This window comes from Pseudomonas fluorescens, from assembly GCF_902498065.1.
GTDB classification, from domain to species: domain Bacteria; phylum Pseudomonadota; class Gammaproteobacteria; order Pseudomonadales; family Pseudomonadaceae; genus Aquipseudomonas; species Aquipseudomonas fluorescens_BJ.
In genome coordinates this window covers 1-115343 of the sequence record NZ_CABVIR010000003.1, presented here as the reverse complement: position 1 = coordinate 115343, position 115343 = coordinate 1, and the positions used below count along the sequence as shown (strand labels likewise).

103 protein-coding genes and 2 pseudogenes (1 of these 105 running past the window's edge) are annotated in these 115343 nt (G+C 59.3%); 47 read left to right on the top strand and 58 right to left on the bottom strand.

Annotated features, from left to right (window positions below):
- From F8N43_RS13255 to F8N43_RS13240, 4 genes and pseudogenes are all read left to right on the top strand, one after another.
- Nucleotides 1-1191: pseudogene (locus tag F8N43_RS13255) on the top strand (RHS repeat domain-containing protein) (its annotated part extends 186 nt beyond the left edge of the window); the annotation flags it as partial.
- A complete protein-coding gene (locus F8N43_RS13250; protein ID WP_150653898.1) occupies nucleotides 1192-2349 on the top strand; it encodes an ankyrin repeat domain-containing protein in 1158 nt (385 codons plus the stop codon).
- Nucleotides 2350-2730: 381 nt separating this feature from the next.
- The gene (locus tag F8N43_RS29540; protein WP_224787828.1) at nucleotides 2731-3024 is read left to right on the top strand and encodes an SMI1/KNR4 family protein; all 294 of its coding nucleotides are present in this window, start codon (nucleotides 2731-2733) and stop codon (nucleotides 3022-3024) included.
- 70 nt (nucleotides 3025-3094) lie between these two features.
- Nucleotides 3095-3754 (top strand): annotated as a pseudogene (locus tag F8N43_RS13240) (RHS repeat domain-containing protein); the annotation flags it as partial.
- Between the two features lie 123 nt (nucleotides 3755-3877).
- Here the strand turns inward: F8N43_RS13240 and F8N43_RS13235 are convergent.
- The 3 genes from F8N43_RS13235 to F8N43_RS13225 all read right to left on the bottom strand — a co-directional run bounded on the left by F8N43_RS13235 (nucleotide 3878) and on the right by F8N43_RS13225 (nucleotide 5682).
- Complete coding sequence (locus F8N43_RS13235) at nucleotides 3878-4153, bottom strand: HU family DNA-binding protein (RefSeq protein ID WP_003213368.1); 276 nt, start codon at nucleotides 4151-4153, stop codon at nucleotides 3878-3880.
- Between the two features lie 192 nt (nucleotides 4154-4345).
- Complete coding sequence (locus F8N43_RS13230; protein ID WP_150634572.1) at nucleotides 4346-5494, bottom strand: NAD(P)/FAD-dependent oxidoreductase; 1149 nt, start codon at nucleotides 5492-5494, stop codon at nucleotides 4346-4348.
- 20 nt (nucleotides 5495-5514) lie between these two features.
- The gene (locus F8N43_RS13225) at nucleotides 5515-5682 is read right to left on the bottom strand and encodes a rubredoxin (RefSeq protein ID WP_007954349.1); all 168 of its coding nucleotides are present in this window, start codon (nucleotides 5680-5682) and stop codon (nucleotides 5515-5517) included.
- A gap of 201 nt (nucleotides 5683-5883) precedes the next feature.
- Between F8N43_RS13225 and F8N43_RS13220 the strand changes: the two genes are divergently transcribed.
- Complete coding sequence (locus F8N43_RS13220; RefSeq protein ID WP_150634571.1) at nucleotides 5884-6435, top strand: chorismate--pyruvate lyase family protein; 552 nt, start codon at nucleotides 5884-5886, stop codon at nucleotides 6433-6435.
- The gene (gene ubiA / locus F8N43_RS13215; protein ID WP_150638194.1) at nucleotides 6435-7325 is read left to right on the top strand and encodes a 4-hydroxybenzoate octaprenyltransferase; all 891 of its coding nucleotides are present in this window, start codon (nucleotides 6435-6437) and stop codon (nucleotides 7323-7325) included. The genes F8N43_RS13220 and ubiA overlap by 1 nt, the downstream gene beginning before the upstream one ends.
- 56 nt (nucleotides 7326-7381) lie before the next feature.
- Here ubiA and F8N43_RS13210 read toward each other — a convergent pair whose 3' ends face one another.
- A complete protein-coding gene (locus F8N43_RS13210; RefSeq protein ID WP_150638196.1) occupies nucleotides 7382-7768 on the bottom strand; it encodes a hypothetical protein in 387 nt (128 codons plus the stop codon).
- A 153-nt stretch (nucleotides 7769-7921) separates the two neighbouring features.
- Between F8N43_RS13210 and phoB the strand changes: the two genes are divergently transcribed.
- The 3 genes from phoB (at nucleotide 7922) to F8N43_RS13195 (ending at nucleotide 11443) form a co-directional block, all read left to right on the top strand.
- Nucleotides 7922-8611, top strand: a complete 690-nt coding sequence (phoB, locus tag F8N43_RS13205) for a phosphate regulon transcriptional regulator PhoB (protein ID WP_007896474.1) — start codon at nucleotides 7922-7924, stop codon at nucleotides 8609-8611.
- An 81-nt stretch (nucleotides 8612-8692) separates the two neighbouring features.
- Nucleotides 8693-9979 carry a phosphate regulon sensor histidine kinase PhoR gene (gene phoR, locus F8N43_RS13200; RefSeq protein ID WP_263596743.1) on the top strand — a complete coding sequence of 429 codons (1287 nt, stop codon included), beginning with the start codon at nucleotides 8693-8695 and terminating at the stop codon, nucleotides 9977-9979.
- A 123-nt stretch (nucleotides 9980-10102) separates the two neighbouring features.
- Complete coding sequence (locus F8N43_RS13195; protein ID WP_150638200.1) at nucleotides 10103-11443, top strand: hemolysin family protein; 1341 nt, start codon at nucleotides 10103-10105, stop codon at nucleotides 11441-11443.
- Nucleotides 11444-11558: 115 nt separating this feature from the next.
- Here the strand turns inward: F8N43_RS13195 and F8N43_RS13190 are convergent, their stop codons facing one another.
- The 8 genes from F8N43_RS13190 to F8N43_RS13155 all read right to left on the bottom strand — a co-directional run bounded on the left by F8N43_RS13190 (nucleotide 11559) and on the right by F8N43_RS13155 (nucleotide 22306).
- Complete coding sequence (locus F8N43_RS13190) at nucleotides 11559-12455, bottom strand: peptidoglycan DD-metalloendopeptidase family protein (RefSeq protein WP_150638202.1); 897 nt, start codon at nucleotides 12453-12455, stop codon at nucleotides 11559-11561.
- A gap of 206 nt (nucleotides 12456-12661) precedes the next feature.
- Nucleotides 12662-13570, bottom strand: a complete 909-nt coding sequence (locus F8N43_RS13185) for a response regulator (RefSeq protein WP_150638204.1) — start codon at nucleotides 13568-13570, stop codon at nucleotides 12662-12664.
- Nucleotides 13571-13737: 167 nt separating this feature from the next.
- Nucleotides 13738-14499: a phosphate signaling complex protein PhoU gene (gene phoU / locus F8N43_RS13180; protein WP_084317714.1), complete on the bottom strand. Its 762-nt coding sequence runs from the start codon at nucleotides 14497-14499 to the stop codon at nucleotides 13738-13740.
- A gap of 71 nt (nucleotides 14500-14570) precedes the next feature.
- Nucleotides 14571-15404 (bottom strand): phosphate ABC transporter ATP-binding protein PstB, encoded by an 834-nt coding sequence (gene pstB, locus F8N43_RS13175; RefSeq protein ID WP_017341556.1) that lies wholly within the window; start codon nucleotides 15402-15404, stop codon nucleotides 14571-14573.
- Nucleotides 15405-15586: 182 nt separating this feature from the next.
- The gene (gene pstA / locus F8N43_RS13170; RefSeq protein ID WP_150638205.1) at nucleotides 15587-17257 is read right to left on the bottom strand and encodes a phosphate ABC transporter permease PstA; all 1671 of its coding nucleotides are present in this window, start codon (nucleotides 17255-17257) and stop codon (nucleotides 15587-15589) included.
- A gap of 15 nt (nucleotides 17258-17272) precedes the next feature.
- Entirely contained in the window at nucleotides 17273-19306 is a 2034-nt protein-coding gene (locus F8N43_RS13165; RefSeq protein ID WP_191630137.1) for an ABC transporter permease subunit, read from the bottom strand.
- A 465-nt stretch (nucleotides 19307-19771) separates the two neighbouring features.
- Complete coding sequence (locus tag F8N43_RS13160; RefSeq protein WP_150634563.1) at nucleotides 19772-20773, bottom strand: phosphate ABC transporter substrate-binding protein PstS family protein; 1002 nt, start codon at nucleotides 20771-20773, stop codon at nucleotides 19772-19774.
- 234 nt (nucleotides 20774-21007) lie between these two features.
- Nucleotides 21008-22306, bottom strand: coding sequence for an MFS transporter (locus F8N43_RS13155; RefSeq protein ID WP_150634562.1), 1299 nt, complete (start codon nucleotides 22304-22306; stop codon nucleotides 21008-21010).
- Nucleotides 22307-22669: 363 nt separating this feature from the next.
- On the opposite strand from F8N43_RS13155, the gene F8N43_RS13150 reads away from it, so the two are divergent.
- Together F8N43_RS13150 and F8N43_RS13145 are read left to right on the top strand one after the other, a co-directional pair.
- Nucleotides 22670-23074: an acyl-CoA thioesterase gene (locus F8N43_RS13150; RefSeq protein ID WP_007896491.1), complete on the top strand. Its 405-nt coding sequence runs from the start codon at nucleotides 22670-22672 to the stop codon at nucleotides 23072-23074.
- Between the two features lie 57 nt (nucleotides 23075-23131).
- Complete coding sequence (locus F8N43_RS13145; RefSeq protein ID WP_150653897.1) at nucleotides 23132-24031, top strand: D-hexose-6-phosphate mutarotase; 900 nt, start codon at nucleotides 23132-23134, stop codon at nucleotides 24029-24031.
- A gap of 125 nt (nucleotides 24032-24156) precedes the next feature.
- Here the strand turns inward: F8N43_RS13145 and F8N43_RS13140 are convergent, their stop codons facing one another.
- The 4 genes from F8N43_RS13140 to purE form a co-directional block, all read right to left on the bottom strand.
- Entirely contained in the window at nucleotides 24157-24693 is a 537-nt protein-coding gene (locus F8N43_RS13140) for a DUF3299 domain-containing protein (RefSeq protein WP_150638242.1), read from the bottom strand.
- Between the two features lie 88 nt (nucleotides 24694-24781).
- Nucleotides 24782-25027, bottom strand: a complete 246-nt coding sequence (locus F8N43_RS13135; RefSeq protein ID WP_150634560.1) for a GlsB/YeaQ/YmgE family stress response membrane protein — start codon at nucleotides 25025-25027, stop codon at nucleotides 24782-24784.
- A 109-nt stretch (nucleotides 25028-25136) separates the two neighbouring features.
- Nucleotides 25137-26219 carry a 5-(carboxyamino)imidazole ribonucleotide synthase gene (locus tag F8N43_RS13130; protein WP_150653896.1) on the bottom strand — a complete coding sequence of 361 codons (1083 nt, stop codon included), beginning with the start codon at nucleotides 26217-26219 and terminating at the stop codon, nucleotides 25137-25139.
- Nucleotides 26220-26230: 11 nt separating this feature from the next.
- Nucleotides 26231-26722 carry a 5-(carboxyamino)imidazole ribonucleotide mutase gene (gene purE / locus F8N43_RS13125; protein ID WP_150634558.1) on the bottom strand — a complete coding sequence of 164 codons (492 nt, stop codon included), beginning with the start codon at nucleotides 26720-26722 and terminating at the stop codon, nucleotides 26231-26233.
- A gap of 451 nt (nucleotides 26723-27173) precedes the next feature.
- Between purE and F8N43_RS13120 the strand changes: the two genes are divergently transcribed.
- Genes F8N43_RS13120 through F8N43_RS29720 form a run of 3 tightly spaced genes read left to right on the top strand, consistent with a single transcriptional unit; the run spans nucleotide 27174 to nucleotide 28499 of the window.
- Entirely contained in the window at nucleotides 27174-27848 is a 675-nt protein-coding gene (locus tag F8N43_RS13120) for a hypothetical protein (protein ID WP_150638215.1), read from the top strand.
- Between the two features lie 56 nt (nucleotides 27849-27904).
- Nucleotides 27905-28357, top strand: coding sequence for a hypothetical protein (locus F8N43_RS13115; protein ID WP_150653895.1), 453 nt, complete (start codon nucleotides 27905-27907; stop codon nucleotides 28355-28357).
- Nucleotides 28311-28499, top strand: a complete 189-nt coding sequence (locus F8N43_RS29720; RefSeq protein ID WP_150653894.1) for a hypothetical protein — start codon at nucleotides 28311-28313, stop codon at nucleotides 28497-28499. Before F8N43_RS13115 ends, F8N43_RS29720 begins: the two co-directional genes overlap by 47 nt.
- A 56-nt stretch (nucleotides 28500-28555) precedes the next feature.
- Here the strand turns inward: F8N43_RS29720 and F8N43_RS13105 are convergent, their stop codons facing one another.
- The gene (locus F8N43_RS13105) at nucleotides 28556-29467 is read right to left on the bottom strand and encodes a LysR substrate-binding domain-containing protein (RefSeq protein ID WP_150653893.1); all 912 of its coding nucleotides are present in this window, start codon (nucleotides 29465-29467) and stop codon (nucleotides 28556-28558) included.
- Nucleotides 29468-29647: 180 nt separating this feature from the next.
- Between F8N43_RS13105 and aspA the strand changes: the two genes are divergently transcribed.
- From aspA to F8N43_RS13060, 7 genes are all read left to right on the top strand, one after another.
- Nucleotides 29648-31072 (top strand): aspartate ammonia-lyase, encoded by a 1425-nt coding sequence (aspA, locus tag F8N43_RS13100; protein WP_150634554.1) that lies wholly within the window; start codon nucleotides 29648-29650, stop codon nucleotides 31070-31072.
- Nucleotides 31073-31572: 500 nt separating this feature from the next.
- Nucleotides 31573-33021 carry an alanine/glycine:cation symporter family protein gene (locus tag F8N43_RS13090; protein ID WP_150634552.1) on the top strand — a complete coding sequence of 483 codons (1449 nt, stop codon included), beginning with the start codon at nucleotides 31573-31575 and terminating at the stop codon, nucleotides 33019-33021.
- A 138-nt stretch (nucleotides 33022-33159) separates the two neighbouring features.
- The gene (locus F8N43_RS13085) at nucleotides 33160-34164 is read left to right on the top strand and encodes an asparaginase (protein WP_150653892.1); all 1005 of its coding nucleotides are present in this window, start codon (nucleotides 33160-33162) and stop codon (nucleotides 34162-34164) included.
- Nucleotides 34165-34322: 158 nt separating this feature from the next.
- Entirely contained in the window at nucleotides 34323-35318 is a 996-nt protein-coding gene (locus F8N43_RS13080) for an AraC family transcriptional regulator (RefSeq protein ID WP_150653891.1), read from the top strand.
- A gap of 247 nt (nucleotides 35319-35565) precedes the next feature.
- Nucleotides 35566-36597: a histone deacetylase family protein gene (locus F8N43_RS13070; RefSeq protein ID WP_150634589.1), complete on the top strand. Its 1032-nt coding sequence runs from the start codon at nucleotides 35566-35568 to the stop codon at nucleotides 36595-36597.
- 13 nt (nucleotides 36598-36610) lie between these two features.
- Nucleotides 36611-37711, top strand: coding sequence for a polyamine ABC transporter substrate-binding protein (locus F8N43_RS13065; protein ID WP_150653889.1), 1101 nt, complete (start codon nucleotides 36611-36613; stop codon nucleotides 37709-37711).
- Nucleotides 37712-37861: 150 nt separating this feature from the next.
- Nucleotides 37862-42445: a dermonecrotic toxin domain-containing protein gene (locus F8N43_RS13060; protein WP_150653888.1), complete on the top strand. Its 4584-nt coding sequence runs from the start codon at nucleotides 37862-37864 to the stop codon at nucleotides 42443-42445.
- 28 nt (nucleotides 42446-42473) lie between these two features.
- On the opposite strand, the gene F8N43_RS13055 is transcribed toward F8N43_RS13060, so the two are convergent.
- Nucleotides 42474-44024 carry a PLP-dependent aminotransferase family protein gene (locus F8N43_RS13055; protein ID WP_150653887.1) on the bottom strand — a complete coding sequence of 517 codons (1551 nt, stop codon included), beginning with the start codon at nucleotides 44022-44024 and terminating at the stop codon, nucleotides 42474-42476.
- A gap of 90 nt (nucleotides 44025-44114) precedes the next feature.
- Here F8N43_RS13055 and F8N43_RS13050 point away from each other — a divergent pair, with 90 nt between their 5' ends.
- From F8N43_RS13050 to F8N43_RS13040, 3 genes are read left to right on the top strand one after another with little or no spacing between them, the layout of a single operon-like run.
- Nucleotides 44115-44738: an FMN-binding negative transcriptional regulator gene (locus tag F8N43_RS13050; RefSeq protein WP_150653886.1), complete on the top strand. Its 624-nt coding sequence runs from the start codon at nucleotides 44115-44117 to the stop codon at nucleotides 44736-44738.
- A gap of 9 nt (nucleotides 44739-44747) precedes the next feature.
- Nucleotides 44748-45194, top strand: coding sequence for a GNAT family N-acetyltransferase (locus tag F8N43_RS13045; RefSeq protein ID WP_150653885.1), 447 nt, complete (start codon nucleotides 44748-44750; stop codon nucleotides 45192-45194).
- 17 nt (nucleotides 45195-45211) lie between these two features.
- Nucleotides 45212-45883, top strand: a complete 672-nt coding sequence (locus F8N43_RS13040; RefSeq protein WP_150638234.1) for a GNAT family N-acetyltransferase — start codon at nucleotides 45212-45214, stop codon at nucleotides 45881-45883.
- Between the two features lie 125 nt (nucleotides 45884-46008).
- On the opposite strand, the gene F8N43_RS13035 is transcribed toward F8N43_RS13040, so the two are convergent.
- Entirely contained in the window at nucleotides 46009-46908 is a 900-nt protein-coding gene (locus F8N43_RS13035) for a homocysteine S-methyltransferase family protein (RefSeq protein WP_150634582.1), read from the bottom strand.
- Nucleotides 46909-47019: 111 nt separating this feature from the next.
- On the opposite strand from F8N43_RS13035, the gene F8N43_RS13030 reads away from it, so the two are divergent.
- The 3 genes from F8N43_RS13030 (at nucleotide 47020) to F8N43_RS13020 (ending at nucleotide 51339) form a co-directional block, all read left to right on the top strand.
- A complete protein-coding gene (locus F8N43_RS13030) occupies nucleotides 47020-47841 on the top strand; it encodes an ABC transporter substrate-binding protein (RefSeq protein WP_150634581.1) in 822 nt (273 codons plus the stop codon).
- Entirely contained in the window at nucleotides 47838-48674 is an 837-nt protein-coding gene (locus tag F8N43_RS13025; protein WP_150634580.1) for an amino acid ABC transporter permease, read from the top strand. The genes F8N43_RS13030 and F8N43_RS13025 overlap by 4 nt, the downstream gene beginning before the upstream one ends.
- A gap of 331 nt (nucleotides 48675-49005) precedes the next feature.
- Nucleotides 49006-51339 (top strand): autotransporter domain-containing protein, encoded by a 2334-nt coding sequence (locus F8N43_RS13020; RefSeq protein ID WP_224787827.1) that lies wholly within the window; start codon nucleotides 49006-49008, stop codon nucleotides 51337-51339.
- A 78-nt stretch (nucleotides 51340-51417) separates the two neighbouring features.
- Here F8N43_RS13020 and oadA read toward each other — a convergent pair whose 3' ends face one another.
- Complete coding sequence (gene oadA / locus F8N43_RS13015) at nucleotides 51418-53226, bottom strand: sodium-extruding oxaloacetate decarboxylase subunit alpha (protein ID WP_150634579.1); 1809 nt, start codon at nucleotides 53224-53226, stop codon at nucleotides 51418-51420.
- A gap of 11 nt (nucleotides 53227-53237) precedes the next feature.
- Nucleotides 53238-54653: an acetyl-CoA carboxylase biotin carboxylase subunit gene (locus F8N43_RS13010; RefSeq protein ID WP_150634578.1), complete on the bottom strand. Its 1416-nt coding sequence runs from the start codon at nucleotides 54651-54653 to the stop codon at nucleotides 53238-53240.
- Nucleotides 54654-54843: 190 nt separating this feature from the next.
- Between F8N43_RS13010 and F8N43_RS13005 the strand changes: the two genes are divergently transcribed.
- Nucleotides 54844-55806: a LysR family transcriptional regulator gene (locus tag F8N43_RS13005; protein WP_150634577.1), complete on the top strand. Its 963-nt coding sequence runs from the start codon at nucleotides 54844-54846 to the stop codon at nucleotides 55804-55806.
- On the opposite strand, the gene F8N43_RS13000 is transcribed toward F8N43_RS13005, so the two are convergent.
- Both F8N43_RS13000 and hexR read right to left on the bottom strand, forming a co-directional pair.
- The gene (locus F8N43_RS13000; RefSeq protein ID WP_010465375.1) at nucleotides 55748-55957 is read right to left on the bottom strand and encodes a PA3496 family putative envelope integrity protein; all 210 of its coding nucleotides are present in this window, start codon (nucleotides 55955-55957) and stop codon (nucleotides 55748-55750) included. The genes F8N43_RS13005 and F8N43_RS13000 overlap by 59 nt on opposite strands.
- A 216-nt stretch (nucleotides 55958-56173) precedes the next feature.
- Nucleotides 56174-57040 carry a transcriptional regulator HexR gene (gene hexR, locus F8N43_RS12995; RefSeq protein ID WP_008027445.1) on the bottom strand — a complete coding sequence of 289 codons (867 nt, stop codon included), beginning with the start codon at nucleotides 57038-57040 and terminating at the stop codon, nucleotides 56174-56176.
- A gap of 353 nt (nucleotides 57041-57393) precedes the next feature.
- On the opposite strand from hexR, the gene F8N43_RS12990 reads away from it, so the two are divergent.
- Nucleotides 57394-57708 (top strand): hypothetical protein, encoded by a 315-nt coding sequence (locus tag F8N43_RS12990; RefSeq protein ID WP_150634576.1) that lies wholly within the window; start codon nucleotides 57394-57396, stop codon nucleotides 57706-57708.
- A gap of 60 nt (nucleotides 57709-57768) precedes the next feature.
- On the opposite strand, the gene F8N43_RS12985 is transcribed toward F8N43_RS12990, so the two are convergent.
- Nucleotides 57769-60636, bottom strand: coding sequence for an EAL domain-containing protein (locus F8N43_RS12985; RefSeq protein ID WP_150634575.1), 2868 nt, complete (start codon nucleotides 60634-60636; stop codon nucleotides 57769-57771).
- A 258-nt stretch (nucleotides 60637-60894) separates the two neighbouring features.
- Between F8N43_RS12985 and uvrD the strand changes: the two genes are divergently transcribed.
- From uvrD to F8N43_RS12970, 3 genes are all read left to right on the top strand, one after another.
- On the top strand, nucleotides 60895-63078 hold the full coding sequence (gene uvrD, locus F8N43_RS12980; RefSeq protein WP_150634574.1) for a DNA helicase II: 2184 nt from the start codon (nucleotides 60895-60897) through the stop codon (nucleotides 63076-63078).
- 240 nt (nucleotides 63079-63318) lie between these two features.
- On the top strand, nucleotides 63319-64191 hold the full coding sequence (locus tag F8N43_RS12975; RefSeq protein WP_150653884.1) for a Tim44 domain-containing protein: 873 nt from the start codon (nucleotides 63319-63321) through the stop codon (nucleotides 64189-64191).
- A 137-nt stretch (nucleotides 64192-64328) separates the two neighbouring features.
- Nucleotides 64329-64736 carry an SMI1/KNR4 family protein gene (locus F8N43_RS12970; RefSeq protein ID WP_003187120.1) on the top strand — a complete coding sequence of 136 codons (408 nt, stop codon included), beginning with the start codon at nucleotides 64329-64331 and terminating at the stop codon, nucleotides 64734-64736.
- 21 nt (nucleotides 64737-64757) lie between these two features.
- Here the strand turns inward: F8N43_RS12970 and F8N43_RS12965 are convergent, their stop codons facing one another.
- The gene (locus F8N43_RS12965; RefSeq protein ID WP_150639419.1) at nucleotides 64758-66521 is read right to left on the bottom strand and encodes a cation:proton antiporter; all 1764 of its coding nucleotides are present in this window, start codon (nucleotides 66519-66521) and stop codon (nucleotides 64758-64760) included.
- Nucleotides 66522-66722: 201 nt separating this feature from the next.
- On the opposite strand from F8N43_RS12965, the gene F8N43_RS12960 reads away from it, so the two are divergent.
- On the top strand, nucleotides 66723-67205 hold the full coding sequence (locus tag F8N43_RS12960; RefSeq protein ID WP_150630602.1) for an acyl-CoA thioesterase: 483 nt from the start codon (nucleotides 66723-66725) through the stop codon (nucleotides 67203-67205).
- 89 nt (nucleotides 67206-67294) lie between these two features.
- Here F8N43_RS12960 and pdxY read toward each other — a convergent pair whose 3' ends face one another.
- A complete protein-coding gene (gene pdxY / locus F8N43_RS12955) occupies nucleotides 67295-68167 on the bottom strand; it encodes a pyridoxal kinase PdxY (RefSeq protein ID WP_150630603.1) in 873 nt (290 codons plus the stop codon).
- A 118-nt stretch (nucleotides 68168-68285) separates the two neighbouring features.
- Between pdxY and F8N43_RS12950 the strand changes: the two genes are divergently transcribed.
- Nucleotides 68286-68699: a DUF3301 domain-containing protein gene (locus F8N43_RS12950; RefSeq protein WP_150630604.1), complete on the top strand. Its 414-nt coding sequence runs from the start codon at nucleotides 68286-68288 to the stop codon at nucleotides 68697-68699.
- Here the strand turns inward: F8N43_RS12950 and F8N43_RS12945 are convergent.
- Complete coding sequence (locus F8N43_RS12945) at nucleotides 68696-69661, bottom strand: CobW family GTP-binding protein (protein WP_150653883.1); 966 nt, start codon at nucleotides 69659-69661, stop codon at nucleotides 68696-68698. The genes F8N43_RS12950 and F8N43_RS12945 overlap by 4 nt on opposite strands.
- Nucleotides 69662-69688: 27 nt before the next feature.
- Here F8N43_RS12945 and F8N43_RS12940 point away from each other — a divergent pair, with 27 nt between their 5' ends.
- On the top strand, nucleotides 69689-70045 hold the full coding sequence (locus F8N43_RS12940) for an NADH:ubiquinone oxidoreductase (RefSeq protein WP_150630606.1): 357 nt from the start codon (nucleotides 69689-69691) through the stop codon (nucleotides 70043-70045).
- Between the two features lie 4 nt (nucleotides 70046-70049).
- Here the strand turns inward: F8N43_RS12940 and F8N43_RS12935 are convergent, their stop codons facing one another.
- A complete protein-coding gene (locus F8N43_RS12935; RefSeq protein ID WP_150653882.1) occupies nucleotides 70050-70700 on the bottom strand; it encodes a DUF1826 domain-containing protein in 651 nt (216 codons plus the stop codon).
- A complete protein-coding gene (zigA, locus tag F8N43_RS12930) occupies nucleotides 70700-71908 on the bottom strand; it encodes a zinc metallochaperone GTPase ZigA (RefSeq protein WP_150653881.1) in 1209 nt (402 codons plus the stop codon). Before zigA ends, F8N43_RS12935 begins: the two co-directional genes overlap by 1 nt.
- Before the next feature lie 145 nt (nucleotides 71909-72053).
- On the opposite strand from zigA, the gene F8N43_RS12925 reads away from it, so the two are divergent.
- Entirely contained in the window at nucleotides 72054-72431 is a 378-nt protein-coding gene (locus tag F8N43_RS12925; RefSeq protein ID WP_150630609.1) for a glutamine synthetase, read from the top strand.
- Here the strand turns inward: F8N43_RS12925 and F8N43_RS29330 are convergent.
- Nucleotides 72428-72571 carry a hypothetical protein gene (locus F8N43_RS29330; protein ID WP_191630139.1) on the bottom strand — a complete coding sequence of 48 codons (144 nt, stop codon included), beginning with the start codon at nucleotides 72569-72571 and terminating at the stop codon, nucleotides 72428-72430. The genes F8N43_RS12925 and F8N43_RS29330 overlap by 4 nt on opposite strands.
- Before the next feature lie 85 nt (nucleotides 72572-72656).
- Here F8N43_RS29330 and folE2 point away from each other — a divergent pair, with 85 nt between their 5' ends.
- Genes folE2 through F8N43_RS12890 form a run of 7 tightly spaced genes read left to right on the top strand, consistent with a single transcriptional unit; the run spans nucleotide 72657 to nucleotide 78796 of the window.
- Nucleotides 72657-73553, top strand: a complete 897-nt coding sequence (gene folE2, locus F8N43_RS12920) for a GTP cyclohydrolase FolE2 (RefSeq protein ID WP_150630610.1) — start codon at nucleotides 72657-72659, stop codon at nucleotides 73551-73553.
- Nucleotides 73550-74218, top strand: a complete 669-nt coding sequence (locus tag F8N43_RS12915; RefSeq protein WP_150653880.1) for a metal ABC transporter ATP-binding protein — start codon at nucleotides 73550-73552, stop codon at nucleotides 74216-74218. The genes folE2 and F8N43_RS12915 overlap by 4 nt, the downstream gene beginning before the upstream one ends.
- A complete protein-coding gene (locus F8N43_RS12910) occupies nucleotides 74218-75084 on the top strand; it encodes a metal ABC transporter permease (RefSeq protein ID WP_150653879.1) in 867 nt (288 codons plus the stop codon). The genes F8N43_RS12915 and F8N43_RS12910 overlap by 1 nt, the downstream gene beginning before the upstream one ends.
- A gap of 11 nt (nucleotides 75085-75095) precedes the next feature.
- A complete protein-coding gene (locus F8N43_RS12905) occupies nucleotides 75096-75971 on the top strand; it encodes a metal ABC transporter substrate-binding protein (RefSeq protein WP_150653878.1) in 876 nt (291 codons plus the stop codon).
- Nucleotides 75968-76528, top strand: a complete 561-nt coding sequence (locus F8N43_RS12900) for a DapH/DapD/GlmU-related protein (protein WP_150630614.1) — start codon at nucleotides 75968-75970, stop codon at nucleotides 76526-76528. Before F8N43_RS12905 ends, F8N43_RS12900 begins: the two co-directional genes overlap by 4 nt.
- A 2-nt stretch (nucleotides 76529-76530) precedes the next feature.
- On the top strand, nucleotides 76531-77868 hold the full coding sequence (locus F8N43_RS12895) for a dihydroorotase (protein ID WP_150653877.1): 1338 nt from the start codon (nucleotides 76531-76533) through the stop codon (nucleotides 77866-77868).
- 22 nt (nucleotides 77869-77890) lie between these two features.
- Entirely contained in the window at nucleotides 77891-78796 is a 906-nt protein-coding gene (locus F8N43_RS12890; RefSeq protein ID WP_150653876.1) for a His/Gly/Thr/Pro-type tRNA ligase C-terminal domain-containing protein, read from the top strand.
- Nucleotides 78797-78886: 90 nt separating this feature from the next.
- Here the strand turns inward: F8N43_RS12890 and F8N43_RS12885 are convergent, their stop codons facing one another.
- On the bottom strand, nucleotides 78887-79408 hold the full coding sequence (locus F8N43_RS12885) for a DUF3617 domain-containing protein (RefSeq protein WP_150630617.1): 522 nt from the start codon (nucleotides 79406-79408) through the stop codon (nucleotides 78887-78889).
- Between the two features lie 132 nt (nucleotides 79409-79540).
- Between F8N43_RS12885 and cls the strand changes: the two genes are divergently transcribed.
- Nucleotides 79541-80980, top strand: coding sequence for a cardiolipin synthase (gene cls, locus F8N43_RS12875; RefSeq protein WP_150653875.1), 1440 nt, complete (start codon nucleotides 79541-79543; stop codon nucleotides 80978-80980).
- Here the strand turns inward: cls and cfaB are convergent.
- From cfaB to hflK (F8N43_RS12850), 5 genes are all read right to left on the bottom strand, one after another.
- Nucleotides 80977-82161, bottom strand: a complete 1185-nt coding sequence (cfaB, locus tag F8N43_RS12870; protein WP_150630619.1) for a C17 cyclopropane fatty acid synthase CfaB — start codon at nucleotides 82159-82161, stop codon at nucleotides 80977-80979. The genes cls and cfaB overlap by 4 nt on opposite strands.
- 192 nt (nucleotides 82162-82353) lie before the next feature.
- Entirely contained in the window at nucleotides 82354-84264 is a 1911-nt protein-coding gene (locus F8N43_RS12865) for a cation-translocating P-type ATPase (RefSeq protein WP_150653874.1), read from the bottom strand.
- Nucleotides 84261-85319 (bottom strand): protease modulator HflK, encoded by a 1059-nt coding sequence (hflK, locus tag F8N43_RS12860; protein ID WP_150630621.1) that lies wholly within the window; start codon nucleotides 85317-85319, stop codon nucleotides 84261-84263. Before hflK (F8N43_RS12860) ends, F8N43_RS12865 begins: the two co-directional genes overlap by 4 nt.
- Complete coding sequence (gene hflC, locus F8N43_RS12855; RefSeq protein WP_150653873.1) at nucleotides 85316-86356, bottom strand: protease modulator HflC; 1041 nt, start codon at nucleotides 86354-86356, stop codon at nucleotides 85316-85318. Before hflC ends, hflK (F8N43_RS12860) begins: the two co-directional genes overlap by 4 nt.
- On the bottom strand, nucleotides 86353-88311 hold the full coding sequence (hflK, locus tag F8N43_RS12850; RefSeq protein ID WP_150654019.1) for a protease modulator HflK: 1959 nt from the start codon (nucleotides 88309-88311) through the stop codon (nucleotides 86353-86355). The genes hflC and hflK (F8N43_RS12850) overlap by 4 nt, the downstream gene beginning before the upstream one ends.
- A gap of 217 nt (nucleotides 88312-88528) precedes the next feature.
- Here hflK (F8N43_RS12850) and lpdA point away from each other — a divergent pair, with 217 nt between their 5' ends.
- Nucleotides 88529-89929, top strand: a complete 1401-nt coding sequence (gene lpdA / locus F8N43_RS12845; protein WP_150630623.1) for a dihydrolipoyl dehydrogenase — start codon at nucleotides 88529-88531, stop codon at nucleotides 89927-89929.
- A 114-nt stretch (nucleotides 89930-90043) separates the two neighbouring features.
- Here the strand turns inward: lpdA and F8N43_RS12840 are convergent, their stop codons facing one another.
- Nucleotides 90044-90517: an Lrp/AsnC family transcriptional regulator gene (locus tag F8N43_RS12840; RefSeq protein WP_150639409.1), complete on the bottom strand. Its 474-nt coding sequence runs from the start codon at nucleotides 90515-90517 to the stop codon at nucleotides 90044-90046.
- 144 nt (nucleotides 90518-90661) lie between these two features.
- Here F8N43_RS12840 and F8N43_RS12835 point away from each other — a divergent pair, with 144 nt between their 5' ends.
- Nucleotides 90662-91291, top strand: a complete 630-nt coding sequence (locus F8N43_RS12835; RefSeq protein ID WP_150639408.1) for a LysE family translocator — start codon at nucleotides 90662-90664, stop codon at nucleotides 91289-91291.
- A gap of 3 nt (nucleotides 91292-91294) precedes the next feature.
- Here the strand turns inward: F8N43_RS12835 and F8N43_RS12830 are convergent, their stop codons facing one another.
- From F8N43_RS12830 to F8N43_RS12810, 5 genes are all read right to left on the bottom strand, one after another.
- Nucleotides 91295-93415, bottom strand: coding sequence for a hypothetical protein (locus tag F8N43_RS12830; RefSeq protein ID WP_150653872.1), 2121 nt, complete (start codon nucleotides 93413-93415; stop codon nucleotides 91295-91297).
- Nucleotides 93402-94598 carry a DUF3142 domain-containing protein gene (locus tag F8N43_RS12825; RefSeq protein WP_150653871.1) on the bottom strand — a complete coding sequence of 399 codons (1197 nt, stop codon included), beginning with the start codon at nucleotides 94596-94598 and terminating at the stop codon, nucleotides 93402-93404. The genes F8N43_RS12830 and F8N43_RS12825 overlap by 14 nt, the downstream gene beginning before the upstream one ends.
- Before the next feature lie 42 nt (nucleotides 94599-94640).
- On the bottom strand, nucleotides 94641-96671 hold the full coding sequence (locus F8N43_RS12820; protein ID WP_150653870.1) for a pyridoxamine 5'-phosphate oxidase family protein: 2031 nt from the start codon (nucleotides 96669-96671) through the stop codon (nucleotides 94641-94643).
- 63 nt (nucleotides 96672-96734) lie between these two features.
- On the bottom strand, nucleotides 96735-97361 hold the full coding sequence (locus F8N43_RS12815) for a glutathione S-transferase family protein (protein WP_150630628.1): 627 nt from the start codon (nucleotides 97359-97361) through the stop codon (nucleotides 96735-96737).
- 130 nt (nucleotides 97362-97491) lie between these two features.
- Entirely contained in the window at nucleotides 97492-98394 is a 903-nt protein-coding gene (locus tag F8N43_RS12810; protein WP_150630629.1) for a LysR family transcriptional regulator, read from the bottom strand.
- A gap of 110 nt (nucleotides 98395-98504) precedes the next feature.
- Here F8N43_RS12810 and ppk2 point away from each other — a divergent pair, with 110 nt between their 5' ends.
- Nucleotides 98505-99326 (top strand): polyphosphate kinase 2, encoded by an 822-nt coding sequence (gene ppk2 / locus F8N43_RS12805; protein ID WP_150639404.1) that lies wholly within the window; start codon nucleotides 98505-98507, stop codon nucleotides 99324-99326.
- A gap of 70 nt (nucleotides 99327-99396) precedes the next feature.
- On the opposite strand, the gene glmS is transcribed toward ppk2, so the two are convergent.
- The 16 genes from glmS to mnmG form a co-directional block, all read right to left on the bottom strand.
- The gene (gene glmS / locus F8N43_RS12800; RefSeq protein WP_150630631.1) at nucleotides 99397-101229 is read right to left on the bottom strand and encodes a glutamine--fructose-6-phosphate transaminase (isomerizing); all 1833 of its coding nucleotides are present in this window, start codon (nucleotides 101227-101229) and stop codon (nucleotides 99397-99399) included.
- Nucleotide 101230: 1 nt separating this feature from the next.
- Nucleotides 101231-102007 (bottom strand): DeoR/GlpR family DNA-binding transcription regulator, encoded by a 777-nt coding sequence (locus tag F8N43_RS12795; protein WP_150630632.1) that lies wholly within the window; start codon nucleotides 102005-102007, stop codon nucleotides 101231-101233.
- 194 nt (nucleotides 102008-102201) lie between these two features.
- Complete coding sequence (gene glmU / locus F8N43_RS12790) at nucleotides 102202-103569, bottom strand: bifunctional UDP-N-acetylglucosamine diphosphorylase/glucosamine-1-phosphate N-acetyltransferase GlmU (RefSeq protein ID WP_150653869.1); 1368 nt, start codon at nucleotides 103567-103569, stop codon at nucleotides 102202-102204.
- 116 nt (nucleotides 103570-103685) lie between these two features.
- Nucleotides 103686-104111: a F0F1 ATP synthase subunit epsilon gene (locus F8N43_RS12785; protein WP_075946957.1), complete on the bottom strand. Its 426-nt coding sequence runs from the start codon at nucleotides 104109-104111 to the stop codon at nucleotides 103686-103688.
- Nucleotides 104112-104156: 45 nt separating this feature from the next.
- Nucleotides 104157-105536, bottom strand: a complete 1380-nt coding sequence (gene atpD / locus F8N43_RS12780; RefSeq protein ID WP_150630634.1) for a F0F1 ATP synthase subunit beta — start codon at nucleotides 105534-105536, stop codon at nucleotides 104157-104159.
- 27 nt (nucleotides 105537-105563) lie between these two features.
- Complete coding sequence (gene atpG / locus F8N43_RS12775) at nucleotides 105564-106424, bottom strand: F0F1 ATP synthase subunit gamma (RefSeq protein WP_150630635.1); 861 nt, start codon at nucleotides 106422-106424, stop codon at nucleotides 105564-105566.
- A gap of 50 nt (nucleotides 106425-106474) precedes the next feature.
- Nucleotides 106475-108019, bottom strand: a complete 1545-nt coding sequence (gene atpA / locus F8N43_RS12770) for a F0F1 ATP synthase subunit alpha (protein ID WP_008155713.1) — start codon at nucleotides 108017-108019, stop codon at nucleotides 106475-106477.
- Between the two features lie 21 nt (nucleotides 108020-108040).
- A complete protein-coding gene (locus tag F8N43_RS12765) occupies nucleotides 108041-108577 on the bottom strand; it encodes a F0F1 ATP synthase subunit delta (RefSeq protein ID WP_017341700.1) in 537 nt (178 codons plus the stop codon).
- 12 nt (nucleotides 108578-108589) lie between these two features.
- The gene (locus tag F8N43_RS12760; RefSeq protein WP_008027535.1) at nucleotides 108590-109060 is read right to left on the bottom strand and encodes a F0F1 ATP synthase subunit B; all 471 of its coding nucleotides are present in this window, start codon (nucleotides 109058-109060) and stop codon (nucleotides 108590-108592) included.
- Between the two features lie 56 nt (nucleotides 109061-109116).
- Nucleotides 109117-109374: a F0F1 ATP synthase subunit C gene (gene atpE, locus F8N43_RS12755; RefSeq protein ID WP_002555987.1), complete on the bottom strand. Its 258-nt coding sequence runs from the start codon at nucleotides 109372-109374 to the stop codon at nucleotides 109117-109119.
- 133 nt (nucleotides 109375-109507) lie between these two features.
- On the bottom strand, nucleotides 109508-110377 hold the full coding sequence (gene atpB / locus F8N43_RS12750) for a F0F1 ATP synthase subunit A (RefSeq protein ID WP_010465471.1): 870 nt from the start codon (nucleotides 110375-110377) through the stop codon (nucleotides 109508-109510).
- A 16-nt stretch (nucleotides 110378-110393) separates the two neighbouring features.
- A complete protein-coding gene (locus F8N43_RS12745) occupies nucleotides 110394-110801 on the bottom strand; it encodes a F0F1 ATP synthase subunit I (RefSeq protein WP_150630636.1) in 408 nt (135 codons plus the stop codon).
- Nucleotides 110802-110949: 148 nt separating this feature from the next.
- A complete protein-coding gene (locus tag F8N43_RS12740) occupies nucleotides 110950-111822 on the bottom strand; it encodes a ParB/RepB/Spo0J family partition protein (protein WP_008027541.1) in 873 nt (290 codons plus the stop codon).
- A 9-nt stretch (nucleotides 111823-111831) separates the two neighbouring features.
- The gene (locus F8N43_RS12735) at nucleotides 111832-112629 is read right to left on the bottom strand and encodes a ParA family protein (protein ID WP_027926208.1); all 798 of its coding nucleotides are present in this window, start codon (nucleotides 112627-112629) and stop codon (nucleotides 111832-111834) included.
- 18 nt (nucleotides 112630-112647) lie between these two features.
- Nucleotides 112648-113292 carry a 16S rRNA (guanine(527)-N(7))-methyltransferase RsmG gene (gene rsmG, locus F8N43_RS12730; protein ID WP_150630637.1) on the bottom strand — a complete coding sequence of 215 codons (645 nt, stop codon included), beginning with the start codon at nucleotides 113290-113292 and terminating at the stop codon, nucleotides 112648-112650.
- Nucleotides 113289-115187, bottom strand: coding sequence for a tRNA uridine-5-carboxymethylaminomethyl(34) synthesis enzyme MnmG (gene mnmG, locus F8N43_RS12725; RefSeq protein ID WP_150630638.1), 1899 nt, complete (start codon nucleotides 115185-115187; stop codon nucleotides 113289-113291). Before mnmG ends, rsmG begins: the two co-directional genes overlap by 4 nt.
- Nucleotides 115188-115343: the final 156 nt, after the last annotated feature.

Here is a 115343-nt window from a genome sequence, read left to right as displayed (position 1 = left end):
GACCAGCAACCCGCCGGGCAACACCGCCAACGGCTGCACTACGACGCCACCGGCCGCATCATCGCCAGCCAGGACAGCCTGCACGGCCAGCGCGAAACCTTCGCCTACGACGACGCCGCCAACCTGCTGGATGGCCCGCAACCCGGCGCCGGGTTGGTGGTGCACAACAAACTGCTGACCTTCCAGGACAAGCGTTACCGCTACGACGCCTTCGGCCGGATTATCGAAAAACGCAGCGCTAAACGGGGCCTGCAGCGCTTCGGTTACGACGCCGAAAGCCGGTTAGTTGAAGTGCGCAATGAAAACGGCAGCGTGCTCAGGATGACCTACGACCCGCTGGGCCGACGCATCGAAAAAACCGAGCACGACCCCAACGGCTACCCGCTCGGTGAAACCCGCTTCACCTGGGACGGCCTGCGTCTGTTGCAGGAAAATCGCCATCAACAGACCAGCCTTTACCTCTATGAAGACGAAGGGTACGAACCCTTGGCCCGCATCGACGGCACCGGCCCGCTGCAAAAAATCCGCTATTACCACAACGACCTCAACGGCCTGCCGGAACAGCTCACCGAGGCGGACGGCCACAACGTCTGGCACGCAACTTATCGGGTGTGGGGCAACACGTTAGAAGAGGTGCGCGAGCCGTACTACATTGAGGAGCAGAATTTGCGGTTCCAGGGGCAGTACCTGGACCGGGAGACGGGGCTGCATTTCAATACGTTCAGGTTTTATGATCCGGATGTGGGGCGGTTTACGACGCCGGATCCGATTGGGTTGGCGGGGGGATTCAACCTCTATCAATACGCACCGAATCCGATTGGGTGGGTGGATCCGTGGGGGTGGGAAGTTTGTCGACTCAGCACCTCACAGAAGAGAGCCATGGGGCCTGCACCTAAGGGTATGGTAAAACCGCATTACCATCATATCGTCCGCGAAAAAGCTCCAAAAAGCTGGAAAGCTCAAAATCAAAAGTACATTACCGACTCGCAAAAGATTCTGGCCAAACACAAGATTGGTCTAAACAACGATCCGCGCAACTTTACTTGGGCCCAAAATGGGGGAGGCAATCACTCGATAGCCAGCGCCAAAAAAGTCTATGAAGTACTACAGAAAGCGGACGTCGGCGGGCTGGCCAGTGTCCAGAATGCATTACAGAAAATGGGTGCACAAATGACAAAAGGTGTTTTTTAAATGAACAACCCAGAAGAAATTTATGAAAAGAACATCACGACTTTATTAGCCATTCACGCAGACATTGCGTCGGGAAATGCAGCCTCTCTAAAAAAGCACCTAGAGAGAAATTCTGTTCTATTGCATCTGCCCATGTATGGCCTTGATGGGCATGAGACCCTGCTGCACGTGGCTGCTGAACAGGGTCAAACCGAAATTTGCCGCTTGTTGGTGTCGTTAGGTATTGCGCTGGACCAGCCTGCCGTCAGTTCCGGCAATAGCACGCCACTTGCCGCAGCCGCTGGCAATGGACATCTACAAACATGCCAATGGTTTCTTGAGACCGGTGCTTTGGTGGATGGGTGGCCTAACAGCATAACCACCCCGCTGATTGACGCGATTACCTTTGGGCATCTGGACGTCGTCAATCTTCTTATAGAACACCATGCCAACATCAATCGACTGCACACCAGACTGAATACTGCGCCATTGGACATCGCCAATACCTGGGGATTTACCGAGATTGCGTCCACATTAAGAAAATTGGGCGCGGTCAGTATCATGGACATTATGGAAGGCCGACCTGAGGAGTTTGGCGGTTCTATAGTCACTTTCGTGCACAACACCGCTGGCTGGGTTTTACCCGCCCAATTGAGCCCCTTCACCAATGAAAAGGGTCTGGAGCTGCGTGTTAGCTGCATCGATGGCAAAAACAAGTTCAAATTGCTCTTCACCATCGGACTTTTTGCCAAAAGTCCTCATACCGAATTATTCATATGCTTGCCTGGCGACTGGCCTTTGACACAGCAAGGTTCCCCCCCCCACAGTCCTTGGGTTTTCCCGGTCGAGTTGCTGTCCCTGCTCGCTCGCCACACGTTCGATAATGGCCCCTTGTCGGAAGGTTTCTTGATTCGTCGTTCCGATGCCGTGTATGCAGATCTGGCTTGGCCAGCCGGAGTGGATGCTTTCGTGGCCGTGGATAAAGCTTGGGATACGAAGACTGAAAAAGAGACGATCCCCGACGATGAAAAGGTGATGCTCTATGTTTTGGCACCTGTCAAATTCACAAAAAAGGGCGAGCCTGACGCAGTAGCATTGCGAGCTCTGACACAACGCAAACGTACGGCCAGTTGGGCGAGTGTGGTCACTCCGGCTCCGGATCCAGAGATGACGCAATAGAAAAGTGGAGCGAACACGGACAACCACGAAGCAACTTGTCGGCTACGTTCCCGCACGGTGGGTCGGTCGCTCAATATGAAAAACACTTCAAGGTTAAGTACGAGAGCACTGAGTCAGTCCTTGCGGCCTCCAAAAAAGGTTGGCTGGCTAACAAAACTCCTAAACCCAAACCTGGGCGCTGCTCGTGACGGGAGATTAACGATGCTTGAAAACACATTCTCAAATGACGAAGCGGCCATTACGCCAGCGGATCTGGATCATCTGGAATCCGCCATTGGTAAGAAGCTACCGACGCCCTTTAGAATCCATTGCCTCAAGTACAACGGAGGTGTACCGGAGCGGACCTAGTGGGTCAGCGAAGATTTTGACGAGCCACTGGAAGTGGCGGCGTTCAAGCCGATTACCGGTGGCGACTCCACACTGCTGTCCACCTACCAGTTGATGCTAAAAAAACAGGTGCTTCCTGCGCACCTCCTGCCTTTCGCGAACGACTGGGGCGGCAACTTCTTCTGCCTGAATCTTGATACGGGGGCCGTTAGTTATTTCACGACTGATAGCTTTGATAGCGACCTAAGCCCGAAAGAAAATCAGACTGAATCCGAAAAACTGGTTTGCTCGAATTTCCTCCGGTTTGTTCAAGGGCTGATCGATGAGGAAGATTTGGATGAAGAGTGAATGAGCCAAGGCCGCACAAATAGCGGACTTGGTTAGAGACGCATATCCCCTTTGGCGAGGGCAGCATTGTCTGATCCAGACCCAACTGCCCGACGGCCGCTGGATCAATCGCCTGTATTACGGCAGCGGCCACCTGCACCAGATCAATCTCGACGGCCAGGTCATCAGCGACTTCGAACGCGACCGTCTGCACCGCGAAGTGCTGCGCACCCAAGGCCAGATCAGCACCCGCAGCGAGTACGACCGCAGCGGCCGTTTACGCTCACGCCAACGCCGACACAGCAGCCAGCCATCGCTGATGCCGGCCGCCGTGCAGAAACATTTTGAGTACGACCCCGCCGACAACCTGATCGGCAAACTCGACCAGCAACCCGCCGGGCAACACCGCCAACGGCTGCACTACGACGCCACCGGCCGCATCATCGCCAGCCAGGACAGCCTGCACGGCCAGCGCGAAACCTTCGCCTACGACGACGCCGCCAACCTGCTGGATGGCCCGCAACCCGGCGCCGGGTTGGTGGTGCACAACAAACTGCTGACCTTCCAGGACAAGCGTTACCGCTACGACGCCTTCGGCCGGATGATCGAAAAACGCAGCGCTAAACGGGGCCTGCAGCGCTTCGGTTACGACGCCGAAAGCCGGTTAGTTGAAGTGCGCAATGAAAACGGCAGCGTGCTCAGGATGACCAAGTACCTGTTGGACGATCCTTGGGGCGGAGAAAAAGACAAGATACTGCTAGAGGGACTTCGTTAGACATTCATCTCTGCGTCCCACAAAAAATGGGCACCCGATTCAATCGGCGTGCCCATTTTTCAATACGGTTCCCCCTGTCACTCAGGGAGTTCGCCGCAATTACGGATTAACGCTGTCTTTCAACGATTTGCCTGGCTTGAACGCCACGGTGTTGCTGGCCTTGATTTTCACTGGCTCACCGGTTTGCGGGTTTTTGCCGGTGCGGGCGCCGCGGTGGCGTTGCAGGAAAGTGCCGAAGCCGACCAGCGTCACGCTGTCCTTGCGGTGCAGGGCGCCGGTGATTTCTTCGAGAACGGCGTTGAGAACGCGGTTGGCCTGCTCTTTGGTGAGATCTGCTTTTTCCGCGATGGCGGCGGCGAGTTCTGGTTTACGCATTAGTGAAGCCCCTTTGACGGTTTTTTGTTGTTATGTCCGTGCTGTTCTCGTTGGAACAGCGCCCAAAGCGCCGCAGGTGCTCTACTCTGCGGCAGACGGGAGTGAGAATGGCACGCACGGAAGAGCCGCGCCAGTCTCGGCGCGACGTTTGTAGGGGCAAAAGCGGGGTGATTCCGACAGAACGACCGGTATTTACGCCAGCAGCGGTGGAAGTTCTTTGTTCAATGCGAGTTTTTCCATCACCGCCGCGCCTGTCAGGGCATAACCGAGCAGTTTTCCGGCGGCATCGCGGCATAAAACCTTGATGTCAGCGCCCTGCCCTTCGACAGTCCATACGCCTTCCAAACCCCGTGGCGGCGGCGAAACCACCAAGGGGCAAACCGGTGTCTTGACGGTGATCGGCATCGCGCCATAGCTCACGGCCGTCGGGTTTCCGGCAAGGGTTTGTGCCAGCGCTCTCGCACAGCTCATGAGGGGCATCACGTACAGCAGATTCAGCCCGTCGACTTCGGCGCAGTCGCCCAGCGCGTAGATATTGGCGTGAGAGGTTTTCAGGTGACGGTCGACCACCACGCCGCGATTGACCTGCACACCGGCCGCCGCCGCCAGGTCAATGCGCGGACGCAGGCCGATGGCCGAGACCACCACGTCGCACGGGATGACCTGACCGTCCGACAGATGCGCTTCCAATCCATCTTCAACACGCTGCAAACGGTTGAGCACCGGCCCGAGGTGGAAACGTGCACCGAGGCTTTCCAGCCCGGCCTGGACCGCAGCGGCCGCCGCCGGGTGCAGCAGGGTCGGCATGACCTGTTCGCACGGCGCAACCAGTTGCACCTCGTAACCGCCGAGGATCAGGTCGTTGGCGAACTCACAGCCGATCAGCCCGGCACCGAGCAACAACACCCGATGTTTGCCGGCCGCTGCCGCCCGAAAGCGCGCGTAGTCTTCGAGGTCGTTGATCGGGAACACGGCATCCGCGGCATCACCTTCGATGGGCACGCGCACGGTTTCAGCGCCCCAGGCCAGGATCAGGTCGCGGTAGATCACCGATTCTTCGCCGATCCACAGGCGTTTGTGGCCAGGGTCGATGCCGCTGATGCGCGTGTGGGTGCGCACTTCGGCCTTCAGCTGTTCGGCCATCGCCCCCGGTTCGGCCATGCTCAGGCCGTCGGCATCCTTGTTCTTGCCGAATCCGGTGGAGAGCATCGGCTTGGAGTAGGAGCGTCCGTCATCGGCGGTAATCAGCAGCAGCGGGGTTTCGCTATCGAGTTTGCGAAACTCCCGGGCCAGGTTGTAGCCAGCCAGCCCGGTGCCGACGATCACGACAGGTGCGTTCATTCCTTACTCCTCTAAATGTCTTAGTTGATTTCGATCATTTCGAAATCCATCTTGCCGACGCCGCAGTCCGGGCACAGCCAGTCTTCCGGCACGTCTTGCCACAGGGTGCCCGGCGCAATGCCGTCATCCGGCCAGCCGTCGGCTTCGTTATAGATCAGGCCGCAGACCACACATTGCCACTTTTTCATTCAGGTACTTCCTCAGGATTCAGGCTTATTGCCGGCGCGAACGGTCGATGATTGCAGCGTTGCCGTCCGGCTCAGGGCGTTTTGTACTGATCGGGCCCGGCAGATGCAAGCCTGTTCGGCGCAATGGCGCGCCGGTTCAATCAAAATCGCCGAGTGACATGGTAAGCTCGCCGCCTCATTTGCTGCCAATAATGACTCACTGTGCCGCACTCAAAACCTCCGTTCTGGCTTCCCCAAAGCCAACTCGCGCCCCTGCCCGACGCTTCTACTCTCGACTGGCTGTTCGACGAAGGTTCGCTGACCCGACGGCTGATCCGCCTGTCGAATGAGGGTTTCAGCGTCACGCCATTGTTCGAAGGCTGGCAACCGCTGCGCGCCGACGAATGTGCCGCGCTGGATCTGGCCGAAGGCAGCGAAGGCTGGGTGCGCGAGGTGTATTTGCGCGGGCACGGCGAAGCCTGGGTGTTTGCCCGCAGTGTGGCGGCACGTAGCGCGTTGCAGGGCGATGGTCTGCACATGGACGAGTTGGGCAGCCGTTCGCTGGGCGAGCTGCTGTTCTGTGATCAAGCGTTCCAGCGGCGCGCCATCGAGGTTTGCCACTATCCTCAGGAATGGCTGCCGCTGGAGTGTCGGACAGCTGATTTGTGGGGCCGGCGCTCTCGTTTCGACCGTGGCGCCTTGAGCGTACTGGTAGCCGAAATCTTCCTGCCGACCTTGTGGCTCGCCACCCGCGCCCATCCGGAGAACTGCTGATGTACCAGAGCCTGCTCAAGTCCCTGAACCGCTTGAACCCACGGGCCTGGGACTTCATTCAACTGACGCGCATGGACAAGCCGATCGGCATTTACCTGCTGCTGTGGCCGACGCTGTGGGCGCTGTGGATTGCCGGCAAAGGTTCGCCGTCGTTGGCCAACATCGTCATTTTCGTGCTCGGCGTGGTGCTGACCCGCGCTGGCGGCTGCGTGATCAACGACTGGGCGGATCGCAAGGTTGATGGCCACGTGAAACGCACTGAACAGCGGCCATTGGTGAGCGGCAAGATCAGCTCCAGGGAAGCGTTGGTGTTTTTTGCGTTGTTGATGGGCGTGAGTTTCCTGCTGGTGTTGTGCACCAACGCGGCGACAGTCTGGCTTTCGTTTGGCGGCTTGGCGCTGGCCTTCAGTTACCCGTTCATGAAGCGCTACACCTATTACCCGCAAGTGGTGCTGGGCGCGGCGTTTTCCTGGGGGATGCCGATGGCGTTCACCGCTGAAACCGGTGAGTTGCCGGCAGCGGCGTGGCTGCTGTGGATCGCCAATCTACTGTGGACGGTGGGTTACGACACGTACTACGCGATGACGGATCGCGACGACGACTTGAAGATCGGCGTGAAATCCACGGCGATTCTGTTTGGCGAGGCCGATCGGGTGATCATCCTGACGCTGCAAGGGCTGGCGTTGGGTTGCTTGTTGCTGGCAGGGTCGAAATTCGAGCTCGGCGGCTGGTTCCACTTGGGATTGCTGGCGGCGGCGGGCTGTTTTGCGTGGGAGTTCTGGTACACCCGTGGCAAGGACCGGATGCGGTGTTTCAAGGCGTTTTTGCACAACCATTGGGCCGGGTTGGCAATTTTTGTCGGGATTGTGCTGGATTACGCAACTCGCTGAGCAGCAAGTCGCTGCCGAACGCAATGCTTCGGCAGCGGTTACGGGCTTCGAGTCAGCTACTTTTGCGACTCGTGTACAACGTGCCAGACGTCCTTCATCTTGTCGCCCACCATGTCGCCGGGTTTTTTGTCCTTCACGAACGTGTAAAGAGGTTTACCGTCGTAAGCGTATTGACTCGTGCCGTCATCGCGCTTGATGACGCTCCACTTGCCGGCGGCGGTGGCACCCGCCGGAGCCATCATGGGTGGCCAGTTTTTGGCGCAATCGTCATTACACATCGACTTGCCGCCGCTGTCCTTGTCAAACGTGTACAAGGTCATGCCCTTGTGGTCGACCATCATCCCGTCCTTCATCATCGCCGGGTCGGCGGCGAAGGCCATGGTCGGCAGCGTTAGCGCTGCAGTCATTAACAATGACTTCCAGGATTGAGCAATGTGATTCATGGAAACCTTCCTTTTGTGGTTGTCAGGATTCGGACTTAGAGCTTAGTTCAGGATCACGACAATCGCCGGGCGACTAGAATACTGTCACACGACTGCAATAATTCCGTTATCTAATGCGGCGCAAGACAGTTAAATGACAAGAGGATTAATGGCATGGTTGGCAGGAGCATTCTGATCGTCGACGACGAAGCGCCCATTCGCGAAATGATCGCCGTTGCGTTGGAAATGGCCGGCTATGACTGCCTGGAGGCCGAGAACTCGCAGCAGGCCCACGCCATCATTGTCGACCGCAAGCCGGACCTGATCCTGCTCGACTGGATGCTGCCCGGCACCTCCGGCATCGAGTTGGCCCGCCGTCTCAAGCGCGATGAGCTGACCGGGGACATCCCGATCATCATGCTCACCGCCAAGGGCGAAGAGGACAACAAGATCCAGGGCCTGGAAGTCGGCGCCGACGACTACATCACCAAACCGTTTTCCCCACGCGAGCTGGTCGCGCGTCTGAAAGCCGTGCTGCGCCGTGCCGGCCCGACCGATGGCGAGGCACCAATCGAAGTCGGCGGCCTGCTGCTGGACCCGATCAGCCATCGCGTGACCATCGACGGCAAGCCTGCCGAGATGGGTCCGACCGAATACCGCTTGCTGCAGTTTTTCATGACCCACCAGGAGCGCGCCTACACCCGTGGTCAGTTACTGGATCAGGTCTGGGGCGGCAACGTGTATGTCGAAGAACGCACCGTCGATGTGCACATCCGTCGTCTGCGCAAAGCCCTCGGCGATGCTTACGAAAATCTGGTACAAACCGTGCGCGGCACCGGCTACCGCTTTTCTACCAAAGCCTGATCCGGACCTTTCCCGCCCGACAAGCTGACAAGGACGCGCGTTCAAGTGAACCAAAACTGGCATGGCACCCTGATTCGCCACATGCTGCTGCTGGTCACCGCCTGCCTGGTGATCGGTCTGATCACCGGCTATTACGGCTGGAGTCTCGCCGCAGGCCTGGGCCTTTACCTGGCCTGGACCCTCAAGCAATTGCTGCGTCTGCACGAGTGGCTGCGCCTGCACAAACCCGATGAAGCGCCACCCGATGGCTATGGCCTGTGGGGCGAAGTGTTCGACAGCATCTATCACTTGCAACGCCGCGACCAACGGGTGCGCGGACGCCTGCAAGCGGTGATCGACCGGGTCCAGGAGTCCACCGCCGCGCTGAAAGACGCGGTGATCATGCTCGACACCGACGGCAACCTCGAATGGTGGAACCGCGCGGCGGAAACCCTGCTCGGTCTCAAGACCCCGCAGGACAGCGGCCAACCGGTGACCAACCTGGTGCGCCATCCGCGCTTCAAGGAGTACTTCGAGCAGGACAGCTACGCCGAGCCGCTGGAAATCCCCTCGCCGATCAATGATCGCCTGCGCATTCAGCTGTACATCACCCGCTATGGCAACAACGAACACTTGATGCTGGTGCGCGACGTGACGCGCATCCATCAGCTGGAACAGATGCGCAAGGACTTCATCGCCAACGTCTCCCACGAATTGCGCACACCGCTGACAGTGATCTGCGGCTATCTGGAAACCCTGCTCGACAACGTCGAGGACGTGAATCCGCGCTGGAGCCGTGCCTTGCAGCAAATGCAGCAACAAGGCGGGCGCATGCAGACGTTGCTCAACGACTTGCTGCTGCTGGCCAAACTGGAAGCCACCGATTACCCGTCGGACAACCAGCCCGTGGCCATCGACGGTTTGCTGCAATCGATCAAGGGCGATGCGCAGCAACTGTCCGGGCAAAAGAATCAGCGCATCACCCTGGAAGCCGATCCGACGATTCTGCTCAAGGGCAGCGAAGCCGAATTGCGCAGCGCGTTTTCCAACCTGGTGTTCAACGCGGTGAAATACACCCCGGCCGAAGGCAATATCCGCATTCGCTGGTGGGGTGACGAGCAAGGCGCACACCTGAGCGTGCAGGACTCGGGCATCGGCATCGACAGCAAACACCTGCCGCGCCTGACCGAACGCTTCTACCGTGTCGACTCCAGTCGCAACTCCAACACCGGCGGCACAGGGCTCGGGTTGGCCATCGTCAAGCATGTGCTGCTGCGCCACCGCGCACGGATGGAAATCAGCAGCGTGCCGGGCCATGGCAGTACGTTTACCTGCCATTTCGCGCCGGCCCAGGTCACCAAATCCCGGGTCATCAGCACAGCCGATTGATACCGACGAGCACTCGCCACTAGGCAATCGACAAGTCAGCCGCTACATTGGCTGACTTGGGCCTGCCTTTCAGGCACCGCATTTACCCCTTTTTCGAATTCACGGAACCCGCAAAACTCCATCATGGACCCTTCCCCTGGCTTGACCCTCGCGACACTCTTCGCCGACTTCGGCATGATTCTTTTTGCTCTGATCCTGGTTTTGCTCAACGGCTTTTTCGTTGCGGCGGAATTTGCCATGGTCAAACTGCGCTCGACCCGGGTCGAGGCCATCGCTGAGAAAAACGGCTGGCGCGGGCATATCCTGCGCACCGTTCACAGTCAGCTCGATGCCTACCTGTCGGCGTGCCAATTGGGTATCACCCTCGCCTCCCTTGGTCTTGGCTGGGTTGGTGAACCGGCGTTCGCGCACATTCTCGAACCGCTGCTGGAAGCCGTCGGCGTGCAGTCGCCTGAAGTGGTCAAAGGCGTATCGTTCTTCGCCGCGTTCTTTGTGATCTCGTACCTGCACATTGTGGTCGGCGAACTGGCCCCGAAATCCTGGGCCATCCGCAAACCCGAGCTGCTGTCGCTGTGGACCGCCGTGCCGCTGTACCTGTTCTACTGGGCGATGTACCCGGCGATTTACCTGCTCAACGCCAGCGCCAACACGATTCTGCGGATCGCTGGCCAGGGTGAACCCGGCCCCCACCACGAGCACCATTACAGCCGTGAAGAACTGAAACTGATTTTGCACTCCAGCCGTGGCCAGGACCCAAGCGACCAAGGCATGCGCGTACTCGCCTCCGCCGTGGAAATGGGCGAGCTGGAAGTGGTCGACTGGGCCAACTCCCGCGAAGACTTGGTGACGCTGGAGTTCAACGCGCCGCTCAAGGAAATCCTGGCGATGTTCCGTCGCCACAAGTTCAGCCGTTATCCGGTGTACGACAGCGATCGCCAGGAGTTCGTCGGCCTGCTGCATATCAAGGACCTGTTGCTGGAACTGGCAGCGCTGGACCACATTCCCGAGTCGTTCAACCTGGCAGAGCTGACCCGTCCGCTGGAGCGCGTGTCGCGCCATATGCCGCTGTCGCAGTTGCTGGAGCAGTTCCGCAAGGGCGGTTCGCACTTCGCACTGGTCGAAGAGGCCGACGGCAACATCATCGGCTACCTGACCATGGAAGACGTGCTGGAAGTGTTGGTCGGCGACATTCAGGACGAACACCGCAAGGCTGAACGCGGGATCCTCGCGTACCAACCGGGCAAGCTGCTGGTTCGCGGCGATACACCACTGTTCAAGGTCGAACGCCTGCTGGGCATCGATCTGGATCACATCGAAGCCGAAACCCTCGCCGGGCTGGTTTATGAATCCCTGAAACGGGTGCCGGAAGAGGAAGAAGTGCTGGAAGTCGAAGGTTTGCGGATCATCATCAAGAAAATGAAAGGGCCGAAGATCATTCTGGCCAAGGTGTTGATGCTGGATTAAACAGGCAGACCCGGAACCCTGTCGATCCCATCGCGGGCAAGCACGCTCCCACAAGGACTAGCGCAGGACCTGTGGGAGCGGGCTTGCCCGCGATGGCATCAGGTCAGGCAGCCCATTATTGCTTGCCCAACGCAAAGTTGGGCAACGGCCCTACCGGTTGATTGAACTGATACGGAATCGACACCAGCCCCAATCCTGTATTGCGCTGCACCACGAAATGCAGGTGCGGCCCGCTGCTGTTGCCGGTATTGCCCGACAAGGCCAGTGGACTCCCCACCGACACCCGTTGCCCTTCGCGAACGCTCACTGACCCTTGCTTGAGGTGCAGGTAAACGCCCATCGTCCCGTCATCGTGCAGCACGCGCACGAAATTGCCTGATGGATCGTTGCCGCGTCCGGTCTGGGCATTCTCGGTTTTCACCACCACCCCGCCTCGCGCCGCGACGATCGGCGTGCCTACGGGCATGGCGATGTCCATGGCGTAGCGATTCCTTGGGCCAAAGTGGCTGTATTGGCCATTGGCACCCTGACTGAGCCGAAACGGTCCGCCACGCCAGGGGAACGGGTATCGATAGGCCATGGCAGCCCCTGAGGGGTCTCCCAGGGAGTATTCGAATTTGGGGGTATACGCCAGCGGCATCTCCGCTTTCGTGGCCGTGAGCAGCGCCAGACGAATGCTGCTGCGCGCCGGCATGACCCGGCGAATCGGCCGGCTCGGCGCACCGCTGACGTTCTGCAGCCCGGCGAAACTCAACTCGATCTCTACCGGCGCATACAGGTCATTGCGCACGTACACGCTGTCCACGCCCTTCTTCTTCGTGATGACGAGGTACACCTGACGCTCAAGGTGCTCGACCATGCGATCACGAAACGTGAACACCTGGGAGCCCTTCGTGGGGCGGTCGCTGTAGGAGACCACGCCATTGGCATCGGTGGATTTGTAGATGGTCATCGCCATGGCCGCGGTGGACGCCATGAACAGACCACAGAAAAACAGCAGGCGCGCGAGCATGGGCAGGATTCTGTCGAGTAAGGCCTGGGAAAGAGCCTAGCAGCTGCAATGGACCCGGGTAGTCGGCAGATGTTTCAAAATGGGCAGTTGCGCAGATGTGCGGTGTATGTGATGGCCCCATCGCTAGCAGGCTGGCTCCCACAGGGGAATGCATTCCAATGTGGGAGCCAGCCTGTTAGCGATGGCGGATTGTCAGGCGACGAAGATCACGCGCCCGGAACGAAATGCTTCTGCGCCGTACCACGTGCTATCAAACGGGAGATGTAATCGAGCTTTTGCGCGTCCTGATCGACAAAGCGGAACGTCAGTTGCAGCCAATCGCTGTCGGGCTTCTGCTCGTGGGCGACGATGGCGTGCAGGTAACCGTTCAGGCGGGCGACTTCAGCGTTGTCACCCTGTTCCATGTCGAGCACGGCGCTGTCGAGCACTTGCGGCAGCGCATCGGTGCGTTTCACGACCAGCAGCGCTTCCTTGAGGCTCAAGGCCTTGATCACGCATGGCTGAATGCCGTTCGGCAGGCGCAGTTGGCCTTGCCCACGACCGCCGGAGGCTGCAGCGGCGGCAACCGGAGCCTTGACGGGCGGATTGTTGAGCAGGCCTCGCGATGGCGCAGCAACCGGGGCGGGTGCCGCCGCGACCACTTCCGCCTTGCCGCCGGTCAATGCGCTCAACGAATCATTGCCGAATGCCGAGTTCATTTTGGTCGGTGCGCTGTTCATCAACGTGTCGAGCTTGCCCACCTTGTTCAGCGCCTGTTTGACCTTGGTCAGCAGTTGCTCGTTGGTGAACGGCTTGCTGACGTAGCCGGATACACCGGCCTGGATCGCCTGGACGACGTTCTCTTTGTCGCCACGGCTGGTCACCATGACAAAGGGCATGGTCTTGAGATTGTCCTGCTCGCGGCACCAGGTCAGCAGTTCCAGACCGGACATTTCCGGCATTTCCCAGTCGCACAGGACCAGATCGAACGCTTCCCGAGCGAGAATGGCCTGAGCCTTCTTACCGTTGACCGCGTCTTCAATGCGGATCCCGGGGAAGTAGTTGCGCAGGCACTTCTTCACCAGGTCACGAATGAACGACGCATCGTCCACGACCAACACACTGACCTTACTCATCCATCACCCCTTTAAAAAATCCCGGCAAGCATACCGCTTTGCTGATGGCACATTGCCAAAAACCTTCAGTCACGCCGGGACTTTTCGTTCGCGGGTGCTGCATTCAAATTCGTAACCCGCAAACAAAAACGCCCGGCCTAAAGGCCGGGCGCTTTACTTGGGCAATATTACTTATCGTCAACTTTGCCCGGAACATTAGCGGTTTCACCACTTGTGCCTTCAACTTCTTCCTTCATGCGCTTGAGGCCCAGGTGCCGCACGTCGGTGCCGCGCACCAGGTAAATCACCAGCTCGGAAATGTTGCGCGCGTGGTCGCCGATCCGTTCCAGCGAACGCAACACCCAGATAATGCTCAAGACCCGCGAGATAGAGCGCGGGTCTTCCATCATGTAGGTGGCGAGTTCACGCAGGGCGGTCTTGTATTCGCGGTCGATGATCTTGTCGTACTGCGCCACCGACAACGCCAGGTCCGCGTCGAAACGGGCAAACGCATCCAGTGCGTCACGCACCATGTTGCGCACCTGATCACCGATGTGGCGAACTTCGACGTAACCGCGCGGCGCTTCGCCTTCCTCGCACAATTGGATGGCGCGGCGGGCAATCTTGGTCGCTTCGTCGCCGATGCGCTCCAGATCGATCACCGACTTGGAAATGCTGATGATCAGACGCAGGTCGGACGCCGCCGGCTGACGACGGGCCAGGATGCGCAGGCATTCTTCGTCGATGTTGCGTTCCATCTGGTTGATCTGGTCGTCGATCTCGCGCACCTGCTGGGCCAGGCCGGAGTCGGCCTCGATCAGCGCGGTCACCGCGTCGTTGACCTGCTTTTCCACCAGCCCGCCCATGGCCAGGAGGTGGCTGCGCACTTCCTCCAGCTCGGCGTTGAACTGCGCGGAAATGTGGTGAGTAAGGCCTTCTTTACTAATCATGTTGGCGTCCTTGGAGCGTCCGGTAAAGTGCGGTGGACCGCAGCGTCAGTTCAGTGAGCAACAACAGCTTCCTAGCCGTAGCGACCCGTGATGTAGTCTTCGGTCTGCTTCTTCGCCGGATTGGTGAACAGGGTATCGGTATCACCGAACTCCACCAGTTTGCCCATGTACATGAACGCCGTGTAGTCGGAAACCCGCGCGGCCTGTTGCATGTTGTGGGTCACGATGACGATGGTGAATTTCGATTTCAGTTCGTAGATCAGCTCTTCGACTTTCAGCGTGGAGATCGGGTCAAGTGCCGAGCACGGTTCGTCGAGCAGCAGCACTTCCGGTTCCACGGCGATGGTGCGCGCGATGACCAGACGTTGTTGCTGACCACCGGACAGGCCGAGTGCCGACTCGTGCAGACGGTCTTTGACTTCGTCCCACAGCGCCGCGCCTTTCAACGCCCACTCGACCGCTTCGTCGAGGATGCGCTTTTTGTTGATGCCCTGGATGCGCAGGCCGTAAACCACGTTTTCGTAGATGGTTTTCGGGAACGGGTTCGGCTTCTGGAACACCATGCCGACGCGACGACGCAGCTCGGCCACGTCTTCGCCCTTGCGGTAGATGTTGTTGCCGTAGAGGTTGATTTCGCCTTCTACGCGGCAGCCATCCACCAGATCGTTCATGCGGTTGAAGGTGCGCAGCAGCGTGGACTTACCGCAGCCGGACGGGCCGATGAAGGCGGTCACGCGCTGTTTCGGGATGTTCATGCTGACGTCGAACAGCGCTTGTTTGTCGCCGTAGAACAGGCTCAGGCCCGGTACTTCAATGGCTACGGTTTCCTGCGCCAGGCTCAGGCTCTGTTTGTCGCGGCCCAGGGCAGACATGTTGATGCCGTGGGTATGTGCTTCGTGCTGCATGGGAGGCTCCCTGTGCTGACAAATTCGGTTCGTTGATCCGCGGCGGAGCCAGCGGGTTACTCAAATTCTGTGTCTGTCGCGGTCCCTGTGGGAGCTGGCTTGCCAGCGATGCAGGCGATGCGGTGTTTCAATAACACCGCGGTGATGCCATCGCTGGCAAGCCAGCTCCCACAGGACTTGTATTAGCTGTCGAGTGCTTTGTATTTCTCGCGCAGATGGTTCCGGATATAAACGGCCGACAGGTTCAATGTCGCGATCACCAGTACCAGCAGCAGCGCGGTGGCGTACACCAGCGGCCGTGCGGCTTCGACGTTCGGGCTCTGGAAGCCGACGTCATAAATATGGAAGCCCAGGTGCATGATCTTCTGGTCAAGGTGAAGGTACGGGTAGTTGCCATCCAGCGGCAGCGACGGTGCCAGTTTCACCACACCTACCAGCATCAGCGGCGCCACTTCACCGGCGGCGCGAGCCACGGCGAGGATCATGCCGGTCATCATCGCCGGGCTGGCCATCGGCAGCACGATCTTCCACAAGGTTTCAGCCTTGGTCGCACCGAGGGCCAACGAGCCTTCACGCACGGTACGAGGAATCCGCGCCAGGCCTTCTTCGGTGGCCACGATCACCACCGGCACCGCCAGCAGCGCCAGGGTCAACGAAGCCCAGAGCAGGCCCGGCGTACCGAAAGTCGGAGCCGGCAGCGCTTCAGGGAAGAACAACCGGTCGACCGAGCCGCCCAGCACGTAAACGAAGAAGCCCAGACCGAACACGCCGTAAACGATGGCCGGAACGCCCGCCAGGTTGTTCACGGCGATGCGGATAATCCGCGTCAGTGCGTTCTGCTTGGCGTATTCGCGCAGGTACACCGCTGCCAGCACACCAAACGGCGTCACGATCATCGCCATGATCAGGGTCATCATCACGGTGCCGAAAATCGCCGGGAAGATCCCGCCTTCGGTGTTCGCTTCACGCGGGTCGTCGCTGAGGAATTCCCAGACCTTGCTGAAGTAGAAACCGATCTTGGTCATCGTGCCCATGGCGTTCGGCTGATAGGCGTGAACCACTTTGCCGATGCCGATTTCAATCTCTTTGCCGTTGGCGTCGCGGGCCGTCAGGCTGTCGCGGTTGAACTGGGCGTGCAGGTCGTTCAGGCGCGCTTCAATGTCCTGATAACGTGCGTTCAGCTCGGCGCGCTCAGACTCCATGTCCGCTTGCGCAGTCGCATCGAGCTTGCCCGCCAGTTCCAGTTTGCGACCGTGCAGACGGATGCGTTCGAGGCCTGCGTTGATCGCACCGATGTCGACTTTTTCCAGACTCTTGAGCTGGGCCGCGAGCTTGTTCACGCGATCCACTCGCGCCTGCAACTCAGGCCACGCCGCTTCGCCTTCGGCGATGATCTTGCCGTCCTGTTTGACGTTGACCAGGTAGCCGTAGAAATTGCCCCACTCGCGACGCTCGATGGCCATCAGCTCAGGCGGGGTTTTCTGATTGGTCAGCCACTCGCCGACGATCCAGGTGAAGTCGTTGCCGTTCAAGTCACGGTTGCCGACCTTGATCAGCTCGCGAGTCATGAACTCCGGGCCCTGATCGGGAACCGGCAGGCCAGCGCTTTTCAGGCGCTCGCGCGGCACTTCTTCCTTCTGCACCACTTCACCGATGACCAGGTGATTGGCCTGGCCCGGCACGTCGTAGCTGGCGTGGATCAGGTCCGCCGGCCAGAAGTGACCCAGTCCGCGCACGGCAATCACCGCAAGCAGGCCAATGGTCATGATGACCGCGATGGACACCGCGCCACCGCTGATCCAGACGCCGGGGGCGCCGCTCTTGAACCATCCATTCAGGGAGTTCTGTTTCACAGACTTCTACCTTTCTTAAAGCGACGAGTATTTCTTGCGCAGACGCTGACGAATCAGTTCTGCGAGGGTGTTCATGACGAAGGTGAACAACAGCAACACCAGCGCCGAGAGGAACAGCACGCGGTAGTGGCTGCCGCCGACTTCCGATTCGGGCATTTCCACCGCGACGTTGGCGGCCAGCGTTCGCAGACCTTCGAACAGGTTCATTTCCATGACCGGGGTGTTGCCGGTGGCCATCAGCACGATCATGGTTTCACCGACCGCGCGGCCCATGCCGATCATCAACGCCGAGAAGATGCCCGGGCTGGCGGTGAGGATCACCACGCGAGTCATGGTCTGCCACGGCGTGGCACCGAGTGCCAGGGAACCGAGGGTCAGACCGCGAGGCACACTGAACACGGCGTCTTCGGCGATGGAGTAGATGTTCGGGATAACTGCGAAGCCCATGGCCAGACCGACCACCAGTGCGTTGCGCTGGTCGTAAGTGATGCCCAGGTCGTGGGAGATCCACATGCGCATGTCGCCGCCGAAGAACCAGGTTTCCATGTACGGGCTCATGTACAGCGAGAGCCAGCCCACGAACAGGATCACCGGAATCAGAATCGCGCTTTCCCAGCCATCCGGTACTCTCAGGCGGATAGATTCAGGCAGGCGACTGAAGACGAAACCGGCCACCAGGATGCCAATCGGCAGCAGCATCAGCAGGCTGAAAATGCCCGGCAAATGCCCTTCTACATACGGAGCGAGGAACAGACCGGCGAAGAAACCGAGGATCACCGTCGGCATCGCTTCCATCAGCTCGATCACCGGCTTGACCTTGCGGCGCATGCCCGGGGCCATGAAGTACGCGGTGTAGATCGCTGCAGCAACGGCCAGTGGAGCGGCCAGCAGCATGGCGTAGAACGCGGCTTTCAGGGTGCCGAAGGTCAGCGGAGACAAGCTCAGCTTCGGTTCGAAATCGGTGTTGGCGGCGGTCGATTGCCAGACGTATTTAGGCTCGTCGTAGTTCTCGTACCAGACCTTGCTCCACAGCGCGCTCCAGGACACTTCCGGGTGCGGGTTGTCGAGCAGCAGCGGTTGAATCTTGCCGCCTTGCTCCACGATGATGCGGTTGGCCCGTGGCGAGAGACCGAAGATGCCCTGGCCTTCTACGACCTGATCCACCAGCAAGGTGCGGTGCGCGGTGCTGTGGAACACGCCGAGCTTGCCGGAGGCATCTAGGGCGATGAAGCCTTTGCGACGTTCTTCGGCAGTGATTTCAACGATCGGCGTGGTGCCCATCTGGAAGGTGCGGATCTGCTTCAGGCGCTGCTCACCATCCGGGTCGCGGGCCATGAACCATTGGGCCAAGCCACCCTTGGAGTCGCCAAGAATCAGCGAGATACCGCCCACCAGCTGGGTACTGGCAGTAATCTCGGCATCGCCGTTTTCGAGCAGTTTGTAGCGACCGTTCAAGCTCTTGTCGCGCAGGCTGAACACGTCAGCTTGCGCACGACCATTGATCACGTACAGCCATTGCTGACGCGGGTCGACGAAGATGTTCTTCACCGGCTCGGTCATCTGCGGCAGATCGATGCGCTTCTGCTCGTTGGTGATTTCGCCGGTCATCATGTTCTCTTCGCTGGTGAGCGACAGCACATTGAGTTGCGAACCGGTGGAACCGACCAGCATCAGGGTCGAATCAGTGGCGTTGAGGCTGACATGCTCCAGCGCACCGCCCGCCTCGTTCAGCGCGATCGGGGTTTCGCCGTACGGGTATTCGACGGCTGGCGAGATGGTTTTCTTGCCGTCCGGGTAGCTGACTTTATAGGTGTGACGGAATACCAAAGCCTGGCCGTTGGACAGGCCCACCGCCACCAATGGATGGCCCGGTTGGTCTTCGCCGATGGACGTCACGGTAGTGCCGGCCGGGATCGGCAGATCGACGCGCTTGAGTTCGGCGCCACTGTCGATGTCGAAGAACAGCGCCTGCCCTTTGTCGGAAACCCGCATGGCGACCTGGTTCTGCTCTTCCAGGGAGATCATCAACGGCTTGCCGGCGTCCTGCATCCAGGCGGGCGTGATGGCGTCCTTGGCCGTCAGGTTCGCACCCTGGAACAGGGGGAAGACGACGTAGGCGAGGAAGAAGAAGATCAGCGTGATCGCGCCGAGAACGGCGAGGCCGCCAACGAGGACGTACCAGCGGGTCAGGCGGTCTTTGAGCGCGCGGATGCGGCGCTTGCGTTGCAGCTCAGGCGTATTGAAATCAATTCGCTTGGGGGGATTTGTAGTCATGGTGGAATTGGCCAGATCATTCATGCGCTCACCCTAGCGATCCTGTATGACAGAAAGATGACAATGCAGTGACGCAGCAAATCCGCCGCCAGCGGGAACTGGCAGTGGATCAAAAATTTGGGGGGTGTAGGAGCCGGCTTGCTGGCGATGGCTTCACCGCAGTGAACCTGTCAGACCGAGTCGACAGGATCGCCAGTAAGTCGGCTCCTACTGATCCGGGGCTAGCCCCGGATCAGGGTTTTACTTTTTTGCGACTTCAGCGCCGCCTTCTTGCAGACCCAGGTCAGCCAGTGCTTTGGCAGCAACCTTGGCTGGCAACGGGATGTAGCCGTCTTTCACTACAACTTCCTGACCCTGTTTGGACAGAATCAGCTTCACGAACTCGGCTTCCAGCGGGGCCAGAGGCTTGTTCGGGGCTTTGTTGACGTAAACGTAGAGGAAACGCGACAGCGGATACTTGCCGTTCAGGGCGTTTTCTTCGGTGTCTTCGATGAATTCAGTGCTGCCTTTCTTGGCCAGAGCCACCGTTTTCACGCTAGCGGTCTTGTAGCCGATGCCCGAGTAACCTACGCCGTTCAGCGAGGAGCTGATCGACTGCACGACCGAAGCCGAACCTGGTTGTTCGTTGACGTTTGGCTTGTAGTCACCTTTGCACAGGGCTTCTTCTTTGAAGTAGCCGTAGGTGCCGGATACCGAGTTACGACCGAACAGCTGAACCGGCTTGTTGGCCAGATCGCCGGTCACACCCAGGTCACCCCAGGTTTTCACGTCGGTTTTAGCGCCGCACAGACGAGTCGAGGAGAAAATCGCGTCGACTTGCTCCATGGTCATGTGCTGGATCGGGTTGTCCTTGTGTACGAACACAGCCAGGGCATCCACGGCAACCGGGATAGCCGTTGGCTTGTAGCCGTATTTGGTTTCGAAGGCTTGCAGCTCGTTGTCCTTCATCTTGCGGCTCATCGGGCCCAGGTTAGCGGTGCCTTCAGTCAGCGCAGGTGGCGCGGTAGAAGAACCGGCAGCCTGAATCTGGATGTTTACGTTCGGGTATTCTTTTTTGTAGTTCTCAGCCCACAGGGTCATGAGGTTGGCCAGGGTATCGGAGCCGACGCTGGACAGGTTGCCCGACACACCAGTGGTCTTGGTGTAGCTCGGGATAGCAGGGTCAACAGCGGCAACCGCGTTGGCAGTCGCAACGCCAGCAGCGACAAAAGTCATTGCCGCCATCAAACGCTTCAGTTTCATGCCTTACTCCTAGCAGATAGGGTGTGTTAAGTCGGGGCCAAGTATCAGCAGGCCGTGTGAACACTCTATGGCTGAAATATGACAATTGGATGAAAGGCCAGTATTCGAGTTTTTACCGGATAATTCATGTACCCCAAATCGCCAGCAGGCTGGCTCCCACATTGGAATGCATTTCAATGTGGGAGCCAGCCTGCTGGCGATTGGGGCCGGTACAGCTACAGAGAGTCTCGGGGATCAGCGCCCCTTCTTCCAAAGGTACGCACCCACCAGAATCCCGACACCACAGATGATCGCCACGTAATACGCCGGCCCCATTGGGCTTTCTTTGAGCAGCAGCGTCACCACCATCGGCGTCAGGCCACCAAAAATCGCATAGGCCAGGTTGTAGGAGAACGACAGCCCGCTAAAGCGCACCACCGCCGGGAAGGCCTTGACCATCACGTAGGGCACCGCACCAATAGTGCCGACCAGCAGACCGGTCAGGGCGTACATCGGGAACAGCCAGTCCGGGTGGTTGAACAGGCTGTGATAGAAGGTCCACGAGCTGAGCAGCAACGCCGCACTGCCGAACACAAACACCCGGCCCGCGCCAAAGCGGTCAGCCAACGCACCGGAAGCAACGCAGCCCAGACTCAGGAATACGATCGCCAGGCTATTGGCCTGCAACGCGGTAGTGGGAGTGAAGTGGTAGACCGTCTGCAGCACGGTCGGGGTCATCAGGATGACCACGATGATGCCGGCGGACAGCAACCAGGTCAGCAGCATGGAAATCAGGATCGCCCCGCGATGGTCGCGCAGTACGGCACGCAGCGGCACTTCTTCGGCCAGCGCCTTGCGCAGTTGCAGCTCGGCGAACACCGGCGTCTCGTGCAACCAGCGGCGCAGGTAAACCGAGAACAGGCCAAATACACCACCGAGCAGGAACGGGATCCGCCAGGCGTAATCCGCCACTTCCACCGGGGTGTAAATGCTGTTGATCGCCGTGGCAACCAGCGACCCCAGGAGGATGCCGGCCGTCAGACCGCTGGTCAGCGTGCCGCAGGCGTAGCCGATGTGCCGCTGCGGCACGTGTTCGGAAACGAAGACCCATGCGCCCGGCACTTCACCGCCAATCGCCGCGCCCTGGATCACCCGCATCAGCAGCAACAGGATGGGTGCCCACATGCCGATCTGCGCGTACGTCGGCAGCAGACCCATGATCAGGGTCGGAACCGCCATCATGAAAATACTCAGGGTGAACATCTTCTTGCGACCCAGCAGGTCACCGAAGTGCGCCATTACAATGCCGCCCAGCGGTCGCGCCAGATAGCCGGCGGCAAAGATGCCGAAGGTCTGCATCAGGCGCAGCCACTCGGGCATGTCGGCCGGGAAGAACAGCTTGCCGACCACCGTGGCGAAGAACACGAAAATGATGAAGTCGTAGAACTCCAGCGCGCCGCCAAGGGCGGACAGCGATAAAGTCTTGTAGTCATTGCGGGTCAACGGACGTGCGGATTGCGTTGGCTGCGCAATGCTCGAGGGCGCTGTGGTCATGGCAAGGCTTCTCTTATAGTCGGATCTGCAACCCCAACAACGCTGGCGGAGGCTTGGGCAGGTCCGGCACGATAGCAAATTGTTCGAAAAAGCACATAGAGGTGCGTATTTGACGGTCAAAATGAGAACCGGACGGTCGTCTCGGAGTCTACCGACCGATATACTCGCGATCTGCAGCAGTTTGAAAGGGTTGCTGTGCGAAGACGCTGCTGGCGCGGCCAGTCGATTTCGCAGAGTTCCCCTTTAGGCGCCTTACGAAAAACGTGACGAACGTAGTATGTTCGGGGCTGAATCGTTTTTCCTTGAGACGGCTATTCACCTTGAAGTACCAATGAAGAGTCACGGGTCAGAGGCACCCCCGGCATGATAGAGCTCGAACAAGAAGATCCAATCCCGCAAGGCGACCTGGCCCTGCAAATCACCGCGCTTCCGCGTGAAACCAACGGTTTCGGCGATATTTTCGGCGGCTGGCTGGTGGCGCAGATGGATTTGGCCGGCACCGCAATGGCCAGCAAAGTCGCTGGCGGCCGGGTGGCTACCGTGGCGATTGATCGCATGGCATTCCTGGTTCCGGTGGCGGTGGGCGCTCAGCTCTCCTTCTATACCCAGGCGCTGGAAATCGGCCGCAGCTCGATCCAGATGATGGTCGAGGTCTGGAGCGACGATCCGCTGTCCAGTGAGTGGCGTAAAGTGACTGAAGCCGTGTTTGTGTTCGTGGCCATCGACGGCAGCGGTCGCACCCGCTCGGTTCCGCCACGCGCGCGTTAAACGCGGCGACCGTTCTGCGGTCCATTGCAGTCATTGTTCCTGACCGAGAGTTGCCCCATGAACACGCCCAACGTTGAAGCCGTGAAGCTGGATGAACTGAACTGCTGGCGCATCCGCCACGGTCAGGCCGAATTGCTGGTTGCCCAGCAAGGTGCGCACATCCTCAGTTATCAATTGGCCGGCCAACCGCCGCTGATCTGGCTCAACGACGAGGCCGTGTTCAAGACCGGCAAGAGCATCCGCGCCGGCGTGCCGGTGTGCTGGCCGTGGTTCGGCAACCTTTCGCGCAACCCGCCGAGCGTTCAGGCGATGCGCGTCAGCAACGAACCGCCGACCGCTCACGGTTTTGTGCGGGCAATGGACTGGGAACTGGGCGGCATCGAAACCGAAGGTGAAAGCCTGAAGGTGGAATTCGTCCTGCCCTACCCCGAAGGCGGCTTCCCCGGCTGGCCGCATCAGGTGGATTTGAAGTTGAGCATTCGTCTGGATGAGCAACTGCACATCAGCCTGACCAGCCACAACCAGGGCACCGATACCGTCACCATCAGCCAGGCGCTGCACAGCTATTTCGCGGTCAGCGATGTGCGCAATGTGCACGTTGAAGGGCTGGATGGCTTGAATTACATCGAGACGCTGGATGACTGGAAAACTGTGCCCCAGGCCGGTGACCTGCGTTTTAACGGCGAGACCGATCGCATCTACCTGAACACCCCGGCGAAGCTGAGCATTGTCGATCCGGCGTGGGAACGGCGCATCGAGCTGACCAGCAGCGGTTCGCGTTCGGCTGTGATCTGGAACCCGTGGATCGATCGCGCGGCGGCGTTCAGTGATATGGCAGACGATGGCTGGCAGCGCATGCTGTGCATCGAGACGGCGAATGTGATGGATGATGTGATCACGCTGAAACCGGGTGCCACCCACACCCTCGGTGTGAACATCGCCAGCACACTTCTCTAATCAACACCGCAATACGAACTGTGGGAGCCAGCCTGCTGGCGATGGTGTCATGTCAGTCAACTTGAAAGTGCCTGACGGACCGCTATCGCCAGCAGGCTGGCTCCCACAGTTATTTTGGTTGGCTGCTAGAGATCTGATTCCTGCACCACCCGCACTTTCGCCGCATCCAGCGCATACGCCGCGTCAGCCAGGTCGTTGTTGACCTTCTCGATCTTCAGCGTGCCGGTCACCCACAGCGGCGTGTAGATATCATCCAGCTTCAACCCTTTCGGATAGCGCACCAGCACCAACTGGTTAGGCGGCGGTGGCGGCACGTGGATGCAGGCGCCCGGATACGGCACGAGGAAGAACAGCGTGCTGCGGCCCTTGGCGTCGGATTCCAGCGGCACCGGATAACCACCGATGCGGATGTTCTTGTCGTTCATCGACGGCACGGTTTTGGTCGAGTACATCACCGCCGGCAAGCCCTTGCTCTGCTTCATGCCACCCTTTTCGGTAAAGGTGCCATTGGCTTCGGGGGAGTTGTGATCGATTTCGGGCATGGCCTCAAGGGCTTTCTGGTCCGACTTCGGCATCAGTTCGAGCCAGTCGGTTTCCGGCAGTTCGCCGGCATGGGCAAGGCCCGAACCCAGTAAAAGGACAGTCAATAGAAGACGGCGCATGAAGGTGCTCGGCAAGAGAAAGGACGGTATGGCGCCGAGCATTCTAGCCCTCCCCGCGTGCGGCGCAGAGAGGGCTTTGTCGCCTGGATCAGTTCTTTTTGATCAAGCCGTAGACCACCAGCAATATCACGGCGCCAACCAGCGCACCCAGGAAGCCTGCGCCTTGTCCTGCCTGATAGAAGCCCAGGGCCTGACCGCCGTAAGTGGCCGCCAGTGAACCGCCGATACCGAGCAGGATGGTCATGATCCAGCCCATGCTGTCGTCACCCGGTTTCAGGAACCGGGCCAGCAGGCCGACAATCAAGCCGATAAAGATGGTTCCGATAATTCCCATGGCATTTCCCTCTGATTGGTTGGACATGCCAAAGCCTAGACAGACTTTTGCATCCTGCCATGAGAGAACGGCGGCCCTGAATGGTTCCGCCGCGGCCACATGAAACCGTTTATTCGGTGATCAGCGCTTCGACCTTGAGGATCTGTGCGGCCAGCGTCTCGCGGTCTGCACAACGCAGGTTGGCATGACCGACCTTGCGCCCGACCTTGAAGGCCTTGCCATAGTGATGCAGATGGCAATCGGCGATGGCCAGGACTTTTTCGGTCTCCGGCACTTTACCGATGAAGTTGAGCATGGCGCTCTCCCCCACCTTGGCCGTCGACCCCAGCGGCAGACCGGCAACGGCCCGCAGGTGGTTTTCGAACTGGCTGCATTCGGCGCCTTCGGTAGTCCAGTGCCCGGAGTTGTGCACACGCGGGGCAATCTCGTTAGCCTTGAGGCCACCGTCGACTTCAAAGAACTCGAACGCCATCACGCCAACGTAGCTCAAATGCTTGAGCACTCGGCTGGAGTAGTCTTCGGCCAAGGCTTGCAACGGGTGGTCGGTGCTGGCCACGGACAGCTTGAGGATGCCGCTGTCGTGGGTGTTGTGAACCAGCGGGTAGAACTTGGTTTCGCCATCGCGAGCACGCACGGCGATCAGCGACACTTCGCCGGTGAACGGCACGAAGCCTTCCAGCAGGCAGGCAACGCTGCCCAGTTCAGCGAAGGTGCCGACCACGTCTTCAGCGGTGCGCAGGACTTTCTGGCCCTTGCCGTCGTAACCCAGGGTGCGGGTTTTCAATACGGCTGGCAGACCGATGGAGGCCACGGCGGCCTCCAGATCGGCTTGCGACTGGATGTCGGCGAACGCCGGGGTGGGAATCCCCAGGTCCTTGAACATGCTCTTCTCGAACCAGCGATCGCGGGCGATGCGCAGGGCTTCGGCGCTCGGGTAGACCGGGACGAACTGCGACAGGAATGCCACGGTTTCGGCCGGGACGCTTTCGAACTCGAACGTCACCAGATCGACTTCTTCGGCCAGCTGACGCAGGTGATCCTGATCGCCGTAATCGGCCCGCAGGTGTTCGCCCAACGCGGCTGCGCAAGCATCCGGCGCGGGGTCCAGGAAAGCGAAGTTCATGCCCAGCGGAGTACCCGCCAGCGCCAACATGCGACCCAACTGGCCGCCACCGATTACACCGATCTTCATCGTCAACAACCTCAGGCGATGCGTGGGTCTGGATTTTCCAGGACGCTGTCTGTCTGCTCAGCACGGAAAGTCTTCAGCACTTCGTGGAACTGCGGGTGCTTGGCGCCGAGGATGCTCGCCGACAGCAGAGCGGCGTTGATCGCGCCGGCTTTGCCGATGGCCAGGGTGGCGACCGGAATGCCTGCCGGCATCTGCACAATAGACAGCAGCGAGTCGACGCCCGAAAGCATCGACGACTGCACCGGCACGCCCAGCACCGGCAGGTGGGTCTTGGCCGCACACATGCCTGGCAAATGGGCCGCGCCACCGGCACCGGCGATGATCACCTCGATGCCACGCGCCTCAGCCTCTTCGGCGTACTGGAACAGCAGGTCCGGGGTGCGGTGGGCAGAGACCACTTTCACCTCGTAAGGGATGCCGAGCTTTTCCAGCATATCGGCGGTGTGGCTAAGGGTGGACCAATCGGACTTGGAGCCCATGATCACGCCAACCAGTGCACTCATCGTCGTGCCTCTTCTCTCTGGGCGCCCGCAGGCGCGTCAAAAAACAACAAGCCACGCAAAAATGCGTGGCTTGATTGTACGAAAAATGGCCGGACGAACCGGCCGAAGGCCGCGCAGTATACCTCAATGAAGCGGATAAACAGCCCCCGAAACGACCATCTGTCATACGGCACAAAGTGCCGGTTTTATTGACCTGAAGGTCAAGAGCGCACAGTGCCCGCCACGGCCCTTCAAGGCAATAACCGAGTCAATGAAAAACGCCCACAAGAAGTGCCATTTATCACGCTCAAACAACAAGTAATAAATAAGGGATATCTACAAGTGTAGATCCCGAGAAAACTCGTGCTATATCTCAAGCGGCACCAAATCAACGTGCCTCCTAGTTAATCAACAACCACTTTTAACGCCCTCACTTCAATCACCGAGAGCGATTTTTTCATGAGCCTTAACCATGCACACACTATTGAAAGCACTACTAATACTTGTCGCCATCTTGAGTATCAATATCAGTGCCCACGCGCTAAGTGACAACACACTCAAAGACGACCCTTTGAATCCGATACGGATTTTCGTCCTCTTTCATGACGATCTTCCCGAGTCGAAACGAAGTTCATCCTACGCTGATCGCATTCGCCCTTTTGTCACGGAGTTCAAGCGCATCACCGGCCGGAATATCTCTGTGGTCTTTGATCGAAACCGGCCGCCCTATACCAACTTCAACTATAAATCAGACGACCATCAAAAAATGTTTGAACAATGGAAAAATCTCGCCTGGGAATATAAAAAAGAACGACATGACAATAATGAATTTTTGTCTTCGCGCAATGACAGGATTCTCTTGATCACCAACGATTACATCAATGGCAGTCCGCTAATGGGCGGCATGGGTGGGCTCGCGACTCAACCCGGACACACTGCAATTGCCTCGTTCGAGCAAGGGCAGGCAATTGGGCATGAACTTGGACATACCTTTAATGCACGCCATGAGGACAGTGAAATTCTTTTTAAAGGGTGGTGGTGTGAAACCTTTGTGTTTCCGGAATCGTTCCTGCTTCGCTCTAATTGCTATGTGTTTAGTCAAGCAAACGAAAAACGTATCAAGGCTTATGTCGACAGCTTGTATTGAAATTACTACAGCCACCCCCTCTCAACCCAACAAAAAATAACAAAATGGAAAGCAGCGTGAAGAACAATAAAACAAATCAAGCCAAAAACCCTGTCCTTTTAATGGTCTATATCCACGACGACCTGGATGGGTATGATGAAGGCAAACTTTACGACGACCATTTCGCCTGGCTGAAAACCGAGCTCGAATATATATCCGGTCGTGACGTCACAATCATCTTCAACTCTAAATCCACCTCCCCGGGAATGACCCAATACCACTACAAAAATGAAAGCGTCTACGATTCAGGTCAGGGCTGGAAAGCAATGGTTAAAGCGTTAACTTCAAAGGTAGAGGAGACCCGTCCTTACGATCCGGACCTGAACAAATTCCTCTTTGTTAACCCGCCACCCGATCAACAGCAGCGTTGCCGGCGCTGCGATCGAAAAGGGTCAGAGTGGAATCGCATCGATTTTCTACTACATGGCACCCGCGCACGAGGTGGGCCACATGTTCGGTGCCACCCATGACGATGCGGACGTGATCTACGACGGCTGGTGGCACGACACGATCACGAAAGCGGACTGGGCGACGACTTTTCGTGGCAATGCCTACCGTTTCAGCGACAGGAACCGAGAGAATATTCGTCACTACCTCAATCAATTCGACTGAAACGCCGCTGAGTCTGACCATCGGGTGCACGCCATTTGCATGGGCTTGCACCCGACTCAGGAAGCGGGGCTGGCCGCACCGCCTTCCAGCTTGCGCCACAACAATCGCACGTTGGCCTTGCGCACCAGCGCACAGCGATACAGACGAATCTCCAGCGGCACATGCCATTGCGGGCCGCCGCAAATCACCAGTTCACCGCGCGCCAGTTCGGCGCGCACGCTCAGTTGCGGCACCCAGGCGATGCCCAGGCCTTCCAGCGCCATGCTTTTCAGGCTGTCGGCCATGGCCGTTTCGTAAATGGTGGTGAAGCGCAGCGCCCGCTGGCGCAACAGCATATTCACCGAGCGCCCGAGAAACGCTCCGGCGCTGTAGGCCAGCAGCGGCACACTGGCGTCGCCTTCCAGGTCGAACAGTGGCTTGCCGTCAGCGTCCGCCGCGCAAACCGGGAGCATTTCGGTGTGGCCCAAGTGCAGGGACGGGAAAATCTCCGGGTCCATCTGCATCGCGGCGTCCGGGTCGTAGAACGCCAGCATCAGGTCGCACCCGCCTTCGCGCAGGGCATGCACGGCGTCGCCGACGTTGGTCGCCACCAACCGCGTGGCGATGTTCAGCCCTTCATTGCGCAATTGCGCGATCCAGCGCGGGAAGAAACCCAATGCCAAGGAGTGAGCCGCCGCGACTTGCATCACTTCGCCTTGCCCGCCTTCCAGGTGATGAAGGTGGCGCAGCACTTCGCCGAGCTGTTCGACCACGGTCCGCGCAGTCACCAGAAACAACTGCCCCGCCGCCGTCAGCTCGATTGGCGTGCGTGAACGATTGACCAGTTGCAGCCCCAGCGCGGCTTCAAGGCTGCGGATCCGTCGGCTGAACGCCGGCTGAGTCACGAAGCGGCGTTCGGCAGCCTGGGAGAAGCTGCGGGTGGCGGCCAAGGCACTGAAGTCCTCAAGCCATTTACTTTCCAGATTCATCACGTCCTCCCGGACACGCACCAAATTAGGTCACACGCTCGCCGCACACACGGCGTCACATGGGCATTATGCCGAATGTGCATAGGCCAGTGTTTAACAGCATTGGCCGAAAATTCTCTACAAGCCTAGCATTTGCAGTGTTCCGGCACAGACCGGGTCCATATCGAGATGATTTCTATCATGTCCTCCGCTGCATCTTTCCGCACAGAAAAAGACCTGCTTGGCGTACTCGAAGTACCGGCTCAAGCGTATTACGGCATCCAGACCCTGCGAGCGGTGAACAACTTCCGTCTCTCCGGCGTTCCGATTTCGCATTACCCGAAGCTGGTTGTCGGCCTGGCCATGGTCAAACAGGCCGCCGCTGACGCCAACCGCGAGTTGGGTCACCTGAGCGAAGCCAAGCACGCTGCCATCAGCGAAGCCTGTGCACGATTGATCCGCGGCGATTTCCACGAAGAGTTCGTGGTGGACATGATTCAAGGCGGCGCTGGCACTTCGACCAACATGAATGCCAACGAAGTCATCGCCAACATCGCGCTGGAGGCCATGGGTCACCAGAAGGGCGAATACCAATACCTGCACCCGAACAACGACGTGAACATGGCGCAGTCGACCAACGACGCCTACCCGACCGCGATCCGCCTGGGTCTGCTGCTGGGTCACGACGCATTGCTGGCCAGCCTCGACAGCCTGATCCAGTCGTTCGCCGCCAAGGGTGAAGAATTCAACCACGTCCTGAAAATGGGCCGTACCCAGCTGCAAGACGCTGTGCCGATGACCCTCGGCCAAGAATTCCGCGCCTTCGCCACTACCCTGAGCGAAGACCTGGCGCGCCTGAAAACGTTGGCGCCTGAGCTGCTGACCGAAGTGAACCTGGGCGGCACCGCGATCGGCACCGGCATCAACGCCGACCCGCGTTACCAGCACCTGGCCGTTCAACGCCTGGCACTGATCAGCGGTCAACCACTGGTTCCAGCCGCCGACCTGATCGAAGCCACCTCCGACATGGGTGCTTTCGTACTGTTCTCCGGCATGCTCAAGCGCACCGCGGTCAAGCTGTCGAAGATCTGCAACGACCTGCGCCTGCTGTCCAGCGGCCCACGCACCGGCATCAACGAAATCAACCTGCCGGCACGTCAGCCGGGCAGTTCGATCATGCCTGGCAAGGTCAACCCGGTCATCCCGGAAGCCGTGAACCAGGTGGCGTTCCAGATCATCGGTAACGACCTGGCCCTGACCATCGCCGCCGAAGGCGGCCAGTTGCAACTGAACGTGATGGAGCCGCTGATCGCTTTCAAGATCTTCGACTCGATCCGCCTGCTGCAACGCGCCATGGACATGCTGCGCGAGCACTGCATCGTCGGCATCACCGCCAACGAAGCGCGCTGCCGCGAACTGGTCGAGCACTCGATCGGCCTGGTCACCGCGCTGAACCCGTACATCGGCTATGAAAACGCCACCCGCATCGCCCGTATCGCCCTCGAAAGCGGCCGCGGCGTGCTGGAACTGGTGCGCGAAGAAGGCTTGCTCGACGAAGAAATGCTCGCCGACATCCTGCGCCCGGAAAACATGATCGCTCCGCGTCTGGTTCCGCTTAAAGCCTGATCCGACGCGTTACTTGTAGCACCACTCACCAGGTCGAGGGACTAGACACCTCTCACCTTTTGAGGGCTTGGGGATTTGTTCCCCAGGCCCTTTTTTTTAACTATTTACAAGCAAACACAGAACCTGTGGGAGCGGGCTTGCCCGCGATGAACGATAACGCGGAGTTCCTGATAAACCGCGGTGCCTGCATCGCGGGCAAGCCCGCTCCCACAAGAACCAGGCGCCATCAACGTCAGGTGTTTCAAAGGCTTCGTTTCATCGGATGCACCACAACCGTGCAGACGGACGGCACTCTCATAGGTATAGTGCCGCCCCTCTTCGCGTGAGCGGTCGTCGGTAACGAGGCCCAAACCCATGCGAAACCCGAACTAATAACAAACCCGCAATATGAAATCGGGACGAACCTTCGCCTCGCCTGTTTTGCCGTGCGCAAACCGGTGTAACGCGATGTTTCCGACCGCCCAGCATTTGCCTACACAAAAAACAGCGAGGAATAATCCATGCTCGAAGTCATTAACGACTTCCTCTCAGGGAAAGTACTGATCGTGCTCATTGTCGGGCTCGGTAGCTACTTCACGATCCGCTCGCGTTTCGTTCAATTGCGTCACTTCTTCCACATGTTCGCGGTGTTCCGCGACAGCCTCAAAAGCAGCGCCGGTCAACTCAGCTCGTTTCAGGCCCTGATGCTCAGCCTTGCCGGCCGCGTCGGTGCAGGCAACATCGCCGGTGTCGGCATTGCCGTGACCCTCGGTGGGCCAGGTGCAGTGTTCTGGATGTGGGTGACCGCACTGGTCGGCATGTCCAGCAGCTTCTTCGAATGTTCCCTCGGCCAGCTCTACAAGCGCTGCGATTCCGACGGCACTTACCGTGGCGGCCCGTCCTATTACATCCAGCACGGCCTGCAGAAACGCTGGCTGGGCATGATCATGGCGTTCCTGTTGCTGGTGACCTTCGGGTTTGCCTTCAACGGCCTGCAATCCCACGCCGTGACGCACTCGTTGAACAACGCATTCGGCTTCGATACCACCTGGACCGGCCTGGCCCTGGCAGTGTTGCTGGGCCTGGTGTTCATCGGCGGGATCAAGCGCATCGCCAAGGTCGCTGACCTGTTGGTGCCGGTGAAAACCCTGGTGTACATCGGCGTGACCATCTACGTGATCGTGCTGCAATTCGACCACGTACCGGCGATGCTGATGACCATCGTCAAAAGCGCCTTCGGTCTCGACCAGGCCTTCGGCGGCCTGATCGGCAGCGCCATCGTCATGGGCGTGAAGCGTGGCGTGTTCGCCAACGAAGCGGGCCTGGGCAGTGCGCCCAACGTGGCAGCAGTCGCGTCGGTCGAGCACCCGGTGGCACAAGGCGTGGTTCAGGCGTTCAGCGTATTCCTCGACACCTTCGTGATCTGCACCTGCACCGCCTTGCTGATCCTGCTCTCGGGCTTCTACACCCCGGGCTTCGAAGGCGACGGCATTGCCCTGACCCAGAACTCGCTCGCCGCTGTCGTGGGCGACTGGGGCCGGATGTTCATCTCCGTGGCACTGGCGTTGTTCGTGTTCACCTCGATTCTCTACAACTACTATCTGGGCGAGAGCAACCTGCGCTTCCTGATCGGTGAAAACCGCAAGGCGTTGATCGGCTACCGCGCACTGGTACTGGTGTTGATTTTCTGGGGTGCGATCGAGAACCTCGGCACGGTGTTCGCGTTTGCCGACATCACCATGACCCTGCTCGCGTTCGTGAACCTGATTGCGCTGTTCCTGCTGTTCAAGGTCGGCATGCGCATCCTGCGCGACTACGATGACCAGCGCGCTGCCGGGATCAAGACACCGGTGTTCGATTCGAGCAAGTTCCCGGATCTGGACCTGGACCTGAACGCCTGGCCAGCCAACCCGCCAGCCGCCACCAAGGCTCAAGCCGAGCCCCAAGGCGTACCCGCAGCGCAACGCTGATCGGTAAACGAAGGGTGCACAACCTGTGGGAGCCAGCCTGCTGGCGATGACAGACTGTCAGTTGACGCATTAGTGTCTAACATACCGTCATCGCCAGCAGGCTGGCTCCCACATGTCATCTCTTGCGGAGACTTCCCCATGGTTCCCAATTCCTTTCCCGCCGCCCAGCACGTCATGGTGCTCTACACCGGTGGCACCATCGGCATGCAAGCCAGCGAACATGGCCTGGCACCCGCATCCGGTTTTGAAGCGCGGATGCGCGAATACCTGCACAGCCAGCCAGAGCTGGTGGTGCCGCAGTGGCGCTTTCGCGAGATGTCACCGCTGATCGACAGCGCCAACATGTCCCCGGCGTATTGGCAGCAACTGCGCGAGGCCGTGGTCGATGCAGTGGATGTGCAGGGCTGCGACAGTGTGCTGATCCTGCACGGCACCGACACCCTCGCCTACAGCGCGGCGGCCATGAGCTTTCAACTGCTCGGCCTGCAGGCCCGCGTGTGCTTTACCGGTTCAATGCTGCCGGCCGGCGTGACCGACAGCGATGCCTGGGAAAACCTCGGCGGCGCGTTGGTTGCGCTGGGCCATGGCTTGGCACCGGGCGTTCATCTGTACTTCCATGGCGAACTGCTGGACCCGACCCGATGCGCAAAGGTGCGCAGTTTCGGTCGGCATCCGTTCAAGCGCCTGGAGCGTCAGGGTGGTGGCGTGAAGGCGACTTCACTGCCAGCAGCGTTGAACTACAACCAGAGCAAGCAACTGGCGAAAGTCGCTGTGTTGCCACTGTTCCCAGGCATTGGCGCCGAGCAACTCGATGGCGTGCTGAACAGCGGCATCCAGGGTCTGGTGCTGGAGTGCTACGGCAGCGGCACCGGGCCGAGCGACAACCCCGAATTTCTCGCCGCGCTTTCGCGGGCGCGGGACAACGGTGTCGTGGTGGTCGCGGTGACGCAGTGCCATGAAGGTGGCGTCGAGCTGGATGTGTACGAGGCTGGCAGCCGGTTGCGCGGCGTCGGCGTACTGTCGGGCGGCGGTATGACCCGTGAGGCGGCGTTCGGCAAGTTGCATGGTTTGCTGGGTGTGGGTCTCGAAGCGGCTGAAATTCGTCGGTTGGTAGAACTCGACCTCTGCGGCGAACTGAGCTGACACACAAAACCTGTGGGAGCGAGCTTGCTCGCGATGGCGGAATGTCAGTCACATCAATGTTGGATGTGCCGCCGCATCGCGGGCAAGCCCGCTCCCACAGGTTCATCATTGGGCACATAACTTGCTGCGTTCCAGCCATCCCCAGGCTGGAAGCCGCCATGCTCCACTCCCACCTCACCACCCTCAACGCCGTCTCGTTGGTGCTCAACGCCTTCAAGGCCGAAGGCCTATCCAGCGACGCGTTGCTCGCCGGCAGCGGCATCAGCGCAGCGGACCTGAACCGTGCGGACACGCGCATCACCACCAACCAGGAGATGCAGGTCTGCGCCAACGCGGTCGCGCTCAAGCGTGATATCGGCCTGGAGCTGGGTCGGCGCATGCACGTTTCCTGCTACGGGATGCTCGGCTATGCGCTGCTCACCAGTGCCACCTTCGGTGACGCTTTGCGTCTGGCGATGCGTTATCCGGCGCTGTTGGGAACACTTTTCGAGCTGAGCCTGGAGGACGACGGCGAGCGCATCTGGTTCGTCGCCGCCGACTACCGGGAGAGCCCGGCGATGGCGGTGTTCAATGCCGAGTTCTGTCTGGTGTCATTGAAAGTCATCTGCGACGACCTGCTCGGTCACCCGCTGCCGTTGATCGCTGCGCGCTTCGAACACGCTGCACCGGACTATCAGGCGACCTACGCCGAACACTTCAACTGCCCGCTGCACTTCAACGCTCGGGACAACGCCTTTGCCTTCGACAAGCGCTGGCTCGACCAACCCTTGCCGCTCGCCGATGTCATCACCCATCAAGCCATGGCCGAACGCTGCCGCAAGCAGAACCTCGAGTTCACCGGGCGCCAGGCGTGGCTGGGGCGGATTCGGCAGTTGCTCAGTGCTCAGCTCAACGCGGCTCCTGGCCTCGAAGGGTTGGCCGAGCAGATGAATTGCTCGGCGCGGACCCTGCGTCGGCACCTCAAGGATCTGGGGTGCAGTTATCAGGAATTGCTGGATGAGCTGCGCTTCGAACAGGCCAAGCACATGCTTTGCGAAGATCAGATGCCTATTTACCGGATCGCCGAAATGCTGGGTTTCAGCGAGACCGCGAGTTTCCGCCATGCGTTTGTGCGCTGGAGCGGGGTCGCACCCAGCCAATTCCGGCCGCACTGACAAACCCTGTGGGAGCGGGCTTGCCCGCGAAGGGGCCAGTACCTCCGACACAGCATCATCGGTTGAAATATTGCCTTCGCGGGCAAGCCCGCTCCCACAGGGTCGGTCCACCCCCTTGCCAACAAGGGGCGAATTTCGGTCAACTATTTTGGCCATATCGATCCCCTTTTGGCCTTTCCTGCCGTTCTCCGAATCGCCATCCGCCGCAAGACTGTGTTCAACCGAATCAGCCTGCGGAGAACAAGAAATGCTGACGATCTACTCGGATGATCACCACCTGCACCACGGCCGTTGTGAACTGATCGACGGGCAACTCAAGCCCTGCTTCGAAATGCCCTCGCGCGCCGACCATGTACTGGCACGGGTGCAAAACCAGAAGCTCGGCCCGGTAGAAGTGCCGAAGGATTTCGGCCTCGACCCGATCGCGCGCATCCACAGCCGCGACTACCTCGACTTCTTCAAAGGCGCCTGGGCGCGCTGGACCGAATTCAACACCGACGGCGATTTGCTGCCCTACACTTGGCCAGCCCGCACCTTGCGTCGCATCAAACCCACCAGCCTGCATGGCGAACTGGGTTATTACAGCTTCGACGGCGGTGCGCCAATTACCGCCGGCACCTGGCAAGCAGCGTACAGCGCAGCCCAAGTGGCGCTCACCGCCCAGGCAGAAATCCAGCGCGGCGCACGCAGCGCTTTCGCGTTGTGCCGTCCACCGGGACACCACGCCGCCAGCGACTTGATGGGCGGCTATTGTTACCTCAACAACGCCGCCATCGCCGCTCAGGCCTTCCTCGATCAGGGCCACCAGAAAGTCGCGATCCTCGATGTCGACTACCACCACGGCAACGGCACCCAATCGATTTTCTACGAGCGCAGCGACGTGCTGTTCACTTCGATCCACGGCCATCCGGAAGCCGAATTTCCGTTCTTCCTCGGTTATGAAGACGAGCTGGGCGAAGGCGCGGGCGAAGGCTTCAACTTCAACTACCCTTTGCCCGCCGGCAGCGGTTGGGACACCTGGAGCGCAGCGCTGGAACACGCCTGCAAAGAGATCGAAAAGTACGGCGCCGACATCGTTGTCGTGTCCCTGGGCGTCGATACGTTCAAGGACGATCCGATTTCCCAATTCAAGCTCGACAGCCCGGATTACCTGGCGATGGGCGAGCGCATTGCGAAACTCGGCGTGCCGACGCTGTTCGTGATGGAAGGCGGTTACGCGGTCGAAGAAATCGGTATCAACGCGGTGAACGTTCTTGAAGGTTTTGAAAGCGCTCAATGAGGAAACAACAATAATGAACAGACTCAAGCGTCTTATCGTCCCCGCCCTGTGCGCCACGGTGCTCAGCGGGGCCGCTCACGCCGAAGAGCGAACGTTGCGCGTCTACAACTGGTTCGACTACATCACCCCCAAAGCGCTGGAAGACTTCAAGGCACAGAACACCCAGACCAAACTGGTCTACGACATCTTCGACACCAACGAAGCGCTGGAAGCCAAGTTGCTGACCGGCAACTCCGGGTACGACGTGGTGGTGCCGTCCAACGTGTTCCTCGCCAAGCAGATCGAGGCCGGCGTTTTCCAACCGCTGGACCGCAGCAAACTGCCGAACTGGAACCACCTCGATCCGAAGCTGATGAAGCTGATCGAAGCCAACGATCCGGGCAACAAATTCGCCGTGCCGTACATGTACGGGACCATCCTGATCGGTTTCAACCCGGACAAAGTCAAAGCCGCGCTGGGCGCCGACGCGCCGGTGGACAGCTGGGACCTGATCTTCAAGGAAGAAAACATCAGCAAGCTCAAGCAGTGCGGCGTCGCCCTGCTCGACTCGCCGTCGGAGATCCTGCCGCTGGCCCTGCAACACCTCGGCCTCGACCCCAACAGCAAGAAGCCGGCGGACTACGCAAAGGCTGAAGCGCTGTTGATGAAAATCCGGCCGTACGTCACTTACTTCCACTCCTCCAAGTACATGGCCGACATAGCCAACGGTGACATCTGCGTCGCGGTCGGTTATTCCGGCAGCTTCTCCCAGGCCGCCAACCGCGCCAAGGAAGCCAAGAACGGCGTGATCGTCGACATGCGCCTGCCCAAAGAGGGCGCGCCGATCTGGTTCGACATGCTCGCCATTCCGAAGGGTGCGAAGAACACGGAAGACGCCTACACCTTCATCAACTATTTGCTGCAACCGCAGGTGATCGCGCCGGTCAGCGACTTCGTCGGTTACCCGAACCCGAACAAGGACGCCACGGAACTGGTCGACCCGGCGATCCGCAACAATCCCAACCTGTACCCGACCGAAGCGGCGATGGGCACGCTTTACACCCTGCAACCACTGCCGCGTGATGCCGAACGTGCACGCACGCGCGCCTGGACCAAAATCAAGTCAGGGACCTGAAACCCCTTGAAAACCGAAGACCCGCCGTGATGCGGGTCTTTTTTTGCCTGCGATATTTATGTACCGCCAGGCCTGTGAGGTCGCCCGATACCGTCACCTGATCCAGCGCTGCGCAATCAACAGCGGCGCATCCTCAATCAGGAAACGACCATGCCCGACACCGCTTCCCCGAGTGCAGAAAACATACTGACCCAACTGGTCACCGGCCCCTCGATCAGAGAGGTTGCAGCGACTGCATTGGCGCCTGCGCTCAACGCGCTCTATCCGCAGTTGAAGATTGATCCGACGCTCGCCACGGTCGTCACCCCGACCTGGGTCGAGACCGGCGACGATGTCGTGCCCGGCAGTAATCTGTATGAATCGCTCACCGACGTGTTGGTGCGGATCGGGCTGTCGGACTCCACGGTGACACTCATCGATGGCGAGCATTTCCTGACCCTGCAACCGGGCGTTGACCCGCCGGCTCAACTGCCGGTAAACATTACTGCCATCGGATCGCTGATCAATACGCTCGCTTCGCAGCTGTTCATTGCCTACCAGCAACAGCAACTTGATTACTGGAATCATGAGACAAGCCCTTCGATCCCGCGCTGGCATCAGCTCTCACAGGCGCTGCAGGACCTCTGGAATCTCGATGAGGCCACGGATTGGGATGCCGATCAAAAAGCCATGGCCCGTGCCGTGTTCAATGATCCGGATCGAGCCACACGGCGCCTACAGGACAAGTACCTGACCAAGGCCTGTTTGATCGACACCGAACGCACAGCAAACGCGGTGACCGAACATCTGCGTGTAATGGAGATCGCCGTGTTCGTGGGCACGCTGGGCACCCGAACCCTGGTGCTGACGCACTCGATTGCCGAAGGCTTCAAGCACTACGACTCTGTTGCGGCACTGGGTGAAACATTGTTCGCACATCCTGGGACGTCAAGCACCGAGCAGACGCTGCAATGGCGCCTGTACGAACCCGAGGGCAATTTCTTTCATCATCAGGCCTGTGCACTGATCGCACTTGAAGCAGAAGCCATCGGTACCTTCAATTCCTTCCGGAGCACCGCTCCAACGAGGCTTTCACCGCACATCAGCGCGGCAGCCAAAAGCTTCACAGAATTTGAAGCCTTGCCCTCGTCGCGTTTCAACAAGGTTCAGGGGTTGCTGACAGACTGGCTGAAAAACGCATCGTCCGCGGACCTGACCCGTTACAGCCGCCACCTGATGGACCTGGCGCAGTTGCGGGAGCAGGACGCTGGAAAAACCTTCGACGAAGGCATCGCTTCACTGCCGGATTTCGCCTTGCACACCTTGCGAGAACAGATGATCAAAGATCATCCAGCGGCAGCGAACCTGAACCTTGAGGACGTGCAAATCAGCATCACCAGCGTCATCGTGCTGGGCGCAATCGTGATACCCGGCAAAACGCAGACCTTCACCTTGTCGCTGATCGAGCTGGCGTTGCAAAACCTGATTGCCGTTCCGCTGGGTAACAAGACAGTGCAGTACAAAAACGGCGACCCGGTGCCCGTCTGGATGACGCCCGCCTACCTGGAGAACCTCGTCACCCAGGTGGATATCGGCGCAGTTTACCCGGCACTGATCAAGCGCAAGCTGCTTGATGACTCGCAAGAAACAGCGCGCCGGCAAGCGCTCTACACGCGTCATTTACGCACCCAGTTGCCGTTGCAGGCGCTGCAACACAAGATGCGCGGCGAAGCCGGTATCGATGAAAGAGGCTACCAGTACGTCAACGCAGCCCTGCAGCAAAACGCGACCGACCGCCGAGTGAACGGACAGGAGATTGTCATTCGCCCGTTGGCCTTCATCACCGGCGATCGCGCCGACAGCAAGGGCGACGAAGTCGCCAACATGTTCGTCATCGGTCCGAAGTCCCCTGATCAGGGCCCCTGTCTCCTCTACCGGCCATTGCTCGTCCCCTCGCTGACGCAGTACCCCAGTGAAGCCAATCTGCTGTATGCGATCAAACACGAAAAGCCCCTCCGCCAATCAGTCCTGGCGTGGCTGGCCGACGACGTGCGCTTCAACTATTCCCAGTACGTGTTTTGCGGTGAATTGCCTTCAGTCTGGACCCTGACCCAATTGCTGGTCGACCCCACTTCAGCGCTGGGCAAAATGGGCGCGGTGTCGCTCAGTGCGGCAGCCCTTGATGACGCTTCACTGGCGCCGCTGTTCAAAGCCAACGCCAACGCTATGATGACCCTGGCTGACCGGCAATCGGTGTCCAACGCCCAAGCTCGCTGGGCAACGCTCAAGCACGGCGCATGGATGCTGTTCAACGTCGCACTGCCCTTTCTTGGTCGCACTGCCGGGGTTGCCGGGTGGATCTGGCAGATCATGGACGACTTGCAGGCCATCACCGATGCCAAAGAGAACGACGACAGCGAATCCGCCTGGTCCGCCCTGACCGACTTGCTGTTGACGCTCGGCATGGTGCTGGCCCATCGGGCTGCCGCTCGCCAAAAACCGGTCTCGCGGCGGGTCGAGAACGTCGGGCCACCGGTCACAACGGACATCAAACCGGCGCAGGAAATCACCGTCACGCGTCTGCCCGACCTCAATCAACTGCCTCACACCCATGAGACGTCTCTGCACGCTGTCGCTACGTTACCGCCCGTAGCGTTGGGCACCTTGCTGGATGAACTGGCCATCGCCGAACCCAAAGACCTGGCCGGTGCTTCCAGCGCGCCCGGCCCTCACCAACACCTCAATTCACTTAACGGAAAATGGTATGCGAAGGTGGGCCAGCGCTGGTTCGAAGTGACCCTCAACGACAATCACGACGTGCAGATCATTGACTCACGCCAGTCCCCCACACGCAGCGGGCCGTTGTTGGTCAAGAACGCCAAAGGCGAATGGTTTATCGATACGCGACTGAGACTGAGGGGCGGGGGCAAGGAGAGGCAACGGCTGGAACAGCAAAACAGGCAGCGCCAGGCTGAACTGAAACAGCAAATGATCGCGTTCGAGGGCCAGGCCAAAAGTCGGGAAACCGAGCTCAAAGAAGCAGAAAAAAACGCGAAGGCCCCCACCGCCACCGACAGCCATCGTCGCTTGTACCTTGAAATGCTCGACGCGCAGATGGCATTCATCAGCACCAACATTGAACAGATGAAAGCGTTCAATGCTCGCGAGGCCATCCCGAATTTCCGAAAGGCGATGATCAGCCGCCTGGATTTTCAGTTAGCGCTGCTGGAAAGATGGTTCAACCACCAGCGTCCTGTTTTCGAAAATCAGATGCGCCTGTCCCTCAATCTTCTCGACACAGAGCCAACGGAAAACACGCAGGCCGCCCGACAGACCTATCAACTCACGAGCGATCTGACCGAAGGCTACATCGAGAAAATCGAGTTCGCGCATTCGCGCTTCGAGCAACTGAACCTGCTCGGTAAAGAAGCCGTGGAAGTGATTCGCGACGTCAAGGCCAATATGCCGTCGTTCGATTTACAGGACCTCAAACTGTTCCAGATCACACTGGGCCAGGAGTTGTGCCTCGAGACCTCTGTTGCAGCCCCACACGAAGCACGCCCGGCGCTGGAGACCGTCGTCGAAAACGCAGCGCTCGCCATTCAGGCTTCACTGGATCTGGCCGCCGACGAAGAAGTGTTGCGCTTGCCGGAGCGAATCGAAGGGCTCAGTGATCTGGTGGAGCAACTCACGATTACCGACCAGCGCATCATCGATCTGCCTGGCGAGTTTCCCGGCCAGTTCCTGCAACCACCGCTCGATCTGATGCGCCAACGTATCGACGCGTTTCAACAACGCACCGTGAAGCACTTGGCGAGTCTGCTGCGAGAGCGTCAGGCGCTCGAGCCACAACCTGGCCCTTCCCGCCTGCCGACCGCTCCCGCCAAGCGCATCATCAAGACTCGCTACAACGGCACGGTGGTCGGCCAGCTACGCGCCGGTTCCGGGGCGGACGGATCAGAACTGGTCGACGTTACCTCGACGCTGACGGGCAAAGTCATTTCGACATTTCATGAGAAAACCCCGGGTGTATGGGTTGAAAGAGTCGCCGCGAAAGCGGTTTCCCCCGTCGTCGTCCTACCTGATTTGAGTGCCAGCATTGTTCAGGGTCAGGCATTGCTGAACGGGCTGGAGGCGTTCATTCGCCGAACGGACGCCCATTCAAAAGGACCGCGGCGAATACCCGTGGAAATCGAAGAGATGTTCCATCAGCAAGCCCATCGATTGCAGGAGGTCGCCAAGGCTATCGACGAAGCGCTGATTGCCAGCAACTCCGTCGATGACGGTCCGGGATCTGCCGTCACACTGGCCAAGCAGCTGAATGACGGAGCAACCCGGCTCTACAGCCAGGGCCGCGCAACGCGAATCAGCATGACCAAGCTGCAGCCGCCTACGGCAGAACGTGTTCAGTGGCTGCAAAGCGAAGGTCAAGTCGACATCGTCAAGAACCCCGGCCGACGTTTGCTCAAAAGCCGCAAAAAAGACTACCTCGAGGAATACGAAGTCCGTGACCACACCAGCAAAAATGTTCTGTGGTATGCCCACTTTCACTATTCAGAGCCCGCATCGCCCGCACAAACCTTCACCGCGGCGCATTTGAAAACCGTGCAGCAACGGCTGCTGGGCGGCGCATTCGAAGCTCGCAGTGCGAATGACGATCTCCATGCGATCTCGATCTATCGCAGCGAAATCAGCCCACAACTGGCGACGGCCCTGTTCTTCGCAAAGGTGCTGCCATCGGCCTCAAAATCGTAAGGCTTGCGTCGCGTTGAACCGCAACCGCTTAACGGCGCCAGACCTTTTCCAGTTGCCCGAGTGCGGTACTGATGGCCGCCACGGGCACGGCCGCGAAACCCAGGACCAGCCCGGCACGCTGGTCCACCGGTTGCTGCGAATCCGGCAGCCAATAGCTGCTCAGTGCATTGATCTCGACATCGACGCTGGCGGCTGCTTCTATCAGTTCGTACTCGCGGGCCTGTGATTCGACCGGCACCGTCATATGCAATCCTGCCGCAACACTCGGCAGGCTGCCGATGCCGGGGATGTTCTGCGGCCAGCCGGCCAACAATGTATTGCGTCGACTCAGGGCCGCACGGCGCATGCGGCGGATGTGCCGCTGGAAATGCCCGGTGGCCATGAACTCGGCCATCACCGCTTGGGTGCTGACTTCGGAATGCCGAACGTCCACCGCTCGACGTTGAGAAAACGCCTGCACCAGTGCGGGCGGCAACACCAGATAACCCAGGCGCAACGCCGGGAACGCGACTTTGCCAAAGGTCCCGACGTACAAGACCCGACCCTGCCGATCGAGTGCCGCCAACGGCGCCAGGGGAGCGCCGCTGTAACGGTATTCGCCATCGTAGTCGTCCTCGACGATCCAGCCTTGGTTGCGCTCTGCCCAAGCGAGTAGTTCAAGGCGTCGCGCCAGGCTCATCACCACCCCGGTCGGGTATTGATGCGAAGGCGTGACATAGGCCAGCCGACAATCGCTGAGCCGGGCCAGTTCGGTGCAGTCGATCCCCTCATTGTCCACCGACACTCCGTGCAATTTCGCACCGGCCACGGCGAACGCATGACCCGCCGCCCGATACCCCGGATTTTCAATCGCCACGCCGTCGCCCGGCTCCACCAGCAGCTGTGCACAAAGGCTAATCCCCTGCTGCGCGCCACTGGTGATCACTATTTGCTCAGCCGTGCACTGCATGCCTCTGGAACTGCGCAAATAAGCAGCAATCATTGCGCGCAAGCGCGCATCCCCCGCCGGATCGCCATAACACAGTTGCTGCAAATCCGGTTTTCGCCAGAAAGCCGCGTTCAACTTGGCCCACACCTCGAAAGGAAAAAGATCGAACGCCGGAACACCCACCCGAAAAGCCCGGGGCGGACCACTGGGCGGCGTGGCCAAATGGTTCTTTTCAACGCGCCCCAGCGCTCCGCTGTGGATAACTTTACTGGATGGAACCACAGGTAAATCCAGCCAATTTGTGGATAAGGCTGTGGGTAACCCTGTTGAAAACCCTGTGGATACTTTTGTGGATAGTTTTTTCGTGGGCCGCGACGCTTGAGGCAATTGCGCGACGTAAGTCCCGTCACCGACACGCCCCTCGATGAAGCCTTCTGCGTAGAGCTGATCGTAGGCGCGAACCACGCTGTTGCGAGAAATTGCCAGCGCTGCCGCCAAATCCCGACTGGCCGGCAATCGCGTGCCGCTGGCCAGTCGCCCGTCGAGCACCCGCACGCGCAAGGCTTGATAGAGCTGGCGACTGAGACCCTGACGGCGGTCAAGTTCGATGCCTGCGGGGTTGAACGACAGGGAAAGCGGCGCTTCGCTCATGACAATGGACCTATTAAATTGGTCGTTAATGGCTCTTACAACAGACCAATAGCCTGCCTAGGATGGACGCATTCGCCAAGGAATTTTTCCATGTACAACCCCAACGGCTTTGCCATCAAAGATTTGCATGAACTGCAGCAGCAGATACTCGATACGCGCCTGGCCGTGGTGGTCACCCACGACGAGCAGGGTCTGCAAGCCAGTCATCTGCCGCTGCTGTTCAGCCCTGACCAAGGTCCGAATGGCACTCTGTACGGTCACTTCGCCCGGGCCAATCCGCAATGGAAGGCACTACAGAACGGTGCCGAAGCGTTGGTCATTTTTGCCGGTGCCGACGCTTACGTCAGCCCGGGGTTTTATCCGAGCAAAGCCGAGCACGGCAAAGTCGTGCCGACCTGGAACTACGTCGCTGTACACGCTTACGGCACCGCAGAGGTTTTCAGCGATGCCGACCGCCTGCTCAACCTGGTCAGTGCGTTGACCGACCGCCATGAAGCCGGTCGCGACCAACCGTGGAAAGTCGCCGATGCACCCGCCGACTACATCGACGGCATGCTCAAGGCCATCGTCGGGTTTGCCCTGCCGATCCACCGCCTGGAAGGCAAACGCAAACTCAGTCAGAACCGCAGCACCGCAGACATCGCCGGCGTGCGCGAGGGGCTTGCTGCCAGCCCCGATACGCATGATCAGGCCCTCGCCCACTTGATGCGCTAAGGATTGAACATGAGTCAGATTGAAATCCGCCAGGTCACCGCCGACGATCACGCGGCGTGGCTGCCGTTGTGGCAGGCCTACCTGCGCTTCTACAACACCGAACTGCCTGAGGCGGTCACTGACAGCACGTGGCAACGCCTGCTCGACTCGAATGAACCGACACATTCGGCACTGGCCTGGAGCGACGGCAAAGCGGTCGGCATGGTGAACTTCATCTACCATCGGTCGAACTGGAGCATCGAAAACTCCTGCTACCTTCAAGATCTGTTGGTGACACCCGAAACCCGCGGCACTGGCGTCGGCCGCAAGCTGATCGAGTTTGTCTACGCGACCGCCCAAGCGGACGGTTGCTGCAAGGTCCACTGGTTGACCCACGAAACCAACGCCACCGCGATCCAGCTTTACGAGCGCATCGCTGAACGCCCTGGTTTCATCCAGTTTCGCAAAGCCCTTTAGTGTTCAAGGAGAACGACATGACGAATTCACTCGCAGACTGGAAAGGTGCCCCAGCCCCCTCCGTGCAAACCCTCGAAGGGCGGTTTATTCGCCTGGAAAAACTTGACCCGGCGCGTCACGCCGACGGTTTGTGGAAAGCCCTGCAAGGTCCCGGCGCCGACCCGAAACTCTGGGACTATTTGCCTTACGGTCCTTTCCCGGAGCGCAGCGTTTTCAACGACTGGCTGAACAACCACGCCGCCAACAGCGACCCGTATTTCTTCTGCGTGATCGACCGTGCCAGCGGTGATGTGCAAGGCATTCTCAGCTTGATGTCGATCGTTCCGGCACAAGGTCGCATCGAGATCGGCCACGTCACCTTCGGCGCGTCGATGCAGCGTTCGCCAAAAAGTACCGAAGCGGTGTATCTGCTGGCCAAAGAGTCGTTTGCGCTGGGCTACCGGCGTCTGGAGTGGAAATGCAACAACGGCAACGCACGCTCCAAGTACGCGGCGGAGCGGTTGGGGTTCAGTTTTGAAGGGGTGTTCCGCCAGCACATGGTGGTGAAGGGTCAGAACCGGGATACCGCGTGGTATTCGATTCTGGATTCGGAATGGCCGGCGATTGGTGCGGGGTTTGAGCGGTGGCTGTCTGATGAGAATCAGACGGGTTCGGGGCAGGTGAAAACTCTGGCTGAGTGTCGCGGGTAAATCAGCGGCGCCCTTTCGGACGCCATCGCGAGCAGGCTCGCTCCCACAGGGTTTTGGGTTGACCACACATTTGTGAACAGCCCCAATCCAATGTGGGAGCGAGACCGGCTTGCCGGCGATTGGCTTCACCCCAACTTCTGGGCCAACACCGCAATATGCTCCGGCCCAATCCCGCAGCACCCACCCAAATGGCTGGCGCCGCGCTTCTGCCAATCGGCCGCCCACTGCAGATAACCCGGCGGATCAAGGTCCTCGCGCAACGGGTCCAGACCATCATTGGCCGTCGCCTCTTTCGGTTGCGGCGGGAAGGCATTGGCATACGCGCCGATGTGAATCTTCACCCCCAAACGCTCGAAGGTTTCTCGCGCTGCATCAATCGCCGCACCGATCACTTCCGGTTGGCTGCAGTTGAACAGCAACGTCTCGACGCCCAGCTCGGCAGCCACCGCAGCCGCTTCAGCCACAGGCTCACCGGAGCGTAAACGCGGGACTTCGTCCGTGTCCTCATCCTTCAGGGTAAACGACAGCCAGAACGGCTTGCCGTCTTTCGGCAGACCGGCGTGAATCGCTCGCGCTTCAACGATCGAACTCTGGGTTTCCGCCAGCCACAAATCAACATAGGGTGCCAGGCCGTTTACCAGCGGCGTCAGCAGTTCAGTTACCCGACTGGCGTCGAACAGGTCTGGGCGGTAGGAGCCAAACAGCGGCGGCAGTGAGCCCGCCAGGCGAACCGGTTTGCCCGAGGCATCAACCGCACGCCGTGCCAGCTCACCGGCCAGCGCTGCAAGCGCCTGCCCCTCAGCAGCAAAACGCGCTTCGCCAATGTGAAACGGCACCACCGCGTAACTGTTGCTGGTGATCACGTTCGCACCGCTTTCGATATAAGCCGCGTGCACCGCCTCCACGGCCTGCGGCGCTTCGCTCAAGGCCAGCGCCGACCATTCAGGCTGCCTGAATGGCGCACCGCGGCGCTGCAACTCACGACCCATGCCGCCATCCAGAATCACTGTGCTTGCTGCGCCCATATGCTTTTCACTCATAAGCTTATGAAAAAAACTCACTACCGGAGTCATATTTATAACTATTTAATACGTACCATTCGGTGAATAACAACCAATTTTTTTCAGGGATCGACTGTGAAACTTCAACCACTCCTGGCCCTGGGCCTGACGATTCTGGCCGCCTCCACCCATGCCTTCGGCGGCGCAACGCTGGACCGCATCGAGCAAAAGAAAGAACTGGTCGGCGTGCTGATGGAAAGCTATCCACCCTTCTCGTTCCTCAATGACCAGAACCAACTCGACGGCTTCGATGTTGATGTGGCCAAAGCCGTGGCGAATAAACTCGGGGTCAAACTGCGCCTCGAAACGCCATCCTGGGACGTGATCGCCGCCGGCCGCTGGAGCGGGCGCTATGACATTTGCATCTGCTCCATGACCCCGAGCAAGGCCCGCGCCGAAGTCTTCGACTTCCCGGTCGAGTACTACGCCTCACCGGCGGTGATCGTGGTCAACGCCAAGGACGACAGCATCCACAGCGCCAAGGATCTGAGCGGCAAGAAAGTCGGCCTCACCAGCGCCTCCAGCTACGAAAGCTACCTGAACAAAAATCTGGTGATCGAAGGCGCCGAAGACACGCAGTTGCAGTACCCCTTCGAGAATGTGCAAATCGCCCCGTACGACACCGACAACGTGGCGTTCCAGGATCTGGGGCTGGGTACTGGCGTGCGACTGGATGCGGTCCTCACCAACCTGGTTACCGCGCAGCCGCGACTGACCGAAGACAAACGCTTCAAGCTCGCCGGCGAACCGCTGTACTCGGAGCCGAACTCGGTGGCCATCGAAAAAGGCGACGCGCAGTGGGACGCCAAGGTGCGTGACGTCTTCGCGCAACTGAAACAGGACGGCACCCTGAGCAAGCTCTCGCAAAAATGGATCGGCGCCGACATCAGCAAATGACTTCCTTTCCCAACCCTCCTCAGCCGCCACAACCGGCGGCTGAGTCTCGGCTGCAACGGTTCTTCGGTTTTCGCACGCGGCTGTACCTGACCTGGGCGGCAATGCTGGGTCTGTTCGCCAGTTTCTTCCTGAGCTTCGACCTGAAGTTCTCGATCATCCTCGACAAACTGCCCAACCTGATCGGCCTGCACCTGGCGCCGAACGGCTTTCTGCAGGGCGCGGCGCTGACACTGTTTTTGTGCCTGTGCTCGATCCTCGCATCGTCGCTGCTGGGCTTCATCACGGCCATTGCACGACTGTCGAAAAGCGCTGTGGCCTTCGGGATTGCGAGTTTTTACGCCTCGTTCTTTCGCGGCACCCCTTTGCTGATCCAGATCCTGCTGATCTACCTGGGTCTGCCGCAACTCGGCATTGTGCCGGGCGCCGTCGCCGCCGGCATCATCGCCCTGTCGCTGAACTACGGCGCGTACCTGAGCGAAATCTTCCGCGCCGGCATCCTCGGCGTCCCCCACGGCCAACGCGAAGCCTCGCTGGCACTGGGCATGCGCGAAACCGTGATCTTCTGGCGCGTCACCCTGCCACAAGCCATGCGCACCATCATCCCGCCGACCACCAATCAATTCATCTCGATGCTCAAAGACTCGTCACTGATCTCGGTGATGGGCGTTTGGGAAGTGATGTTTCTGGCGCAATCGTATGGGCGGTCGAGCTATCGGTATATCGAGATGCTGACGACCGCGGCGATTATTTACTGGGTGATGTCGATTGGGTTGGAGCTGATTCAGGCGCGGATGGAGCGGCATTACGGGAAGGCGTATTTGGGTCGCAGCTAGGGAAGGATTGCAGCTTTCGAACATGCGCAACCCTTGTAGAACGGGCTTGCTGGCGATGACGATCTCGAGGGCGCCATCGCCGGCAAGCCGGGCTCTCCAGAGCAATCAGCTATGGGTAGACGAGTTTCCAGGCCTTAACAAACAGACCGGTCCTGAAATGCTGTAGGCAAAAACCCCGGCTCATGAAGGCCGCTGCGCAAGTAGACTTCAACGCCCAATTTTAGCTACAACCGAATGTCCAAGACCCTGCAGAAATGCCCGAAACGCCCGGCATTCAAGCACTGGGCCTGCCTCCTAAAGTTCGACCTCCTGAAAAACGAGGTCGCACTCAATGCCCAAGCCTTACACCCATCGCCCGCACCGACTCGCATTAGCGATCGCCCTCACACTCGGCAGCATCGAGCTGTCCATGGCTCAGCAAGCAGAGCCTGTTACCGTCATCGAAGCTCCTGTCAAGAAGACTAGTGCAGCGCTGTGGCCGAAAAAAGACGACCTTCTGGCGATCAGAAACTTCATTGGCCCGATGTCGCATGCCGTCAACGCCGCTGCGCCTGAACCGAAAGAACCGTCCATTCCGGTGGAATCCGCTCCACCGGCTCCGGAACCTGTGGATCTTGCTGCAGATCTTTATGAGTTTCCCGAAACGCCCAACGATTCACTCTTACCCAACCTGCCCGAAACAGTCGCAGAGCACATCACCGCCGAGCCGATCATCAATGACCCGTTAGCAACCGGGAAATTGCCCCCTTCGATGGATCAGCATGATGAAACTCACAAGACACCTGACACCCCTTTCGAACCGGTAAACGACGACGTGCTGCTCACGTTCTTGGACTTTGCAAAAGCCGACACAACCAAGCGCACTACTGCTTCAGGGCAGTACGCAAGCATCGATGGAGTCTCGCTGGCGCTAGGGGAGGAAAATGACCTGTTGATCATCAACAAGGGCGCCAGCTTTTCAGGGGAAATTCAGGGCGGCGACGGGGTGAACGGTATACTCCTGGACTCACCCGAAGGCGGCATACTCGGCCAGACCCGTAACTTTCTTGGCTTGCGAGTGGCCCAAGGTGCCTGGACTTTGATCGGCAAAGGTGACTTTGGCCTGGGAGCAGAAGTGTTGAGCGGTGCGAAGCTGTTCAATCGGGGCAGTATCGCGGGTGATGTCGATGTTTTCGAGGGCGGCACCTACGGTGGGCACGGTGAAGTTCGCGACCTGTTCGTAGACGGTACGCTAATGGTCACTGAGCTGTTGGGGGCGCCCCACGTCAAAGGAGAGCTGACCCTTTCGCAAAGCGCCACGTTATCTTATGTAGTAACCGCTGCAGATCAAATACCGACCCTTGTTGTCGACGGTGTAGCCGAGCTTTGGAACGCCTCTCTGAATCTCGTCGCACTGCCGGGCAGCTATTCCACCAGCACCGTATACACCCTGCTCCGGGCCAGCAAAGTGGACGGTGAATTCGATCATGTCACCAGTAATCTGGCGTACTTGACTCCAAAACTATTCCAGTCCGAAACCGAGGTGTTGCTGCAATACGCTCGAAATGAACTGCCGTTGGGGTACTTCGCCCTCAACGACAACAGCGAGAACTTTGGCCAGAGTGTTGTGGAACCTGCGGCCTCAGCAAATGCCGCCATTGCTGCCCTCCTCGGTTCGACCGTGGACACTGCGGCCAATGCCCTCGATCAACTCGCTGGTGACAGCACCGCCAATCTCGCCAAGATGACCCTCAACAGCGACGCCCCGGTCAGCGCCAGCATGCTTTCGGCCATGCGTCAGTTGGATAGCGCCGATAGCAAATCCGGCAGGCGAAACAACGCGCCTCGCTTGGCTGCCGGCAGCGAAAACGACGGTAGAGTCTGGCTGCAAGCGCTGGGACATGGTGGGAAAGTGGATCGCGACTATGACGCTCTGCGCCATTCCACCAAGGGTCTGGTCGTGGGAGCTGATTGGGCAATTGATGAGGAATGGCGCTTGGGTGTGATCGGCGGCAAATCCGACACTCGCCTGGATAGCCGCACACTCGATGGTGACCTTGATAGCTGGCATTTGGGGGCCTATGCACTGCGCCAGAATGGACCACTGGCGCTGCGTTTGGGGCTCACCCATAGCAGCCACGATGGCAGCACCAAACGTCGAGTAGCCTTCAATGGATTCAGCGACAATCCCAAAGGTCAGTACGAGGCCAATACGCAACAAGTCTTCGCAGAAGCGGGTTACAACCTGGGTCGCGACGTCTACCGCATCGAACCGTTCGCCAGCCTCGGCTATCAGCGCTACCAACGCGACGGCTACACAGAAAAAGGTGGGGATGCGACCCTGAAAGTCTTGGGACAAACGCGCAACAACGTCAACAGTACCTTCGGTCTGCGCGTGGCGAAGCTCAATACGTTCGATAACGGCATGCAGTTGACCCCGCGTTTCAGCGCAGGCTGGAAGCAGACTTACGGTGAACTCGAGAGCCACACCCGACAAAAACTGGCGACGGGTGGCACGCGCTTCACCGTGGAAGGTGCACCGCTGGATCGTCACAGCGTGGTGCTCGATGCCGGGCTCGACCTGTCTCTTTCGGCGCGGCATACGCTGGGCGTTGGCGCCACCGGAGAGATCGGCACCGACAGCCGAAACCATGGCGTCACGGGTCAGTGGCGAATGACCTTCTAACCCTCACAAATCCCGGGCGAAAAAAAAGGGGAGCACATGCCCCCCCGAGGTTTAAAGCGTTATATCGAGGCTGTTAACTCAGCCTTCGATCTCGATCAGTATTTCGCCCGGATTCACCCGATCGCCCTTGGCCACGTGGATGGCGGTGACTTTGCCGGCGATGGCCGCCTGCACTTCGGTCTCCATCTTCATCGCTTCGGTGATCAGCACGGCCTGGCCGGCTTTCACAACATCGCCTTCCTTGACCAGCACGTCGACGATGTTGCCCGGCATGGTGGTGCTGACATGGCCCGGCGCGGTGGCTTGCTTGCGCTTGCTGTTGCCGCCGCTGACGAATTCGTTGAGTGGTTCGAACACCACTTCTTCCGGCATGCCGTCGATGGACAGGTAGAAGTGACGCTTGCCTTCCGCCTTGACGCCGACACCGGTGATGTCGACGCGGTAGGTTTCGCCGTGGACGTCGATGACGAACTCGGTCGGCACGCCTTCGCCACCGGCAGAGGCTACGCCACCCGCTTCAGGAATCGGCAACAGCACTTCTGGAGTGAGCGTACCCGCAGCGCGTTCTTCGAGGAATTTGCGGCCGATGTCCGGGAACATCGCGTAGGTCAGCACGTCCTCTTCAGACTTGGCCACCGCGCCGATTTCGGCACGCAGCTTGGTCATTTCCGGCTTGAGCAGGTCAGCCGGACGAACGTCGATCACTTCTTCGCTGCCAATGGCCTGGCGACGCAGTTTTTCGTTCACGGTGCCCGGCGCCTTGCCGTAGCCGCCTTGCAGGTAGAGCTTCACTTCGTTGGTGATGGTCTTGTAGCGCTCACCGGCCAGCACGTTGAAGAACGCCTGGGTGCCGACGATCTGCGAGGTCGGGGTCACCAGCGGCGGGAAGCCGAGGTCTTCACGAACGCGCGGAATTTCAGCGAGCACTTCGCCCATGCGGTTCAGCGCGCCCTGCTCTTTCAGCTGGTTGGCCAGGTTGGAAATCATCCCGCCCGGCACCTGGTTGACTTGCACGCGGGTGTCGACGGCGGTGAATTCGCTTTCGAACTGGTGGTACTTCTTGCGCACGGCGTAGAAGTACAAGCCGATCTCTTGCAGCAGCTCCAGATTCAGGCCGGTGTCGAATTCGCTGCCTTTCAGGGCAGCGACCATCGACTCGGTACCCGGGTGGCTGGTGCCCGAGGCGAAGCTGGAGATCGCGGTGTCGATGTGATCGGCGCCGTTTTCGATGGCCTTGAGCTGGCACATGGTCGCCATGCCAGCGGTATCGTGGGAGTGAATGAACACGGGCAGCGACTGCTCGGCTTTCAACGCCTTGACCAGTTCGCCGGTGGCGTATGGCGTCAGCAGGCCCGCCATGTCCTTGATCGCCACCGAGTCGCAACCCATGGCTTCCATTTGCTTGGCTTGCGCAACGAACGCATCGATGGTGTGCACCGGGCTGGTGGTGTAAGCGATGGTGCCTTGGGCGTGTTTGCCCGACGCTTTTACCGCTTCGATGGCCACGCGCAGGTTACGCACGTCGTTCATCGCATCGAAGATACGGAACACGTCGATGCCGTTGACCGCTGCCTTGGCGACGAAGGCTTTGACCACGTCATCGCTGTAGTGGCGATAGCCCAGCAGGTTCTGGCCACGCAGGAGCATTTGCAGACGCGTGTTAGGCAACGCCGCGCGCAATTGGCGCAGACGCTCCCACGGGTCTTCTTTTAGAAAGCGTACGCAGGCGTCGAAGGTTGCGCCGCCCCAGCATTCCAGCGACCAGTAGCCGACTTTGTCGAGCTTGTCGCAGATCGGCAGCATGTCTTCGGTGCGCATGCGGGTGGCGAGCAGCGATTGGTGGGCGTCGCGCAGGATTGTGTCGGTAACGTGGATTTGCTTGCTCATTGTTCTTTTCCTCACAGGCCTGCGTGGGCGGCGATGGCGGCGGCGATGGCCAGGGCCAGCTCTTCGGGTTTGCGCTTGATCGAGTAGTTGGTCAGTTCCGGGTGGCTTTCAACGAAGCTGGTGTTGAACTGGCCGCTACGGAATTCCGGGTTACGCAGAATTTCCTGGTAGTAGGCGGCGGTGGTCTTGACCCCTTGCAGACGCATGTCGTCGAGGGCGCGCAAGCCACGGTCCATCGCTTCTTCCCAGGTCAGCGCCCACACCACCAGTTTCAGACACATGGAGTCGTAGAACGGCGGAATGGTGTAGCCGGTGTAGATCGCCGTGTCGGTACGCACGCCAGGACCGCCGGGTGCGTAGTAACGGGTGATCTTGCCGAAACTCGGCAGGAAGTTGTTTTTCGGGTCTTCGGCGTTGATCCGGAATTGCAGCGCGAAACCGCGGTGCTGGATATCTTCCTGTTTCACCGAAAGCGGCAGGCCCGACGCGATGCGGATCTGTTCACGCACGATGTCGATGCCGGTGATTTCTTCGGTGATGGTGTGTTCTACCTGCACCCGGGTGTTCATCTCCATGAAGTACACCTCGCCCTCGGCGAGCAGGAACTCCACGGTACCGGCGTTCTCGTAGCCCACGGCCTTGGCCGCACGCACCGACAGGTCGCCGATGTAGGCGCGCTGTTCCGGGGTCAATTGCGGGCTCGGGGCGATCTCGATGAGCTTTTGGTTACGGCGCTGGATCGAGCAGTCACGCTCGAACAGGTGCACCACGTTGCCAAAACTGTCACCGAGGATCTGCGCTTCGATGTGTTTTGGATTGACGATGCATTTTTCGAGGAACACTTCCGCCGAACCGAAGGCCTTGGTGGCTTCGGAAATGACCCGAGGGAATGCTTGTTCAAGTTCTTCACGGCTGTCGCAGCGACGGATACCACGGCCACCACCACCGGAAGTCGCCTTGAGCATCACCGGATAACCAATGCGGTCGCCTTCGATCAACGCCTCGGCGATGTCCGCGACGTTGCCCTCGGTGCCTGGGGTGACGGGTACGCCAGCCTTGATCATGCTGCGGCGGGCTTCAGTCTTGTCGCCCATGCGACGAATCACTTCAGCCGATGGACCGATGAACTTGATGCCGCGTTCTGCGCAAATATCTGCCAGTTCAGCGTTTTCCGAGAGGAAACCGTAGCCGGGATGCAACGCATCACAACCGGTTTCTACCGCCAGATTCACCAGCTTGCGCGCATTCAGGTAACCAGCCAGGGGCTCGGCACCGATGCTGTGGGCTTCATCCGCGCGCTTCACATGCAAGGCATGGCGGTCGGCGTCGGAATAGATCGCGACCGAGCGAATGCCCATCTCGGCGCAGGCACGCACGATTCGTACGGCAATCTCACCACGGTTGGCGATCAGGATCTTTGTTATCACTTGGAGGTTCCCTTGAGCCGGTGGTACCCACGACCTGCTAGACCAGGTCGACGCGTGACCAAATGTTTCAATTTAGTCGCAGCCCCACACTAGTCCCCACAAGGAATAAACAAAAATGATTAATTATTGGGTCAGGCATAAGTAAAGACTTATAGTTGATTTATCAGCCTGCTGTGGGAGCGCTCAAATAATGCGTAAGTCATTGATGCGTATGACATTACGTCAATTGCAGATCTTCAATGAGGTCTGTGATTTACGGTCATACAGCCGCGCGGCCGACGAAATGTCGCTTACACAACCTGCTGTGAGCTTACAAATTCGTCAACTTGAGGAGCTGATTGGTCAGCCGCTGTTCGATTACGTCGGCAAAAAACTCTATATGACGGAAGCCGCCGAAGCTCTTCAACGTGCCAGTCGGGACATTTTCGGGCGCCTGGAAAACCTCGACATGCAGCTGTCGGACATGCAGGGCTCGCTGCAAGGCCAATTGAAGCTGGCAGTGGAATCCAGCGCGAAGTATTTCGTGCCACACCTGTTTGCCGCGTTCAAACGCCAGCATCCGGAAGTGAACCTGCAACTGACGGTGGTCAACCGAGGGCAAGTGATCCGCCGCCTCTCCGACAACCGCGATGACCTGGTGATCATGTCCATGGTGCCGCAGGACATGGGGCTGGAGTTTCTGCCATTCCTCAACAATCCGATCGTGGCCGTGGCGCCACCGGATCATCCGCTGTGCCACATGGGCCCGCTGCGCTTGCAGGACCTCGAACCCTACACACTGCTACTGCGCGAGCCCGGCTCGGGTACGCGACTGGCGTGCGAAGAGTATTTCAAGGAAAAGCGCGTGCACTTCAACCAGACCCAGGAGGTCGCATCGGCCGAAGCGCAGCGTGAATGTGTGCTGGCGGGTCTGGGCGTTGCGCTGTTGACGCGCCACGCCCTGAACCTTGAATTGGCGACCGGTGGACTGATCGAGCTACCGGTCGAAGAACTGCCGCTGTTTCGCAGTTGGTGCCTGGTGCAGGCCAAGGCCAAACGGCTGTCGCCGGTGGCCCACGCATTCCTTGCGTTTATCCGCAGCGAACGGGTGCAGATCAGCGCCCTGGTTGAGCGTTTCGACGGGAAGTTGCGGGCGCTGCCTGCCAGTAGTTGAGTTCCAGATCAGAAAAATCGCCGATCTCGGCCAGCAGCTGGCGGCGCTCGCAGCGATCTTCGATGGCGCGGCGAAATTCCATGCGGCGCTGGTCTTCTTGCTGACGACGGGTTTTAACGGCGCTGTTGCGTTCTTCGTAGGGCTGGGCCATTTCGAGTCTCCCAAGGCGAGTACGGGAGTTACAGGATGGGCCCGAGGGATGACGGTTTGGCGGCGGGTGAGTTACAGGGATGTGAATCTTCGGCGTTTTCGATGACGCCATCGCGAGCAGGCTCGCTCCCACATTTGACCGAGTTGTTCTGACGGACGCGGCCCCTGTGGGAGCGAGCCTGCTCGCGATCAAGGTCGGAACGACCTTACGACGACGTCAGTCGTCCAGCGCTTTCACCGACTTGGGCGACAACCGCAAGCTGCGCAGGCTGCGCTTGACGCTCTTGAGGTGGTTGACCAGGCTCGGCCCGCGCGCCATGGCCACGCCCATCGCCAACACGTCGATCACCACCAGGTGGGCGATGCGCGAGGTCAGCGGCGTATAGATTTCAGTGTCTTCGTGCACATCGATCGCGAGATTGACGGTCGACAGCTCAGCCAGCGGTGTCTGGCTCGGGCACAAGGTGATCAGCGAAGCGCCGCTTTCGCGCACCAGGTTGGCCGTGATCAACAGGTCTTTGGAGCGCCCCGACTGGGAAATGCAGATTGCGACGTCGGTCGGCTTCAACGTGACCGCCGACATCGCTTGCATGTGCGGGTCAGAATACGCGGCCGCCGTCAGCAGCAAACGGAAGAATTTGTGCTGGGCATCCGCCGCCACGGCACCCGAGGCGCCAAAACCATAAAACTCGACACGTTGAGCCTGGGACATCAGCGATACCGCCCGCTGCAATTCCACCGGGTCGAGCTTCTCGCGAACCTCCATCAGGGTGTGCAGGGTGGTGTCGAAGATTTTCAGGCTGTAGTCGGCGACAGAATCATCTTCATGGATCGCAAACTGGCCGAAGCTCGCACCCGCCGCGAGGCTCTGCGCCAGTTTTAATTTCAGATCCTGAAACCCGGAACAACCAATGGCGCGGCAGAACCGCACGATGGTCGGTTCGCTGATGCCCACGCTGTGGGCCAGGTCGGCCATGGAACTGTGCATCACCGCCGCTGGATCAAGCAGCACGTGGTCGGCGACCTTCAGCTCCGACTTGCGTAACAGGTGGCGTGACTGGGCGATGTGTTGCAGCAGATTCAAGGGGCTGGACTCTTTGTTATTGGCAGGTGCCGGGGATGTAGCAAGCTTGTAGTTATACTACATGAATTGGCTTTTTGCCTGCTCAATGCGTAACCGAATCCCTCGTTTTCAGGCGTGCGCGCTTCATGTAGCACTCATTGTCAGTGCTCCAACGCAACCGAAGCACACCCTTGAGGCTGACAACCACCCCTGATCGACCTACTCGAAGTTTCCGAAGCTTAGTTGCAATTACAACAAATTAATTAAACACTCAAACTTACAAATACAACTAACACCCCCCTTCCAAAAACAACGGCGCCTAGTTACTTTGATCGTGCAGGAGCAATCAAACTTAATTACAGGAGTTACGCACTATGAGCATTAAAACCAAAAACTGGACCGCACAAATCGACCGCATGCCTGGCGCAGCTTCTTTCCGCACCGCTGGCACCGTAACCGTCGCACACACAGGCATTACCCCTAAGCTGGTGATGACAGCTCTGCAGGATAAATCCTTTGATCTGCGACTGGAGTTGATTCTTGAAAACTCCAACGACATTTCGCTGCAAGTTGAAACAGACAAAGTTGTCGAATATAAAGCGCTGGGGGATTCTAATGTTTCCGGCGTGAGCATCTTCTATAACGGCGAAAAAATTCACCACATCGATGAAGTGCTGATTACAAACTAAGTCTATAAATACCTTCCCGTCACTTTACGTGGCGGGAAGGCCTGATTGTACGATGCACAATCAATGAGAGGATTGCGCTCGTAGAAGGTCCGCCAACCCACCCGCGTCTATCGGGCGACTGATCAGATACCCCTGCACTTCATCACAACGCTCAGCCTGCAGGAACTCGAGCTGCTCAGCCCGCTCCACGCCTTCAGCCACGACCTTCAACGACAACCCGTGAGCCATGGCGATGATCGCCCGGGTGATCGCGGCATCCACACTGCCCTCCCCCAGACCGCGGATAAACGCCTGATCGATCTTCACGTAATCCACTGGAATGCGCTTGAGGTAGCTCAGGGACGAATACCCGGTGCCAAAGTCGTCGATGGCCAGTTTCACCCCAAGATCACGCAACTGCTGGAAGGTCGCGATGATGTGTTCGACGCTGTCCAGCAACTGGCTTTCCGTGAGCTCCAGTTCGAGGTAGTGCGGCGCCAGGCCGGTTTCCTCCAACACCTGGCGCACCAGGCTGACCAGCTTGCCCTGTCGCAACTGATGCACCGACAAATTGACCGACACCCGAATCGGCTCCAGCCCCTGGCGCTGCCATTCGCAAGCCTGCCAGCACGCCTGGCGCAACACGAATTCGCCGATCGGGCCGATCAGTCCGGTTTCCTCGGCCAGACCGATAAAGTCTCCTGGCGGCACGCTGCCCATGGTCGGGTGATCCCAGCGCACCAAAGCCTCGGCGGCATTCAGCCGGCCCGTGGCGAGGCAAAGCTTCGGTTGGTAAAACACCTTCAGCTGCTTCTCTTCGATGGCTTTACGCAATTGGTTTTCCAGCTGCAAGCGCTCAAGCGTGCTCGCTTGCAGGCTGTCGGTGTAGAACTGGAAATTGTTGCCGCCCAGGTGTTTGGCATGTTGCATCGCCATGTTCGACTGGCTCACCAACGCAGAAATTTCCCTGGCGTTATCCGGCAACATGCTAATGCCCATGGAGGCGCTGACCACCAACTCATGCCCCTCGACAGTCACCGGCACACGCAATTTGCTCGAGAGGCGCGTCGCCACTCGCGCCAGGCTTGAGAGGCTGCCGTACGCATCGAACAGCACCGCGAACTCATCGCCGGACAATCGCGCAATGGTGTCGGCTTCCGGTAGTGCATGGACCAGCCGTCGAGCCATCTTCTGCAACAGCTGATCGGCGATTTCATGGCCAAGGCTGTCGTTGAGCAACTTGAAGCGATCAAGGTTGATGTGCAACAACGCCAGACTGCGTCCGCCCTGACGCCCGCGTTGATGGGCTTCGCGCAACCTTTCGCGGAACAGCGAGCGGTTGGCCAGGCCGGTCAGTTCATCGTAGTGAGTCAGGTAGCGCATGCGCTCTTCGGATTCGCGTCGCGCCGAGAGATCGGCGAAGAAGCCGACAATATGACTGACATTTCCCCGCGTATCCCGCACCGCATTCAATTGCAGCCATTGCGGATACAGCTCGCCGTTCTTGCGGGTTTCCACCAGTTCGCCCTGCCAACTGCCGTGCTGCTCCAGGGCCTGATGAATCGCCCCATAGTGGCGGCGGGCGTCGCGACTGCACGGCAACTCCACCACATTGCGCCCGAGCATGTCGTCGATGTCATAGCCCGTTAAGCGGCTGAACGCCTGGTTTACCGCGATAAGTGCGTAATTCGGATCGAAAATCATGATGCCTTCACTGGCCGCCTCGAACACCGTCGCGGCCAATTGCTGCTGCGCTTCCTGGCGCTTGCTGGCACTGATGTCACGGCGGGTGCCGACCATGCGGATCACCCGGCCGCTTTCGCTGCGCTCAACCGCTCGACCGCGGTCCTCGATCCAGACCCAATGACCATCGCCATGGCGCACGCGGTATTCGATCTGATAGTCCTCGCTGCGCCCCTTCAAATGCTCGACCAGCGCGCGCCTCAGCGACGGCAAGTCCTCGGGATGCAGGCGCGGCTTGAGGTGACGCAACATGGCCGTCACGAACTCCGGCTCCAGGCCGAACAATTCCTGAATATGCGTGTGATGGACTTCGTCGGTTTGCAGGTTCCAGTCCCATAGCCCCAGCTCACTGGCCTTCAACGCCAGCGCCAGGCGCGCCTCACTTTTGCTCAGGGCCTGGTTGGCCGCATCCAACTCCAGGCTGCGCTGGGCGACGCGGCTTTCCAGTCCAGTCTGAATTTCGCGCAACTCGTCTTCGGCACGACGGCGCTGATCGATTTCTTTGGCCAGATCGTGGTTCAACTGGTCGCTACAGCTCTGGGCCTGCTGCAAGTGCTCGATCAGTGCCTGATTCTGGAAGCGACGCAACAACCCGCGGTCAATCAGCCGATTGACCTGCCAGGCGACCACGCTCAACGCCCCCAGCAAAATCAGGCCGAACCAGCCCCAGCCCTGCTCCTGCGGGTCGCCGCCCCAGAATAAATAGGCAATGGCCGGCAAAAGACACGGCAAGGTAAAGGATAGAAAGGCCGGAAGACTGACCGCGTAGGCCACGCTGGCCGAAAGCGCTGCCGCGCCGATCAGGCCAAACACCCAGGCTTGCTGGATGAAATTGTCGGCGGGCACCAGGGCGATGCCGGCGCCGGCGAGGGTCAGGCCGGTCATGGCCGAACCGAGCAAAAACATGCGACGCCAGATCGGATGCGCCTGACGATGGGGAATGGCCGAATCGAAAGCGGCGACCTGAATCACACGCAACGCCACCAGCGACAACAGCCACACCAGCCAGACGCTGACCAGGAAGTAGCGCTGCGGACTCCAGAGCAATCCCGCGCACACCAGGCCATTGATCAGCATGAACAGCGTCGGCAGCAGCGATCCTTGGTAAAGCAGGCGCGTGCGCTCGACCGCCATTTCCATGGCGTACTGTTTGCGGATAACCCGGGGCTCCACAGTGGGGCCCGACAGGTCGGAGCTGAGGGTCATAGGCAATGTTCTTGTTCTTATAATGATGAGCATGAGCCCGAAACGTGGACGGAGCATACACAAGCCAATGCCCTTACCAAACAGCTCCAGATCATAATTTTTACTAAAGTCCGAAGGACCTTTGCCCCCCGAAAACGCTGGAAGCGAGCCCCGCCAACGCCTGCAGCCAGTGACCGACCGGTCGTCCTGCGCGTATCTTTCATCGGCTAAAGCAAAGCGGGGTTTGCCCGGTGTGACGCCTCCCCCTAGAATGCCCCGATGCGCGATGATCTCTCCCTTCTGCTGAACTCCCTCAACGATGCCCAACGCCAGGCCGTAGCTGCCTCCGTGGGTCGTCAGTTGGTCCTGGCCGGTGCTGGTTCCGGTAAAACCCGAGTGCTGGTGCACCGTATCGCCTGGTTGATCCAGGTCGAGAACGCCTCGCCCCACTCAATCCTGTCGGTGACCTTTACCAACAAGGCTGCAGCCGAGATGCGTCATCGCATCGAGCAGCTGATGGGTCTTAACCCGGCCGGCATGTGGGTTGGCACCTTCCACGGCCTGGCGCACCGCTTGCTGCGGGCGCACTGGCAGGAAGCCGGCCTGAGCCAGACCTTCCAGATTCTCGACAGCGACGACCAGCAACGCTTGGTCAAGCGGGTGATCCGCGAGCTGGGCCTGGACGAGCAACGCTGGCCGGCCCGTCAGGCCCAGTGGTTCATCAACGGGCAGAAAGACGAAGGTCTGCGTCCGCAACACATTCAAGCCAGCGGCGATCTGTTCCTGGCGACCATGCGCAGCATTTATGAAGCCTATGAGGCCGCGTGCCTGCGCGCTGGCGTCATCGACTTCTCCGAACTGCTGCTGCGCGCCCTCGATCTGTGGCGCGATCACCCGGGGTTGCTGGCGCACTATCAGAAGCGCTTCCGGCACATTCTGGTGGACGAGTTCCAGGACACCAACGCCGTGCAGTACGCCTGGTTGCGTCTGCTGGCCAAGGGGGGCGACAGCCTGATGGTGGTCGGCGACGACGATCAGTCGATCTACGGCTGGCGCGGCGCGAAAATCGAGAACATCTACCAGTACTCCGACGATTTCCCGGACGCCGAGACCATTCGTCTGGAGCAGAACTACCGCTCCACCGCCGGCATCCTCAAAGCGGCCAACGCCCTGATTGCCAACAACACCGGGCGTATGGGCAAAGAGCTGTGGACCGATGGCGGCGAAGGTGAAGCGATCAATCTGTACGCGGCGTTCAACGAACACGACGAAGCACGCTACGTGGTGGAAACCATCGAAAGCGCGCTGAAAACCGGCCTGGCTCGCAGCGATATCGCGATTTTGTACCGCTCCAACGCCCAGTCGCGCGTTTTGGAAGAAGCTTTGCTGCGCGAGCGCATTCCGTACCGCATCTATGGCGGTCAGCGCTTCTTCGAGCGGGCAGAAATCAAGAACGCCATGGCTTACCTGCGGTTGCTGGAAGGTCGTGGCAACGATGCAGCGCTGGAGCGGGTGATCAACGTTCCGGCTCGTGGCATCGGCGAGAAAACCGTTGAAGCGATTCGCGACCATGCTCGCCACAGCGATGTGTCGATGTGGGAGGCCATGCGCCTGCTGGTCGCCAATAAAGGCCTTACCGGCCGTGCGGCGGGTGCGCTCGGCGCGTTTATCGAGCTGATCGAGAACCTCGCCGCCAAATGCATGGAAATGCCACTGCACTTGATGACCCAGACCGTCATCGAGCAGTCCGGACTGATTGCTTACCACGAAGCGGAAAAAGGCGAGAAAGGCCAGGCCCGGGTAGAAAACCTTGAGGAACTGGTCAGCGCAGCGCGCAACTTCGAGAACGCTGAAGAAGACGAAGACCTGACGCCATTGGCGGCGTTCCTAGGTCATGCGTCGCTGGAGGCTGGCGATACTCAGGCCGACGAGCACGAAGACAGCATTCAGTTGATGACTTTGCACAGCGCCAAAGGCCTGGAATTCCCCTACGTGTTCCTGGTGGGCATGGAAGAAGGCCTGTTCCCGCACAAGATGAGCCTGGAAGAACCGGGACGTCTTGAGGAAGAACGGCGTCTGGCTTATGTCGGCATCACCCGGGCCATGCAGAACCTGGTGATGACCTACGCGGAAACCCGACGCCTGTATGGCAGCGAAACCTACAACAAGGTGTCGCGTTTCGTACGTGAAGTGCCGAAAGGCCTGATCCAGGAAGTGCGGCTATCCAACAGCGTCAGCCGTCCGTTCGGCGGCGGTCAGCAGCAGAGTTCCAGCAGTCTGTTCGGCGGAAGTGAGATTCCGGATACCGGGTTCAGCCTCGGCCAGGCCGTTCGGCACTCAGTGTTTGGCGATGGCGTGATCCTGAACTTCGAAGGCGCCGGGGCTCAGGCGCGGGTGCAGGTGAACTTCAGCGAAGGCAGCAAGTGGCTGATGCTCGGTTACGCCAAGCTGGAAGCGATCTAAAGCCCCCATTGATTCAACGTGGGAGCGAGCCTGCTCGCTCCCACAGAGTTCGTCCGGTCGGACATCATTCCTACAGAACTTATCCACTCGTCCTACAGACCAAAGTTTACAGGCCTTAATGCCCTGACTGAAGCTGAACGCAACCTGTCAGGCAAAAGCCCGAAACACTCTGCCGCTAGCCAGTAACACTTCAGCTGTGCAACATGGCGCGCGTGCCTTCCACAAATGGGAATTCCCTTTATGAAACGTTTTCTTAGCATCGCCATGGCGTTGTGCATCGGCCTGACGATGAGCCTCGACGCCAACGCCAAGCGCTTTGGTGGCGGCAAGAGCTCCGGCGCTGCGCCGACTCACCAGACCAGCCAAATGGCTCCTTCTTCTGCTGCAGGTGGCGCTGCGGCCACTGCAGGCGCGGCCGGTGCCGCTGGCGCTGCGGCCAAGGCCGGCGGTGCGTCGCGCTGGCTCGGCCCTCTGGCCGGCATTGCTGCCGGTGGCCTGCTGGCCTCCATGTTCATGGGCGGCGGCTTCCAGGGCATGCAGATCTTCGACATCCTGATCATGGCGGTCATCGCCTTCCTGGTCTTCCGTTTCATCGCCGCTCGTCGTCGCAAGCAGCAGGAGCACCTGGCTCCGGCTGGCGCGCCGATGCAGCGTGAAGTGTTCGAGCAAAAGCCATCCGCCATGGGCTCGATCTTCGGTGGCTCGGCCGCGCCTGCTGCCGCTCGTCCGGTCATCAACGCGCCGGCCTGGTTCAATGAAAAGAACTTCATTGAAGCGGCCCGCAACCACTTCCAGTCCCTGCAGCAACACTGGGACGCCAACGAAATGGACAAGATCGCCGAGTTCGTGACCCCGCAATTGCTCGAGTTCCTCAAGCGCGAACGTGCCGATCTGGGTGAGGGCTTCCAGTCCACCTACATTGATGACCTCAATGTTCAACTGGATGGCGTCGATGATCGCGCCGACAAGACCATCGCCACCCTGACCTTCAGCGGCGTGTCGAAAACTTCGCGTTTCGACCAGGGCGAAGTGTTCAGCGAAAGCTGGAACATGGAACGTCCACAGGGTGAAAACCAGCCTTGGCTGGTAGCCGGTATCCGCCAGAACGGCTGAACCGACCCGCGTTAAATGTGTCGCAACAAAAGCCCCGGCCTCGGCCGGGGTTTTCTATTTCACGGTTGCATCTATAGCGAGCTACTGTATAAACCGCCCCAACTAAACCGCGCCATACAAGCACGAGGATCCCGGACGTGGAAGAAATCATCGAACAACTGCGTGAAGCCAACGAACCGGTACCGGTCCCCCTGGAGCTGCCCGACGAAGATCTGCTGGTCGAAATCGAAGAACAACTGTTCATCGACATTCCGTTTGTTTTCAGAGAATTTTTGCTGACCGTCAGCGACGTGGTCTACGGCAGCCTGGAGCCGGTGACCGTCACCGACCCGCAATCCCACACCTACCTGCCCGACGTTGCCGCCAACGCCTGGGACGCCGGTGTCGATCGCAGCTTGATCCCGATCTGCCAGGACGGTGACGACTACTACTGCGTCGAGGAAGACGGCACTGTCGTGCTGTGGCAAGCCGAAGAAGAGCTGATCGCCGAGGAAACCTGGGAATCGGTGTGGCACTGGGCGCGAGACGTCTGGCTGGAAAGCTGAGTCGTCTGACGCGCCACGTGGTCAATGCCCCGAAGATTCCTTGTGATTGTCCAGGGTTTCCAGCAAGGCCACCTGCATCCGCGTGTGCACGCGGATGAACCAGCGCCAAAGCAGCGCTGCCACAGCAGCCGCGACCACGACAATCAACACCAGCAACTTGTTGGTCGGCAGAATACTGGCCGACAAGGCTGCCAACAGCAGGAAGATCACCAGCAGCGACAGGATCGGGATTACTTCGGCGATCACACGACGCACTCGCTGCGTGTGCCGGCCAGCCATCTCCGGCTTCACGCCCATCTCCGCCAACAACATCGACAGCGCCTTGAGCTTGCGATAGGCGGCGATCAGGAATGGCAGCGACAACAACAATGCCCCGCCCCAGATCAATGCTTTCTGCCAGCTCGGGTCGCTGATCCAGTCCTCCAGGTACGTGGACATGCGCTCGGCGAAGAAAGCGCCTGAGAAGAAAATCGCAATCACCAGCGCCAGATTGACGCCCACCTGCAACAGAATCCGCCGGATCATCGACGCCAGCAGCGCACCTTCGCCCTGAGGCTGGATGCTGCGCAGCCATTCGCCGTACATCCCCAATACGCGGCCCAACCGCTTCGGTATCACGCCAGCCAGTTTGATCGACAGCGGGTCGGCGGCGCGGATCAGATAAGGCGTCAGTAGCGTGGTAATCACCGACACCGCCACAGCGACCGGGTAGAGGAAGTTGCTGGTGACCTGCAAGGTCATGCCCAAGGCCGCGATGATGAAAGAAAATTCGCCAATCTGCGAAAGCCCCATTCCCACGCGCAGTGAGGTGCGTCCGTCATTGCCGGCAATAAAGGCACCGAGACCGCAGGACAACATCTTTCCGAGCACCACGGCCACAGTGATCACCGCAATCGGCCACGCGTATTGCAGCAAAATCATCGGGTCGAGCATCAGCCCGATGGCCACAAAAAAGATCGCACTGAACAGATCGCGAACCGGCTCGATCAAGCGTTCGATCTTCAGCAACTGGCGGGATTCAGCCATGATCGCGCCAATCAGAAACGCGCCAAGCACCATGCTGTATTCGAGCTTCACCACCAACAGGCAGAAGCCGAAACACAGGCCCAGCACGGTGATCAACAGCATCTCGTTGCTTTCGAATTTGGCCACGTAGGCCAGTAGCCGCGGCACCAGCAGAATCCCAATCACCAGTGCCACGATCATGAACAGCGACAGTTTGCCGACCGTGGAAAACACTTCACCGGAACTGACCGTGCCACTGACCGCGATGCTCGACAGCAACGCGATGATGCCGATGCCGAGAATGTCCTCGACGATCAGCACACCGAAAATCAGCTGCGCAAAGCGCTCGTTCTTCATCTTCAGGTCATTGAGTGCCTTGACGATGATGGTGGTCGAGGAGATCGCCAGGATCGCGCCGAGGAACAGCGAATCCATGGTGTTCCAGTCGAACCAGCGACCGATTTCATAGCCGATCCAGATCATCAGCACGATTTCCAGGAACGCCGCAATAAACGCCGTGGCGCCGACCTTGAACAGTTTGCGCAGGCTGAACTCCAGGCCCAGGCAGAACATCAGGAAAATGACCCCGAGTTCGGCGAGGGTCTTGATGGTTTCTTCGTCGTGGATCAGACCGAAAGGTGGCGTGTGCGGGCCGATGATGAACCCGGCGACGATATAGCCGAGCACCACCGGTTGCTTGAAGCGATGAAACAGCACGGTCACCACACCTGCGACCAGCATGATCACTGCCAAATCCTGAATAAAACTGATGGCATGCATGGTGTGGGGCTCCTTAAGGTGGACTTTCGGAGGGTAACACCGCGACTTCCGCCAGAAAGGCGGTGCAATATATGGAAACAGATCGATCCGGCGTGACGACGATCACCCGCCCGGCGTCCCGATAACTGTGGTTTGAAAAAACCGACCAGGCACCCACAGAGGTGCACTCCTCCGAAACCTGCCTTGAACCGTGAGAACGCTATGGAACCCGGAAATGCCCAGCTGTCGATGACGGTACTGATGACCCCCGACATGGCCAACTTCTCTGGCAATGTCCACGGCGGCACCTTGCTCAAGTACCTGGACGAAGTGGCCTACGCCTGTGCCAGCCGCTATGCCGGCCGCTACGTGGTCACCCTGTCGGTGGATCAGGTAATTTTTCGCGAGCCGATCCATGTTGGCGAACTGGTGACCTTCCTGGCGTCGGTCAACTACACCGGCAACACGTCCATGGAGGTCGGCATCAAGGTGGTGACCGAAAACATCCGCGAGCGCTCGGTGCGCCACACCAATAGTTGCTTCTTCACCATGGTCGCGGTAGACGACGACCGTAAACCGGCCACCGTGCCGCCGTTGCAACCGCAGAACAGCGAAGACAAACGCCGTTTCATGCAGGCCCAGCAGCGTCGTCAGATTCGTCAGGAACTGGAAAAGCGCTATCAGGAGATCAAGGGCGACGCTTGAGGGCTGTTATCAGCTTCAGATAACCATCGCGAGCAGGCTCACTCCCACAGGGATCTATGTGGGAGTGAGCGAACGGGTGCGACGCGTAATCAGAGACTGATCGCCGTCGCTTCGAACCGCACTCGCGGATGCGCAATCCGGTCCTGCGCCCGAACCAGCTCCAGCTCGTAACTGGCGCACGCCTGGGTTTCCAGCAGTACTTCATGCACTGCCGACGCAGCAAATTCGAACGCCGCCACCAGGTTGTCTCCCAACAGTACACGCGCCAGAAACAGCCCGGACGTCAGGTCGCCGACGCCCACCGGCTGACGCGGAAACGCCAGCATCGGACGTCGCAGGTGCCAACTGCCTTCACTCGTCACCAGCAACATCTCAAACGCATCCGCCGGTTTGCCGGGATAGGACAGATGCTTGACCAGCACCGCTTGCGGGCCGCGCGCCAGCAACGCTCGCGCCATGGCCAGGCAATCGAACAGAGACTGCGGCTTGCGCCCTGAGAAACTGTCCAGCTCCAGCTGGTTCGGGCACATGAAGTCCGCCACGGCAGCCGCTTCTTCCAGCAGGAAATCGCTGACTTCGGCCGGCACGCTGCAGCCCTTCTCTGGATGGCCCATCACCGGATCGCATAGATACAGCGCCTTGGGATTCATCGATTTGATCCGCGCCACCCCCGTCAGAATCGCCCGGCCCTGCGCCGCACTGCCAAGGTAACCGGACAATACGGCATCGCAATTGCCCAACTCGCCAATCGCCGCAATACCTTCGACCAATTCAGGAATCTGGTGCGGCGACATCACTTCACCCGCCCACTGGCCATATTGGGTGTGGTTGGAGAACTGCACGGTGTTGAGCGGCCAGACATTCACCCCGACCCGCTGCATCGGGAAAACCGCGGCGCTGTTGCCAGCGTGGCCGAACACCACGTGGGACTGGATGGCGAGCAGATGGGGCGTACGTTTCATGCGGTGAGTTCCGTAAAACGATTGAAATTCGAGCCGCGCAGTATGCGACTAAACGCAGCCTGTACGACAGACCGGCGACGCAGTTAAGCTGGCACTATCTTGTTGGAGCACCCTGTTGATGCTGACCCTCGGAAATATCTTCGTGCTGATGCTGCTGGCCACCGGCGGCGCGTGGCTGTGGCACAACCATGGCTTGCGCGAGCGTGCGTTGGAGCGGGTCAAGCAGCACTGCGGCAAGCTCGGGATCGAGTTGCTGGACGGCAACGTGGCGCTGAAAAAAATCGCTTTCATCAAGGATGCCAACGGTCGGCGACGCTTGGCCCGCGTGTACAACTTCGAGTTCACGGTGACCGGCGAAACCCGCCACAACGGCACCATCACCCAGTTCGGCGCCCATAGCGCGCAGATCGAACTGGCGCCCTACCCGATACCGTTCGACGACACGCCTGCAGTGGTGGATGTCGCGAAGCCGCGCGCTGAAGTGATTGAGCTTAGTCAGTGGCGGCAAGATCACACCAAGTGGCGTCCTTAATTCAATCGGCAGTCGGCCAGTGCCCTTTGCAACGCATCAACTTCCTGCGGCGCACTGAAAATCAGCTCGATCCGCGAATCCCGGCGCCATTCGCTGGGCTGCCAATCCAGCGGCGAGTTATCCAGGGCATTCGCCGAAATCCAACCCTCGGTGCTGTGGATAACCAACTTGGCCCGCCGCCACGCAAGGCTTTCGAGCCACCGGCCAACGCGGGCGGAATCGAAAGTCTGGCGCGGATGCCAGCGCCAACCGATGCTCCAGCCACCCTCCTGATCTTGACTCAAGCAAATCGGCACCTCGGGATCGGTCCAGATGGCCGGCATCTGCGCTAATCCTGTGGGTGGGACGAAGTTATCCACACCCGCCACAGCCCGCGCCTCCAGGCCTGGTAACTCGCTCAACGGCAACACGGCCTGCTGCGTCCAGTACACACGCCGTTCCGGCAACTGCGCGACGATTCGCTGACGATCGCTTGTGTCGAGATTTTCCGACTTGTTCAGCAACAGCAATCCGGCGCTGCCCAATGCCTCCTGCTGCGTCACAGGCAACGGTTTGCCGGCCGCCAGCGCTTGGGCATCCAGCACCAGCACGCAGGGCTGAACGGCCAGCACACCCAGCCACGGCGCCTCATGCAATTGCCTGAGCAACTGCGCCGGATGGCCCAGTCCGGACGGCTCGATGAACAACCGATCCGGCCGTGCCTTGCGCAGCAAACGACCGAGACCGATCTGAAACGGCGCACCATTGACGCAACACAAACAGCCCCCGGCCACTTCGCCCATTGCGATACCATCGGCGTCCCGGGTCAGCAACGCAGCGTCGAGGCCGATCTGGCCAAACTCGTTGATCAACACCGCCCAGCGCTCGTTCGCCGGTCGCTGCGCCAACAGATGCTTGATCAAACTGGTCTTGCCTGCGCCCAAGGGGCCGGCAATGACGTGTGTGGGAATGTTCTGCAACATGGTGAGTGTTTTCTGAGGAGGTAAAGGATGCGGTTGATTGGCTGGACGTTGCTTCTGGCGCTGGTTTGCGGCGAGGCGCTGGCCCAGGCCTGCGTGGTACATAGCACGGCTGAGCGACTCGACGTAAAAGTCTGCCAGCAGAACCGCAACATCCCGGAAAAACTCTTCGCCGATGGCTTCTGTCAGCCCAACCTTCCTGGCCAAAAAGTCGACGTGCAATACGTCGACCAATGCCCCGGCGGCGCATTCGGCGTGTGCAGCAATGCCCAGGTCGCCAATATGCCTTACCGGCAGGATATTCACTATTACGGCGTGGCCACCGACGCGGCGTACCTGAAGCCTTTTTGCGAAGGCCAGAGCCAGGGCAACTGGCTCAAGCCTTGATCCGCTAATTCAGCCAGTCGAGGGTCAGGATCAAGCGGCGCTCGCCCGTCGCGAGTTGCGGCGAACGGTGAATCAGGCCAAAGCCTTCGTTGCCGTGCCATTTCTCGCCCTTGAGTAAAGCCACATAACCGCTGCCGATCTGCTGGATCAGCGAATCATCTGTGGGTTCGGCTTCAGGTTTGCTTAATTGGCGACGATCCATTGCGCCCTCCTTCAGCCATTCGCTGCCGATTCCGGCATACGTGGTGATCAAGCGCACCGGCACATGATCGACGTGAAAACGCGGGCACATGGCTTTGTCCAGAACCCGCAGACGCACGCCGATACGCTGGGCGCCCAACAGACAGGCGAATGCACTGACCAGCCAGGAAACGTCGGCGATAAAGCCTTCATACCCCTCAAGATCGCTGAAGCCCGAGGCCAGTCCCTGCAGATTGGGCTCGGTGTCGTCACCGGGTATTTCCAACACCAGCGACTCGGCCAACGGTTCGTTCAGGGACAGCAACAAACCGCCGAAATCGGCGATGTGCACCGGGAGCCGACGCTGCCAAATAGCGAGGTTCACGCCGTCGTCCAGAATCCGCGCGAGGGCTTGCGGCGTCTCGCCCTGAACCTGACTAATGACCGGTCGCAACTTCAAGGTCGGGGCCAGCATCAGGCGGCTTCCTCTTCATCCCAGGGGCCGAATGGATCGGGCAACAAGCGCCAGCCTTCAATGCCTGAGGCCATTTCTTCATCACTCAGCAAGCAGTCGTCCAGTTCCGTGGTGAGTAAGTTGAAGTCGATGTTCTGGCCAATGAACACCAGCTCCTGCCGACAATCGCCAGTGGCGGCGGTCCAGTTTTGCATGATCCCGGCGGTGCTTTCTTCATCCTGCGGCCACTGGGTTTTCGGCACAAAACGCCACCAGCGTCCGGCAAAACCATGGCGCATCAAACCGCCCGCCTGAGACCAACTGCCCGCGTCCATGGGTTTGCTCGCCAGCCAGAAAAACCCTTTCGAACGCAACAGTTTGCCATTCACCCAAGGACGGTCGATGAAGCTGAAAAAGCGCTGTGGATGAAACGGCCTGCGAGCTCGATACGCGGTGGAAGCGATGCCGTACTCCTCGGTTTCCGGCACGTGTTCACCGCGAAGCTCCTGTAACCAGCCTGGCGCCTGCGCCGCTTTTTCAAAGTCGAAGCGACCGGTGTTGAGGATCTTCTTCAGCGCAATTTCGCCCATGACCATCGGGATGATGTCGGCTTGCGAGTTCAAGCGTTCGAGGATCGCGATCAACTCCTGACGCTCGCGGCTGCTGATCAAATCGATCTTGCTGATCAGGATCACGTCGGCGAATTCGATCTGCTCGATCAATAGATCGGTGATCGAGCGTTCGTCCTCCTCGCCCAGGGTTTCGCCACGGGAGGCGAGGCTTTCGGCGGCCTGATAGTCGAGCAGGAAGTTCATGCCATCGACCACAGTGACCATGGTGTCGAGCCGCGCGATGTCGGCCAGGCTCTGCCCTTCTTCGTCGCGGAACGTGAAGGTTTCCGCCACGGGAAGGGGCTCGGAAATGCCGGTGGATTCGATCAGCAAGTAGTCGAAGCGACCGTCCCTGGCGAGTTTGCCGACTTCTTCCAGCAGGTCTTCACGCAAGGTGCAGCAGATGCAGCCGTTGCTCATTTCCACGAGTTTTTCTTCGGCACGGTTCAGGGTGACATCACGCTGAACTTCGCTGCCATCAATGTTGATTTCGCTCATGTCGTTGACGATCACGGCGACTCGCAGGTTTTCACGGTTACGCAGCACGTAGTTGAGCAGCGTGCTTTTTCCGGCGCCGAGAAAGCCCGACAGGACGGTCACAGGGAGACGATTGGGCATCAGGTTGATCCTCACAGGAGATGCCCGGTCGCAGTGTCGGGCTTAATTTAATGTTATAGTATAACAATGCAATTAAACCACTCCCCTCTTGCCGACCGTGACTAAGGGCACGATGCTGGAGCCCGCCCGCCCTGTGAGAAATCCCATGCGCATTGCCCTGAAATTAACGCTGATGAGCGTTTCGCTGCTGCTCGCCGTAGACACCTGGGCGCAAATCCCGAGCCTTGCCACCTGCACTCGCAGCGCCAACCTGCTGGCCTGTGTGGATGCGGACGGCAATGCTTACAGCGTCAACACCGTCGGCAGTACGATCTACTTGCGCGGCTTCGAACGGGCGGGCAAGCGCTATTGGGCGCAAACCAACAGTCGCTACGGGCAACTGACATTCTTCACCGGGATCGCTTCCGACGGCGAAGCCTGGGTGGGCTATAACCGTCGGGTCGGCTGGACCACCATCAATCGGTTTTCCAGCTCCGGCGGTAGCAGCGCCAGGTTCACCTGCAGCCGGATTACGGGCTGCTAGGCCTGCTGATGCGGTGCTGTGAGCAGCAGCTGATTGTCGCGAGCGTTGGAAATGAAGCTGGTTTCCAGCAGGATCGACGGCGCCCCCAACAGGTCCGCGCCGTTCTCTCGCTGCGCCATGAGCAAGTGACGTCTGTGCATGGTGAGAGCCGCTCGTGAAAAAGGCGTAGTCGATTCCAATGTAATAACATAACATGTCGAACCGACTTCCACGATGGACCTGCTCATGAATGCGCTGACTCTGCCGGATATCGCCGCGCAGGCCTCACGCCAAGCCCTGCCACTTGAATGGGTGGGCATGTGTGGCATTGCTCTTCCAGTTCTATTCAATGGCCAGCGATTGAGCGCGAAGGCCGATGCAGGTGTGAGCCTCGATGATGGAGAAGCGCGCGGCATTCATATGTCGCGGCTGTACCTGGCGCTGGAAATGCTCGAGCAGGAAAACCTGACGCCGGCCCTATTGCGGCGTGTCTTGCAGCGATTTCTCGATACCCATGAAGGTTTGTCCAACAGCGCTTACCTGACAATCCACGCAGATTTCTTGCTCAAACGACCCGCGCTGATCAGTCCCTTGGCCGGTTGGAAATCCTATCCAGTCAGCATCAATGCACGTTTGAAAAACGCGATGTTCCACGTGGAACTAAAAATCGACATCTCTTATTCCTCAACTTGCCCCTGCTCAGCCGCACTGGCTCGGCAGTTGATTCAGCAGCAATTCGTCGATGACTTCGCCAACCAGCCGCTGCAACACGCTGATGTTTTGGCTTGGCTAGGTTCCACAAAAGGCATTGTTGCCACGCCGCACAGTCAACGCAGCAATGCGCAGTTGACGTTGCGCCTCGGTGATTATCTCGATGACTTGCCGCTGATTACCCTGATCAACGACGCCGAAGCCGCCCTCGGCACCGCCGTCCAAACCGCGGTAAAGCGTGCCGACGAACAAGCCTTCGCGCTGGCCAACGGGCAAAACCTGATGTTCTGCGAAGACGCGGCTCGACGTTTAAATCTGGCATTGAAGCGCTCGCCTGGCATCAACGCCTTCCACCTGAAAGTCGTCCACGCCGAAAGCCTGCACGCCCACGACGCCGTCGCCGAAAGCCGATGGAATTGGGAGGCCGCGTGATTCGCTGCGAGGCGTTGAGCTGGGGCGCACCGGGCCAACCGCTGACGCCACCGGTAGATGTCGAACTGAACCAAGGCAGCCTGACCGCTGTGATCGGGTCCAATGGCTCAGGCAAAAGCAGCCTGTTGAAAGTCATCGCCGGTCTGCAAAAACCCTTAACCGGAAAAGTCATCCTTGATGTTCCACGCAAAGGCTCACTGTCGTTTCTGCCCCAGCAACAGCACCTTGACCGGCAATTCCCAATCAGCCTGCAAGAGTTGGTCGCGGCGGGTTTTTGGGGCAGCAAGCAATCCCCCGACGTCCGAAGCCAACGTCTCAAATCCGTGCTGGAAAACTGGTGCCTGACCGGCCTGGAACAGCGCCCATTGATGGCCCTTTCTGGCGGCGAACTGCAGCGCGCCCTGCTCGCCCGATTGAGCCTCGCCGACGCCCCCTTACTGTTGCTCGACGAACCTCACGCCGCCCTCGATGAGCTCGGTCAATCACTGCTGTGGAAAAACATCCACGCCTGGCACGCCGAAGGCCGAACCCTGGTGGTCGTCTGTCATGACCTCGCCGCCGTGCGCCAACACATTCCTCAAACGCTGTTGATCAAAAGTAGCGGCTGCGTCCTCGGCTCAAGCACCGAGCTTATCCGTCAGCAACCACAGACGCAGGTGGCCTGATGCTCACCGCCGCTCATCTATGGCAGCCCTTCCACGAGTTTGTGTTCATGCGCCGGGCACTGCTCGGTGGCTTGGTGTTGGCCTGCAGCACGGCACCGCTCGGGGTGTTTTTGATTCTGCGGCGCATGAGTCTGATCGGCGACGCGGTGGCTCACGGAATCCTGCCCGGCGCTGCACTCGGTTTCTGGTTCGCCGGTCTGAGCCTGCCGGCACTGACCCTCGGTGGTCTCGGTGCGGGCCTGAGCATGGCCGGGCTCGCGGCATGGATCACCCGTCGCACCGGCCTGCGAGAAGATGCGAGCCTTGCTGCGATCTATCCCATCTCACTCGCCAGCGGCGTGCTGATCCTTGGCATCGCGGGCAAACGTCTGGACCTGCTGCACCTGCTGTTTGGCTCGGCGTTGGCAGTCGACGGTCCGACGTTGACGGGCATGTTGTGGGTCTCAGGGATCAGCCTTATCGCCATGGCGCTCATCTACAAACCGTTGTTGCTGGACACCCTCGACCCACTTTTTCTGCAAACCGTCAGCCGTCTCGGTCCGGTGGCACACGGCGTATTCCTGACATTGGTGGTGCTGAACCTGGTGATCGGTTTTCAAGCCATTGGGGCGTTGATGGTCGTCGGTCTGATGATGTTGCCCGCCGCCGCGTCGCGATTCTGGAGCCGACGCTTGCCCGTATTGATGGCCGTCGCCGGGCTGCTTGGCTGCCTTTCGGTGTGGCTCGGCTGTTTGCTGTCGTTCTATTACTCGCTGCCCAGCGGCCCGGCGATCGTGCTGGTAGCGGGTGGCTGGTACCTGCTGTCCGTGGTGTTCGGACCGGTGCACGGCTTGCTGCGCCGCCCGCCCTTGCTCACATCCCAATGAGGTGTTTCCCGATGCGCGCTTTACTCGTGCTGTTCAGTTTGATGCTGTCGATGTCGTTGTCTGCGGCAGAAAAACTGCAGGTGGTCACCAGCTTCAGCATCCTCGCCGACATGACCCATCAGGTCGGCGGTGAGCACATCCAGATCACCAACATGGTCGGCCCCGATGCCGATGCTCACACCTATGAGCCGACCCCGGAAGATGCCAAGGCATTGCTCAAGGCCAGACTCATCATCAAAAATGGCTTGGGTTTCGAGCCATGGCTTGACCGCCTGGTGACCAGCACCGAGACCAGAGCCCCGGTCATCAGCGCGAGCCACGGCGTCATCCCACGCTCGCTGGATGAAGACGGCGAGACTGTTCCAGACCCTCACGCCTGGCACAACCTGGCAAACGCCGAGCTGTACATCAGCAACATCACCAAGGCGCTGATCGCCGCTGACCCGGCGAACAAAACCGACTACGAACGCAACAGCCAGGCCTACCTGAAACAGATCTACGCGCTGCTCGCCGAAGCCAAAGCCAAACTCGGCTCTCTGCCGCCGGGCAACCGCAAGATCGTTACGTCCCACGATGCATTCGGATACCTCGGTCAGGCCTATGGCATCGACTTCATGGCACCACAAGGTCTGTCCACCGAGCGCGAACCTTCCGCCGCCGAAGTCGCTGCGCTGATCACTCAGATTCGCCAGGCCAAGGTCAAAGCGGTGTTCATGGAGAACATCAAGGACGCCCGCCTGCTCAAGCAGATTGCCGATGAAAGCGGTGCGCACATCGGTGGCACGCTGTACTCGGACGCGCTCGCCGCAACCGGTCCGGCGAGCACCTTCACCGGGTTGTTCGAGTACAACCTCAACACCTTGTACGAGGCGTTGAGCAAGCCATGATCCGCAAGAATCCCTCAGGTGATTTGCCGCTGATTGCGGAGTCCGCTTACGTCGATAAAACCGCGATCATCTGCGGCAAAGTAGTGATCGGCGAGAACGTCTTCGTCGGCCCCTACGCGGTGATTCGCGCCGACGAAGTCGACGCCTCGGGCGAGATGGAGCCGATCACCATCGGCGCCAACTCGAACATCCAGGACGGTGTGGTGATCCACTCCAAGTCCGGTGCGGCGGTGACGATCGGCGAGTTCAGCTCGATCGCCCACCGCTCCATCGTGCATGGTCCGTGCTCTGTGGGCGACCGGGTGTTCATCGGATTCAATAGCGTACTGTTCAACTGCGCCGTCGGTGATGGCTGCGTGGTGCGGCACAACTCGGTGGTCGATGGCCGCGACTTGCCTGCCGACTTCTACGTGCCCTCCACCACCCGCATCGGGCCCAACACTGACCTGTCGCAATTCCCGCCAGTGAGTGTCAGCGCCTCGGAGTTTTCCGAGGACGTGGCGCGCACCAACGTCGATCTGGTGCGTGGCTACAAAGCCCTGCAGAACGAGTTCTGACCATGAGCAGCGTGCTGATTCGTAATGCCCGGTTGGTGAATGAAGGACGTGAGTTCGACGGTGATCTGTTGGTCAGCCATGGGCGCATCGTCAAGATCGCCAGCAGCATCGAAGGGGAAAATGCAGCCATAGAAATCGATGCTGACGGCCAGTGGTTGGTGCCCGGGATGATCGACGATCAGGTGCACTTCCGCGATCCCGGTTCGCCCGCCAAGGGCAGTTTCTACACCGAATCGCGAGCGGCGGTGGCTGGTGGTATCACCAGTTTCATGGACATGCCCAACACGAATCCGGCGACATTGAGCCTTGCGGCACTTACTGACAAGAAGCGTCGCGCAGCGATTAGTTCTGTGGCCAATTATGGATTTCACTTCGGTGTGAGCAACGACAATCTGGACATCGTGGCCGCGCTCAATCCTTATGAAGTGGCCGGTGTAAAAGTGTTCATGGGCGCGTCCACGGGCAATATGCTGGTGGACGATCCAAGGATTCTCGAACGGCTATTTGCTGAAGTGCCGACCATTCTGTTGGCCCACTGCGAACACACCCCCAGCATCAACGCTAATGCGATGAACCTGCGAGCACTGTTTGGCGAGCACATTCCCGCCTCGGCCCATCCGTTGATCCGCAATGCCGAGGCCTGCTTGCACTCGTCCTCGATGGCCGTGGATCTGGCCAAGCGTCATGGCACCCGACTTCACGTGTTGCACCTGACCACCGCACGCGAACTGGCCTTGTTCGAAGACAGGCCACTGTCACAAAAACACATTACCGCCGAAGTCTGTCTGCACCACCTGCTCTTCGACGATCACGACTATGCAAGCCTCGGCAACCTGATCAAATGCAACCCGGCGATCAAGACCCAGGCCGATCGCGACGCCTTGCGCCGAGCCTTGTTGAGTGATCGACTGGACGTCATCGGCAGCGACCACGCGCCTCACACCTGGGACGAAAAACAACGTCCCTACGACCTGGCACCGTCCGGTTTGCCGTTGGTGCAACACGCCCTGCCCGCGTTGCTGGAGTTGGTGGCGGATGACGTTCTGCCGATCACTACCCTTGTGGCCAAGACCAGTCACCGTGTCGCTGATCTGTTTGCGATTCCCGACCGAGGTTATTTGCGCGAAGGTTACTGGGCCGACCTGGTGCTGATAAAACCCGAACCTGGTGGCGTTGCCGTCTCTCAGCAACCCATCCTGTCCCAATGCGGCTGGACGCCCTTCGCACGAAGGCGCTTTCGCCACAGCGTGAGCACCACCCTGGTATCGGGGCAAATGGCCTGGCACGACCAACGTCTTAATGACAGCTGCCAAGGTTTACCGCTACGGTTTATGCGCTAGCGCAGCACTCGAGAGCACCGACATGATCCACATCACTCTGAGCGATGGTTCATTGCGTGAATACGACCAACCGTTGTCGGTGTATGAGTTCGCCGCGAGCATTGGTCCCGGGCTTGCCAAAGCAGCCGTCGCCGGTCGGGTGGACGGCGTGTTGGTGGACTGCGAATTCATGATCGAGGCCGATGCCCGGGTCAGCATCGTGACGCCTCGAGAGCCCGATGGCCTGGAAATATTGCGCCGTTCCTGCGCGTTGATGCTGGCGATGGCCGTGAAACAGCTCTATCCAAAAGCGCAATTGCAGACCGGGTCGGCGCTGGGTGACGGGTTCTATTATGAGTTTTCCTTAGAGCGACCGTTAAACCTGGTCGACCTTGCAGGCATCGAAGCACGCATGAAAACCCTGGCGGCGACCAATCATTCGATCCGCCGGCGCGAGCCGTCATTGCGGTCCAGGTACATGGAAAAGTTAACGCCCTACGTGCTCGGGGGCTTCGAATGTGTGTCGACAGGTCCGCATGCCCCTGCAACCAGAGTGTTGCAGGCATTCGCGCTCGATCACATCAGCGGCACTGCGCCACAGCGGATCTATGGCACTTGCTGGTCCTGCCAGGAGGAACTGGAAAACTGGCGCGCCCCACCCCACGTGATGGTGGTGAGCATGGATGATCGCCAATCGGACTACGCACAGGGGGTGACCGAGGCGTTGCGCCGAAGCGGTATACGCGCCCGCGCGGACCTGCGCAACGAGAAAGTCCGGCACAAGATTCGCGAGCACAGCCAGCAAGTGCCGTATCTGGTGGTGATCGGGGAAAAAGAAAAAGCAGGCGGGTTTGTCAGCGTGCGAAGCCGCACCGGGGAGAATTTTGGTCGGATGGCCATTGAAGCGATGTGCGACTTGCTGAGATTAACGGGCATTGCCGGTGTCTGAGCGCACGCCTTTGTCGGAACCCCGCCCGGCGCCGGCTCGCTCCCACAGGGTGTAGGCATCCTGTGGGAACGAGGCCTGCCCGCGAAGCTTTTAGGCTCTTGGTTTTACCGTCCCGCAATCCTGCCCCAACCAAACCGCGCGAGTATCAAGGCTACCCTTCTGCTGAATGCCGGTGGCGTTGAACGTGCCATTCACTTTGGTGGTGAACTCGCGATCACTGAGGAATGTGGCGACACCCGCACCCTGTGCTTTCGGACAGCTGAAGCGAAATTTCCACTGATTACCGGTGCGCTCGGTGATTTCTTGCTTGCAGCCCGATTGCGGATCCGTCAGTGGAATGTTGTCGCTCTTCACTTGCTCCGGCGTCAGGCAAGACCGGATCCCCTTGCCACCCATGGTGATGCCTTGCTTTTCCAATTGAGCGCGCTGTTCAGGCGTCATTTGGCTCTGAATCTGACCGAGGATCAGTTGCAGATCCGGCAGGTTCTGGTCATCGACTTTCATGTTGCTCGAGGTCAATTCCCACAGACCCGGCTGCAGCATCTGCGCCTGAGCGGCCACCGGAACTGCTAAACCTAAAGCCACAGCCAAACCCAGCAGACGAACGTTCATCGAGTAACTCCTGATCAGTAGTGGCCGTTAGACGTCGGCCACGGGCTTCGGTTCATGGGCCAATTAAATAGCGACATTCTGCACGGAACATGGTCTGTTAAGCACTGAATCTTCAGGAGCAAGGCTGCCCCCATGGATTATTTTGGACCGCATATTTTCGGTTATCTGATCGCACTTCTGCACTCGTTAGGCATGATCGCCGCCATTCATGCCGTATTGACCGTTCGGACCGCCCAAGGCTCGATCGCCTGGGCCTTGTCGTTGTTGTTCATTCCCTACCTCACGCTCATCCCGTATCTGGTTTTCGGCCGCAGCACCTTTGATGGTTACATCAAGGCGCGGCGACAGGCCAACGAGGAAATGCGCAAAGCCATCTCAGAGCTGAACTGGCGCCCGTGGGTCGAAGAGGCCCTGACCGCCCGCGCCTCCAACGCCTACGCATCATTAAGGGCAATGCCGAAACTGGGGCGAATGCCATGCCTGGCGAACAACGAAGTCAGCCTGCTGATCAACGGCACCGCCACCTTCGAAGCGATTTTCGACGCCATCGGCCAGGCGAAGGAAGCCGTGCTGATCCAGTTTTTCATCATCCACGACGACCTTCTGGGCCAACGCTTGCAAGCCTTGTTGCTGAAAAAAGCCGCCGAAGGTGTCCCCGTTTATTTACTGTACGACCGCATCGGCAGCCACTCCCTGCCCCACAGTTATGTGCAGCCCTTACGCGATGCCGGTGTCGAGGTCAAAGCCTTCGCGACGCGTAGCGGCTGGCTCAATCGCTTTCAGGTCAACTTCCGCAACCATCGCAAGATCGTCGTGGTGGACGGCGTGCTGGGTTTTGTCGGCGGACATAATGTCGGCGACGAATACATGGGCGAGAAACCACCCCTCTCCCCTTGGCGTGATACCCACGTGCGCGTGCGTGGGCCGGTGGTGGCGAGCATGCAGGAGTCTTTCGCCGAGGACTGGTTCTGGGCAGCGCGCTCGTTGCCGCCGTTGATACTGCCGGACGCGTATCCGGACAACGGCGTGCTCTGCCAATTGCTTGCCAGCGGGCCGGCAGATTCCTACGAAACCTGTTCGTTATTCTTCGTCGAAGCCATTCACGCGGCGACCGAGCGGGTGTGGATTACCAGCCCCTATTTCATCCCCGACGAAGCGGTGTTTGCCGCCTTGAGACTGGCGGTTCTGCGAGGCGTGGATGTGCGATTGCTGCTGCCTTCACGACCGGATCACCGCATCGTCTACGCCGCCTCCAGCCTGTATGCCTTCGAAGCGGTACGCGCCGGTGTGCGGGTATTCCGTTACGAGCCCGGTTTCCTGCATCAGAAAGTGGTGTTGATCGACAGCGAAATCAGCGCTATCGGCAGCGCCAATATGGACAACCGTTCGTTCCGGTTGAATTTCGAAGTGATGTTGCTGACCGTCGACAGTGCCTTTGCTGGCGAAGTGGAGCAGATGCTCAACAATGACTTCGCCCAAGCGCACGAAGTCGCCAAAGAAGAAAGCCGGGAGACCCACCGCCTGCAACAGGTCGGCATGCGGATCGCCCGGCTTATTTCACCGATCCTTTAAGGGTTGTAGATGTCGTCGCGGGTCCAGGGCAGTTCATGGCTGCCATCGGGGTGGGCTTTAACCGCGAGGATCTGGTGCAGGTTGATCCAGCCCCGGGCAAACGCATAAGCGCAGCCTGCCAGGTACAGCCGCCAGATGCGCAAGGCCTGCTCCGGCACCTGTCGGGCCGCTGCTTCCAGGTTGTCCTCCAGGCGTTCGCTCCAATGGTCCAGGGTGCGCGCGTAGTGCAGGCGCAAACTCTCGACATCGACGATCTCCAGCCCGGCTTCGCTGATCTCGGCAGAGATCATCGACAGGTGCGGCAGCTCCCCGTTGGGGAACACGTACTTCTCGATAAAATCACCGGCACCGCGCCCCACCGGCCGGCCATCGGTGTGCTTGGCAGTGATGCCGTGGTTCATCACCAGGCCGCCCTCCTTCACCGCGCCGAACAAGGTTTTGCAGTACTCGGCCAGGTTCTCATGCCCCACGTGCTCGAACATGCCGACGCTGACCACTTTATCGAAGCGCCCGTCCTGAGGCAGATCGCGGTAGTCCAGCAGTTGCAACTCGACCAGATCGTCGAGGCCTTCCTCTGTCACCCGTTCACGGGCCAGGGCCAGTTGCTCTTTGCTCAGTGTGATCCCGAACACCTTTGCGCCGAACTCCCGCGCCGCATAACGCGCCAAACCGCCCCAGCCACACCCGACGTCCAGCAGGTATTCGCCAGGTTGCAGGCGTAACTTGCGACACAGGTGGCGGAACTTGGCTTGCTGGGCCTGCTCAAGCGTTTCGCTGCCGGTCTCGAAATAGGCGCAGGAGTACGCCATGTCACTGTCGAGCCACAGCTGATAAAACGCGTTGGAAAGGTCGTAGTGATAGGAAATCGCCTTGGCGTCGGTTTCCTTGTCGTGGGCGGTGCGAACAGGCTGACTGTCGAGGTCGCCCAGCAATGCATGACTCCATTCATCAACGACGCGGATCACCTCGCTGATAGAGCCTTCCAGCTCGAGTTTGCCCTCGACAAACGCCGCTCCGAGCGCGTCGAGACTTGGATGAGTCAACTGGGTAACCATTTGTGGGTCCTTGACCACAATCGTGACGCTGGGCGTCGGCCCCAGATTGAATTCATGGCCGTCCCAGAGTCGCAGGCGTAGCGGTAGCTGCAGATTCTGTAAGGCCGGTGGAAGTTGCGCGAGCATGGAATATCCCCCTTGTTTCAGACGTCTGCTGTGAGGTTAGACCATCCTTGAAAAATAGCAGGCTATCGATTTCATAGCCCTTTTCTATGACCCGCAGCGTTCAAACCAACCCGGCGCACATTCACAGAAATGATTGCCCTTACCCTAGATGACTACGTATCGGGCGCACAGTTCTGAAAAGTTGAACCCCCCTCAAATATCGTCCTTCAGCTTGAGCAATGGCTCCTGAAAGCGCAGCAGCCGCCCGGCGTTCCCCAGTACCAGCAAAGTACTCAGGTTATGCAGCAACGCCGCAATCATCGCCCCCGCCGCGCCAAGCCAGCCGAAGGCCGCGAAAGCGACAATTGCCAGTGTCCAGCCCAGACCGATAATCACGTTGACCTGCAAGGTCTGGCGGCATTGCCGACTCAAACGTACACAAGTGCCGAGCCGACGCAGGTCGCTGCCAATCAGCACGATATCGGCGGAAGCCAAGGCAATGTCGGCACCGCCCGCGCCCATCGCAACGCCGACCACGCCTGCCTTGAGGGCCAGCGAATCGTTGATGCCATCCCCGACCACCATCGGCCGGAAGCCGCTGTCGATCTCCTTGAGCACGCGATTGAGTTTGTCCTCGGGCAAGGCCTGGGCCTCGACATCACGGATTCCGACATCCCGGGCCAACGCATTCGCGACGCTTTGGCGATCGCCGGTGAGCAGTAATTGCCGGCCCAATCCGAGTTCACGCAACTCGTTCAAGGCAAACCGCGCTTCGGGTTTGACGCTGTCCGCCAGTAACAGCCAGGCGAGAAACTCTCCATTGAGCGCCAGCCCGGCAATCGGGCCATCGTGTTCGGGAACAACTGAAACGGGAATGCCCAATTGAGCAAACAACTCCGGTCGCCCGAGTGCCGCTTCGCCCTGCTCCGTCATCGCTACCACGCCCAGACCCTGCCGCTCGTGAATGTCCGTGAGTAGCAGAAAATGCTCTTGAGTGACCAACCCGGCGAGCGCACGACTGACCGGGTGACTGCTGGCGGAGCCCAGGCTGGCGGCGAGTTTCAATACCTGGCTGCGATCTTCCAGCGGACTGTCGATGGATTGCAGGCGCAAGGTGCCGAAGGTCAGCGTCCCGGTCTTGTCGACCACCAACGACGTCAGATCCGCCAGCTCTTCGAGAAACGCCGAACTGCGGATCAGAATCCCGTGTCGTGCGGCAACCGCAACGCCGGCAATCGCCGTGGCCGGTGCCGACAACACCAACGCACACGGACAGGCTGCCACCAACACGGCGAGCATCGCTTGCGCATCGTTGGTGATGAACCAGGTCACAGCGGCCAGCAACAACACCAGCACCATGTAGCTGCCGGCGTAGCGTTCCAGCAACCGGGTGATCGGCGGTTTGGAGCGCTCGGCGCTTTGCATCAGCGCGATGACTTTACCGAGTGTCGACTCGTTGCCGGTGCGGGTCACTTCGATGCGCAGCAGGCCATCAAGGTTGATCGCCCCGCCGAACACCGTCATGCCGACGCCCGCTTCCATCGGCACCGACTCGCCCGTGATCGACGCTGTATCGAGACTCGCCTGACCGGAGAGGACACGACCATCGGCCGGAACTCGATCACCGGCGCGCACCTCCACGCGGTCGCCGGCCTTGAGTGTGCTGTTGTCGACTTCAACGATGGAGCCATCCGCCTGAACCTTGCGCGCATGGCTGCGCGTCAGCTTGCCGAGCGCGTGAATCGCCTCCTGGGAACCGATTACGCTGCGCTCTTCCAGCACATGGCCGAAGATCATGATGATCGGCAATAACGCAGCGGTCAGCAGATCGCCAGTCGCCCAGGCACCCAGCATCGCCAACGCAATCAACTGATCGGTGATCCCGTGCAAGCTGGGATAACGCAGGCTGTACCAGGCCGAACGCATCACGGGTACGGCGACCAGCAACGAGGCAAAACCCAGCAGCAATTGACTGACACCCGTCTGCTCCGGCGACCACCAGCGCCAGATCAAACCAAGCGCCAGCAAGCCTAGCGCGAGCATGGCCAGGGTCAGTTGGCGTGCAGCGCTGCGTTGTTCGGCCGAGGACAACATGCTCGGTGCGGCGGCGGTTTGGGCGGTCATTGTGCAGCTCCCTGAATGATCAGGCGGGAATCGTCTTTCGGATTGACCGTGGTCACCGAGCCGGCCTGGCCAAGTATTTTCGGCAAGCGTTCGCGGTAAATGCGCAACAGCATTTGCGGGTCGGTGCCTTGTTGTTGCGCCTTGGCCAGGCTCAGTACTGTGGCCGTGTCGGCGGAGGCTTTGGCCAACCGCTCGCTGGCTTGAGCGTGGGCGACTTGCAGCGAGCGGTCGGCTTGCTCGTTGGCCGTCTGAGTCAGTTTCTCGGCGTCAGTGCGGGCGTTGGCAACGGCTTTGTCGGCTTGCTGACTCGCCGTCAGAACGGCATTGAAAGCATTGACCGCAGGTCCTGGCAGACTCGATTGCACATCAACGCGTGCCACTTCGATGCCCAGTCCCTGCCCGGTTGCGGTCAGCTGCGCGAGACGTTGATTGATGCCTTGTACCAAATCTCCGCGCAGGCGTTCGCGTCTTTCCGCCGCTTGATTGTCCGCCCCGATCAACTCCGGTCGGGCGACCAGGATGGTGTCCAGATCTCGCGCAGCGGTGAGTGCCACGGCACTGCGGGTCACCAGACGATCCAATGCAGGCAGCACGTGTTCACCTTGAACCACAAACGCATACGGTTCGGTGACTTTGTAAAACACCCGCACATCCAGTTGCACCACACCCGCGTCACCGGTCAGCAGATAACCGGAACCTGCAAGCGCATCACTGATCGGCGTGGCGAATGTGGCGGCTCGGTCGGCCTGCAACGCGGCATCGCTGCGCAGCAGATTGTCGACCCGACGCTCGATCACCCGATCTGCTGCCGGCAACAAAATCACCTGCTCGAACGGTCGCGGCCACGCCAACAACAGACCGGCATTCTGGATGCGATCCAGCGCGCCAAAATGCAACACCACCGCACGATTTTGCGGGTCGATTTGCCGCACGTTGGAAAACGCCCACGCCAACGCGGCCACCACCGTCACCGCATACAGGGCGAGAAAAGCCAAGCGCCCGGCCTGAATCCACGGGCTGCTCAATTCAATTGTTCCACGTGGAACCAAATTCATGGCTGCGACCCGGACTTATTATCGAGCGTCGGCGGACCGTCAACCAACACCCGGAACGGCGCGGCATCGGTGCGTAGAATCAGTTTGGTCCCAGGCGTAACGATGGTGCCCAAGGTGTCGAGGGAGCGCAGCAAGTTATACAACTGCGGCGAACCCGCGTAAGCGCGGCCGTATATCTGTGCGGCTTCGACCCGGGATTGAGCTTCGATGTCGGCCGCTTTAACCGTGGCATCGGCCTGGACGATTCGCGCATCACGCTCGGCGGCGGAGCGGATTTGCGCCGCTTCCCGTTTGCCGATGGCCGTGCGTTCCGTGGCGATTGTTTCACGCTCGGCACGCATGCGATCGACCGTGGCGGCAAGGGTCACCGACGGCAAGGTCAACCGTTCAATGCCGACTTGCAGCACACGAACACCGTAAGTGGTGAGCAACTGCTGATCAATTTGCTGACGCAACTGCGTTTCGAAATCGGCAATGTGCACCTGGTTGGCATCGGTGTTCACCAGATTGGCCAGATCAAAACTGCTGGCCGTGGTTTCCAGCGCCGAGCCGACGAAGGTGCGAATCTGCCGCGCCGCTTCGTCCGGCTGATTCTGCACGGCGCGCATGAAGCGCTGAACATTGTCCGGATCGCCTTGCACCTGCCACGCCACGTAGGCCTGAACGATGATGCGCAAACCGTCACGCGTGCCCACATCCTGCAAACCGCTGGACGTGGTGCGCAGACGCAAATCGACTGGTATCGCTGCTTCAAAAGGCGCGGGCCAGCGCCAGCCCAGTCCCGGCTCCAGCAACACCCGCGACGGATTACCGAAGCGCGTGATCACCGTGGCCTCGCCGGAACGCACTTGCACCAGGCTCGCCGCAGCGATGGCAAACGCCACCAGCAACGCCGCCCATCCCATGCGTCGCCATGGGAATGGACCTGCTTCCTGTGGATCGCCATGGTGGTGATGGTGATGCCCGTGGTGATGCCCGCCATGGCCGTGATCGAGGCCGGCGTGGTCATCATGATCGTGAGTGTGCGACTGGCTCAATTGGCAGCTCCTGGCTGAGCAGTTTTACGCGCCGATGCAGGGTCAACCGGCAGCGTGAAAGTACGGAGGTCGATGGTCGGCGCGTTACTGCTGCCGCCCAGACGATGATCGAGAACCAGCAACCTGGAGTTGCTCAGGCCATGGGAGAGCTGGCTGAAATACTGCTCCAGCACGAAAGCCTGGCCTGCGTGGGCATAGGCTTTTTGCTCGGCGCTGAATTTCAGATCCGCCGCTTGCGCGGCAGCATTGATTTCACGCGCGCTGGCCGTCGCTTGATCGCGCGCGATGCTGGCCTGCAATTGCGCCTGATGGGTGGCTTCGGCAGCTGCGCCGCGCTCACGCGAGATCAAGGCTTGCGCAGCAATTTGCGCCGCTTGCACGCCGTGATAAGCGTTGGCCGCGCCGGCCGGTGGGTGAATCGCTTCGACCACGGTCGCGAGAATTTCCACACCGCTGTCGAGTTTTTCCAGGTCCGCCTGCACCGCGCGGCCGATCTCCTCGGCGAGCCCTACCCTGTCCTCACCGAGCAGACCGTCGAGGGTCCGAGAGGCAAAGTCGTGCACCAGAATTCGGCTGGCGGTGCTGCGGATCAGTGTGGGTACGTCGGCGCTGTTGTACGTCGCGGCCAACGCCGCTTGATCCGTGAGGCCGATGCGATAGACGAAACGCACGTCCATGTTGACGATCTGGAAGCTCTGTTTGTCGGCGCGACTACTGGCAATCACCTGAGATTTGTCGTTCACATGACTGGCGTCCCACAAGCGATTGGCCGTCGCCGGCGCCGGACCTTCAGCCGGTTCAGCCACTATCGGCGCCGCCGCTTCGCCGACACTGGTGGCCAACTCGTGGACCACACCGTTCTCGACACTCAACACCCGGCCCAGTGGCCATGGCAGACCTGCGTGCAAACCGGGCCCGAAGACCTCCACCGGTTTACCGAAACGCTCGTAGATGCCCCGCCCTTGCAGGGCAATTTCGTGAATGCCGGTGAGCGACCAACCGACCAGTGCTACCACCGCCAGCACCGGAACGAACGCCCGGCGCATGTAAGTGAAGGCCCAGATCTGCCGCAGATCGATGCCGAAGCGGTTATGCAATTCGTGTTGCAGCGCCAGCAACGGTTGGGGCGGCCAGCGCAGCATGTCGGCGACAAAGCTGCGTGCCAGCAACGCCGGTTCGAGTTGTTCACGCTGCGGACTGAACAGTGACAACACCGCGCGCAGCAGCAGTTCGCCCGCGACCAACCCCGGAAGCAGGCCAATCAGTACCGCCAGACGTACCGGCCAAACCGACTCTTCGCTGCCCAACAACAGGCACAGCGCGCTTAGCACAAGGCAGATAATTGCCACGCGCGTCAGCTGCGCCAGCGAACCTGCTTCGGGCCATTGCGCTACGTTTTCCTGGGCGAGTTGCCGCTCCAGCACCAGCAAACCAAAGGCCAGCAGTAACGACAATGCCGCCGCGACACTGGCCGAAAAACCCAGTGCAGCGGGAGGCAGGGCCAGGTCCCAGACCCGTTCAACGCTGAACAATACCAGCAGAGCCCAAGCGCCAAGCCACAGCGTCGAAGCGCCGATCTGCGCCAGCAGCCGTAGCCATCGTTGACCGATCCGCTCCAGTAATCGGTCATACCAACCCATCGGCGGCGATTCAGCGACAACTTCCACCGGGAGCATCGCCGGGCTCATCGCCCTTGCGCGCCACTGTGTCACCCACCACGCCGATTGCATCCCGGCGACCAGCACCAGCAAACCGACGCTCTGATTGACCAGCAACGCGGGCCAAAGCGACTGCGGCGCAAACAGTCCGACAAAAAACGCCAGCACCAGCCCTGTCGCCGCGAGTGCGCCGAAGCCAATGGCCAACTGGCGCAATCGCCGCCCTTGAAAGACTGCCTGCTGAAAACGCGGCAGCCCCGTTACGGTTGCGCCCTCAATTTCGAGATCGACTTGCATACCACCCCAGTGTTTATCTTTGCTCATGTCGCAGTTCGTTACGATATAACGAAACCCGTGAAATTTTTGTACTAAATCCTTCTATCTAAAGACGCACAACCTGTCGCTTGGCTGAAGCCTTGACCGAAAGGCTTGGCAGCGCACATATTACGCTCGTAATTTTATTCAGGAACTACGTTTATCCAGCCCGATTTCCATTCCATTCAGGAGTACATCCATGAGCAACTATGACGTCGTGATACTGGGCGGAGGCCCTGGCGGTTACAACGCGGCGATTCGCGCCGGTCAGTTGGGCCTCAAAGCCGCCTGTGTCGAAGGCCGCGCGACCCTCGGCGGCACCTGCCTGAACGTCGGTTGCATGCCGTCCAAGGCATTGCTGCATGCTTCTGAACTGTATGACGCGGCCATGGGTGCGGAATTTGCCAACCTCGGTATCGAGGTCAAACCCACGCTGAACCTCGCGCAAATGATGAAGCAAAAAGACGAAAGCGTTACCGGGCTGACCAAGGGCATCGAGTTTCTGTTCCGCAAGAACAAAGTCGACTGGATCAAGGGATGGGGCCATATCGACGGGCCGGGCAAAGTCACGGTGACAGACAGCCAGGGCGGCAAGACTGAACTGAGCGCCAAGGACATCATCATCGCCACCGGCTCCGAGCCCACTCCCCTGCCCGGTGTGGACATCGACAACACGCGCATTCTCGATTCCACCGGTGCGCTTTCTTTATCCGAAGTACCCAAGCATCTGGTGGTGATCGGCGCCGGGGTCATTGGCCTGGAATTGGGCTCGGTGTGGCGGCGTTTGGGCGCACAAGTGACGGTGGTCGAATTTCTCGACCGGATCTGCCCCGGCGTGGACGGCGAGGCGGGCAAAACCCTGCAACGCTCGTTGAGCAAGCAAGGCATCAGTTTCAAGTTGAGTTCGAAAGTCACCAGCGCCACGACCTCGGCGAATGGCGTTCAACTCAGCGTCGAACCGGCGGCCGGCGGCACTGCCGAATTGCTCGACGCCGATTACGTGCTGGTGGCCATCGGGCGCCGGCCTTACACAGAGGGTTTGGGCCTGGAGAACGTTGGCCTCACCACGGATAAACGCGGCATGCTCGCCAACAAGGGTCATCGCACTGAAGCGGCAGGCGTGTGGGTCATCGGTGATGTCACTTCGGGGCCAATGCTCGCGCACAAGGCTGAAGATGAAGCCATGGCCTGTATCGAGCAGCTCGTCGGCAAGGCGGGCGAGGTCAATTACGACCTGATCCCCAATGTCATTTACACCCGTCCGGAGCTGGCCAGCGTCGGCAAGACCGAAGAGCAACTGAAAGCTGAAGGGCGCTCGTACAAGGTGGGTAAATTCCCCTTCACCGCCAACAGCCGGGCGAAGATCAACCACGAGACTGAAGGCTTCGCCAAAGTGCTGGCCGATGAGCGCACCGACGAAATTCTCGGCGTGCACCTGGTGGGTCCGAGCGTCAGTGAAATGATTGGCGAGTATTGCGTGGCCATGGAGTTCAGCGCTTCGGCTGAAGACATCGCGCTGACTTGTCACCCTCACCCGACCCGCTCCGAGGCGTTGCGCCAGGCGGCGATGAATGTGGAGGGGATGGCGACGCAGATGTAGGGCTTCACACCGAGTTGCGCCCATCGCCGGCAAACCGGTCTCGCTCCCACACTGGTTTTGTGTACGCCACAGATCCCATGTGTGGAGGCCTGTTCGCGACGGGCGCAACTCGGTTTAGAGCGGTAAATGCTCCAACGGCAACGCCCCCGGCGTTTTCACCGTGTGAATCGCAAAGTTGCTGCGGATGTCGCTCACCCCCGGCAACTTCAGCAAACGCCCGGTTAGAAAACGGTCGTACGCACGTAGATCCGGCACCACCACCTGCAACAGAAAATCCGATTCCCCTGACACCAGAAACGCCGAAATTACCTCGGGCAACGCCATCACCGCCACGCGAAAGGCTTCAGCCTGCTCGTCGTTGTGGCGTTCGACCTTGACCCCGACAAACACCGTCAGCCCCAGCCCGACCTCATCACGATCCAGGTTGGCCTGATAACCGCGAATCACCCCGGCGTCTTCAAGCATCCGCACCCGGCGCAAACAGGGTGACGCGGACAGTCCGATTTCATCCGCCAGTTGCACGTTGCTCAAGCGACCATCCCGTTGCAGGGCTGCGAGAATCTTGCGGTCGTAAGCGTCGAGTTTCATTTTTGGCAGATCCTGCAGGTTCAGATGACGTTAAGTAGCAGGTTATGCCAACCAACGACTATTTAGAAGCAAACTACGCAACCACCTGCCCTGTGCTTCAGCCCTAGACTGGCGCTACCGAATCGACAACGAAAGGAGTGCAGCATGGCGGGGCTTTGGCTGTTTTTCATGGCGCTGGCAGTGGTTTACCTGTTGCCGGGCCCGGACATGATTCTGCTGCTGCAGACCGGCGCACGCCAAGGCAAAGGCGCGGCGCTGGCCACGGCGGTGGGTTTGGGCATTGCCCGAGGTTGTCATGTGGCCTTGGCGGCGCTGGGGTTGGCGGCACTGTTCAAGGCCGCCCCCTGGACTTTCGATATGGTGCGCCTGGCCGGCGCCGCGTACCTGTTGTGGATCGGCATTCAATGCCTGCGGACCACGATGCTGCCGAACCTGAACGGAGCAGATCCAGCCTATGGAAAACTTCATTGGCGCCAAGCCATTCAGCGCGGATTGCTGACCAACCTGCTGAACCCCAAAGCGCTGTTGTTCTGCTCGGTGCTGTTGCCGCAGTTCATCGATCCACACGCCGGGCCGGTACTCGCACAATTCGCCACCCTGGGCGTGGTGCTGGTCGGTGTCGGCCTGATGTTCGACAGCGCGTACGCCTTGGCCGGTGCCGCGCTTGGCCGTTGGCTGCAACGCAGTCCCTCGGCCCAGCGCTTCCAGCAATGGTTATTTGGCAGTCTGTTGATCGGCTTTGCGGTGCGGCTGACTTTTGTTCAACAGGCTTGAAGCTCACTGCGACTTACGGCGGCGACGATTAATCAGCAACAACGCCGCTGCCATGACCGCCAACACACCGCCGATCTGTAAAGGCGTTTTGTACGGCCGCAGCTCGGAGCGCGCTGCGTCAGTGACTTGGGTGACGTAGCGCTGGTCGGCGCTCTGAAAGTCCGGATCCTGGCATTGATGACCAAAATCACCCGCCCAGATGACATACGGACCTTCCTCGACGTAACGGCGATAGAACGCGCTTTGCTCTTGCAGGCTAGTGCCCCACGACGAAGCCTTGCACAGCACCGATGCGAAAGCCTGACTGCTGTGGGGCAAATGATCAGCCGCTTTACTTGCCAGCGCGGTGGCGACAAACCGGTAATGGAAACGCTCATCAGGTTGCGCCAGCGTAGCTTGCTGCCGTTGCACCTCACCCGCGGCCATCAATGGGCCGACCTTGAGCTCGGGAGCCTCCAAACTGTAATTGCCACCGAAGGTGGCGTAATCCGGAGACATCTCGTAACCCAACAGCTCCATCCCGTCGAATCGAGCCAATGTCGCGGCAGAGTAATAAGCGAATGCCCGTTTGGTTGGCCACCATTTCGATTCGGCGTCGTGGCGCAACTCCCCGTACCACTTGGCCTTGGCCTGCAAGTCGGCACTGTCGAAATAGCCTGGCGCTTCGTCGTAACGCGCCTCACGCAGCAACCGCCGCCCAAGCAGGTTGCGCAACTTCGCCGCCACTGGCAGCGGCACGTAATTGTCGCGATCCTGCTGAGTCAGCGCAGGCGGTGCCGGCACCTGCGTGTCGACGTAATGCTTGAGCTCATCGACAGTCAGCACACGCTCAGCGACGGTCGCGGCATCGAACCAGTAAATGTCGTTGCTGCGATAAAGCTGATCGAACGCCTGCAGATAATCCCCACGTTGCAACGCCAGGATCGCGCTTTCCCCCTCGACCCGGCACTTGGGCTGAAGCGTTTCGAAATCCCAGTCCGGCGTCCGCCGCTCGCCCCAGGATTCGCTCTGCGGGAAAGCGTGGGCAGCCTTGGCGTACGCTGCAGTCGCAGCGGATTTATCGCCTTCACGCATCGCCAGTTTCGCCCGCAGCCACCACGCCAGGCCACCGTCGCCAGCGTGTTCAAGAAAGGCCTTCGCAGTGACGTAATCGCCCTGTTGGTAATTTACGGCGGCCAGTCGATCGGCATTATCGAGGCTACCGCGCGTGCTGCTTTGCAGCAGCTTGATCAGCTTTTGTTCATTCGGCGGTTGATCACCAAATGACCAACCCAAGCGGCTGATCAGGGACGCAGTCACCAGTTGCTGCACTGGTTTTCCTTTAAGCAACGCGGCCAGTTGCTCGTCAGGCATCGCCGCCAGATCCGCCATCAATAGCTTTAGCGAGGTGTAGCCCACCGCCGAGCCGTGGAGATTCTGTGTGGCGTAGAGTTCGATAGCGCTGTCCCAGTCGCCCACCGCGCGAGCGACGCGAGCCTCTTCGCCGAGGCTGGCGACGCCCAGTTCCAGCGGGTCGCTGAAGCCGTCGATACTCAGCTGACGCGCCCGCTCGAAGGCTTTGCGCGATTGCATCAGCAGGTCGGGCGTGGCGTCCGCTTCGCTGCTCATGGCGAAGAGCGCCCGGCCCAGCGAGTACGCGGCCCAAGTACTGCGCAACGCGCGTTGATCAGCCGGCAATGCGAGCACTTTTCGGAAGAAGTCGGCAGCCAGGCCATGTTCACCGGCGCTGAACGCCACGGCACCGGCCAGATAGAACCTGAGCTCGGTCGGCAGGCTTGCGCCCTGCGCCTCGACCTGATGAGCATCGCTCAGCGTGCGCAGTTGTTTGACCAACGCCTGCTGCTCCGCCGTCAAACCAGCCTGTTCGGCGTCGTCCCGCTGCACGGCATAGTCAGGCGCGTCCATGCTGCTGTAGACGACTTCGCTGACGTTTTTCAAACCCGCAATCGCCTGCCCGAGACGACTGATCTCGAACCGGAAGTTACCTTCCGGCAACTCCGCCAGCGTTTGGCCCCGGTTGTCGAGCAAGCGCATCGGGAAATCCGGCCCACAGGCCATTGCCGAACCCAGTGGAAAACTGAGACTCAGGCAAAGCAAATGGCAGGGCCAGTTACGGGTGAACATTCGAACCTCCTTGATCAATGTTTGCGCAGCGCGCCCAACCAATGGCGCGCTGCCCGCCGGCCGCTATTCGGCCGTCGCGCAGGCGGGTGAAGGTAAGCAGATCCGGGCTTTGTTGCAACGCATAACCGGCCAGCGCATCGGCACCGTCACAACCTTGCACCGCGAGAGTCAGACGTTCGGGCCAGGCGCTGTCGAGGTTGCCTTGATTGCTGATGCTGACGTCATAGAGGCCATCGCGCGCCGAGAGTTTCAGCGTCAGGCGACTATCGAGGGCATCGCCACGGGCTACAGCGCGTAACGTCGTCAGGCTCCAGGCCCGGCGATCATGGGCCAATGGCAGGCGAAACCAGATCAGCCCGGCCAGATGAGGCGGTGGATCGTTGCGTAACTCGGCGGCCAGAATGCTCAGTTGCCGCGGATCGGCCAGCAATTCCCGGCGCTCGCCGACGCGCTCAATGGGCACTTCACTTTCCACGTCGGGTGCGCCGCTGGCCTGCGGCAACAGCGCTACGCCATAGGCCGGTAGCGCCAGATAAAAGGGTTTCGAAGTGATGCGGCTCCAGGCGCCGGCCCATTTTGTGGCCTGATCCGGGTCAAACAAACCCATTCGCGGGTCGCTCACCGCATGCACCTGCAATACGCTGCTATCGACTGTGGATAACAATGCAGGCAGTTCGGGACTGTCGATCCACGCCGGCAACGCGGTGATGCTCAGCGGCATGGAGGCCGGCAAAACCGTGCGCAGATCCGTGAGGAATTTCCGATATGCCGGTAGGCGAGCGTTACCGGCATCGTGGTCGATTTCCACTCCGGAGAGCATCAGCCCTTGCGCCTGCCAATCGTTGAGCACTTGCTGGATCTGCGCAGCGACCTCGTCCTGGTCCAGCGACTTGAGCTGGCCATCGAGACGAATCACCGCAATCAACGGCCGGCCGTCCCGTTTGAGCAGCTCCGGGTCGATTCGCGCCCGGCTCCAACCCGCCTTGGGAAACGCCTGCAAGGCCAGCACCCGCAGGCTCGAAAAATCCCCACGACTGTCGTTGAGTGCGGCTTCGTGGGCCGGCGTCCATTGCCGTTGCCAGACGTAGAGTTGCTGATCGAGCGGCGGTGCGTCCTGTCGTTCACAACCGGTAAGCAAAACCAGCAGCACCAGCAAGCCCGACAGGGGAGCGAGAAAAACCATAAAGCATCCTTTGAAGCTGCTGAAGGCAGCGTCCGTCAGATGCTACAGGTCGAGCACCAAAGGCTGCGAGCTCTGCGCCGGAATCGCACAACAAATCAGGACGTGTCCTTCATCCGGCACTTCCGCCGGCGGCTGTGGATAATTCACCTGGCCGCTGATCAGGCGAGTCTTGCAGGTCCCGCAGGAACCGCCGCGGCAACTGAATTCCGGGCGCAAGCCACGGCTTTCCGCCAACTCCAGCAAGGTGCCGCCATCGGGTTGCCAGCGGGCTTCTTTGGCCGAGCGCTCGAACACCACCGGCACCGACGTGGTCGCGGCTGGCGGTTGCTCGATGACGACCGCGTCGGGGTCCGGCTGGCGACGCAAGGTCGATGGGCCGAAAGTTTCGGCGTGAATCCGCGAATCGCGAATATTCAGTTCCCGCAGGCCGTCGTACAGCGCCTGAGTAAAACTGCCCGGGCCACAGAGGACAAAATCCAGCTGATCGTAGTCTTCTACCTCAAGGAGGGTCTTGAGCAACGCGGTGTCGATCCGTCCGGTCTGGTCAAAGTCCTCGCCCTCTTGAGCATCGGCCTCCGGCTGACTGAGCAGACGCAGCACCCGCACCGCATCACCGGCGTCATCCAACAAACGATCCAGCTCGGAACGAAACGGTTGATCGGCCAGCGTGCGCGAACTCTGGAAAAACCATGTAGGCCGAATGCGCCGGGTGCGCAGGCCTTGATACACCACCTCGCGGACCATCGACAGCAAGGGCGTAATGCCTACACCGGCGGCCAACAACACCAGCGGTCGACGCTCATGGGGTGCCACGGTGAAGTGACCTTGCGGCGCGCGGGCCTCCAGCAGATCACCGACACGTACCTGCTCGTGCAGGTGCGAAGACACCAGCCCTTCGCGCTTCACGCTGATGCGGAAAAAGTCATCGGACGGCGCGCTCGACAGGCTGTAAGTGCGGATATGCACCTCACCGCCAAGGGTGAACCGCAGCGGCAAATGCTGCCCCGCTTGGAACAGCGGGAACCCGGCGCCATCGGCGGGCTCCAGATAGATCGAACGGATGTTGTGGCTTTCCGCTTCGATCCGCACCACCCGCAGCGGCCGCCAACGATCACCCAGCGCCTGGGCTTGCAGGCGTGCATTGGCCTGCTCCCAACTGCCCGTCAGCAAACTGGTGGGAGAGACACCGTCGAAGCGCCAGCGCAGACCCAATGCTGCGGGCCGACGCACTACCTGCTGCACCTCGAATGTCCACAGACGCTCGGCGCCTTGAAAGGCCTCGACCTGCGGGCCTTCAAGGATGACTTCGGTGCGACCGCTGAGGTGCAGCAGGTCGCCCGAGTTGAAATCGATAAACAGCAAACCCGCCCGGGGATTGATCAGCAAGTTGCCCAAGGTATTGAAGAACAGGTTGCCGGCAAAGTCCGGGATGGTCAGTCGATTACCTTCCACCTGTACGAAACCGGCCTGACCACCACGGTGTGAAACGTCCACCGAGCGCTGGCCGTCGACATCCACATAACTGGCAACGAAAAAGGTATCGGCGCCGCAGATCGTGGCTTTGGCCGCATCATCCAGACCGTCCAGGTGTTGCGCAATGCGCGTCGCCGGATTCGCCAGCGGCACCGTACGGAATTGTCGTAATTGAATGTATTGCGGGCAGTTGCCGAAGGACTGTTCGACCGTTACGCCAAAACCACTCGCCGTCACGGCACCGACGCGACCATTGAGGCGGTTGCGCCGCCGCGTGTGCAGTTCGATCCCCAACAAGCCGATCGCCGCGCCATCGCTCAATTGCGCCGGGTCATCCGCCCCCGGCAAGCTGTTGAATTGCAGCACACCCGGCTCTGGCGAGTGAGCGAAGCCCGGTTGGCCTTCAAGAATGCTCGCCCAAGGGTTACCGTCGACGTCCACCGCGCCGTACAGCATAAACGGCAGTTGCTCGTAGAATGTGCGGTGTTGGTCCGGCATCTCAGTGCGAACCACCCTACGACCCAACGCCTCCATTCGCTCGGCAACACCGACGTGTGCCTGCAACTGTTTTTCGCCCGCGTGCCAAGGTGAATGGTCCATTACGGCTTCTCCCCTGCGCGCCAGGCGCAGTGTGAGCGGCCCGACAATGTCGGGCCGCAAGTCTCAGGCATTTTTTTGCAGGCCGACGACGGTGCGCGGCATGCCGACAAAACCAGGCAAGGCTTCGATACGCGCCAACCAGGCTCGCACGTTGGCGTAGTCTTCAAGCGACACGTTGCCTTCCGGAGCGTGGGCGATGTAACTGTAAGCTGCCACGTCGGCAATGGTCGGTTCGCTGCCAACCAGATAAGGCGAAGCAGCCAACTCCTGATCGATCTGCTTGAGCCAGATGTGAGAGTAAGCAATCACCTCTTCAGCGTTATAAGCCGCGCCGAATACAGTGATCAGCCTTGCTCTGGCCGGACCAAACGCGATGGGTCCAGCGGCAATCGACAACCAGCGTTGCACCTTGGCCGCGCCGACCGGATCGGCTGGCAGCCAGCGGCCGTTACCGTACTTTTGCGCCAGATAAACCAGAATCGCATTGGAATCACCCAGCACCACACCCTGATCGTCGATGGCTGGCACCTGCCCGAACGGGTTGATTGCCAGGTACGCCGGTTGTTTGTGCTCGCCCTTGGCCAGATCTACAAAGATCAGCTCAGTGGGCAGTTGCAGCAGGGACAGCATCAGTTCCACACGATGAGCATGGCCAGAGCGTGGGAAGTTATAGAGTTTGATCGCTTGCATGGTCGACTCCGCTGGGTGGTGGTGCCGCTCAGGAAAGATCAGCACCGATGAGCGCTATCTTCCACCCGCAACCAAAACAACAGAATAACCAGCAAACGCAATCAATTATTTCAGCCAGCGCAATAAACCGTCAGCCCTGCAAGGCCGGGTGTTCTCGCAAGGCTTTCACGGTGAAGTCCACGAAACTGCGAATCCGCGCAGGGGCGTTGCGCCCACCCTGATACACCACATGGATGGGCAGCGGCGGCAGCTCGAAGTCAGCCAATACGATTTCCAGCTCTGAGGACGCTACTTTGCTGGCGACCTGATAAGACAGGACGCGGGTGAATCCCAACCCAAGGCACGCTGCATTAATCGCGGCCTGATTCGCTGTCACCACCAACCGTGATTCAGCCCGTACGCTAATGGGCTGGCCCGCATCCTGAAAAGGCCAGCTTTTCAGCTGACCGATAGCGGACGTTGAAATAACCGGTGCACGCGCCAGATCCTGAGGATGCACGGGCCTGCCCTGCGTCTCTAGAAATGGTGGAGAAGCGCAAATCACCCGTCGCACTTCACCGACGCGGATCGCGTGTTGGTTGCTGTCGGGCAACTCACCGATGCGCACGGCCACATCAATCCCCTCCTCGACCATGCTGACCACTCGATCGACCAACACCCCATTGATGCAGACTTCGGGAAACTGCTTCAGATAACTCACCATCACCGGAGTCACGAACAACTCGCCAAATAACACCGGCGCGGTGATCGTCAGTTGCCCACGAGGTTCGGCGTGACTGCCCGCAGCGGAATCCTCCGCTTCCTGCACCTCGGCAAGAATCCTCCGACAGTCTTCGAGATACCGCTGACCCGCCTCGCTCAAATGCACGCTGCGGGTAGTGCGCGTCAGCAGCAACGTGCCAATGCGTTTTTCCAGCGCGGCCACGGCACGAGTGACACTGGCCGCCGACATCCCCAAACGTCGCGCCGCCGCCGAGAAACCTTGCTCCTGGGCAACGGCGGCGAAGACCTGCATTTCCTGGAATCGGTCCACCGGGCAAGTTCTCCATTCAAATAAAAATCGCATCCGTCAGGCTGCGATTTTGAGCGCGACGTCGAAAACGACCTAGTCTGACATGACCGGGAAACAGTGAGGTCTTGGTCATGGCAAAGGACAAGAAGCGGGCACAAAAGCCGCAAATGGCGGACAGCCCGAAAATGAGTAACAAAGACTACCTGAAAGCGCTACGCGAGCTGCACGTCGAAACCGTCAAGCTGCAGGAATGGGTGCGGAACAAGGGCATCAAGGTGTGCATCGTTTTTGAGGGGCGCGACGGTGCTGGCAAGGGCGGAACCATCAAGGCGCTGACCGAGCGGGTGAGTCCGCGTGTCTTCCGGGTGATTGCGCTGAGTGCACCTACCGAACGCGAGAAAAGTCAGATGTACGTGCAGCGCTACTTGCCGCATCTGCCGGCGGCTGGCGAAGTGGTGATCTTCGATCGCAGTTGGTACAACCGTGCGGGCGTTGAACGCGTGATGGGGTTCTGCACCAAAGACCAGGTCACCCGTTTCCTGAAATCTATCCCCTCGGTGGAACGCGCAATCGTCGATTCCGGAGTGATCCTGATCAAGTACTGGCTGGAAGTCAGCCAGGAGGAGCAGACACGCCGGCTTCAGGCTCGCATCAAGGATGGACGTAAAATCTGGAAGCTCACCGGCATGGACCTCAAGTCCTACAGCCGCTGGTATGACTACTCACGCGCCCGTGACGACATGTTCAAGATGACCGACACCGACCATGCGCCGTGGTTGGTGGCCAACTCGAATGACAAGCGACGGGCTCGCCTGAACATCATCACCGACCTGCTCAGCCGCATTCCCTATGAAGAGGTTCCGAGGGAGGCTGTAAAGTTGCCCAAACGCCAGAAGCCGGGCGGCTATCGAGAGCCGAATTATCCGCTGAGATTGATACCGGAAAAATTCTGAGCTGAATGTAAAAGGGGCAGGGTCCTGTCAATAACAGGAACCTTGCCCCCTCGATTCAGCTGTGGATAACTTACTCCACGGTGACGGACTTCGCCAGGTTGCGCGGCTGGTCAACGTCTGTGCCTTTCAACACCGCGACGTAGTACGACAGCAACTGCAGCGGGATGGTGTAGAGGATCGGCGACAGAATGTCGTGGATGTGCGGCATGTGCACAACGTGGGTGCCTTCACCGTTGGTCATGCCGGCCTGCTCGTCAGCGAAGACGATCAGTTGGCCACCACGGGCACGGACTTCCTGGAGGTTGGACTTCAACTTCTCCAGCAATTCGTTGTTTGGCGCCACGGTCACTACCGGCATGTCGTTATCCACAAGCGCCAACGGACCGTGTTTCAGCTCGCCAGCCGGGTACGCTTCGGCGTGGATGTAGGAAATCTCCTTGAGTTTCAGGGCACCTTCCATCGCGACCGGGAATTGCGCGCCACGACCGAGGAACAGCGTGTGGTGCTTCTCGGCGAACAGCTCGGCGATTTTCTCCACAGTGCTGTCCATGGCCAGGGCTTCGCCCAGACGGGTCGGCAGGCGACGCAGTTCTTCAACCAAAGTAGCCTCGACACCTTTGGCCAAGGTGCCGCGCACCTGACCCAGGGACAGCGTCAGCAACAGCAGGCCAACCAATTGAGTGGTGAAGGCTTTGGTCGAGGCCACGCCGATTTCGCGGCCGGCCTGGGTCAGCAAGGTCAGGTCGGATTCACGCACCAGCGAGCTGATGCCGACGTTGCAGATCGCCAGGCTGGCGAGGAAACCCAGTTCCTTGGCATTGCGCAGCGCTGCCAGGGTGTCGGCGGTTTCGCCGGACTGGGAAATGGTCACGAACAGGGTGTCGGGCTGCACCACGACTTTGCGGTAGCGGAACTCGCTGGCGACTTCGACCTGGCACGGGATGCCGGCCAGCTCTTCCAGCCAATAACGGGCGACCATGCCAGCGTGGTAGCTGGTGCCGCAGGCGACGATCTGCACGTTGCGTACTTTGGCGAACAGCTCGGCAGCCTGCGGGCCGAAAGCCTGCACCAGTACGCCGTCCGGGCTCAGACGACCTTCGAGGGTACGTTGCACCACGGCAGGTTGTTCGTGGATTTCCTTGAGCATGAAGTGGCGGTACTCGCCCTTGTCCGCCACATCGGCGCCGTCACGGTACTGCACGGTTTCACGCTGGACAATCTTGCCGGTAACGTCCCAGATCTGAACGCTATCGCGACGAATTTCGGCGATATCACCTTCTTCCAGATACATAAAGCGGTCCGTGACCTGGCGCAGGGCCAACTGGTCCGAAGCAAGGAAGTTCTCACCCAGGCCCAGGCCAATCACCAGCGGGCTGCCACTGCGAGCGGCAAGCAGACGGTCGGGTTGCCGAGCGCTGATCACCGCCAGGCCGTAAGCACCGTGCAGCTCTTTAACAGTAGCCTTGAGGGCCACGGTCAGATCGTGCAGATCCTTGAGTTTGTGGTTCAGCAGGTGGGCGATGACTTCAGTGTCGGTGTCCGATGTGAACACGTAACCCAGTGCCTTGAGTTGTTCGCGCAGGGCTTCGTAATTCTCGATGATGCCGTTGTGCACCACCGCCAGGTCGCCGGAGAAATGCGGGTGAGCGTTGCGCTCGCACGGCGCACCGTGCGTGGCCCAGCGAGTGTGGGCGATGCCCAGGCGGCCGATCAGCGGCTCGGCCTGGAGCGCCAGTTCCAGCTCGCTGACTTTACCCGGACGACGCATGCGCTCGAGCTGTTGGTCATTGGTATAGACCGCCACACCGGCGCTGTCATAGCCACGGTATTCCAGGCGCTTGAGGCCTTCGAGGAGGATGGCAGTGATGTTACGTTCTGCGACTGCACCGACAATTCCACACATGCTATTTCTCCTGACTGACAGCCGCGCATATCAGCGTGATACCGCGGGCTTGTATCTGATCGCGTGCCTCCAGCGGCAGGCGATCATCGGTAATTAGGGTATGGACGCTGCTCCATGGCAGCTCCAGGTTGGGAATCTTGCGGCCGATCTTGTCGGACTCCACCATCACGATCACTTCGCGAGCCACATCCGCCATGACGCGGCTGAGTCCCAGCAATTCATTGAAGGTGGTGGTACCGCGCACCAGGTCGATGCCGTCGGCACCAATGAACAACTGGTCGAAATCATAGGAACGCAGCACCTGCTCGGCGACCTGCCCCTGGAAGGACTCGGAATGCGGGTCCCAGGTACCACCCGTCATCAACAGCACCGGCTCGTGTTCGAGTTCGCTCAAGGCGTTGGCGACGTGAAGCGAGTTGGTCATCACCACCAGACCTGGCTGCTGGCCGAGTTCCGGAATCATCGCCGCCGTGGTACTGCCGCTGTCGATGATGATCCGCGCATGCTCGCGAATCCGCGTGACCGCAGCCCGGGCAATCGCCTGTTTGTATCGGGACACTGGTTGACCGATATCGGCAACCAGTTCCTGAGGCATGGTGATCGCACCACCATAACGGCGCAGCAACAGGCCGTTGCTTTCAAGTGCCGCCAGGTCCTTGCGAATCGTAACTTCCGAGGTTTCGAAGCGCTTGGCCAACTCATCCACACTGACTTCACCCTGCTCATTGAGCAAGGTGAGGATGTTGTGACGGCGTTGAGGTGTATTGCGTTTCGACATGACGGGGTAAGTTTCGATTCGAAAGATAACGTAAGCAATCAAAACCTATCAGCGAAACTTCGTCAAGCGAGAGGCGACAAAAAGATCTGTGGATAACCTCGTAGGAGCCGGCTCGCTGGCGATTGCGGTTTCCGCTGATACACCGCGTCGTCTCGATCGCCAGCAAGCCGGCTCCTACAGGGATTGTGGATAACTTACGTCTTTTTGATCTTCTCCGGCCGCTTCCAGCCGTCGATGTTCTTCTGACGCGCACGGCCCACGGCCAATTGTGCGTTATCCACATTCTGCGTAATGGTCGATCCGGCGGCGGTGGTTGCACCGCTAGAGATATCCACAGGCGCCACCAACGAGTTGTTGGAACCAATGAACACATCTTCACCCAACACGGTTTTCCACTTGTTGGCACCGTCATAGTTGCAGGTGATGGTGCCTGCTCCGATGTTGGTCCGCGCGCCAATCTCGGCATCGCCCAGATACGTCAAGTGACCGGCCTTGGCGCCTTCGCCCATGTGAGCGTTTTTCAGTTCAACAAAGTTACCCACATGCGCGCGAGCCTCTAGCACGGTGCCGGGACGCAGACGCGCAAATGGACCGGCATCGCTGCCTTCGCCCATGATCGCGCCCTCGATATGGCTGTTGGCCTTGATCACCACGCCTTTTCGCAGGGTGCTGTCCTTGATCACGCAATTCGGGCCGATCACCACGTCATCTTCGATGACAACGTTGCCTTCAAGAATCACGTTGATGTCGATCAGTACATCGCGACCGACAGTGATGTCGCCGCGGACATCGAAACGTGCCGGGTCGCGCAGTGTCACGCCCTGGGCCATCAAACGGCGACCCGCGCGCAGTTGATAATGACGCTCCAGCTCGGAAAGCTGCTTGCGATCATTGGCGCCCTGCACTTCCATGGCGTCATGAGGTTGCTCGGTGGCTACCACCAGACCATCGCTGACCGCCATGGCAATCACGTCAGTCAAGTAGTACTCGCCCTGGGCGTTGTTGTTGGAGAGACGGCTCATCCAGTCACCCAGTTGCGCAAATGGCAGCGCGAGAATACCGGTGTTGCCTTCAGTGATTGCACGTTCGGCGTCGTTGGCGTCTTTCTGTTCGACGATGGCCGTCACCTTGCCGGCAGCATTACGGACGATGCGGCCATAGCCAGTCGGATCGTCCAGCTCCACGGTCAGCAAACCCAATTGCTGTGGCGCAACCTGCTTGAGCAAACGCTGAAGGGTCTCGACTTCGATCAAAGGTACGTCACCGTAAAGAATCAGGACGGTGTCGGACTCAATGAATGGCACTGCTTGAGCAACCGCGTGGCCAGTACCCAACTGTTTGTCCTGCAGGACGAAATTCAGATCATCGGCTGCCAGTCGCTCACGTACCGCGTCGGCACCATGGCCGATCACCACGTGGATGCGCTGTGGATCAAGTTGCCGAGCGCTGTGGATAACATGGCCAAGCATCGAGTTGCCGGCAATCGGATGCAGAACTTTCGGCAGTGCCGAACGCATGCGAGTGCCTTGGCCGGCAGCGAGGATAACAATTTCAAGAGACATGACAGGCTACCAATCCTGGGTGGTCAGCGGCTGCGACCAGGTTATGAAAATCGGAAAAGAAAAAAGGGTAGCCGAGGCTACCCTTTTTAATCAATCGCGCAACAAGTGATGGCCTGTTAGTGGCCGAACTTCTTGCGGATCTGCTGGACGGTGCGCAGCTGAGCTGCAGCCTCGGCCAGACGTGCAGAAGCAGAACCGTAATCGAATTCCGCGCCCCGCTCATGCAAGGCCTTCTCGGCAGCCTTAACGGCTTCCTGAGCGGAGGCTTCGTCCAGGTCGGCAGCTCGTTGCACGGTGTCGGCAAGAACCTTGACCATGTTCGGCTGAACCTCGAGGAAACCACCGGAGATGTAATACACCTCCTCTTCCCCGCCCTGCTTGACCAGGCGGATCGGGCCCGGCTTGAGATTAGTGATCAACGGCGCGTGACCCAGGGCGATACCAAGATCACCCAGTGCACCGTGCGCAATCACCATCTCGACCAGGCCGGAAAAGATTTCCCCTTCCGCGCTGACGATATCGCAATGGACTGTCATAGCCATCTGATTGCCTCAACCTAAATTAGCGCCCGTTGCCGGGCGCCGGGATTACAGTTTCTTGGCTTTCTCGATCGCTTCTTCGATGCCGCCGACCATGTAGAACGCTTGTTCTGGCAGGTGGTCGTAGTCACCGTTGAGGATGCCTTTGAAGCCAGCAATGGTGTCTTTCAGGGAAACGTATTTACCCGAAGCACCGGTGAAGACTTCAGCCACGAAGAACGGCTGCGACAAGAAACGCTGGATCTTACGAGCACGGTTTACCAACTGCTTGTCGGTTTCCGACAGCTCGTCCATACCCAGGATCGCAATGATGTCCTTCAGTTCTTTGTAACGCTGCAGAACATACTGTACGCCGCGAGCGGTGTCGTAGTGGTCCTGACCGATTACGTTCGGGTCCAACTGACGCGAAGTCGAGTCGAGTGGATCGACCGCCGGGTAGATACCCAGGGAAGCGATGTCACGGGACAGAACGACGGTGGCGTCCAAGTGGGCGAAGGTGGTCGCTGGCGACGGGTCAGTCAAGTCATCCGCAGGTACGTATACCGCTTGGATCGAGGTGATCGAACCGTTTTTGGTCGAAGTGATACGCTCTTGCAGAGTACCCATCTCTTCGGCCAGGGTCGGCTGGTAACCTACTGCGGAAGGCATACGGCCCAGCAGTGCGGATACTTCAGTACCGGCCAGGGTGTAACGATAGATGTTGTCGACGAACAGCAGAACGTCGTTACCTTCGTCACGGAACTTCTCAGCCATGGTCAGGCCAGTCAGAGCAACGCGCAGACGGTTACCCGGCGGCTCGTTCATCTGACCGTAAACCAGTGCCACTTTGTCCAGAACGTTGGAATCCTTCATCTCGTGGTAGAAGTCGTTACCCTCACGAGTACGCTCACCCACACCGGCGAACACGGAATAACCGCTGTGCTCGATGGCGATGTTACGGATCAGTTCCATCATGTTTACGGTTTTGCCTACACCGGCACCACCGAACAGACCCACTTTACCGCCCTTGGCGAACGGGCAAACCAGGTCGATAACCTTGATGCCGGTTTCCAGCAGGTCGTTGCCGCCCGCTTGTTCAGCGAAGGTTGGCGCAGGACGGTGAATGCCCCAGCGCTCTTCGGTGTCGATCGGGCCAGCTTCGTCGATCGGGTTGCCCAGTACGTCCATGATCCGGCCCAGAGTCGCTTTACCGACCGGTACGGAGATGGCTGCGCCAGAATCGGTGACTTCCAGACCGCGCTTCAAGCCCTCGGTGGAACCCATCGCAATGGTACGAACCACGCCGTCGCCCAGCTGCTGCTGAACTTCAAGAGTGGTGCCTGCATCGCTTTTTACACTCAAAGCGTTGTAGATGCTCGGTACGCTGTCGCGTGGGAATTCCACGTCGATAACGGCGCCGATGATTTGAACGATACGTCCGCTACTCATAGCTGGATCCTCTGAATATTTGAACCGTTAAACCGCGGCAGCGCCGCCGACGATTTCCGAGATCTCTTGGGTGATCGCAGCCTGACGCGCCTTGTTGTAGACCAGCTGCAAATCGCTGATCAAATCACCGGCGTTGTCGGTAGCGTTCTTCATCGCGATCATCCGCGCAGCTTGTTCAGCCGCGTTGTTCTCGACCACCGCCTGGTAGACCTGCGACTCCACGTAACGGACCATCAAGCCGTCAAGCAGCTCTTTGGCGTCCGGTTCGTAGAGATAGTCCCAGTGGTGCTTGAGTTCTTGATCCGGGGTTGCCACCAGTGGAATCAACTGCTCCACGGTAGGCTGTTGCGTCATGGTGTTGATGAACTTGTTGGACACAACGCTCAGACGGTCGATACGACCATCGAGGTAGGCATCCAGCATCACCTTGACGCTGCCAATCAGATCATTGATCGATGGCTCTTCACCCAGGTGGCTGATAGCTGCTACGACGTTTCCGCCGAAGTTGCGGAAGAAAGCCGCACCCTTGCTACCAACAACACACAGATCGATCTCGACGCCGTTTTCACGGTTTTTCGCCATGTCCTTGACCAAGGCCTTGAACAGGTTGGTGTTCAAGCCACCACACAGACCACGGTCACTGCTCACCACGACATAACCAACGCGCTTGATTTCACGCTCGATCATGAATGGGTGGCGATATTCCGGGTTAGCGTTGGCCAAATGGCCAATAACCTGGCGGATGCGCTCCGCGTAAGGACGGCTAGCAGCCATGCGCATTTGTGCCTTGCGCATTTTACTGACCGCCACTTTTTCCATGGCGCTGGTAATCTTTTGCGTGCTTTTGATGCTCGCAATCTTACTGCGAATCTCTTTTGCGCCTGCCATGTAACACCTATCAGGTTAGCAAGCGGGAGCCTTGCGGCTCCCGCTGCGGCTTACCAGGTTTGGGTGGCCTTGAACTTCTCGATACCGGCTTTCATGCCAGCGTCGATTTCGTCATTGAAGTCACCCTTCACGTTGATCTTCGCCATCAAATCGGCGTGATCGCGGTTGAAGAAAGCAATCAGCGCTTGTTCGAAGCTGCCGATCTTGGCGATTTCAACGTCAGTCAGGAACCCACGCTCAGCGGCATACAGCGACAGCGCCATGTCAGCGATCGACATTGGTGCGTATTGCTTCTGCTTCATCAGCTCGGTAACGCGCTGACCATGCTCAAGTTGCTTACGGGTCGCTTCGTCCAGGTCAGAAGCGAACTGGGCGAATGCCGCCAGTTCACGGTACTGAGCCAGAGCGGTACGAATACCACCGGAGAGCTTCTTGATGATCTTGGTCTGAGCGGCACCACCCACACGGGATACCGAAACACCGGCGTTCACAGCAGGACGAATCCCGGAGTTGAACATGGCCGATTCCAGGAAGATCTGACCGTCGGTGATGGAAATCACGTTGGTCGGAACGAACGCGGAAACGTCGCCAGCCTGGGTTTCGATGATCGGCAGTGCGGTCAGGGAACCGGTTTTGCCGGTCACTGCGCCGTTGGTGAACTTCTCTACGTATTCTTCCGAAACGCGGGATGCGCGCTCCAGCAGACGGGAGTGGAGATAGAACACGTCGCCTGGGTAAGCTTCACGGCCTGGTGGACGGCGCAGCAGCAGGGAAATCTGGCGGTAAGCCACTGCTTGCTTGGACAGATCGTCATAAACGATCAGCGCGTCTTCACCGCGGTCGCGGAAGAATTCACCCATGGTGCAACCGGAGTACGGTGCCAGGAATTGCAGTGCTGCAGATTCCGAAGCGCTCGCTGCCACGACGATGGTGTTAGCCAGTGCGCCGTTTTCTTCCAGCTTGCGAACCACGTTGGCGATGGTCGATTGCTTCTGACCGATCGCTACGTAGACGCAGAAAATACCGCTGTTTTTCTGGTTGATGATCGCGTCGATCGCCAGAGCGGTTTTACCGATCTGACGGTCACCGATGATCAGCTCACGCTGGCCACGGCCGACAGGGATCATGGCATCGACAGCCTTGTAGCCAGTCTGTACAGGCTGGTCTACCGACTTACGCCAGATCACGCCTGGAGCAACTTTCTCGACCGCATCGGTCTCGGTGTTGTTCAGCGGACCTTTGCCGTCAACAGGGTTACCCAGTGCGTCGACTACGCGACCCAGCAGTTCCTTACCAACCGGAACTTCGAGGATACGGCCGGTGCACTTGGCGCTCATGCCTTCAGCCAGAGACTGGTAGGAGCCCAAAACTACGGCACCTACGGAGTCTTGCTCCAGGTTGAGAGCCATACCGAAGACGCCGCCCGGAAACTCGATCATCTCGCCGTACATAACGTCGGCCAGACCGTGAATCCGCACGATACCGTCAGATACGCTGACGACAGTGCCTTCGTTACGGGCTTGGGAGGTCACATCGAGCTTGTCGATGCGGCCCTTGATAATTTCACTTATTTCGGAAGGATTGAGTTGCTGCATTGCTCTGCTGCCCCTTCAAACTCAAGATTTCAATGCTTCGGCAAGGTTCGCGAGTTTGCCGCGAACCGAGCCATCGATAACCAGGTCGCCGGCGCGGATGACAATGCCCCCAATAAGGGATTTGTCTTCCTCGACTTGCAGGCGCACTTCCCGGTTGAGTCGTGCACTGAGAACCTTGGCGAGTTTGTCTTGCTGTTCTTGGTTCAATGCAAAAGCACTGGTCACTTCAACGTCTACCGACTTCTCTTGTTCGGCCTTGTACAGGTCGAACAGAGCGGATATCTCCGGCAACAGCGGGAGACGGTCGTTTTCGGCAACGACGTTAATGAAGTTCTGTGCCTTCACATCAAACTTGTCGCCGCACACGTCAATAAACGTGGCGGCCTTGTCTGCGCTCGTCAGTCGCGGGGCCTTGAGCACGCGCTGCATGGTGTCGTCTTGCGACACTGCTGCAGCCAGGCCGAGCATGGCTGACCAAGAGGCCAGTTGCTGGTGGGCCTGGGCGTGCTCGAAGGCTGCCTTAGCGTAAGGTCGGGCCAACGTGGTCAATTCTGCCATGATCGCCCTCGCTTAAATTTCAGCAGCCAGTTTGTTTACCAGCTCCGCGTGCGCGTTTTGATCGATTGTGGCACCCAGGATCTTCTCGGCGCCGCCAACGGCCAGAGCACCCAATTGGGCACGCAGCGCGTCTTTGACACTGTTCAGTTCCTGCTCGATCTCGGCCTGAGCCTGAACCTTTACACGGTCAGCGTCGATACGGGCTTTTTCAACAGCCTCTTCAACAATCTGGTTACCGCGTTTCTTGGCTTGCTCAATGATTTCAGCTGCCTGAGCCTTAGCTTCGCGCAGTTGTTGACCCGCTTTATCTTGGGCCAACTCCAGGTCGCGAGCTGCTCGGGCGGCAGCGTCCAGTCCATCCGCGATCTTCTTCTGACGTTCGTGCAAAGCCGCGATGACCGGAGGCCACACGAACTTCATGCAAAACAGTACAAAAATGAAGAACGCAACGGACTGGCCAATCAGGGTTGCATTAATGTTCACGCCAACACCTCGCTCGTTCGTTGCACATCAAACCAATCACTCGAAGGTTCGAGTGATTAGCCAGCGAGTTGACCAACGAATGGGTTCGCGAAGGTGAAGAACAGAGCGATACCAACACCGATCATGGTTACGGCGTCGAGCAGACCGGCAACGATGAACATTTTAACTTGCAGCATTGGAACCATTTCTGGCTGACGCGCTGCGCCTTCCAGGAACTTGCCGCCCAACAGGCCGAAACCAATTGCGGTACCCAGTGCGCCCAGGCCGATCAACAGTGCAACAGCGATAGCGGTTAGACCAACTACAGTTTCCATCTTTCCTCCCGACTTTTACGTCGTATGGTTTAGGTTTTTTAGATTTTAAAGCGGTAAAACAAATCGTTTCATAGCCCTGTTCGGGCCCCCACTCGTTTGACCGAGTGGGACATCAGACTAGTCGAGACTGGTCTTAATGGTTCTCTTCGTGCGCCATCGACAAGTAAACGATGGTCAGCATCATGAAGATAAACGCCTGCAGGGTGATGATCAGGATGTGGAACACAGCCCACGCCCACTGCAGAACTACGCCCAGGCCGCTAAGCCAGAGCAGACCGCTGCCGAACATCACAGCAATCAGAATGAAGACCAGCTCGCCGGCGTACATGTTGCCGAACAGACGCAGTGCCAGCGAAATTGGCTTGGCGATCAGCGTCACGAACTCCAGCAGGAAGTTCACCGGAATCAGCAGGGCCTGAACGAAGATGTTCTTGCTGCCGAACGGGTGCAGGGTCAGTTCGCCGATGAAACCGCCGATGCCCTTGACCTTGATGCTGTAGAAAATGATCAACGCGAACACCGACAGGGCCATGCCCAGGGTAGCGTTCGGGTCAGTGGTCGATACGGCACGGAACGGAATGTGCGCATCGCCAGTGATCAGGATGGCCAGCTGAGGAATCCAGTCGACCGGAATCAGGTCGACGGCGTTCATCAGGAAGACCCAGACGAAGATGGTCAGTGCCAGCGGTGCAATCACCGGGCTACGGCCATGGAAGCTGTCTTTCACGCTGCCATCGACGAATTCGACCAATACTTCAACGAAGTTCTGCAAAGCACCAGGCTGACCGGAAGTCGCCTTCTTTGCCGCCATGCGGAAAAGAAGAACGAAGATCAGACCCAAAGCGACCGACCAGCCGAGTGTATCGACGTGGAAAGCCCAGAAGCCCATTTCTTTGGCTTCTGCTGCGGTGTGGGCAAAACCCCACCCGCCGGTTGGGTGCTGACCGAAAGTCAGGTTCTGCAAGTGGTGCTGGATATAGCCCGAAGCGGTTGTTTCTGCCATGGTTGCCTCAAACGCCCTAAGGTCTCGAAAGTCTTGTTCTCATCAGCAGGGGCGCGAACCAGCTGACCAGTTGGGTCAACACGAAGACGCCGAATACAGCTAGCGGCGCCAATGGCTTCACACCTGCAAACGTCAATGCAAAGAGCACTGCCGTCAAAATCAGTTTGCCAGCCTCGCCGGCATAAAAAGACCGGACGATGGCTTGAGCTGCTCGGGCGCCGGAAAACCGAAATGCCCTGTGAGCGAAATAAACATTGGGCAGCAAGGCTATCAGGCCTCCGCAAAGTCCTGAGTATCCTGCAACGACTCCATGCCAGTACCAGAGCGCCAAAGCGGCCAGTACCAAAACGACAAATTGAGCCATCAACACCGGAAAAACTGCCAGGCGATGGAACGGCAAGCGGTTTGGCGTGCGGCTCTCCATCGTTTTTGCTCCCCAATGATCGGCTGCCAGAATTCAATAACTTGGCATAATTTGTGCCGACAAAATGCGCGCAGAGTATAGGGGCGGTTCTGCCCCTATTCAACTGTCAGGTAGTGATTTCCGACTGCACGCTACATGAGGAAATGTTTCAGCGGATGTGGGCAAGCACACCTTGAAGCTCATCGAGGGAGTTGTAACCAATTACCAACTGCCCTTTCCCCTTCTTTCCGTGTCGGATCTGCACCGCAGAGCCTAGGCGCTCAGCCAGGCGCTGCTCAAGTCGGGCGATATCCGGGTCCGGCTTTACCGGTTCAGCAGGCTCCTGTTTACCACTCAACCACTGGCGAACCAGTGCTTCAGTCTGGCGCACAGTCAGCCCCCGTGCGACAACATGTCGCGCCCCTTCAACCTGTTGATTCTCCGGCAAACCAAGCAAAGCACGCGCATGACCCATTTCCAGGTCACCGTGCGAGAGCATGGTTTTGATAACTTCCGGCAACGCGATCAAGCGTAGCAGGTTGGCCACGGTCACGCGGGATTTGCCCACCGCTTCGGCCACTTGTTGCTGAGTCAGCTGGAATTCCTGCTGCAAACGCTGCAGGGCCACCGCTTCTTCGATCGGATTGAGGTCTTCGCGCTGGATGTTCTCGATCAGCGCCATGGCGATGGCGGTTTCATCCGGCACATCGCGAACCATCGCCGGGATGGTTTCCTGGCCAGCCTGCTGGCTCGCACGCCAGCGGCGTTCGCCGGCGATGATTTCGAAGCGGCCGCTGCCGATCGGGCGAACCACGATCGGCTGCATCACACCCTGGGCCTTGATCGACTGCGCCAGTTCTTCCAGCGCTTGCGGGTCCATGTCCCGACGTGGCTGGTACTTGCCGCGCTGGATCAGGTCCAGGGGCAAATGCTGCAACTCACGCTGATCGGCTTGTACAGCCTGCTCTTCCAGCGAGCTGACGGTCGGACCGCTCAGCAGTGCATCCAGTCCACGTCCGAGACCTCGTTTCTTGACGGCCATGGGGATTCCTTAAGTTGCCTGAGCAGCGGCAGTGCGTGAGTTTTTGCGCTGACGGCGAACCATCTCGCCGGCGAGTGCCAGATAAGCAATGGCGCCCCGCGAAGTCTTGTCGTAGGCCAGCGCCGGCATGCCATAGCTTGGCGCCTCAGCCAGGCGGATGTTACGCGGGATAACCGTATCGTAGAGCTGTTCGCCGAAGTGTTCCTTGAGCTGCGCGGACACGTCGTTCATCAGGCTCAGGCGCGGGTCGTACATCGTCCGCAACAGGCCTTCGACTTTCAGGTTCGGGTTCAGCAGTTCAGCGATGCGCTTGATGTTATCCACAAGGTCGCTCAAGCCTTCGAGGGCGAAGTACTCGCACTGCATGGGGATAATCACCCCATCGGCAGCGACCAGGGCGTTCAGTGTGAGCATCGACAGCGACGGCGGGCAGTCGATCAAAATGTAATCGTAGTTTTCACGGATGGGCGCCAACGCACTGCGCAGGCGGCTTTCCTTCATCTGCATTTCCAGCAGAACCACTTCGGCCGCAGTCAGGTCACGGTTGGCCGGCAACAGTTGGTAACCACCGTGCTCGGAATAGTGCATGGCCTGGGCCAGATCGCATTCGCCGATCAACAGGTCGTAGACCGAGTTTTCCAGGCCGTGTTTATCCACACCGCTACCCATGGTGGCGTTGCCCTGTGGATCGAGATCGATCAACAGCACCCGGCGCTTGGTAGCAACCAGGGAAGCTGCGAGGTTGATGCAGGTGGTGGTTTTACCCACACCACCCTTTTGGTTCGCTATCGCGAATACCTTAGCCATTCTTGCTTGTGTTCCCAATCATGCCGTGCGGCGCAGTATCAGCAGATGGCGTTGGCCTTGGCAACCAGGTACGGCCAGGGCGTGTTCGCTATCGAGGTGGAAGTCTGCCGGCAATGCTACCAGCTCATCGGCCGGATGAACGCCCTTCATTGCCAGCCAGCGTGTATCGGCATCGCCGAGGTGACGCGTCCAGTTGCTGAAGTTCTCCATGCTGCTGAACGCCCGGGAAATGATCCCGTTGAAAGGCTGTACAGGCTGGAAGGCTTCGACGCGACTGTGGATAACTTGCAGGTTATCGAGTTTGAGTTCGAGTTTGACCTGGGTCAGAAACCGGGTTTTCTTGCCATTGCTGTCCAGGCAGGTCACTTGGGAATCTGGAAACAGGATGGCCAACGGAATGCCCGGCATGCCGCCACCGCTGCCAACGTCCAGCCAACGGCCGTTTTCGATGAACGACATCACACTCAAACTATCGAGCAGGTGACGCGAGACCATTTCGTCCGGATCGCGCACGGCGGTCAGGTTGTAAGCCTTGTTCCATTTGATCAACAGGGCCAGATAACCCAGCAACTGCGCATGCTGGGTTTCGGTCAGTGCGACACCGAGCTGGCGAGCACCTGTGGATAACTCTTCGGCGTGTTGCGAGGTGACCAACGAACTCAAGCGCTTTGCTCCAACTGACGGCCCGCGCCGCGTTTTTTCAAATGAATCATCAACAGCGAAATCGCTGCTGGCGTGACACCCGGAATGCGTGACGCCTGGCCCAGTGTTTCTGGACGGGTCGCACCGAGCTTGCTCTGGATCTCTTTGGAGAGACCGGAAATGTTCGTGTAATCGATATCCACAGGCAGTTTCGTATCTTCACTGGCCCGCAGACGCGCGATTTCGTCCTGCTGACGATCGATGTATCCGGCGTATTTGGTCTTGATTTCGACCTGTTCGGCAACCTGTGGATCTTCCGCGCCGCCGCCGGTCACGGCGATCAGACCAGCGTAGTCGATTTCCGGACGGCTCAGCAGGTTGAGCAAGTTGTATTCGTGGGTCAGCGGTGTGCCGAACTTTTCAGAAATCGCATCGCCTTGCTCGGTGCCCGGGCGGACCCAGGTACTTTTCAGGCGTTGTTCTTCCAGATTGATACTTTCGCGTTTCTTGCAGAAAGCCGCCCAACGCACGTCATCCACCAAACCCAATTCGCGACCTTTTTCGGTCAAGCGCAGGTCCGCGTTGTCTTCGCGCAGGATCAGGCGGTACTCGGCGCGGGATGTGAACATCCGATACGGTTCCTGAGTCCCCAAGGTAATCAGGTCGTCGACCAGCACTCCGATGTACGCCTCGTCGCGTCGCGGGCACCAGGCGTCTTTGCCCTGAGCACGCAGTGCGGCGTTGGCCCCGGCCAGCAAACCTTGGGCGCCGGCTTCTTCGTAACCGGTAGTGCCGTTGATTTGACCGGCGAAAAACAGACCGCCGATGACTTTGGTTTCGAGGCTGTACTTCAGGTCACGCGGGTCGAAGTAGTCGTACTCGATGGCGTAGCCGGGACGCACGATGTGCGCGTTTTCCATGCCGCGGATCGATTGCACGATCTGCAATTGCACGTCGAACGGCAAGGATGTGGATATCCCGTTCGGGTACAGCTCGTGAGTGGTCAAACCTTCCGGTTCGATGAAGACCTGATGGCTTTCCTTGTCGGCAAAGCGGTGGATCTTGTCTTCGATCGACGGGCAATAACGCGGGCCGATGCCTTCGATCTGCCCTGCATCGGAATACATCGGCGAACGATCGAGGTTCGCGGCAATGATTTCGTGGGTGCGGGCATTGGTGTGGGTAATCCAGCAGCTCACCTGTTTCGGGTGTTGCTCTTTGGAACCCATGAACGACATCACCGGGATCGGTGTATCGCCTGCTTGCTCGGTCATCACCGAGAAATCCACAGAACGACCGTCGATTCGCGGCGGCGTACCGGTTTTCAGACGACCAACCCGCAATGGCAATTCACGCAGACGGTGAGCCAGAGCGATCGATGGCGGATCACCGGCACGACCACCGGAATAATTCTGCATGCCGATGTGGATAAGTCCACCCAGGAAGGTGCCAGTGGTCAACACCACGGAATCCGCGAGGAAACGCAGGCCCATTTGGGTGACAACACCGCGCACTTGTTCCTGTTCAACGATCAGGTCATCAGCGGCTTGTTGAAATATCCACAGGTTCGGCTGGTTTTCCAAGGCTTCGCGGACAGCGGCCTTGTACAAAACCCGGTCTGCCTGAGCGCGAGTTGCACGCACGGCCGGGCCTTTTCGGCTGTTCAACACGCGAAACTGAATTCCGCCTTTATCGGTAGCCATGGCCATCGCGCCGCCGAGGGCATCGATTTCTTTCACCAAGTGGCTTTTGCCGATCCCGCCAATGGCCGGGTTGCAACTCATGGCACCAAGGGTTTCCACGTTATGCGTCAGCAACAGGGTTTTAGCACCCATACGTGCTGAGGCCAGTGCTGCCTCGGTACCGGCATGACCGCCGCCGATGACGATCACTTCAAAACGGGAAGGGAAATCCACCACGCACCTCGTGCCTGCTTCAGTTAGGTAATCAGGAATAGTTTGAGCTCAGGTTTTTGGACCTGGTCGACAAGTATAGGGACTTAGCCCTTCCTAAAGAACCCTTTGCACAAAATTTAACCAGCTGTGGAGAAGTCGGGGTTATAGAAATTAAAA

Bases quoted from the DNA above. Each gene is read 5' to 3' on its own strand.
- F8N43_RS13055 (WP_150653887.1), bottom strand. From the start codon at position 44,024: ATGAGCGAAGCGCCGCTTTCCCTGTCGTTCAACCCCGCAGGCATCGAA.
- ppk2 (WP_150639404.1), top strand. From the start codon at position 98,505: ATGGCAAAGGACAAGAAGCGGGCACAAAAGCCGCAAATGGCGGACAGC.
- F8N43_RS13140 (WP_150638242.1), bottom strand. From the start codon at position 24,693: ATGCGCCGTCTTCTATTGACTGTCCTTTTACTGGGTTCGGGCCTTGCC.
- F8N43_RS12820 (WP_150653870.1), bottom strand. From the start codon at position 96,671: ATGGACCATTCACCTTGGCACGCGGGCGAAAAACAGTTGCAGGCACAC.
- F8N43_RS12975 (WP_150653884.1), top strand. From the start codon at position 63,319: ATGAAACGTTTTCTTAGCATCGCCATGGCGTTGTGCATCGGCCTGACG.
- F8N43_RS13185 (WP_150638204.1), bottom strand. From the start codon at position 13,570: ATGAGTAAGGTCAGTGTGTTGGTCGTGGACGATGCGTCGTTCATTCGT.
- F8N43_RS13165 (WP_191630137.1), bottom strand. From the start codon at position 19,306: ATGCAGGACGCCGGCAAGCCGTTGATGATCTCCCTGGAAGAGCAGAAC.
- F8N43_RS13190 (WP_150638202.1), bottom strand. From the start codon at position 12,455: ATGCTCGCGCGCCTGCTGTTTTTCTGTGGTCTGTTCATGGCGTCCACC.
- purE (WP_150634558.1), bottom strand. From the start codon at position 26,722: ATGAGTGCACTGGTTGGCGTGATCATGGGCTCCAAGTCCGATTGGTCC.
- F8N43_RS13060 (WP_150653888.1), top strand. From the start codon at position 37,862: ATGCCCGACACCGCTTCCCCGAGTGCAGAAAACATACTGACCCAACTG.
- F8N43_RS12815 (WP_150630628.1), bottom strand. From the start codon at position 97,361: ATGCAAGCGATCAAACTCTATAACTTCCCACGCTCTGGCCATGCTCAT.
- F8N43_RS13070 (WP_150634589.1), top strand. From the start codon at position 35,566: ATGCTGACGATCTACTCGGATGATCACCACCTGCACCACGGCCGTTGT.
- glmS (WP_150630631.1), bottom strand. From the start codon at position 101,229: ATGTGTGGAATTGTCGGTGCAGTCGCAGAACGTAACATCACTGCCATC.
- cfaB (WP_150630619.1), bottom strand. From the start codon at position 82,161: ATGCTCGCGCAACTTCCACCGGCCTTACAGAATCTGCAGCTACCGCTA.
- hflK (WP_150654019.1), bottom strand. From the start codon at position 88,311: ATGCAAGTCGATCTCGAAATTGAGGGCGCAACCGTAACGGGGCTGCCG.
- F8N43_RS13195 (WP_150638200.1), top strand. From the start codon at position 10,103: ATGGACCCTTCCCCTGGCTTGACCCTCGCGACACTCTTCGCCGACTTC.
- F8N43_RS12945 (WP_150653883.1), bottom strand. From the start codon at position 69,661: ATGTTGCAGAACATTCCCACACACGTCATTGCCGGCCCCTTGGGCGCA.
- F8N43_RS13250 (WP_150653898.1), top strand. From the start codon at position 1,192: ATGAACAACCCAGAAGAAATTTATGAAAAGAACATCACGACTTTATTA.
- F8N43_RS13145 (WP_150653897.1), top strand. From the start codon at position 23,132: ATGAACACGCCCAACGTTGAAGCCGTGAAGCTGGATGAACTGAACTGC.
- F8N43_RS13080 (WP_150653891.1), top strand. From the start codon at position 34,323: ATGCTCCACTCCCACCTCACCACCCTCAACGCCGTCTCGTTGGTGCTC.
- F8N43_RS12960 (WP_150630602.1), top strand. From the start codon at position 66,723: ATGGAACCCGGAAATGCCCAGCTGTCGATGACGGTACTGATGACCCCC.
- F8N43_RS12735 (WP_027926208.1), bottom strand. From the start codon at position 112,629: ATGGCTAAGGTATTCGCGATAGCGAACCAAAAGGGTGGTGTGGGTAAA.
- F8N43_RS12745 (WP_150630636.1), bottom strand. From the start codon at position 110,801: ATGGAGAGCCGCACGCCAAACCGCTTGCCGTTCCATCGCCTGGCAGTT.
- F8N43_RS12985 (WP_150634575.1), bottom strand. From the start codon at position 60,636: ATGACCCTCAGCTCCGACCTGTCGGGCCCCACTGTGGAGCCCCGGGTT.
- phoR (WP_263596743.1), top strand. From the start codon at position 8,693: ATGCTGCTGCTGGTCACCGCCTGCCTGGTGATCGGTCTGATCACCGGC.
- atpE (WP_002555987.1), bottom strand. From the start codon at position 109,374: ATGGAAACTGTAGTTGGTCTAACCGCTATCGCTGTTGCACTGTTGATC.
- F8N43_RS13040 (WP_150638234.1), top strand. From the start codon at position 45,212: ATGACGAATTCACTCGCAGACTGGAAAGGTGCCCCAGCCCCCTCCGTG.
- F8N43_RS13120 (WP_150638215.1), top strand. From the start codon at position 27,174: ATGCACACACTATTGAAAGCACTACTAATACTTGTCGCCATCTTGAGT.
- F8N43_RS13050 (WP_150653886.1), top strand. From the start codon at position 44,115: ATGTACAACCCCAACGGCTTTGCCATCAAAGATTTGCATGAACTGCAG.
- F8N43_RS12940 (WP_150630606.1), top strand. From the start codon at position 69,689: ATGCGGTTGATTGGCTGGACGTTGCTTCTGGCGCTGGTTTGCGGCGAG.
- hflK (WP_150630621.1), bottom strand. From the start codon at position 85,319: ATGAATTTGGTTCCACGTGGAACAATTGAATTGAGCAGCCCGTGGATT.
- F8N43_RS12925 (WP_150630609.1), top strand. From the start codon at position 72,054: ATGCGCATTGCCCTGAAATTAACGCTGATGAGCGTTTCGCTGCTGCTC.
- atpG (WP_150630635.1), bottom strand. From the start codon at position 106,424: ATGGCAGGCGCAAAAGAGATTCGCAGTAAGATTGCGAGCATCAAAAGC.
- lpdA (WP_150630623.1), top strand. From the start codon at position 88,529: ATGAGCAACTATGACGTCGTGATACTGGGCGGAGGCCCTGGCGGTTAC.
- F8N43_RS12895 (WP_150653877.1), top strand. From the start codon at position 76,531: ATGAGCAGCGTGCTGATTCGTAATGCCCGGTTGGTGAATGAAGGACGT.
- F8N43_RS13045 (WP_150653885.1), top strand. From the start codon at position 44,748: ATGAGTCAGATTGAAATCCGCCAGGTCACCGCCGACGATCACGCGGCG.
- F8N43_RS13225 (WP_007954349.1), bottom strand. From the start codon at position 5,682: ATGAAAAAGTGGCAATGTGTGGTCTGCGGCCTGATCTATAACGAAGCC.
- F8N43_RS13160 (WP_150634563.1), bottom strand. From the start codon at position 20,773: ATGAAACTGAAGCGTTTGATGGCGGCAATGACTTTTGTCGCTGCTGGC.
- cls (WP_150653875.1), top strand. From the start codon at position 79,541: ATGGATTATTTTGGACCGCATATTTTCGGTTATCTGATCGCACTTCTG.
- F8N43_RS12835 (WP_150639408.1), top strand. From the start codon at position 90,662: ATGGCGGGGCTTTGGCTGTTTTTCATGGCGCTGGCAGTGGTTTACCTG.
- F8N43_RS12935 (WP_150653882.1), bottom strand. From the start codon at position 70,700: ATGCTGGCCCCGACCTTGAAGTTGCGACCGGTCATTAGTCAGGTTCAG.
- F8N43_RS13065 (WP_150653889.1), top strand. From the start codon at position 36,611: ATGAACAGACTCAAGCGTCTTATCGTCCCCGCCCTGTGCGCCACGGTG.
- F8N43_RS12740 (WP_008027541.1), bottom strand. From the start codon at position 111,822: ATGGCCGTCAAGAAACGAGGTCTCGGACGTGGACTGGATGCACTGCTG.
- F8N43_RS12830 (WP_150653872.1), bottom strand. From the start codon at position 93,415: ATGTTCACCCGTAACTGGCCCTGCCATTTGCTTTGCCTGAGTCTCAGT.
- ubiA (WP_150638194.1), top strand. From the start codon at position 6,435: ATGTACCAGAGCCTGCTCAAGTCCCTGAACCGCTTGAACCCACGGGCC.
- aspA (WP_150634554.1), top strand. From the start codon at position 29,648: ATGTCCTCCGCTGCATCTTTCCGCACAGAAAAAGACCTGCTTGGCGTA.
- F8N43_RS12825 (WP_150653871.1), bottom strand. From the start codon at position 94,598: ATGGTTTTTCTCGCTCCCCTGTCGGGCTTGCTGGTGCTGCTGGTTTTG.
- F8N43_RS12950 (WP_150630604.1), top strand. From the start codon at position 68,286: ATGCTGACCCTCGGAAATATCTTCGTGCTGATGCTGCTGGCCACCGGC.
- F8N43_RS12785 (WP_075946957.1), bottom strand. From the start codon at position 104,111: ATGGCTATGACAGTCCATTGCGATATCGTCAGCGCGGAAGGGGAAATC.
- phoU (WP_084317714.1), bottom strand. From the start codon at position 14,499: ATGATTAGTAAAGAAGGCCTTACTCACCACATTTCCGCGCAGTTCAAC.
- oadA (WP_150634579.1), bottom strand. From the start codon at position 53,226: ATGAGCAAGCAAATCCACGTTACCGACACAATCCTGCGCGACGCCCAC.
- F8N43_RS13150 (WP_007896491.1), top strand. From the start codon at position 22,670: ATGATAGAGCTCGAACAAGAAGATCCAATCCCGCAAGGCGACCTGGCC.
- F8N43_RS12910 (WP_150653879.1), top strand. From the start codon at position 74,218: ATGCTCACCGCCGCTCATCTATGGCAGCCCTTCCACGAGTTTGTGTTC.
- phoB (WP_007896474.1), top strand. From the start codon at position 7,922: ATGGTTGGCAGGAGCATTCTGATCGTCGACGACGAAGCGCCCATTCGC.
- F8N43_RS13000 (WP_010465375.1), bottom strand. From the start codon at position 55,957: ATGGCCCAGCCCTACGAAGAACGCAACAGCGCCGTTAAAACCCGTCGT.
- F8N43_RS13025 (WP_150634580.1), top strand. From the start codon at position 47,838: ATGACTTCCTTTCCCAACCCTCCTCAGCCGCCACAACCGGCGGCTGAG.
- F8N43_RS12905 (WP_150653878.1), top strand. From the start codon at position 75,096: ATGCGCGCTTTACTCGTGCTGTTCAGTTTGATGCTGTCGATGTCGTTG.
- F8N43_RS13020 (WP_224787827.1), top strand. From the start codon at position 49,006: ATGCCCAAGCCTTACACCCATCGCCCGCACCGACTCGCATTAGCGATC.
- F8N43_RS12900 (WP_150630614.1), top strand. From the start codon at position 75,968: ATGATCCGCAAGAATCCCTCAGGTGATTTGCCGCTGATTGCGGAGTCC.
- atpB (WP_010465471.1), bottom strand. From the start codon at position 110,377: ATGGCAGAAACAACCGCTTCGGGCTATATCCAGCACCACTTGCAGAAC.
- F8N43_RS29720 (WP_150653894.1), top strand. From the start codon at position 28,311: ATGGCACCCGCGCACGAGGTGGGCCACATGTTCGGTGCCACCCATGAC.
- F8N43_RS12765 (WP_017341700.1), bottom strand. From the start codon at position 108,577: ATGGCAGAATTGACCACGTTGGCCCGACCTTACGCTAAGGCAGCCTTC.
- F8N43_RS13230 (WP_150634572.1), bottom strand. From the start codon at position 5,494: ATGAACGCACCTGTCGTGATCGTCGGCACCGGGCTGGCTGGCTACAAC.
- F8N43_RS13005 (WP_150634577.1), top strand. From the start codon at position 54,844: ATGCGTAAGTCATTGATGCGTATGACATTACGTCAATTGCAGATCTTC.
- F8N43_RS12885 (WP_150630617.1), bottom strand. From the start codon at position 79,408: ATGAACGTTCGTCTGCTGGGTTTGGCTGTGGCTTTAGGTTTAGCAGTT.
- F8N43_RS12865 (WP_150653874.1), bottom strand. From the start codon at position 84,264: ATGACCGCCCAAACCGCCGCCGCACCGAGCATGTTGTCCTCGGCCGAA.
- F8N43_RS13090 (WP_150634552.1), top strand. From the start codon at position 31,573: ATGCTCGAAGTCATTAACGACTTCCTCTCAGGGAAAGTACTGATCGTG.
- glmU (WP_150653869.1), bottom strand. From the start codon at position 103,569: ATGTCTCTTGAAATTGTTATCCTCGCTGCCGGCCAAGGCACTCGCATG.
- folE2 (WP_150630610.1), top strand. From the start codon at position 72,657: ATGAATGCGCTGACTCTGCCGGATATCGCCGCGCAGGCCTCACGCCAA.
- F8N43_RS12795 (WP_150630632.1), bottom strand. From the start codon at position 102,007: ATGTCGAAACGCAATACACCTCAACGCCGTCACAACATCCTCACCTTG.
- pstB (WP_017341556.1), bottom strand. From the start codon at position 15,404: ATGCAGCACGAAGCACATACCCACGGCATCAACATGTCTGCCCTGGGC.
- F8N43_RS13210 (WP_150638196.1), bottom strand. From the start codon at position 7,768: ATGAATCACATTGCTCAATCCTGGAAGTCATTGTTAATGACTGCAGCG.
- F8N43_RS13035 (WP_150634582.1), bottom strand. From the start codon at position 46,908: ATGGGCGCAGCAAGCACAGTGATTCTGGATGGCGGCATGGGTCGTGAG.
- uvrD (WP_150634574.1), top strand. From the start codon at position 60,895: ATGCGCGATGATCTCTCCCTTCTGCTGAACTCCCTCAACGATGCCCAA.
- F8N43_RS12840 (WP_150639409.1), bottom strand. From the start codon at position 90,517: ATGAAACTCGACGCTTACGACCGCAAGATTCTCGCAGCCCTGCAACGG.
- F8N43_RS13130 (WP_150653896.1), bottom strand. From the start codon at position 26,219: ATGAAGATCGGTGTAATCGGTGGCGGCCAGTTGGGTCGCATGTTGGCG.
- atpA (WP_008155713.1), bottom strand. From the start codon at position 108,019: ATGCAGCAACTCAATCCTTCCGAAATAAGTGAAATTATCAAGGGCCGC.
- F8N43_RS12890 (WP_150653876.1), top strand. From the start codon at position 77,891: ATGATCCACATCACTCTGAGCGATGGTTCATTGCGTGAATACGACCAA.
- F8N43_RS13085 (WP_150653892.1), top strand. From the start codon at position 33,160: ATGGTTCCCAATTCCTTTCCCGCCGCCCAGCACGTCATGGTGCTCTAC.
- F8N43_RS12965 (WP_150639419.1), bottom strand. From the start codon at position 66,521: ATGCATGCCATCAGTTTTATTCAGGATTTGGCAGTGATCATGCTGGTC.
- pdxY (WP_150630603.1), bottom strand. From the start codon at position 68,167: ATGAAACGTACGCCCCATCTGCTCGCCATCCAGTCCCACGTGGTGTTC.
- F8N43_RS13135 (WP_150634560.1), bottom strand. From the start codon at position 25,027: ATGGGAATTATCGGAACCATCTTTATCGGCTTGATTGTCGGCCTGCTG.
- F8N43_RS13155 (WP_150634562.1), bottom strand. From the start codon at position 22,306: ATGACCACAGCGCCCTCGAGCATTGCGCAGCCAACGCAATCCGCACGT.
- F8N43_RS13105 (WP_150653893.1), bottom strand. From the start codon at position 29,467: ATGAATCTGGAAAGTAAATGGCTTGAGGACTTCAGTGCCTTGGCCGCC.
- F8N43_RS12990 (WP_150634576.1), top strand. From the start codon at position 57,394: ATGAGCATTAAAACCAAAAACTGGACCGCACAAATCGACCGCATGCCT.
- zigA (WP_150653881.1), bottom strand. From the start codon at position 71,908: ATGCCCAATCGTCTCCCTGTGACCGTCCTGTCGGGCTTTCTCGGCGCC.
- F8N43_RS29330 (WP_191630139.1), bottom strand. From the start codon at position 72,571: ATGCACAGACGTCACTTGCTCATGGCGCAGCGAGAGAACGGCGCGGAC.
- F8N43_RS13235 (WP_003213368.1), bottom strand. From the start codon at position 4,153: ATGCGTAAACCAGAACTCGCCGCCGCCATCGCGGAAAAAGCAGATCTC.
- atpD (WP_150630634.1), bottom strand. From the start codon at position 105,536: ATGAGTAGCGGACGTATCGTTCAAATCATCGGCGCCGTTATCGACGTG.